This is a genomic window from Methylocaldum sp. RMAD-M (genome assembly GCF_017832375.1).
Taxonomy (GTDB): domain Bacteria; phylum Pseudomonadota; class Gammaproteobacteria; order Methylococcales; family Methylococcaceae; genus Methylocaldum.
Map to the genome: position 1 here is coordinate 341,036 of NZ_JAFIBZ010000001.1, position 115,343 is coordinate 456,378.

At 57.3% G+C, this 115,343-nt stretch carries 78 protein-coding genes and 1 tRNA gene (1 of these 79 cut by a window edge); 54 read left to right on the forward strand and 25 right to left on the reverse strand.

The features are described 5' to 3' along the window. Positions 1–751, reverse strand: the 5' portion of a protein-coding gene (gene tsaD, locus JOD69_RS01575) for a tRNA (adenosine(37)-N6)-threonylcarbamoyltransferase complex transferase subunit TsaD (RefSeq protein ID WP_077728430.1). Its footprint begins 287 nt before the window's first position; only the first 751 of its 1,038 coding nucleotides appear in the window; its start codon is at positions 749–751; the stop codon falls past the left edge of the window. 114 nt (positions 752–865) lie between these two features. Between tsaD and rpsU the strand changes: the two genes are divergently transcribed. From rpsU to JOD69_RS01695, 24 genes are all read left to right on the forward strand, one after another. Continuing rightward, on the forward strand, positions 866–1,099 hold the full coding sequence (gene rpsU, locus JOD69_RS01580) for a 30S ribosomal protein S21 (protein ID WP_026609693.1): 234 nt from the start codon (positions 866–868) through the stop codon (positions 1,097–1,099). A 12-nt stretch (positions 1,100–1,111) separates the two neighbouring features. Further along, positions 1,112–1,561, forward strand: coding sequence for a GatB/YqeY domain-containing protein (locus tag JOD69_RS01585; protein ID WP_077728429.1), 450 nt, complete (start codon positions 1,112–1,114; stop codon positions 1,559–1,561). Positions 1,562–1,624: 63 nt separating this feature from the next. Beyond that, positions 1,625–3,352 (forward strand): DNA primase, encoded by a 1,728-nt coding sequence (dnaG, locus tag JOD69_RS01590; RefSeq protein ID WP_086135174.1) that lies wholly within the window; start codon positions 1,625–1,627, stop codon positions 3,350–3,352. A gap of 84 nt (positions 3,353–3,436) precedes the next feature. Continuing rightward, entirely contained in the window at positions 3,437–5,230 is a 1,794-nt protein-coding gene (gene rpoD, locus JOD69_RS01595; RefSeq protein ID WP_077728427.1) for an RNA polymerase sigma factor RpoD, read from the forward strand. A 12-nt stretch (positions 5,231–5,242) separates the two neighbouring features. Further along, positions 5,243–5,319, forward strand: a tRNA-Ile gene (locus JOD69_RS01600). A gap of 428 nt (positions 5,320–5,747) precedes the next feature. Continuing rightward, positions 5,748–6,251, forward strand: coding sequence for a sigma-70 family RNA polymerase sigma factor (locus JOD69_RS01605; RefSeq protein ID WP_077728426.1), 504 nt, complete (start codon positions 5,748–5,750; stop codon positions 6,249–6,251). A 234-nt stretch (positions 6,252–6,485) separates the two neighbouring features. Beyond that, positions 6,486–7,490, forward strand: coding sequence for a FecR family protein (locus JOD69_RS01610; RefSeq protein WP_210023774.1), 1,005 nt, complete (start codon positions 6,486–6,488; stop codon positions 7,488–7,490). A gap of 366 nt (positions 7,491–7,856) precedes the next feature. Next, on the forward strand, positions 7,857–8,102 hold the full coding sequence (locus JOD69_RS01615) for an MbtH family NRPS accessory protein (RefSeq protein ID WP_210023775.1): 246 nt from the start codon (positions 7,857–7,859) through the stop codon (positions 8,100–8,102). A gap of 54 nt (positions 8,103–8,156) precedes the next feature. Continuing rightward, on the forward strand, positions 8,157–9,143 hold the full coding sequence (locus JOD69_RS01620; RefSeq protein ID WP_210023776.1) for a 4'-phosphopantetheinyl transferase superfamily protein: 987 nt from the start codon (positions 8,157–8,159) through the stop codon (positions 9,141–9,143). Next, on the forward strand, positions 9,131–10,111 hold the full coding sequence (locus tag JOD69_RS01625; protein ID WP_240507102.1) for a cupin-like domain-containing protein: 981 nt from the start codon (positions 9,131–9,133) through the stop codon (positions 10,109–10,111). The genes JOD69_RS01620 and JOD69_RS01625 overlap by 13 nt, the downstream gene beginning before the upstream one ends. A 53-nt stretch (positions 10,112–10,164) precedes the next feature. Then, positions 10,165–20,376, forward strand: coding sequence for a non-ribosomal peptide synthetase (locus JOD69_RS01630; protein ID WP_245245426.1), 10,212 nt, complete (start codon positions 10,165–10,167; stop codon positions 20,374–20,376). 203 nt (positions 20,377–20,579) lie between these two features. Then, a complete protein-coding gene (locus JOD69_RS01635) occupies positions 20,580–23,246 on the forward strand; it encodes a TonB-dependent receptor (RefSeq protein ID WP_086135179.1) in 2,667 nt (888 codons plus the stop codon). A gap of 208 nt (positions 23,247–23,454) precedes the next feature. Then, positions 23,455–24,867 (forward strand): cytochrome P450, encoded by a 1,413-nt coding sequence (locus JOD69_RS01640; RefSeq protein WP_086135180.1) that lies wholly within the window; start codon positions 23,455–23,457, stop codon positions 24,865–24,867. 49 nt (positions 24,868–24,916) lie between these two features. Beyond that, the gene (locus JOD69_RS01645; RefSeq protein ID WP_086135228.1) at positions 24,917–26,134 is read left to right on the forward strand and encodes a PepSY-associated TM helix domain-containing protein; all 1,218 of its coding nucleotides are present in this window, start codon (positions 24,917–24,919) and stop codon (positions 26,132–26,134) included. Further along, positions 26,131–32,064 (forward strand): non-ribosomal peptide synthetase, encoded by a 5,934-nt coding sequence (locus JOD69_RS01650; RefSeq protein WP_168183882.1) that lies wholly within the window; start codon positions 26,131–26,133, stop codon positions 32,062–32,064. The genes JOD69_RS01645 and JOD69_RS01650 overlap by 4 nt, the downstream gene beginning before the upstream one ends. Positions 32,065–32,110: 46 nt before the next feature. Further along, entirely contained in the window at positions 32,111–33,136 is a 1,026-nt protein-coding gene (locus JOD69_RS01655; protein ID WP_168183883.1) for a CapA family protein, read from the forward strand. 12 nt (positions 33,137–33,148) lie between these two features. Beyond that, a complete protein-coding gene (locus JOD69_RS01660; protein WP_086135183.1) occupies positions 33,149–34,852 on the forward strand; it encodes a cyclic peptide export ABC transporter in 1,704 nt (567 codons plus the stop codon). A 1-nt stretch (position 34,853) separates the two neighbouring features. Then, positions 34,854–37,310 (forward strand): penicillin acylase family protein, encoded by a 2,457-nt coding sequence (locus JOD69_RS01665; protein ID WP_168183884.1) that lies wholly within the window; start codon positions 34,854–34,856, stop codon positions 37,308–37,310. Positions 37,311–37,437: 127 nt separating this feature from the next. Beyond that, entirely contained in the window at positions 37,438–38,871 is a 1,434-nt protein-coding gene (locus JOD69_RS01670; protein WP_086135185.1) for a diaminobutyrate--2-oxoglutarate transaminase, read from the forward strand. 354 nt (positions 38,872–39,225) lie between these two features. Continuing rightward, positions 39,226–39,573: a hypothetical protein gene (locus JOD69_RS01675; protein WP_240507104.1), complete on the forward strand. Its 348-nt coding sequence runs from the start codon at positions 39,226–39,228 to the stop codon at positions 39,571–39,573. 283 nt (positions 39,574–39,856) lie between these two features. Continuing rightward, on the forward strand, positions 39,857–41,035 hold the full coding sequence (locus JOD69_RS01680) for an efflux RND transporter periplasmic adaptor subunit (protein ID WP_086135186.1): 1,179 nt from the start codon (positions 39,857–39,859) through the stop codon (positions 41,033–41,035). Further along, positions 41,016–44,390, forward strand: coding sequence for an efflux RND transporter permease subunit (locus JOD69_RS01685; RefSeq protein WP_086135187.1), 3,375 nt, complete (start codon positions 41,016–41,018; stop codon positions 44,388–44,390). The genes JOD69_RS01680 and JOD69_RS01685 overlap by 20 nt, the downstream gene beginning before the upstream one ends. Before the next feature lie 186 nt (positions 44,391–44,576). Further along, on the forward strand, positions 44,577–45,566 hold the full coding sequence (gene dhaK, locus JOD69_RS01690; protein WP_086135188.1) for a dihydroxyacetone kinase subunit DhaK: 990 nt from the start codon (positions 44,577–44,579) through the stop codon (positions 45,564–45,566). A 195-nt stretch (positions 45,567–45,761) separates the two neighbouring features. After that, a complete protein-coding gene (locus JOD69_RS01695) occupies positions 45,762–46,022 on the forward strand; it encodes a hypothetical protein (protein WP_210023778.1) in 261 nt (86 codons plus the stop codon). A 44-nt stretch (positions 46,023–46,066) separates the two neighbouring features. On the opposite strand, the gene dhaL is transcribed toward JOD69_RS01695, so the two are convergent. Continuing rightward, on the reverse strand, positions 46,067–46,705 hold the full coding sequence (gene dhaL, locus JOD69_RS01700; protein WP_086135189.1) for a dihydroxyacetone kinase subunit DhaL: 639 nt from the start codon (positions 46,703–46,705) through the stop codon (positions 46,067–46,069). A gap of 119 nt (positions 46,706–46,824) precedes the next feature. Here dhaL and JOD69_RS01705 point away from each other — a divergent pair, with 119 nt between their 5' ends. Both JOD69_RS01705 and JOD69_RS01710 read left to right on the forward strand, forming a co-directional pair. Then, the gene (locus JOD69_RS01705) at positions 46,825–47,616 is read left to right on the forward strand and encodes an HAD-IIA family hydrolase (RefSeq protein WP_077728404.1); all 792 of its coding nucleotides are present in this window, start codon (positions 46,825–46,827) and stop codon (positions 47,614–47,616) included. A gap of 149 nt (positions 47,617–47,765) precedes the next feature. Then, positions 47,766–48,404, forward strand: a complete 639-nt coding sequence (locus JOD69_RS01710; RefSeq protein ID WP_077728403.1) for a transaldolase family protein — start codon at positions 47,766–47,768, stop codon at positions 48,402–48,404. Between the two features lie 24 nt (positions 48,405–48,428). Here the strand turns inward: JOD69_RS01710 and JOD69_RS01715 are convergent, their stop codons facing one another. Both JOD69_RS01715 and uvrB read right to left on the reverse strand, forming a co-directional pair. After that, a complete protein-coding gene (locus tag JOD69_RS01715; RefSeq protein ID WP_086135190.1) occupies positions 48,429–48,629 on the reverse strand; it encodes a hypothetical protein in 201 nt (66 codons plus the stop codon). A gap of 104 nt (positions 48,630–48,733) precedes the next feature. Further along, positions 48,734–50,788, reverse strand: coding sequence for an excinuclease ABC subunit UvrB (uvrB, locus tag JOD69_RS01720; RefSeq protein ID WP_086135230.1), 2,055 nt, complete (start codon positions 50,786–50,788; stop codon positions 48,734–48,736). A gap of 50 nt (positions 50,789–50,838) precedes the next feature. Here uvrB and JOD69_RS01725 point away from each other — a divergent pair, with 50 nt between their 5' ends. Beyond that, the gene (locus JOD69_RS01725) at positions 50,839–52,023 is read left to right on the forward strand and encodes a pyridoxal phosphate-dependent aminotransferase (protein WP_086135191.1); all 1,185 of its coding nucleotides are present in this window, start codon (positions 50,839–50,841) and stop codon (positions 52,021–52,023) included. Positions 52,024–52,279: 256 nt separating this feature from the next. Beyond that, positions 52,280–54,646, forward strand: coding sequence for a PAS domain S-box protein (locus JOD69_RS01730; protein ID WP_168183885.1), 2,367 nt, complete (start codon positions 52,280–52,282; stop codon positions 54,644–54,646). A gap of 21 nt (positions 54,647–54,667) precedes the next feature. Here JOD69_RS01730 and JOD69_RS01735 read toward each other — a convergent pair whose 3' ends face one another. From JOD69_RS01735 to JOD69_RS01755, 5 genes are all read right to left on the reverse strand, one after another. Then, on the reverse strand, positions 54,668–55,036 hold the full coding sequence (locus tag JOD69_RS01735) for a hypothetical protein (protein ID WP_086135193.1): 369 nt from the start codon (positions 55,034–55,036) through the stop codon (positions 54,668–54,670). Positions 55,037–55,229: 193 nt separating this feature from the next. After that, entirely contained in the window at positions 55,230–57,707 is a 2,478-nt protein-coding gene (locus JOD69_RS01740; RefSeq protein WP_077728398.1) for an SAM-dependent methyltransferase, read from the reverse strand. A gap of 2 nt (positions 57,708–57,709) precedes the next feature. After that, positions 57,710–58,447, reverse strand: coding sequence for a protein-L-isoaspartate(D-aspartate) O-methyltransferase (locus JOD69_RS01745; protein ID WP_077728397.1), 738 nt, complete (start codon positions 58,445–58,447; stop codon positions 57,710–57,712). Between the two features lie 226 nt (positions 58,448–58,673). Further along, a complete protein-coding gene (locus JOD69_RS01750) occupies positions 58,674–60,539 on the reverse strand; it encodes a hypothetical protein (RefSeq protein WP_086135232.1) in 1,866 nt (621 codons plus the stop codon). Between the two features lie 38 nt (positions 60,540–60,577). Further along, positions 60,578–61,579: a multicopper oxidase domain-containing protein gene (locus JOD69_RS01755; protein ID WP_077728396.1), complete on the reverse strand. Its 1,002-nt coding sequence runs from the start codon at positions 61,577–61,579 to the stop codon at positions 60,578–60,580. Between the two features lie 262 nt (positions 61,580–61,841). Between JOD69_RS01755 and JOD69_RS01760 the strand changes: the two genes are divergently transcribed. Continuing rightward, entirely contained in the window at positions 61,842–62,294 is a 453-nt protein-coding gene (locus JOD69_RS01760; protein WP_077728395.1) for an Rrf2 family transcriptional regulator, read from the forward strand. A 20-nt stretch (positions 62,295–62,314) separates the two neighbouring features. Here JOD69_RS01760 and JOD69_RS01765 read toward each other — a convergent pair whose 3' ends face one another. Beyond that, positions 62,315–63,550 carry a molybdopterin-binding protein gene (locus JOD69_RS01765; RefSeq protein WP_086135194.1) on the reverse strand — a complete coding sequence of 412 codons (1,236 nt, stop codon included), beginning with the start codon at positions 63,548–63,550 and terminating at the stop codon, positions 62,315–62,317. 2 nt (positions 63,551–63,552) lie between these two features. Then, positions 63,553–64,488: an AEC family transporter gene (locus JOD69_RS01770; protein ID WP_077728393.1), complete on the reverse strand. Its 936-nt coding sequence runs from the start codon at positions 64,486–64,488 to the stop codon at positions 63,553–63,555. A gap of 96 nt (positions 64,489–64,584) precedes the next feature. Here JOD69_RS01770 and pyrF point away from each other — a divergent pair, with 96 nt between their 5' ends. Beyond that, complete coding sequence (gene pyrF, locus JOD69_RS01775) at positions 64,585–65,319, forward strand: orotidine-5'-phosphate decarboxylase (RefSeq protein WP_077728392.1); 735 nt, start codon at positions 64,585–64,587, stop codon at positions 65,317–65,319. Between the two features lie 37 nt (positions 65,320–65,356). Next, complete coding sequence (locus tag JOD69_RS01780) at positions 65,357–66,310, forward strand: alcohol dehydrogenase catalytic domain-containing protein (protein ID WP_077728391.1); 954 nt, start codon at positions 65,357–65,359, stop codon at positions 66,308–66,310. A gap of 7 nt (positions 66,311–66,317) precedes the next feature. Here the strand turns inward: JOD69_RS01780 and JOD69_RS01785 are convergent, their stop codons facing one another. After that, positions 66,318–66,899, reverse strand: a complete 582-nt coding sequence (locus tag JOD69_RS01785; RefSeq protein WP_086135195.1) for a DUF4124 domain-containing protein — start codon at positions 66,897–66,899, stop codon at positions 66,318–66,320. A 174-nt stretch (positions 66,900–67,073) separates the two neighbouring features. On the opposite strand from JOD69_RS01785, the gene JOD69_RS01790 reads away from it, so the two are divergent. After that, positions 67,074–67,799: a sulfite exporter TauE/SafE family protein gene (locus tag JOD69_RS01790; protein WP_240502381.1), complete on the forward strand. Its 726-nt coding sequence runs from the start codon at positions 67,074–67,076 to the stop codon at positions 67,797–67,799. Between the two features lie 21 nt (positions 67,800–67,820). Further along, positions 67,821–68,762, forward strand: a complete 942-nt coding sequence (locus JOD69_RS01795; protein ID WP_077728389.1) for a sigma-54 dependent transcriptional regulator — start codon at positions 67,821–67,823, stop codon at positions 68,760–68,762. An 80-nt stretch (positions 68,763–68,842) separates the two neighbouring features. On the opposite strand, the gene JOD69_RS01800 is transcribed toward JOD69_RS01795, so the two are convergent. Both JOD69_RS01800 and JOD69_RS01805 read right to left on the reverse strand, forming a co-directional pair. Then, positions 68,843–70,069, reverse strand: a complete 1,227-nt coding sequence (locus JOD69_RS01800) for an argininosuccinate synthase (RefSeq protein ID WP_077728388.1) — start codon at positions 70,067–70,069, stop codon at positions 68,843–68,845. 312 nt (positions 70,070–70,381) lie between these two features. Continuing rightward, complete coding sequence (locus JOD69_RS01805; RefSeq protein WP_240502380.1) at positions 70,382–71,701, reverse strand: sigma 54-interacting transcriptional regulator; 1,320 nt, start codon at positions 71,699–71,701, stop codon at positions 70,382–70,384. A 265-nt stretch (positions 71,702–71,966) separates the two neighbouring features. On the opposite strand from JOD69_RS01805, the gene JOD69_RS01810 reads away from it, so the two are divergent. The 3 genes from JOD69_RS01810 (at position 71,967) to thiE (ending at position 74,507) form a co-directional block, all read left to right on the forward strand. Further along, positions 71,967–72,671 carry an MBL fold metallo-hydrolase gene (locus JOD69_RS01810; protein WP_077728385.1) on the forward strand — a complete coding sequence of 235 codons (705 nt, stop codon included), beginning with the start codon at positions 71,967–71,969 and terminating at the stop codon, positions 72,669–72,671. Positions 72,672–72,761: 90 nt separating this feature from the next. Beyond that, positions 72,762–73,685: a sulfite exporter TauE/SafE family protein gene (locus JOD69_RS01815; protein ID WP_077728384.1), complete on the forward strand. Its 924-nt coding sequence runs from the start codon at positions 72,762–72,764 to the stop codon at positions 73,683–73,685. Between the two features lie 147 nt (positions 73,686–73,832). Then, complete coding sequence (gene thiE, locus JOD69_RS01820; RefSeq protein WP_086135196.1) at positions 73,833–74,507, forward strand: thiamine phosphate synthase; 675 nt, start codon at positions 73,833–73,835, stop codon at positions 74,505–74,507. Positions 74,508–74,549: 42 nt separating this feature from the next. On the opposite strand, the gene xdp1 is transcribed toward thiE, so the two are convergent. Together xdp1 and prsT are read right to left on the reverse strand one after the other, a co-directional pair. After that, complete coding sequence (xdp1, locus tag JOD69_RS01825; protein ID WP_210023779.1) at positions 74,550–75,368, reverse strand: exosortase-dependent surface protein XDP1; 819 nt, start codon at positions 75,366–75,368, stop codon at positions 74,550–74,552. Between the two features lie 287 nt (positions 75,369–75,655). Beyond that, positions 75,656–78,442: an XrtA/PEP-CTERM system TPR-repeat protein PrsT gene (prsT, locus tag JOD69_RS01830; protein ID WP_210023780.1), complete on the reverse strand. Its 2,787-nt coding sequence runs from the start codon at positions 78,440–78,442 to the stop codon at positions 75,656–75,658. 257 nt (positions 78,443–78,699) lie between these two features. On the opposite strand from prsT, the gene JOD69_RS01835 reads away from it, so the two are divergent. Beyond that, on the forward strand, positions 78,700–79,449 hold the full coding sequence (locus JOD69_RS01835) for a YdcF family protein (protein ID WP_156880185.1): 750 nt from the start codon (positions 78,700–78,702) through the stop codon (positions 79,447–79,449). Positions 79,450–79,495: 46 nt separating this feature from the next. Here the strand turns inward: JOD69_RS01835 and JOD69_RS01840 are convergent, their stop codons facing one another. Continuing rightward, positions 79,496–82,075 (reverse strand): EAL domain-containing protein, encoded by a 2,580-nt coding sequence (locus tag JOD69_RS01840; protein WP_168183886.1) that lies wholly within the window; start codon positions 82,073–82,075, stop codon positions 79,496–79,498. A 110-nt stretch (positions 82,076–82,185) separates the two neighbouring features. Continuing rightward, a complete protein-coding gene (locus JOD69_RS01845; RefSeq protein ID WP_168183887.1) occupies positions 82,186–83,763 on the reverse strand; it encodes a PAS domain-containing methyl-accepting chemotaxis protein in 1,578 nt (525 codons plus the stop codon). Between the two features lie 444 nt (positions 83,764–84,207). On the opposite strand from JOD69_RS01845, the gene JOD69_RS01850 reads away from it, so the two are divergent. From JOD69_RS01850 to galU, 14 genes are all read left to right on the forward strand, one after another. After that, positions 84,208–85,863, forward strand: a complete 1,656-nt coding sequence (locus tag JOD69_RS01850; protein WP_077728378.1) for an ATP-binding protein — start codon at positions 84,208–84,210, stop codon at positions 85,861–85,863. A gap of 379 nt (positions 85,864–86,242) precedes the next feature. After that, positions 86,243–88,822, forward strand: a complete 2,580-nt coding sequence (gene gyrA / locus JOD69_RS01855; RefSeq protein WP_086135235.1) for a DNA gyrase subunit A — start codon at positions 86,243–86,245, stop codon at positions 88,820–88,822. Then, a complete protein-coding gene (serC, locus tag JOD69_RS01860; RefSeq protein WP_077728377.1) occupies positions 88,815–89,897 on the forward strand; it encodes a 3-phosphoserine/phosphohydroxythreonine transaminase in 1,083 nt (360 codons plus the stop codon). The genes gyrA and serC overlap by 8 nt, the downstream gene beginning before the upstream one ends. Before the next feature lie 4 nt (positions 89,898–89,901). Next, positions 89,902–91,065, forward strand: a complete 1,164-nt coding sequence (locus JOD69_RS01865) for a phosphoglycerate dehydrogenase (RefSeq protein ID WP_086135201.1) — start codon at positions 89,902–89,904, stop codon at positions 91,063–91,065. A 9-nt stretch (positions 91,066–91,074) separates the two neighbouring features. Beyond that, a complete protein-coding gene (gene pheA, locus JOD69_RS01870; RefSeq protein WP_077728375.1) occupies positions 91,075–92,181 on the forward strand; it encodes a prephenate dehydratase in 1,107 nt (368 codons plus the stop codon). Positions 92,182–92,211: 30 nt separating this feature from the next. After that, complete coding sequence (gene hisC / locus JOD69_RS01875; protein ID WP_086135202.1) at positions 92,212–93,327, forward strand: histidinol-phosphate transaminase; 1,116 nt, start codon at positions 92,212–92,214, stop codon at positions 93,325–93,327. Continuing rightward, a complete protein-coding gene (locus tag JOD69_RS01880) occupies positions 93,324–94,193 on the forward strand; it encodes a prephenate dehydrogenase/arogenate dehydrogenase family protein (protein ID WP_086135203.1) in 870 nt (289 codons plus the stop codon). Before hisC ends, JOD69_RS01880 begins: the two co-directional genes overlap by 4 nt. Before the next feature lie 7 nt (positions 94,194–94,200). Beyond that, positions 94,201–95,529, forward strand: a complete 1,329-nt coding sequence (aroA, locus tag JOD69_RS01885; protein WP_086135204.1) for a 3-phosphoshikimate 1-carboxyvinyltransferase — start codon at positions 94,201–94,203, stop codon at positions 95,527–95,529. After that, positions 95,526–96,194 carry a (d)CMP kinase gene (gene cmk / locus JOD69_RS01890; RefSeq protein WP_086135205.1) on the forward strand — a complete coding sequence of 223 codons (669 nt, stop codon included), beginning with the start codon at positions 95,526–95,528 and terminating at the stop codon, positions 96,192–96,194. Before aroA ends, cmk begins: the two co-directional genes overlap by 4 nt. A gap of 109 nt (positions 96,195–96,303) precedes the next feature. Beyond that, positions 96,304–97,974 carry a 30S ribosomal protein S1 gene (rpsA, locus tag JOD69_RS01895; RefSeq protein ID WP_077728370.1) on the forward strand — a complete coding sequence of 557 codons (1,671 nt, stop codon included), beginning with the start codon at positions 96,304–96,306 and terminating at the stop codon, positions 97,972–97,974. A 43-nt stretch (positions 97,975–98,017) separates the two neighbouring features. Beyond that, on the forward strand, positions 98,018–98,317 hold the full coding sequence (locus JOD69_RS01900; protein ID WP_276205321.1) for an integration host factor subunit beta: 300 nt from the start codon (positions 98,018–98,020) through the stop codon (positions 98,315–98,317). Positions 98,318–98,807: 490 nt separating this feature from the next. Continuing rightward, a complete protein-coding gene (locus tag JOD69_RS01905) occupies positions 98,808–99,113 on the forward strand; it encodes a ComEA family DNA-binding protein (protein ID WP_077728369.1) in 306 nt (101 codons plus the stop codon). Between the two features lie 137 nt (positions 99,114–99,250). Further along, positions 99,251–99,844 (forward strand): adenylyl-sulfate kinase, encoded by a 594-nt coding sequence (cysC, locus tag JOD69_RS01910; RefSeq protein ID WP_077728534.1) that lies wholly within the window; start codon positions 99,251–99,253, stop codon positions 99,842–99,844. 28 nt (positions 99,845–99,872) lie between these two features. Then, the gene (gene galU, locus JOD69_RS01915; RefSeq protein WP_077728368.1) at positions 99,873–100,751 is read left to right on the forward strand and encodes a UTP--glucose-1-phosphate uridylyltransferase GalU; all 879 of its coding nucleotides are present in this window, start codon (positions 99,873–99,875) and stop codon (positions 100,749–100,751) included. A 331-nt stretch (positions 100,752–101,082) separates the two neighbouring features. On the opposite strand, the gene ggt is transcribed toward galU, so the two are convergent. From ggt to hrcA, 6 genes are all read right to left on the reverse strand, one after another. Further along, complete coding sequence (ggt, locus tag JOD69_RS01920; RefSeq protein ID WP_240507105.1) at positions 101,083–102,705, reverse strand: gamma-glutamyltransferase; 1,623 nt, start codon at positions 102,703–102,705, stop codon at positions 101,083–101,085. Between the two features lie 157 nt (positions 102,706–102,862). Beyond that, entirely contained in the window at positions 102,863–103,669 is an 807-nt protein-coding gene (gene dapB / locus JOD69_RS01925) for a 4-hydroxy-tetrahydrodipicolinate reductase (RefSeq protein ID WP_077728366.1), read from the reverse strand. A gap of 83 nt (positions 103,670–103,752) precedes the next feature. Further along, positions 103,753–104,895, reverse strand: a complete 1,143-nt coding sequence (dnaJ, locus tag JOD69_RS01930) for a molecular chaperone DnaJ (RefSeq protein WP_077728365.1) — start codon at positions 104,893–104,895, stop codon at positions 103,753–103,755. Positions 104,896–105,118: 223 nt separating this feature from the next. Then, a complete protein-coding gene (gene dnaK, locus JOD69_RS01935; RefSeq protein WP_077728364.1) occupies positions 105,119–107,047 on the reverse strand; it encodes a molecular chaperone DnaK in 1,929 nt (642 codons plus the stop codon). A gap of 76 nt (positions 107,048–107,123) precedes the next feature. Continuing rightward, a complete protein-coding gene (gene grpE, locus JOD69_RS01940; RefSeq protein ID WP_348529939.1) occupies positions 107,124–107,813 on the reverse strand; it encodes a nucleotide exchange factor GrpE in 690 nt (229 codons plus the stop codon). A 13-nt stretch (positions 107,814–107,826) separates the two neighbouring features. Next, positions 107,827–108,885 carry a heat-inducible transcriptional repressor HrcA gene (gene hrcA / locus JOD69_RS01945; RefSeq protein ID WP_077728362.1) on the reverse strand — a complete coding sequence of 353 codons (1,059 nt, stop codon included), beginning with the start codon at positions 108,883–108,885 and terminating at the stop codon, positions 107,827–107,829. 174 nt (positions 108,886–109,059) lie between these two features. On the opposite strand from hrcA, the gene bfr reads away from it, so the two are divergent. From bfr to recN, 3 genes are read left to right on the forward strand one after another with little or no spacing between them, the layout of a single operon-like run. Continuing rightward, positions 109,060–109,524 carry a bacterioferritin gene (bfr, locus tag JOD69_RS01950; RefSeq protein WP_077728361.1) on the forward strand — a complete coding sequence of 155 codons (465 nt, stop codon included), beginning with the start codon at positions 109,060–109,062 and terminating at the stop codon, positions 109,522–109,524. Positions 109,525–109,584: 60 nt separating this feature from the next. Beyond that, positions 109,585–110,469: an NAD(+) kinase gene (locus tag JOD69_RS01955; RefSeq protein ID WP_077728360.1), complete on the forward strand. Its 885-nt coding sequence runs from the start codon at positions 109,585–109,587 to the stop codon at positions 110,467–110,469. A gap of 2 nt (positions 110,470–110,471) precedes the next feature. Beyond that, the gene (recN, locus tag JOD69_RS01960) at positions 110,472–112,160 is read left to right on the forward strand and encodes a DNA repair protein RecN (RefSeq protein ID WP_077728359.1); all 1,689 of its coding nucleotides are present in this window, start codon (positions 110,472–110,474) and stop codon (positions 112,158–112,160) included. A 163-nt stretch (positions 112,161–112,323) separates the two neighbouring features. Here the strand turns inward: recN and JOD69_RS01965 are convergent, their stop codons facing one another. Beyond that, entirely contained in the window at positions 112,324–114,903 is a 2,580-nt protein-coding gene (locus tag JOD69_RS01965; RefSeq protein ID WP_077728358.1) for an Rne/Rng family ribonuclease, read from the reverse strand. Positions 114,904–115,343: the final 440 nt, after the last annotated feature.

Below are 115,343 nucleotides of genomic sequence, written 5' to 3' on the forward strand. Positions count from 1 at the left end.
ATTTGATCGTCAGTGTATCGACCACCGCATCCTGGAATGCCTTGGCAATGTCCGCTTTATCCTGTCGAGTTTTGGCGGTGGATGCGAATGTTTGTAACGTATGCGTTTTAAGGCCGCTGAAGCTGAAATCGAGACCTGGCCGATCGGTCATGGGGCGAGGGAATTCAAACCGATGCTCGTCGCCTTCCTCGGCCAATTCTGCGATCGCGGGACCTCCTGGATAGCCCAGATCAAGCATCTTGGCGGTTTTGTCGAAGGCTTCCCCGGCGGCATCATCCACCGATTCTCCCAAAATGTGATACAGGCCGATGCCTTCTACCTCGACGAGCTGGGTGTGGCCACCGGAAACGAGGAGCGCGATAAACGGAAAATCGGGTGGGTCGGACTCCATTAAGGGCGCGAGCAAATGGCCTTCCATGTGATGTACCCCTATCGATGGAATTTCCCATGCCCATGCTAGGCTGCGGGCGACGGAAGCGCCTACCAGGAGCGCGCCGATCAATCCCGGGCCGGCTGTATAAGCGATTCCGTCGATTTGCCGTTTGGAAATGCGGGCGTCTGCGATTACTTGCCGAATCAGCGGAACCAGTTTTTTGATGTGATCACGGGAGGCCAGTTCGGGTACTACGCCTCCATACTCCGCATGAGTTTTTACCTGACTATACAGGCGATGGGCCAAAAGTCCCTTGGTGGCGTGATAGATCGCCACGCCCGTTTCATCGCAGGATGTTTCAATGCCGAGTACGTACATACAAATTGACTTTTACCTTGCGCTCTGTAGTGAGTATACTTAGCACTTTTAAGTTGGCGGGGTAATCCTGCCTCGGGAATTTCGTCATTTTAGTCATCAATCTTGGGAAGCTACATGCCGTCGATTAAGCTTAGAGAAAACGAGCCCTTTGAAATTGCTATCCGTCGTTTTAAACGTGCCTGCGAGAAGGCCGGTATTCTTTCTGAAGTGCGCCGCCGCGAATTCTACGAGAAACCGACCGAGGAACGTAAGCGCAAAGCGGCTGCAGCAGTGAAGCGGCATCTGAAAAAGCTTTCCCGCGAACGGTTTGCTCTGCAGAATTTGCGCAAAGGGCGCCCGCAAACCTGATAGCCCCTTTCGATGAGCGTATTGAAAGAACGTCTCCAGGCGGATATGAAAGCCGCCATGAAAGCCGGAGAAAAAGATCGGCTGGGCGTCATTCGGCTGATAATGGCCGCCATCAAGCAGCGCGAGGTGGACGAGCGGATTCAGTTGGATGATGCGCAAGTCCTTGCCGTTCTGGACAAGATGGTCAAGCAGCGGCGTGAATCCATCACGCAATTTCAATCGGCAGGGCGGGATGATTTGGTTGCTGCGGAACAGGCGGAGCTTGGCGTTATTCAGGAATACTTGCCGCAAGCATTGAGCGAAGAGGAAGTGGAGTCTCTGATCAAGGAGGCTTTGGCGGAATCGGGTGCTTCCGGAGTCGGCGATATGGGCAAAGTTATGGCCGTGCTGAAGCCAAAAATGCAGGGGCGAGCCGATATGTCGATGGTTAGTTTGCGGGTCAAAAGCCTGTTAAGCGGCTAGGACACGGTAGTCTTGATGTTTTTTAGGAACGGCGTAGCGTGAACTGAGCTGCCGGTATAAACGATGGCCGGCAAGATTCCCCGTCAATTCATTCAAGAACTGATCGCTCGTATCGATCTGGTCGATCTGGTTGATGCGCGCGTGCCGCTTAAGCAAGCCGGCAGCAACTTTACTGCTCGTTGTCCTTTTCATAGTGAAAAAACACCCAGCTTTACCGTAAGTCGCGATAAGCAGTTTTACCATTGCTTTGGTTGTGGCGCACACGGTAATGCCATTGATTTTCTGATGGGCTATGACCATCTGAGTTTTGTCGAAGCGGTGGAAAGTCTCGCTGCGTCGGCGGGGTTGAAAATTCCGGTAGACACCCAGAGTGCGACGGTAGATCCGCAGTCTAAGATGGCGAAGGCCATTTACGAACTGCAGGATGCTGTTTCCCGATTCTATGCACACCAGTTTAAAGTCCATCCCGAAACGTCGCGAGCTATCACATATTTGAAACGCAGAGGGGTCAGCGGCGAACTCGCTCAGCGATATCGCTTGGGTTATGCTCCTCCGGGGTGGCAAAATCTACCGTCGGAGTTTTCGCGGGAGCTGCTGGAGGCGGCGGGTCTTATGATCATGAAAGACGATAAGGCTTATGACAGATTCAGGGATCGTATTATCTTTCCCATTCGGGATCGCCGAGGCAGGGTGGTGGGCTTTGGCGGACGGGTGATGGGCGACGAAACGCCGAAATATCTCAATTCGCCCGAGACTATCGTTTTCAAAAAGCACAAGGAAGTATATGGACTATACGAGCTGTTAAAGCAGTCTCCGAGGCCGGAGCGCATCGTCGTGGTCGAGGGCTATATGGATGTGATCGCCTTGGCTCAAAACGGCATTTCCAATTCGGTTGCAACGCTTGGAACTGCTACGTCCGCTGATCATGTCGAGCTGCTTTTCCGTTATACGGATGAACTGGTTTTTTGTTTCGACGGAGATTCTGCGGGACAGAAGGCTGCCTGGAAAGCGCTCGAAGCAAGCCTTTCGTTCTTACGGGACGGACGGCAAATCCGATTTCTGGTTTTGCCGGAGGGGCAAGATCCTGATTCCTTGGTCCGATCGGAGGGTGCGGATGCTTTCCTAAACCGTCTCGATACCGCGTTACCTTTCTCTGACTATTTCTTCAGGTGTTTGGTGCGTCGGCTTGATTTAGGCACCTTAGAGGGACGCGCCGCTTTGATTAACAAAGCCAAACCATTGATTGGTAAGTTACCTGCTGGTGTTTTTCGTGAGATGATCGACAAACGTCTGGAGGAACTTGCGGGGCATGGGGTAGTCGAACCATCCGATAAATCGGCTAAGCTTGTAGGACCGTCGGAATCAAGGGTTGCATCCGTAAGAGGCCGAGTGCAGCCCTCTGCATCACGTATCCTTTTGGCGCTTCTGGTCCAGAATCCAGAACTTGCGGCCATGGTTGGGGCTGACCTGCGTAGTAAGCTGCGTACGGTTAATAAGAATGGATACTTAATCGAAAAGGTGCTCCGGATTCTGGATGAAAATCCGGGTTCGACTAGCGGCGGTATCCTGGAGCATTTTCGCGGTGCGCCGGAGGAAAATTTTATCGCCAACCTCATAGAGTGGGATACTTTGTTGCCCAAGGAAGGTATACGAGCTGAGTTCTCAGATGCTTTAATGCGTTTCAGTCATCAGCTCAAGCGGGAGCGTTTGGATGAGCTCATCAAGAAATCGAAAAAAATGCAGCTCAGTTCCGAAGAGCGGGAGGAAATGCGAGTGCTCATGAGTCAATGAGGCCGGTAATTTAAGTTTCCTGTTTTCTCAAACTTTTAATATACTGTATTGTTTTGCGGGCATACAGCAGTCGCGGGTCAGTTGATGAATCTGGAACAACAGCAATCTCAGCTTAAAGAGCTTATCGCCAAAGGTAAAATGCAAGGTTACCTCACTTTTTCCGAGGTGAATGACCACTTACCCAGCGATATCGTCGATCCGGAGCAGATGGAAGACATCATCTGCATGATCAATGATATGGGAATTGAGGTGCACGAGGATGTGCCGGATGCAGATTTGATTCCCGAACCTGCCGTTGTTACCGAGGAAGATGAGGACGAAGCGGCGGAAGTCGCTGCGGCACTTGCTTCCTCCGTTGATGCCGAATTGGGCAGGACCACAGATCCCGTACGTATGTACATGCGTGAGATGGGAACGGTCGAGCTGCTGACCCGCGAAGGTGAGCTGAGCATCGCCAAGCGCATCGAGGAAGGACTGAACCAAGCGGCGAATGAGTTGGTTCGTTTTCCAGCTGCGATGGATCATTTTATCAGGGCCTTCGATGCTGTCGAAAAAGGAGAGGCTCGGTTGTCGGACTTGATTTCCGACTTTTTCGATCCGGCAGCCCAGTCGGAAGAGGTCTTGCTGGATGAAGAGGCAGACACCGAAATTCTCGATGAAACCGAGAGTGGGCCTGACCCGGAACTCGTTAGAGAGAAGCTCGAGCTTTTCAACAAGCAGCACAAAGCTGCTGTCAATGCACATCACAAGCACGGTTATCACCATGAACGTACGCAGAAAGCGTTCGACTCTCTTGCGGAAAGTTTCATGGAGTTCAAGAAAACGCCCCAGTTTTTCAAGGAGTTGACCGATCTGTTGCACAGTGCGGTCGAGAAGATTCGGGAGCAGGAGCGGATTATTCAGGATATCTGCGTCGTCAAAGCAAAAATGCCGCGCGCAGAATTCATCGCCTCTTTCGCTGGTAACGAAAGCAATCCCGATTGGTTTCAGAAACTGTTGGGGGCGCGCTATGGTGAGATATTGGCTTCTTATGCCGACGAGGTGAGGCGTGCGCAAAGCAAACTGGCGCAGATAGAAAAAGATAATCAACTGTCGATCGCCGATATTAAAGAAATCAATCGGCGCGTCTCTGTTGGCGAGAGCCAGGCACGTCTCGCCAAAAAGGAGATGATCGAAGCCAATTTGCGTTTGGTCATTTCCATTGCCAAAAAATATACCAATCGGGGATTGCAGTTCCTCGATTTGATCCAGGAAGGAAACATCGGCCTAATGAAGGCGGTCGATAAATTCGAATATCGACGCGGTTACAAGTTTTCCACCTATGCGACGTGGTGGATTCGCCAGGCAATTACGCGTTCGATTGCCGATCAGGCGCGCACCATCCGAATTCCGGTGCACATGATCGAGACGATCAATAAACTGAACCGTATCTCGCGTCAGATGTTGCAGGAAATGGGACGGGAAGCGACGCCGGAAGAACTGGCGGTCCGCATGGATATGCCCGAAGATAAGGTTCGCAAGGTTCTAAAGATCGCCAAGGAACCCATTTCCATGGAAACCCCCATCGGCGATGATGAGGACTCGCATTTGGGTGATTTCATCGAGGATTCTCGGGTGATGTCTCCGATCGAGCATGCGACCGTCGCAAGCTTGCGCGAAACGACTCAGCAAGTATTGGCCGGATTGACGGCTAGAGAAGCGAAAGTCTTGCGGATGCGTTTCGGAATTGATATGAATACCGACCACACCTTGGAAGAAGTGGGCAAGCAGTTCGACGTGACCCGCGAGCGTATTCGTCAGATCGAAGCCAAGGCATTGCGCAAACTCCGTCATCCTTCGCGTTCCGAGCAACTACGCAGTTTCCTTGACATGGATTAACGACCAGTTCTCGGGCCCTTAGCTCAGTTGGTTAGAGCAGGGGACTCATAATCCCTTGGTCCAAGGTTCAAGTCCTTGAGGGCCCACCAAGTAAAACAAAGGCTTGCAGCGATGCAGGCCTTTTTCATTTTGAGCGAATGCCCAATTTCTGCTCAAGACTGGACTTTCGCTCCCGCCTGATTCTAACGACCATTCTCTTTGGTTGTTCCTTATCCGATAAACGTTTAACCGAGGCTAATCCCTCACTGCTATCCCAAAGATGCTCGGAGGCGGCTGCAAGGCACCGTAAAGCTTGAGAAGCGAAGCGCCGGGCATGGTAGAGCTGTGTGATATGCCGCATATAGTGAGTCATAAGCCCTAGTTTGCGAGGCTACATCTAGATTCCCACTCGAATCAGGCGCGGAAATGCGCTCGGCACAGACCTTGCTCGGATAGTTCAGCCACGATCTTCCTCTCGAGGCTTGAAAACTGTACTTGCTCCTCGATGGCGCCAAGACCCGTTAAGGAACAACAATAAATGAAATCGTCCGTTGCGCTTATTCAGTCGACTTACTTGGAAACTCGAAAACCCTTGCTGCAATTGCTCAAGCGCCGTCTCGGTTGCAGCGATACTGCGGAGGATGTAGTCCAGGAGGCCTATTTGCGGGTTATTCAGCAAAACTCCGTCGACGAAATAGTTAATCTGCCTGCTTACCTGTTTCGTATCGCGAGCAATTTGGTGGTCGATTACGGGCGGCAGGCCGTGGCGTCGGCGCAGGCTCATCACGAGCCGCTGGAAGAAGACCTGATCTGTCCGAAACCGCTTCCCGACAAGATCACGGAAGCAGGCCAAGAGTTGGACCTCCTTGGCCAATCGATCGCTGAACTGCCTCCGCAATGCCGCCGTATCTTTCTGCTGCACAAGGTCCAGCACCTCAGTCATGCCGAAATAGCCGAGCGATTGAATATCTCCCCTCGTACTGTGGAAAAACAGGTCGGTAAAGCGTTGAAGATTCTGCGCGATAGAATGCGGACTAGATAGCGCCGACGTTCTACTGCGAAAGAATAGGGTGCGGCAAATCCCGCTCTGACGTGTCCATCCTTGATGGTGCCCAGTAAGACCAACTTGCGTTCAAACTGGCAAAGTACTTTTCAGCGTTATTTTCCCAACGAACTCGTTATCATTTGACAAGGAGGAGTTGACCGGCTGTAATCGAAAAAGCTGGCAAGTGCCACGCCAGTTCGTCGCGCAGACAACAAGATAAAAAGAGCGGTTATGCATCCAAACCCCGTGGAGACGACGATCTCCGACGAGGCGATCGAGTGGTTCTCGAAACTCCACTCCGGCCGGGTTACGCCCGAGGATCGCAATCGTTTCGAGGACTGGCGAAAGCGTAGCTCCCTGCATGCCAAGGCTTATGCGGATGTCGAAATGTTTTGGGCGCTGCTGGACGAGCCGGCCCGACGGGTCTTCGAACGAGAAGAGACTTTGGCGTCGGAACAGACGGATGCGACCCCTCTCATCCGTAAAGCTGGGCAAAGGGTCGCTAGGCGACCGGCGCGCCGTGCCTTCGTGGGCTTATCTCTGGCTGCTGCGCTTGTCATGTACCTTTGGTTGCCGGGAGCTTTTCGCTTTTGGACCAGTGATTATCATACGGAGTGGGGCGAACGGCAGGAGATTACGCTGGAGGACGGCTCCCGAGTTTCCCTCAATACCCACTCAGCCTTATCGGTCGAGTTCTCCCCGGAACGACGCGTGATCAAACTCCTGGAAGGCGAAGCTTATTTCCAGGTGAGACACGATCCAGACCGTCCCTTCATCGTCCTTACCGCTCATGGCGTGGCCAAAGTCACGGGCACCGCGTTCAACGTATACGAGCGGGATGACCGTATGACCGTCACCGTGTCCGAGGGGCGGGTGCGCGTCTACACCGAGGGGGCCGAGGATCGGGCGATAGAACTGAGCGCCGGATTGCAGGCGACCGGCAGCATCGACGGCATAGGCCCTGTTCTCCGCGTGGATGCCCGGCAGGCGCCGGCCTGGCGCGAGGGACTCTTGGTGTTCAACATGCAGCCGCTCGCCGCCGTGGTCGACGAGATAAACCGTTATTTCCCCGGCAAGATCATCATCGCCGATCCGCGCATCCGCGAGCGGGTCGTCAGTGGCGCCTTCGATCTGACCCGGCCCCGCGATATTCTTACCGCCATCGAGAAAACCTTAGGACTAAGCTCGGTAAATCTTTCCGGCGCTCTGACCTTGCTTTACCAGCCCACCCTCTGAGCTCTCAGTCGCCGCATCCGGCCGAGGGCTGGCGCACCTTCCCTCGCCGCCTGAATTCCTTTCTCACGCCTATTCCAAAGCCGTAGTCGTAGGTCGGCAACCCTTTGCCGACAAATGCACTTGCCGAACTGGGGTGTCGGGAAAGGATTCCCGACCTACTGAGGGCACTACACCAAACCTGACAACGCTCCAGCAGCACAGCGCATCCATTCCTCGGACACACCTCGCTTCAAATCGCCCTCAAAATTTTCGTCCCGGAGTACGGGGTCGGTTTTGTGTTTTCGTCAATACGGATATCCGGGGCAAAAAACCTCGGCGACGAAAACCGATCCTGGTTGCTTGAACTCGAATCTGGAGGACGAAAACATGGCTTGGGATGAAGACGATACGACGATTTACCACGTAGTCGTCAACCATGAAGAGCAGTATTCGATTTGGCCGGAATACAAGGAAGTGCCTATAGGATGGCGAACGGTCGGCAAGAGCGGTCCGAAGCAGGAGTGTCTGGACTATATCAGGGATGTGTGGACGGACATGCGGCCTCTGAGTTTACGCAGACACATGGAGGAGGCGTCCCTTCAGGAAGCCGCGTCGGCGGGGAAGGAGGTTTGATGCGCGTGGGAATTCTCCGGTTCGGAGGATGCTCTTTCTGAGAAGGCGATACGGATGTCTCGGCCAGTGATTTCTACGCCTAATTTCCCTCGGCTGTCGCCGGCCGAAGTGCATGTCTGGTGTGTGCCGCTGATTTCTGATCTCGGCAATGCCGCAGACCACAGCGCCGTCGCTTACGAATCCTATTCCTGGTACTTCGCAGATTTGTCTAATGACGAACGGGAAAGAGCCGGCCGCTTCGCGTTCGAGCGAGACCTGGCTCAATACGCCGCGGCCAGAGGAATTCTCCGCCGGCTGCTCGCCGGATATCTGAACATCGACCCTTCTGAAATCCGTTTCGCCTATGGCGCTTTTGGCAAACCGGAATTGCGAAGTCCCTCCGTGGACTCCGTCCCGACGGGCCGCTGCGCGTCCCATTTCGCTCCCGGCGAAATGATGGCGGGCCGCCCGGTCGAGCGGCTCCGGTTCAACCTTTCCCATGCCGGGGGCTGGGCGGCATACGCCATTTCCTGCGATAGCGAGGTCGGCATCGATATCGAGCCCGTGAGAAACGATGTCCCCTGGCAAGAACTGGCGCCTTTGGTCTTTTCGCCGAACGAGCAGGCCGAATTCAGCGAAATTTCCTTGTCCGAAAAGACGGCGGCATTTCTTCGGGGCTGGACCAGAAAGGAGGCCTATGTCAAAGGCCGTGGCGACGGCTTGTCGTTTTCTCTCGATGCCTTCGACATACCCTTGGGACCGCTCGAAACCCGATCCGCCGTCGAGATTCAAGACGCGCTGGGGCAGCCGTCCGGCTGGTGGCTTTACCCTCTCGACCTGATTCACGGTTTCGTTTCGGCTCTCGCGGTAGAGGGAGAGCCGGTCCGAGTCACGGTTCGCCACTGGGTGGAAAGCACGACAACGACCAAGCCGGCGACCGCCGTTCCTTCCCGTGAATCCGACTCGAGAGCGATTTCTAGTACGACCGGAAGCTTGCCGGGAAATGCTGGTTTGAAGGGTACGGAACTACGCAGGCATTCGGAGGGAGCATGGCGAATTTGATGCTCCGGAAGCCGGCGATCGAAACGGCGGCAGACGCGCAACCGGGGAATCCGGCTGCAGGTAAGGTATACCCTCCAATCGAGCGCAGAGCAAAACTCTCATCCGCCGATTTTTTCTCCGGGTACGTGGCCAAAGGCGTTCCGGTAGTCGTAAGCGGGGCGCTCAACCATTGCCCGGCACTCGCTCGCTGGACATTCGACCATCTGCGCCGAGTCTCCGGCCAACGCTTCGTCAAGCTCAAGCAAGGGCTGGCCGATGAAGGCGTCGCCGGTTTGAGGACGGTCGACGCCAGGTTGAGCGAGTATCTGGATCAACTGGAGGCCTACCAATCCCGGCTTGAATCGGACGAAATGGCAGCCAAGGATCGGCCGCCCTATTTTCACGACGTGCCGCTACTCAGCGTCTTACCCGATGCGGCAAACGACCTCCGCGGCTTTCCGTCGGACTATTTTCCGGGCTGGTACCGACCTTATTGGTTGCAGTTCGCCCAGTTCTTCCTGGGGCCGACACACAGTCTGACGCCGCTCCATTTCGATTGCCTGCTCACCCATAACCTGTTCTTCCAGGTGGCGGGGCGCAAGCGTTTCATCCTGCTGGATCACGACCAGCTCTCCTACTGTTACCGCTATCGGTGGCGCTGGTGCGAAGTGGACGCCGAAAACCCGAATTTCGTGCGCCATCCGCTTTTTCGGGAGGCGCAGGTTCGAGAGTGCACCGTGGAACCGGGAGACATGCTTTACATGCCCCCGGGAATGCTTCACCACGTCCGCAGTCTCGACTGCGCCATCTCCTTCAACGTGGACTGGCATACCCGCGACAGCTCCGTTCAGGGAATTTTGGCATTGGGACGAGGGATGCCGCTCAAGAACGTGTACTACAACACGGTGATCGCCCTCGGGCTATGCGCCGGCGTTTCCGCCAAGCGGGTACTCCCCTGGTACCGCTCATATCTGAATTACGTTTCATAAAGGAGGCCGCAGTGCGCAACTTCGAGGAGTCCGGAGTGACGGGAAATGTTGGGATGACTTGCTCCAATCTGGTCAAGCTGCTGGGCGCGAGAGCCAACGAGGATGCCTTAGGAAAAGGATACGTTTTTCTCGCCGACGGCGAAATCGAAAACGGCCGGCTGACGTTCGCCGATCTAGACCGGCGGGCCCGCGCCATCGCCGCCCGCCTTCAGACCCTGGGGATGGTCGGGGAACGAGCGGTGCTGCTGTATCCGCCGGGGCTTGAATATATCGAGGCCTTTTTCGGCTGCCTGTATGCCGGAGCCATCGCGGTACCGGCTTATCCTCCGACCCGCCAGCATCTGCCGCGTCTCCAGGCCGTGATGCGCGATGCCGCACCCGCCGCCATCATGACCACGGCGGAACTCGCCGCAAAATTCCGGGATGAATTCGTGGGAGGCGCGCTGCGCGCCGCGTCGAACTGGTTCGCCACCGATACCGTGGCTTCGGACGAAGCCGGGTGTTGGCAGGCGCCCGTACTCGCGCCGGAAAACATCGCCTTCCTGCAATACACCTCGGGTTCCACCGGCGACCCCAAGGGCGTGATGGTGAGCCACGGCAATCTGCTCGCCAACCAGGAGGCCATCCGGCAAAGCTTCGGACACACCGAGCGCTCGACCGTGGTCGGCTGGCTGCCCCTGTATCACGACATGGGCTTGATCGGAAACATTCTCCAGCCGCTTTATGTCGGCTCTACCGCCGTCCTGATGCCGCCCATGGCCTTTCTGGAGAAGCCGGTACGCTGGCTGAAGGCCATTTCCGAATTCCGGGCCGCGACTTCCGGCGGTCCCAACTTCGCTTACGATCTCTGCGTTCGCAAGGTGACGGCCGAACAAAAGCGCGACCTGGATCTCAGCGCCTGGACATTGGCCTTCAATGGGTCCGAACCGGTGCGTGCCGCGACTTTGGATCGCTTCGCCGGTGCCTTCGCCGAATGCGGCTTGCGCCGCGAAAGTTTCTTTCCTTGTTACGGTCTGGCCGAGGCTACGCTGTTTGTAACAGGAGCGAGGCTAGAAACCGGAGGCGTGAGGCTGGAGGAAACAAAGGCCAAACCCAAGATCGGCGATTCCTCAAGCCTCAAGTCTCCAGCCTCCAGCCTCGTTTCCTGCGGCTTGCCCGCGGATCGCCATATTGTCCAAATTGTCGATCCCCATACGGGAAAACCGTGCCTGCCGGGCCGGGAAGGCGAAATCTGGGTCTCGGGCCCCAGCGTGGCGCAAGGCTACTGGAACCGCGCCGAGGAATCCGAGAACACCTTCAGGGCGAGGCTAGAGGCTCTAGACCATAGACTTCGGACTAGCGGAATCCGGCCTATGGACTCTGGCCTAAAGCCTGAAGTCTCATTTCTCCGCACCGGCGACCTGGGATTACTCGACGACGGCCGGTTATACGTTACCGGGCGTATCAAGGACCTGATCATCATCCGAGGGCGGAACTATTACCCGCAGGACATCGAGCACGCACTGACTGACAGAGTGGATGTCCTGCGTCCCGGAGGCTGCGCCGCATTCTCTGTGACCTGTCAGGACGAGGAAAAGCCGATCGTGGTCGCGGAACTGACCCGCGAAGCCATACGGAAGGCCGATTACGAAGCGATTTTCGCATCCTTGCGGAGCACCCTGGCCGAGGCTTGTGAATTGACGGCCGCCGAACTGGTTCTCGTCCAGCCCGGCGGCGTTCCCAAGACCTCCAGTGGCAAACTGCGGCGCCAAGCCTGTAAGCAAGCGTACCTGGAGGGTGCTCTACCGGTGTTGGCGCGGTCGGACGACCCGAAGGAAGGGGGCGCGCAGCTTGCCGGGCAGGACAGCCCGGTTACTTCGGGTGGGATGAGGAAGGCGAGCGAACGCAAGGCGACGCCGCAGGAATTCCAACTCCAACTTCTGCAGGAAGCCTTGTCCGTCGTTCCTCACCCGCAGCGCGCCGCGCTGATCGCTCGTTTCCTCCGGACCAAGATCGCCCATCTGCTGAAGATCGAGGAATTCGCCGTATCCATGGAATCGCCGCTGCGAGCGTCGGGCCTCGATTCCCTGAAGGCCGTCGAACTCAAGCACACGGTGGACGAATTATTGGGCATCGAGGCCCCGTTGACGCTATTCCTGTCCGACCGGTCGGTGGTGGAAGTGGCTGAAGCTCTTGCCTGTCAGGCTGAAGGTTTGAGGCTGGAGGCTGTAGGAAATGACAAGGAACAGGCAATAGTCTCCGTTTCCTCAAGTCTCGAGTCTCTAGCCTCGAGCCTTTCTTCGACCCAGTTTTCCATGTGGACGATGCAACACATGGAACCGAACAGCATCGTTTACAACCTGCATCTAGCCTTGCGCATCGAGAACGGGGCCGACGCGGAAGCCTTGCGGCGATCCTTCTACCGCCTGGCGGAGCGGCACGAAATGCTGCGCACGGTTTATCGCAACGAGGGCGACGAGGTCTTTCAGTCGGTATTGCCGCTGGCCGACCTGCCCGACTTCTTTACTGCCGTCGACGCCTCGGTTTGGTCGGAATCCGAACTTCAAGACGACATGGCGCGGCGCATCCGCGAACCCTTCGACTTGGCGCACGGACCGGTCTTGCGGGTGGTCCTCTATCGACATGGAACCAAGGCTCCAGACTTCAGGCTCAAGACTTCGGATGTCCAGGAACCTGTAGCCCATAGCCTAGGGCCTCAAGCCTCTCCGCATACCCTCCTGCTTTGCGCCCACCACATCGCCCTGGACCTTTGGTCGGTGCTCGTGCTCGTCGACGAGTTGAGAAAAATCCGTTCGGAATTGGGTGAGACGGTTCCAGGGCCGAGCTTGTCCCCACCGGCTTCCAGCTATGCTGAATTCGCGGCCTGGCAACGGAACTATCTGGAAAGTCCGGCCGGCAATGCCGACTGGGATTACTGGCGGCAACGGCTTTCCGGAGAACTCCCGATCCTCGCCCTGCCCACTGACCGTGCGCGGCCTGCGGTACCGAACTACCGCGGCGCTTCGGTAGCGGTTCGCCTGAGCCGGGAGGAAACCGACAGGCTAAAGGATTTCGCGGCGCGGAGCGGCGTCACCCTGTTCACCCTATTGCTCGCGGCGTACAAGGTCCTGCTCCATCGCTACACCCGTCAAACCGACCTGATCGTAGGCGTTCCCACGGCCGGGCGCAGTCAGGCCCGATTCGCGTCCGTGGTGGGCAACTTCGTCAATCCGGTGCCGCTGCGCAGCCAGCCCGCCGCAGACAAGCCTTTTTCAGTTTATCTGGCGGAGATACACGACGCTTTATTGGGTGCTCTAGAACATCAGGACTATCCGTTTTCCCTCATGGTGGAACGTCTGCATGTCGAGCGCAACGCCGATCACTGGCCGGTCTATCAAACCCTATTCGTGCTGCAGCAGACGCAAGCGAATATCGGAAGCGAACTGGCGCAGCTCGCTCTGGGGGAAAACGGCGAGATGTCGGTCGGGAACGATTGGCCAGTGCGCCCCCTGGCCATCAGGCAGCGCATAGAGCGGTTCGATCTCAAACTGATGGCGGCCGAAGATGGAGCCAGCCTCCTGCTGTCCTTCCAATACCGCACCGATCTTTTCACGGAACGGACGGTTTCCCGGATTGCCGATCATTTCCGCAATCTCTTAGAGGCTGTGGCGGCGAATCCCGCAACAAGTATCGGCGGCTTGAGGCTGTTCGGCGAGCAGGAGCGAAATCACCTGTTGGACCAGGCCGTTGGGCCGGAGATGCCGCTTCCGGAAGAACCGTGCATTCATCGGCTGTTCGAGCTGCAGGCGGCCAACACCCCCGATCTTCCGGCCGTGGCGTGCAAGCAGCAACGCCTGAGCTACCGCGAATTGAACGCCGTCGCCAACCGCTGGGCGCATCATCTGATAGCGCTTGGAGTCGGGCCTGGCAGCCGGGTCGGCATTTGCGTCGAGCGCTCCGCGAATTTCGTGACGGCCATCCTGTCCGTGCTCAAGGCCGGCGCCGCCTACGTTCCCCTCGACCCCGCTTATCCGGAAGACCGGGTGGCCCGCGTGCTGGCCGACGCCGGCGTCGGCCTATTGCTGACGCAAACCGGCTTGAACGCTTCCAGCCATTTTCCCGCCATCGTCCGGCTCGATATGGATCTATGGCCGGAAGGACCGGAACCGGCGCACGACGATCCGCACCCTGCGATGACGCCGGACCATCCCGCCTATGTGATCTACACATCGGGGTCGACCGGACAATCCAAAGGCGTCGTGGTTTCTCACCGGAGCCTCGCTAATTACACCCAGCTTATTGCCGGGCAGATTTCCGCGATCGCCGGATTTCGTTACGCAATGGTATCTACGCCCGCGGCGGATCTCGGCAATACGGTCCTGTTCGCTTCCCTCGTTTCCGGCGGATGTCTGCATGTATTCGACCAGGATGCCGCCACGGATGGGCGCGTGTTCGCCGACTACATCGAACGCCAGCCGATCGACGTGCTGAAGATCGTGCCCTCTCATCTCGCGGCCCTCCTGGATTCGGCCGAAGGCAGGACCATCGCGCCTCGACGGGCGTTGATTTGCGGCGGCGACGTGCTCACCTACGATCTGGTCGGCCGGATCATCGCCCAGCGTCCGGAATGCCTTATCTTCAATCACTACGGCCCCACGGAGACCACGGTCGGATCGCTGATTCTTCCGATTGAACCGGACGTGCGGGAGAGCGGGGCAAGGGAATCGGTACCGATCGGCCGCCCGATCGCCAACAGCCGGGCCTATGTTCTCGACGGCAATCTCGAACCGGTGCCGAACGGTGTCGCCGGCGAGTTGTACATCGGCGGCGCGGGGCTGGCCCAAGGGTATCTGAATCGTCCGGACCTGACCGCCGAACGCTTCGTTCCCGATCCGTTCGGTGCAGGCCCCGGCGAGCGCCTGTACCGGACCGGCGACCTCGTGCGTCGGAGAGCCGACGGCCTCGTCGAATTCCTGGGGCGCGCTGACCATCAGCTCAAGATTCGAGGCTTTCGTATCGAGCCGGGCGAGATCGAGGCCCGCCTGCGGACCCATCCCGAAGTGCGGGATGCCGTGGTGACGGCCTGGGAAGACGAACGCGGAGTCAAACGTCTTGCCGCGTACATCGTATCCAGCGGCGACGAACCGGACCCCGAAGCCCTGCGTGTCCATGTCCAAATCGCTCTGCCGGACTACATGGTTCCGGCGGCCTTCGTGTTCCTGGACGGTTTGCCGCTGATTCCCAACGGCAAGCTGGATCGGAGGTCCCTGCCTAAGCCCGATCCTTCCCGTCAATTGACGCGCCGATACGCCGCACCCCGAAACGACGCGGAAGCCCGGCTGGCTGCCATTTGGGCCGAGGTGCTGCGCATCGACAGGGTCGGCATCCACGATAACTTCTTTTCGCTGGGAGGGGATTCCATCCTCAGCATACAGGTGGCGAGCCGCGCTCGGCGGATCGGCTTGAACCTGGCGCCGCGGCAGATTTTTCAGCACCAGACAGTGGCGGAATTGGCGCTGGCGGCGGAAAGCGCGGCTCCGTTCGAGGCCGAGCAAGGCATTATCGAAGGACCGGCTCCTCTAACGCCGGTCCAGCAGAAATTCTTCGCCCAGGATCTCGCGAATCCGCATCACTGGAATCAATCCCTGCTGTTGGACATGCTGCATCCGTTCGACCCCGGCCTGATGGAGCGCGCCGTGGAGCAACTGGTGTTCCATCATGACGTCTTGCGGCTGCGGTTTTCCCGCGACGCGGCGGCTTGGCGGGCCTGTTACGTCGGGAAAGAGCGGCAGCCCATGTTTCATCGGGAAGATCTGTCCGCTATCCCTGACGCGGCGTTCGAGGCCTTTCTTGCCGGACGCGCGGAGTATTGGCAGCGACAGATCGATCTCGGCGAGGGGCCCACGCTCCGGGCGGTCTGGTTCGAACTCGGGCGGGGACGCGGCGCGCGGCTGTTGCTGGTCATCCATCACCTGGCCATGGATATCGCGAGCTGGCGCATCCTGCTGGACGATCTCGTGCTCATCCACGACCAATTGGCCTCCGGCCACGCCGTGACCTTGCCAGCCAAAACGACCTCTTACCGGCAATGGGCTGCGCGGCTTCAGGACTATGCCGGAACCCTGGCGGGGGAGGGGAGAGCGCCATCCTGGTGGCACTCGCGGGAGGCTGCTGAAACGGCTTTGCCGGTCGATTGCGACGAAGGCACGAACACCGAAGCCGATGCCGCCGAGTATACGGTCAAGCTCTCCGAAAAACTCACTCGGGCGCTCATTCAGGAAGCCGGAGCGGCCTATCGGACCAGCGTTCAGGAATTGTTGCTCATCGCCGTCGTCAAGGGTCTTTCGGACTGGTCCGGCCTGCACCGGTTGCGGGTGGAGGTCGAAGCGCACAGCCGCGACAACGGCCCGTTCAGGGATTTGGATTTTACGCGGACGATAGGACGGTTCACGACCTCCTACCCGGTGACCTTCGATATCGATCCGGCGAACGCCACCGGAGGCATCATCAAGGACCTCAAGGAGCAGTTCCGCCGCCAGTCCGCACGGGGATTCGACTACACCGTCTGGCGCTGGCTCGGCGAAGGGCGGGAAAAAGGCTGTTCGGCGGATGCGCCCATCCTGTTCAATTATCTCGGCCACCTGGACCTCGGAACCGACGCCCACGCGTATTTCCGGCAATGCGCGCTGGCATCGGGCATCGCCCGCGCCTCGGCGAACCGCCGGACGCACGAATTGGCGGTCAACGCCGCGGTCAGCGGCGGGCATCTCCAACTGACCTGGATTTACAGCACGGCGCGTTATGGCGGCTCGACCATCGCCCGCCTCGGCGACGCCGTGATCCAGGCATTGGAGACGCTGATCTCCCACTGTCTCGAACCCGGCGTGTCCGGGCTAACGCCCTCCGATTTTCCGCTGGCCAAGCTGTCCGCGCAGGAGCTCGACAGACTGCCTTATCCGCCGGGAAACATCGAGGATGTCTATCCGCTGGGGCCCATGCAGGAAGGCATGCTGTTCTATTCCCTGATGTATCCGGGATCGGGCATCTATCACATGATCGATCGCTACGAAATCGACGGGGATGTCGAAATCGAGGCTTTCAAGGCGGCCTGGCAGGAGGTCTTGGACCGTCACCCCATCCTCCGCACGTCCTTTCTTTGGAAAGACTATTCGAGTCCGCACCAGTGCGTGCAGAAGCACCTGGCGCTGCCGTTCGATTATCAGGACTGGAGAGGAATGGACCCAGTCGAACAGGAACGGCGGTTCGAGGCGTTGATCGAAACCGAGCTGAAAACGGGTTTCGATTTCACGGTGGCGCCTTTGATGCGGATACGCCTGGTCCGGTTCGGCGACCGACGTTACCGCTTCATCCGCAGCCATCACCACATTCTCATGGATGCCTGGTGCAAGTCCCCGGTTTTGTTGGAGTTCCGGGCGAACTATGAGGCCAAGGTAAAAGGAGAGCCCTGCCCGCCCAGGGAGGCTGCGATACCCTATCGGGACTATATCGGCTGGCTTGCGGAGCAGAACCGGGAGGCTGCTGAAAATTTCTGGCGCCGGTACCTTACCGGATTCGGCGAACCCACGCCGCTGGTCGTGGACAAGCCGGTTCCGCCGGAAACAAAAGGCACGAGCCAGGTCCGGGATCGGGTGGCGCCGTTGTCCGAGGAAGACACCAAGGCGCTTCATGCTTTGGCGCAGCGTTGCCAAGTGACGCCGAACAGCGTCTTGCAGGCCGCCTGGGCGCTGATGCTGGCCCATTATTCGCGGTGCGACGAAGTCGTGTTCGGAGTGACTGTGGCCGGACGCCCGACCGATTTGCCCGGGGTGGAAACGGCGCTGGGATTGTTCATCAACAGCCTGCCGTTGCGGGTCAAGGTCAAGCCGGATCAGCCGGCCCTGGAATTCCTGCGCGAACTGCTGTACCACAATCTGGAGCTCCGCCAATACGAATACATGCCTCTGGTACAGATACAAGCTTTGAGCGAGCTTCCCAGAGGCCAGGCGCTCTTCCAGCACCTGTTCGTGTTCGAAAACGCGCCGGTCGATCCGACCTTGCGGGGTTCCAAGGACGTTTTGAACATCGTCGACGACAAGCACCGCACCCATTCCAATTATCCGATCAACGCGGTGCTGGTTCCTTCCCCGCGTTTCCACCTGCAAATTACCTATGACGTAAACCGTTTCGAACCGGCCGCCGTGGAACGGATGCTCGGGCATTTCAAGACCTTGCTGGAAAGCCTCATCCGCCATCCCGGCGCCCGCCTGGGCTCGCTCCCGATGCTGACCGAAAGCGAGCGCGGCGCAATCCTGGAGCAATGGAACCGGACCGATCATCCCTATCCCGAACCTCGGGACATCGTGGCCCGTTTCGAAGCGCAGACGGCGCTGGCGCCCGAGGCGGTCGCCGTCGCCTGCTGCGGCGAGGCATTGACCTATCGTGAACTCAACGCCCGCGTCAATCGCCTGGCTCACGCCTTGCGCGCCGCTGGGGTGGGCCCCGAGACGCTGGTCGCCCTGTTGAACGATCGCGGCATCGATTTCCTGGTGATGATGTTGGGCGTGTTCAAAGCCGGCGGCGCCTATCTGCCGCTCGATCCCGGCCATCCCGACGCACGCCTGACGCAGGTGCTGGAGGAAGCCCGCGCCGCTCGGCTGCTGGTTGGCAAGTCCTTCCGGGAACGGGCCGAATCAGTGTGCCGGACGGTCTCCCGGCGGCCGGCGCTGCTGGTACTGGACGAACCCGTGGCGCAAAGCTATCCGGCCACCGATCCCGAACGCCTGCACGGCCCCGGCAGCCTGGCCTTCACGATCTTCACGTCCGGCTCCACCGGAACGCCCAAGGGCGCCATGGTCGAGCACCGGGGCATGTTCAACAACCTGATCACCAAGGTTCCGACTTTGGGTTTGAGCGAAGCCGACGCCATCGCCCAAACCGCGGGACAGTGTTTCGACATTTCCGTCTGGCAGCACCTGACGGCTCTCGCATGCGGCGCTCGGGTCGAGATTTTCCCGGACGACATCGTGCGCGATCCCGGCCTGCTTCTCCGCCAAATCGCCGAACGCGAAGTCACCGTTCTGGAGGCGGTTCCGTCGATGATCCAGGCCCTGCTGGAAATGGCCGGGGGTATCGAGCTGCCGCGGCTGCGCTGGCTGATCGCCTGCGGCGAGGCGTTTCCGCCGGACCTCTGCCGGCGCTGGATGAAACGCTTCCCGCACGTGCGGGTGCTCAATGCCTACGGTCCCGCCGAATGCTCGGACGACGTTTCCTACTACGAGGTACCGGAAACGCCCGCAGAAACCGAAACGATCGTGCCGGTCGGGCGCCCCGTGGACAACACCCGGCTGTATCTTCTGGATGCCTGGCTCACCCCGGTTCCCGTGGGCGTGCCCGGAGAAATCTGCGTGGCCGGTATCCAGGTCGGGCGAGGTTACCTGCACCGGCCGGAAACGACGGCGGAAAAGTTCGTTCCGGACCCGTTCGGCCCTGTCGGCGGGCGCTTGTACCGCACCGGCGACCTCGGCCGTTACCGGGAGGACGGCGCCATCGAGTTCCTCGGACGCATCGACCACCAGCTCAAGATTCGCGGGGCGCGGATCGAACCGGGCGAAATCGAGGCGCAGCTTCTCCTGCATCCGGCCGTGGAGCAAGCCGTGGTGGTGGCCCGAGACGACGGAGGCGCGGGCGGCAAACGTCTGGTGGCCTATGTCACGGAACGCTTGCCGTTTTCTCCCTCTCCCTCCGGCAACGGGCCGGATGCGCAACCCGGAGAAAATTTGGAGAGCAAGCCGAGTATCGCGGCTCGCGAGGAAACCGCGGACGGTCTTTCCCTGATCGACCAGTTGCGCGCCTATCTCTCGGCACGGCTTCCGAACTTCATGGTGCCATCGGTCTTCGTTCGCCTCGACGCCATGCCTCTCGGTAGCAACGGCAAAATCGACCGCAAGGCCTTGCCGCCGCCGGACGTCGCCGCTCAAAGGGAAGCGCGCTACGTGGCCCCGCGCACCCCTGCGGAAGAAATTCTCGCCGACATCTGGAAAGACGTATTGGGCCTGGATAGGGTCGGCGTCGAGGACAACTTTTTCGATCTCGGCGGGCACTCCCTCATCGCCGTACAAGTGCTGTCTCGGGTACGGACCGCTTTCGATGTCGAGGTTCCCCTGAGACGCGTCTTCGAGGCCTCCACCATCACACAGCTCGCCTTGGTGATCGAGGAATGCCTGATCGAACAACTCGAATCCCTTTCGGAAGAGGAAGCCTTGGCGTTACTGGAGGACGGATCATGAACTGAAGAAACACTGTAAGAAACCTTCCCGTGTGGGTAAAGGCATCTACTGAAGTCGTCGCCCCGGCATGGATTGCCGGGGTCCAGAAGCCAAGGACGGCAAAGGCCTCTTAACTCCTGTGCTCTGAATTCCGGCACGAATTCGCCCGGAGCGGAGTGATTCTGAGGTGTCATTCGACCAGCCTGCAGAAAGAAAAAATAACGATGAAAACGACCGATAACTTGAAATTTACTGGGGAAGACGTCCTGTCGATTAACAAGGATCGACAACAAGAAGCTGTCGCTCATCAAGGAGGGAATGGTGTTGAGACAGGTTCGAAGAATGGCCTGTGCCCAGGTGCCCTTACCCGCAAGAGTACGGCCATTGCCGCGGCTTTTGCGGCCTATGTTCCGCTTGCTTCCGTCGGCGCCGAGCCGCAGCCCGTCGGCAAGGCCACGACGACCGCTCAAGCGCCGATCCAATTCGACATTCCGGCGCAAGATTTGCCCCGCGCCCTGTCCGCTTTCACCGTGCAGAGCCGCGTCCAGGTTCTTTACGAAGGCGATGTCGCCGAGGGGCTGCGCAACGCCCCCCTCAAAGGCGCCTATACACCGGAAAAGGCCTTGAAAGTGCTGCTGAGCGCGGCTCCCGTTCAAGCCCGTTTCACCGGCCAACGGACGGTGACCCTGGAGCGCAAGCCAATCGCCGTTCAATCCGGCGGCGATGCAGCCGACACCATCGCGCTCGGGAAAGTGACTGTCAGTGCGGGAGCGGAGGCCGATCCGAACGATCCCTACAACGAGGACTACGCCGTTTCCAAATCCTTCCCAGCCACCAAGACCGACACGCCGATCATCGAGACGCCGGTATCGATTCAAGTAGTGCCGAGAGCGGTGATGGAGGATCAGAAAACTACCAGGATTACGGATGCTCTGGAGAACGTGAGCGGCGTTCGAGCGCAATCCTCCCTCGGAGCGGGCACCGGCTTCATCGTTCGCGGATTTCGCAATCCCTTGACCTACCGCAACGGCCTAATGGCAGTCCCGAGCGGTTTCCGTTCCGAATTCGATACGGCCAATCTGCAAAGCGTCGAAGTGCTCAAGGGGCCGGCGTCGGTTCTGTTCGGACGCGCGGAGCCCGGCGGCTTGATCCATGTCACGACCAAGAGGGCGCTCGACATTCCTTATTACTCCCTGGAACAACGGTTCGGCTCGTACGACTTCTATCGCACCGAATGGGACGCTACCGGCCCGATCACCGACGACAAATCCTTGTTGTATCGCTTCACCGGCTCCTACCAGAACAACGAGTCGTTCCGGGATTTCATCTCCAATGACAGGATCATGGTTTATCCCAGCGTCACGTGGCGACCGACCGAGGCAACCGATATAACGATCAACATCGAGGGGCTCAATCAGGACTACCAGGCCGATTATGGCATCCCTGTCATCGGCAAGCGCCCGGCGAATATCCCCGTGAGACGTGCCTTCGGCGATCCCAACGATCCGTTGGACAATATTTCCAGGGTGTTGCTGGGTACCGAAATCAACCATCGGTTCAACGAAGACTGGGCCATCCATAACCGGTTCCTCGCCAACTTCGGCCATGGCGACGAAACCTTTCTCAACCCTGCACCGGCGTTCGGGAACGCATTGAATCCCGTTACCGGCATCCTTCAGCGCAACGTCTTTTTCCAGCGTTATGACAGCGAGGGCTACACTACCAACCTCGATTTGACCGGCAAGTTCCGGATCGGTCCAACCGACCACGACGTCCTGGTGGGATACGACTATTTCCGGTCCTTCACCAAATACCGCACCCAGGGTTTTTTCGACACCCCCGACCCGGCGCTGGCGATCAACATATTCAATCCTTCGCCCAGTTATGGAATCGACAAGGCCGTATTCGACAGTGCCGTATTAGAGACGGAATTTCAGAACAACCGCTCGGTGATCAAAGACGAGTGGCACGGCGTTTATTTCCAGGACCACATCACCTTGTGGGACAAGCTGCATATCATGGGGGGAGGCCGTTACGACTGGATCGAAACGGGTAGAGGTCGGGGCAGCTCCTTCTCGGCTGCCGACAAAAACCTGCCGGACACCATCCGGAAAGACGACGGATTCAGTCCGCGCGTGGGCATTCTCTACCAGCCTTGGCAGTGGCTGGGAGTTTACGGTAATTGGACGACCTCGCTCGGCGCCAACAATGGGATATCGGCAGCCGGGAGATCCTTTGATCCTCAAATCGGCGAGCAATTCGAAGCCGGAATCAAGACCTCTTTGTTCGAAGATCGTTTGCTCGCTACCTTGGCTTATTACCACATCACCAAGGACAACCTGCTCACCCCCGACCTGACGACGCCCGATCCCAACGACAGCGTGGCGATCGGCCAGCAGCGCAGCCAGGGAATCGAACTGGACGTAGCGGGGCGTATTACCGACAACTTGAGCATCATCAGCAGCTATGCCTTCACCGATGCCCGGATTACCAAGGACAACCGAGCCCTGAATGGCCAGATTAAGGGGTACGAGGGCAAGCGACTGAACAATGTGCCCGAGCATGCGGCAAGCCTATGGCTCAGATACGACCTCAACGGGTACGAAGCGCCGGACGGTTGGAGTTTCGGTCTAGGCGGCGTACTGGCGGGGCAACGGGAAGGCGATGTCGAGAATACCTTCCAATTACCCGGCTATGTGCGGATGGACGCCTTCGCGGCATACCGATTGAAGGTAGGGCCGACGCGCGTCACGGCTCAATTCAATATCCGCAACCTGCTCGACAAGACGTATTACGAGTCCACCGATCCGGATATCAATGTATCGCCGCGCCTGGGCGTTTATCCCGGCGCACCGCTGACGGCCATCGGTTCGGTGCGGGTGGAATTTTGATGTTCAAGTATTTGGATAGCTAAGACGACCCGAACACGCAATGCCGATGAGCCTCCTTGCAAACGTCCTTGAAAGAGAAGCTGGGCTTCAGAGCGGTGCGCGACGTCTCGGTCGCTCAAGGCGCGTGCAGGGTCTGGCTTAAGGTACACCGGTGGATCTGGGGTGAACCAGCAGAGGCGATTCAATCGGCCGGGAAAAGAGGATTGTGATGTGTAGTATCAAAACCATTTCTGCGCTCCCCGGCCATCCGGACCCGGTGGTATTGGAGCCTGACTTCAACCGGGTTCATGAAATCTTCGAGAAGCTAGCGGACCGGTACGGAAAACTTTTCACGGTTCAATTTGCGAACCGGCCGCTAGTAGTCGTCGCGAATGCCAATCAGATCAATTTCATTCTTCGCAAAAGGCCGGACCTTTTCGGCCCATATAGCAGGAAAAACAGAGTTCTCGAAACCATGAAAGTGGACGGAATCGAGGCTGCCGACGACCACGGCTGGAAACGTCAACGGGAAGTTATAGCGGCATCCATGGAATCCCGCCATATGGCCCAATATTTCGAATATATCAAGGCGGCTACCGGAGATTTGAAAAACCATTGGATCACTCATGGCGAAAACCTTTCGAAAATTGATTTGGAAGCGGAGATTTTGGGCTTCTCGATATCGGTATTTACATCGATGGTATTCGGCGATCTGGCCGATATGCCAGTGGGCGAGCAAGAGGTCACGAAGAATATCTTACATAACCTGGTCCCTATTTTGGGCAGGCGCATCGATGCCTTACTGCCGCAAATGCATTTGGAAAGCTTCTCCGAAGACAATTATTTTGACGAGGACATAAGGGAAATCTTCAGAGCCGTTAAAAATGTCATTGCACGTAAAGGATCCCTTTTAAATGACACAAATGGGGCTGGCAACGCGGTGAGCATGGTCCGGCTTCTTATAGAAGCCATGAAAGAAAAGGGTTCTGATATTCGCAATATAAAACTCATCGAAAATATTCTGTTGATAGTCCTGGCCTCCGAACCCACTACAGCGAATACCCTGCTCCGGGTGCTCTTCTGCATTGCCAAAGACCCCCAGGTCCAAAGGGACATTCAGGACGAAGTCGATGCTGTACTAGGCAATGGCGGCATTATCGAGGACATTGAAGATATCAAGAAGCTCAAATGTATCGACGCCGTTATTTTAGAGACGATGAGAACGTCGTCGGTATCCCGCCTCGCGATCGTGGAGGCCAAGGCGGATTTGGTAATGGACGATGTCGAGATACCCGCTGGAACTCCGTTGGTATTGCTGATCGCGCGTTGCGCTCTGGACGATGAAAATTTTCATCAGGCTAGGGTATTTGATCACCGGCGATGGCGCAGCGAAACCAAAGTGGAATCTTCCAAACATAACGGCAAAGCCTTTTTGGGTTTCGGCTCGGGGCCGCGTTCATGTCCGGGAAGAGGTTTGGCCATGCTGGTTATCAAAAGCGCCTTGGCGATGATTTGCGGAAATTTCCAAATCCGACTGTCACCCGAAAAACAGCCTGGCGATAAAACCGGTTTCAACGATAAGCCGCTGTCCTTTGGTCTTACTATCGAAATTCGCGATAGGCGTCATGACGTCGCGCTTTAGAAAAGATTAAACCTATTGCTGTACGAAAAAGTATTCCACGAACGCGAACATGGAACGAAACCCGGGACACCTTACTCTTCGACGGCGTTTTCGCGCTTTCTGGCTCAAGGTGCATTTATTTATCGCCTTGGCGGCAGGGTTTGTTTTCGTCGTTCTCGGACTGACGGGGTCGGTTAATGTTTTCTTCCGAGAATTGGAAGAACTCGGTTTGCCGACGCAAACCCATCACGAATCCGATGTGCAACCACATTCATTGGACGAAATCATGCAAACCCTCACGGCGGCACATCCACAAAGAAAGGGGCAATGGATCTTGGTATTGCCTGGGTATGGGAAAACCTATTTGTGGGCAATATATCCGAACCCCGAGGAAACGACGGATGAATTTTACGCACCGTTGCGGGTTTTGGTGGATGTTTACAGTGGTGAAATCCTCAAGGAGAGCTTTTGGGGGCAAACCTTATCGACCCTGATTTACGAGATTCACGCCAGCTTTCTATTGGGCAAGCTCGGTTCGAAACCCGGCAAACTGGGTTTTGACATAGTCTGTTTCTCCGGCCTGCTCCTGCTGCTTTCCGCGTTGAGCGGCTTGTACCTGTGGTGGCCGCGTTGGAGCAAAATGAAAACCGCAATCACTTTCAAACGAAGGGCGAGTCCCGAACGGTTTTATTTTGATTTGCATAAAGTAACCGGCTTTTACGCAGCAACGGTTCTCGTCACACTGGCTTTTACCGGGTTTTCGTTCAGTTACGATGATTATCTAAAGCCGTTGATACGATGTTTTTCGCCTATCGGCGCCGAGCATTTAAAGGACCCCGAACTTAAATCGGAATCAGCCGCCGGTGGGCGCCGGATTTCGATAGCCGACGCCGTGGCAATAGCCGACTCCGTTTTTCCCGGCGCAGAACTGCGTGGAGTACAGACGCCGGACGGTCCCCATGGTGTCTATGTCATCGAGAAAAGGCAATCCGGAGAAGCTAACCGGCTCAGGCCGCGCACCAAGATCTGGATCGACCAGTACACCGGCAAGGTGCTGGCGGTTCAGGACCCGAATCAATTTACCGCCGGCGAGACATTCCTCAACCTCATGTGGCCCCTGCATAGCGGAGAAGCGATTGGCCTTCCGGGCCGCATCGCATGGTGTGTCATCGGTTTCACGCCCTTGATCCTTTACGTCAGCGGAATCGTGCGCTGGCTACAGAAGCGAAAGGCGGCAAGGCGGAGCGGGGCCGGGTTCAAGAAACGTCTGGAAAGGACAATGGGATGAAAAACGAGATCGAATTATCCGAATCCAAGTCTGCATTATCCGCAAGCAAACGAGCGCTTTTGCAAGAACGCCTGCAAGGGCGGCTGATTCCCCGTCGGCTCGGACCATCCACGATGCCCAAGCGGCCTCAGGGACCATCGCCTCTGTCTTTCTCCCAACAGCAGTTGTTCTTCCTCGATCAATTGGAATCGGACAGCGCCGCCTATAACTTTTCCATTGCGGTTCGGCTTAGGGGAACGCTAGTCGTTGACGCATTGGAAAAAGCCATCAACGAGATCATCCGTCGGCACGAGTCCTTGCGGACCGAATTTGTCATCGCGAACTCCGAGCCGATCCAGCGAGTGCTGCCGGAACTTAGCTTGTCCGTCAGTGTGGAGGATCTGAGCGGACAATCTCCGTCGGAACGCCGCGACTACCTTGGAAAACTGCTTAACCGGGAATCGAGAACGCCTTTTGATTTATCCGAATGCCCGCTGCTGCGCGTCAGGCTCTTTCGCTTGGCCGAGGGCACCCAAGACGAACAGGAGCATGTTCTCCTCATCACCATGCCCCACATTATCACCGACGGCTGGTCGGCGGCTGTTCTATACCGGGAGCTGGCCACGCTGTACGAAGCTTATGTCCTAGGCCGCCCGTCACCGTTACCCGAGTTGCCCATCCAATACGCCGACTTCGCTTATTGGCAGCGGCAGCGGTTGCAACCGGATGTCCTCGCGAAAATGTTTTCGTTCTGGGAGCGTCATTTATCCGGTTCCGATTCCGGTTTCGAGTTGCCGACCGATCGGACGAGGCCGGCGGTGCAGACGTATCGCGGGAGCGACTACCACTTTTTTCTGGCCAAGGAACTCACCGTAAAGCTGAACCAGTTATGCCGCCGGCGGAACGTGACTTTGTTCGCGCTCTTGTTTTCCGCCTTCAATGTGCTCCTGCATCGCTATACCGGTGAGCAACATATTTGCGTAGGGACCCCGGTAGCCAACCGCAACCATGCGGAGCTCGAAGGGCTGATCGGTTTTTTCGTCAATGTATTGGCACTGCAAACCGATCTTTCGGGCAATCCGAAATTCACCGCCTTGCTGGGCCGAACCCACGAAACGATGTTGGATACCCAGCCGCATCAGGAGTATCCCTTCGAGTTATTGGTTAAAAAGCTCAAGCCGATTCGAGATGCGAGTTCCAATCCGTTATTCCAGGTCATGTTCGTACTGCACAACGTGCCGTTCGACTCGATACGGGTAACCGGACTGGATATCACGCCATTCTCGGTCGAGAACCATGTTTCAAAGTTCGACTTGACCCTGCACGTTACCGAAGAGCCGGACGGTCTGCGCACATCCCTGGAATACAACGTCGATTTGTTCGACGAGAGCACGATCGCCCGCATGGCGAGTCACTTCCGGGTATTACTGGAGCACATCGCAGACGCTCCGGACACGCGGATCAGCGAATTGCGGCTGCTGACGCCGGAGGAAAACCGGCAACTGACCGAGGAGTGGAGCACTGTAACCGCCTACGTGTTATCGGATGGCGGTCCGGAGAGTGCGAATGGCCTGCCCGCGCGCTCGGGAGAAACGTCGGCGGACGGATTCATCCACGCACTGTTCGAGGATCAGGCGCGGCGTGTGCCGTCAGCAATCGCCCTGTGCGGCAACGGATCGACTTTGACTTACGCGGAGCTTAACGCCAGGGCCAATCAACTGGCGCACTACCTCCGTAGCAAAGGGGTAGGACCCGGAATCACGGTCGCACTATGTATCGGTCGCTTGCCGGAAATGGTGGTCGGGATACTCGGCGTTCTGAAAGCCGGCGGAGCCTATGTGCCGATCGATCCGAAATACCCCAAGGACGAGATTGCGTATCTGCTGGACGATTCCGGCGCAGCGCTGCTTCTGACTCGGGAATCGGTGCTGGCGGCGTTGCCGAATCTATCGATAGCGGCGACATGCGTCGACTGTGATTGGGAAGCGATTGCCGAACAACCCGTCGTGGATCCGCGGGTGACGACCGATTCCGGCGACCTGGCCTACGTTATTTACACCTCCGGGTCCACGGGAAAACCCAAGGGCGTAGCCGTTACTCATCGCAATGTCCTGCACTCGACCCAGGCCCGGTTTGCCTATTACCGCAACCCGGTGGAAAGCTTTTTATTGCTTTCTTCCTTTGCCTTCGACAGTTCCGTGGCGGGCATATTCTGGACCTTGAGCCAAGGCGGAAAACTGTGCATTCCCGATGATTCGACTCATACCGTTCCGGCGTTTGTGGTCGATTGGATCAGGAAAGAGCGGATTACCCATTTGTTAGGCCTGCCGTCTTTTTACAATATCCTCCTCGAGCAAGCGGATGCGGGGCAACTCGATAGCTTGCGGGCGGTTATCGTCGCCGGAGAAGCTTGCTCGGCGGGAGTGGCCGAACGCCACTACGCACAACTGCCGGGAGCGGATCTCTATAACGAATACGGCCCCACCGAAGGCACCGTCTGGTGCACCGCATATAAAATCCCGCCGAAATTTTCCGAGGACTCGATACCCATCGGCCGCCCCATTCCCGGTGCGCGGATATATCTATTGGATGCCTATTTGAATCCGGTGCCCGTTGGCGTACCCGGCGAGCTTTATATCGGCGGCGAAGGTCTTGCCGCCCGCTATTTGAATCAGCCGGCATTGACCGCCGAACGTTTTTTGCCCAACCCTTTCGATAATGCCTCCGGGGCTCGTCTTTACCGGACGGGAGACCGTGCGCATTTCCGCGCCGACGGCAATATCGTGTTCTTGGGGAGGGCCGATCACCAAGTCAAGATTAGGGGGTTTCGAGTAGAGTTGAGCGAGATCGAGGTCAAGTTGCTGAAGCACCCGGATATCGAAGCAGCGGTCGTGACCGATCACGAAACCCCTTCGGGAAGCAAGCGCCTGATTGCGTACCTCGTGCCAAGGCAAGGCGAACGCGCGGCCGACGCCGACGGGTTACGCGCGTTTCTGCAAAACATGTTGCCCAGCTACATGATTCCGTCGGCCTTTGTATTTCTCGATCGTCTCCCGCTGACGCCCAACGGCAAACTGGACCGCAAGGCATTACCTTCAGTGGACGTCCGGGATCAATCGGAGGACCGCTACGTCGCACCGCGCACCAAGATCGAGGCCGTGTTGTGCGCTATCTGGGGGCAGGTATTGGGTCTGGAGAAAGTCGGCATCCAGGATAACTTTTTCGAGATCGGCGGCGATTCCATATTAAGCATGCAGATGGTGAATCGGGCGAAGCAGGCCGGCTTGACCATTCATCCCCGGCAGGTTTTCGAATACCAAACCATCGAAGCATTGGCGAAAGCAAAGGACCGCGACACGGACGTGCAGGCGGAACAGGGCATCATTACGGGAGAAGTTCCCTTGACGCCCATCCAGCGGTGGTTTTTCGAACAGTCCTTCCCTAACCCGAATCATTGGAACCAATCGGTTCTGCTGGAGGCAAAACAGCCGATCGTCCCCGCGGTACTGACAGACGTCATACGGCACCTGCTGCACCACCACGATGTTTTGCGCACCCGTTTTCGCGAGTGCGGCGGTCTTTGGACGCAGGTGCTGGCGGAGGATGTCGAGGGCGCAGTCGAAATCGTTTCGGTCGATTTTTCGGGTCTCGCCGAGGATCGCCGGCAAGCCGCGCTGACCGAACAGGCTTCGCGGTGGCAGCGCAGCCTCGATTTGCGTCACGGGCCTTTAATTCGGGTGGTGTGGTTCGATTGCGGAGGCGATTCGAGCAGCCGTTTGTTGATCATCATCCACCACCTGGTGGTGGACGGAGTAAGTTGGCGCATTCTTTTGGAAGACATGAGCGCCCTTTACCGGCAGGCTCTCGCGGCGCGAGAGATGAGGTTGCCGAAAAAAACCACCGCCTTCAAGCAATGGGCGGAACGCCTCGCGGATCATGCGCAAACGGCAATGCCGGAGCGCAACGTCGCCTATTGGCTGAACACCGATTGGAGCCGGATCGCTGCACTGCCGATGGATTTCGCCGGGGGCGTCGATTCCGAGGCAACCGGCGAGACCGTGACCATTTCGCTGGACCCGACGAAAACGTCCGTTTTGCTGCAAAACGCCCCGCTGGCCTATGGCGCGCGGATCAACGAGGTTCTTCTCGCGGCGGTAGTGGCCGTGCTGGCCGAATGGGCGCAAAGCGACTCGGTATTTTTGGAAATGGAAAGCCATGGCCGTGAATACCTTTTTGACGATGTAGACATCTCGCGCACCGTAGGCTGGTTTACCGCCTTATTTCCGGTTTTGTTCGAAATTTCGCCCGATCGGGCTTTTCCGGAAATAGTCCAAGCGGTGAAGGAGCAACTGGCCGTCATCCCGAACCACGGCATCGATTACGGCGTCGTGCGCTATCTGAATCGGAATCCCGATCTTGTCAGCCGGCTGGAAGCCGTTCCGGAACCTCAAATCGGGTTTAACTACCTTGGCCGAATCGATCAAGGAACCGCGGTCGACGCTTGGTTTTCTCTCGCTCCGGAACCCGCCTGCCGCCTGAACGATCCAGCGGGAATGCGGCCGCGCAGCCTGTCGATCGATGCCTCGGTCGTGGCGGGTGAATTGCGCGTTCATTGGAGCTACAGCCATGCCTGTCATTCGCGGGAAACCATCGAGCGACTTGCCGGCAGGCTTTTAGGGATACTCGAAGATGCCGCCGCGGCTTGTTCGGCAGCAGCATCGCTCGGCGATGCCGTGAATTCGGAGCAACAAGAACCATCAACTTCCATTGTGAATCTGGCCGCGGAAGCGATTCTGGATTCGTCCATCACGCCTGCTTTCCGCCCAGGGAAACCGAACGGACTTCCTCGCAATGTGTTGTTGACTGGAATTACCGGGTTCGTGGGCCCTTTTTTACTGGACGAACTATTGGCGCAAACTCAAGGAAAGATTTTTTGCCTGGTGCGTTCCGGTTCGGCTGAGGACGCAGCCAATAAAATCGAAGAAACCCTCGATCGCTATGCCATCCATAACCCTTTGGCAAAACAGCGGATCGTGCCTTTGCCCGGTGATTTGGCAAAACCGTTTCTCGGACTGCCGGCGGCGCGGTTTCGGGAGTTGGGCGATGAAGTCGACGTGATCTATCACAACGGATCGTCGACCAACCTGATCTTATCTTATCCGGCTTTGAAACCCGCCAACGTGTCGGGTACGCGGGAGATCCTTCGCCTTGCCTGCACCGGCACGGTCAAGCCGGTTCATTACGTATCGACGTTGTCTATTTTCGACGACGGAACCGAGCCCGAGCCGCCAGGATTTTCGGAGGACGATCTGCCCAGCCTGAATACCCGTTTGACCTTGGGGTATTCGCAGAGCAAGTTGGTGGCCGAGCATCTGATTCGAATCGCGCGCGACCGCGGCTTGCCGGTTACCGTTTACCGATTGGGCACCGTGACGGGACATGGCGGCACCGGCGCTTGGAATCCGAATGATTTCCACTGCCGGTTTCTTAAGGTGTGCCTCGATCTCGGGATATTTCCCACGAATAGGACGTCATTCGTGCTGACACCCGTCGACTTCGTCAGCCGCGCCATCGTGGGGCTGTCCGCCCTCGATTCCTCGCCAGGGCGTACCTATCACGTTTTCAATCCTCATCCGACACCGGTATCGGATCTTATTGCCTGGCTCGACAGGTATGGGTATCGGATTGAAAAGGCTTCACCCCCGGAATGGATGAGCGCCTTTTCCACGCTCGCCTCTCGGTCGCCCGATCAGCCTTTGCACACCATGGCCGGAATGGTGGAGTCCTTTGTAGAACATCATCACGATGGTTCAGTGCCTTATCGATGCGGCACGACGGCTGAAGCATTGAGGCAAGCCGGAATCGCCTTGCCGACGGTCGATGAGGGCGTGTTTGCCAAATCGCTCGATTATCTGGTCGACGCGGGCGTTCTGGAACGGCCCTTTCGTTGAGCGACTTGCAAGCATCCACCCTGAAACAACACGCCGGATTAGTTCGATGGACCTGCTCAAACGCAAAGTAGCAGTAAGGTGCCCCGGTTGGGATAACGACAAGCCGCCCCGATATTTTTCCCAGCCTTATAGCCTCGTCGAGGGATTGGAGTGGATTTACCACGTCCTGATCAATCCGCCGCGAAGCCACGGCCCATTCGAAGAATTCGTTCCCGATAACAGCGTGATAAATACCGTTATGCCTCGGATAAAGCTGGGTTTTATCGGAGATATCATGATCCTCGAAGGAATGGATTTAAGAATCGGGGAGGATATCAGGCGCTTTTTCTCTGATACGGATTTCCTGGTCGGTAATTTCGAAGGGACTATTGTTACCGGCCACCGCAAGCAGGTGTTTATGGCCCAGGCTCACACCGAGGAGATTTTGGACCATCTGTCCAAGCTTTTTCCACCTGAGCGCACGGTTCTGTCCTGTGCCAATAATCACACGGGCGATTATGGCTGGGATGGGTTTTGCGAATCCTACCGGCGGCTGCAAGATTATGGCTTTATAACCGTGGGAAGGCGGGATGAACCGTCTGTGCTCATTGACGGTAAGGTAAATATTGTCGGTTGTACCCGTTGGTCGAATCAAAAATGCGAATTCGTAGCGACGATAGATGAGGTCGATGATTATTTTGCTGGCGATGCCGAATTCAATATTTTGTATCCGCACTGGGGATACGAAATGCAATTGCGTCCTAAATATCATCAGGTGCTGCACGGCCGCAGATTATTAAACATGTGGGATATGATCATCGGCCATCATTCGCATTGTCCGCAACCAGTCGAGCTTTGTGAAACTAATCGCAATACAAGATTATTAGCTTATTCATTGGGAAATTTTTGCTCCTCTGAAAATAGGGGAGATACCCCTATCGGGATTATTCTGAAAGCCGATATCGGGCCGGATAGCAACGGTGTCTGGGGTGTCGGCAGAATGAACTGGGAGTTTATATATGCGTTCTTGCACAAGAAACAGCGATGCGTCGAGCTCGAAATACGCCGCACTGAACCTGCTCGGTCTCGATAATGTGACAACCCGATGAGTGATTTATTCGGCTTTCTTCCGTTTCGGTCATGGATCGCGCTCTTGATCGCTGCCCTAACGGGCATGGTTAGTGGGCTTAGCGGGGTCGCACTGCTCGCCGTGATCAATGGCGCACTGCAGCCCCCTGCTTCTATAGACGAGTATTGGCCGGTATTCGTCGGACTGTGTGGCAGTTTTATCGCGGCCAGGCTCGTATCGGAATACGTCGTCATATTCCTAGGACAAAATACGATTCGTGATTTACGAATCAGGCTGTGTCGAGAAATTCTCGAATTACCGCTGGCTGAATTTCAGAAAATGGGCCCCGGCAAGGCCTTGGCAAATCTCACAGAAGATGTGGCGGCAGTCTCCGAGGCGTTCACCCGAATTCCTTCCATTTGCGTCAATATCGCCGTGGTGTTCGGCGGCTTGGGTTATCTTGGCTGGTTATCGAGGGATATCCTCTGGATCGTGTTAGGGGCCATGGCCGTCGGCGTCCTCAGTTTTAGGACGATTCAATACTGGGCCTATCGATGGCTGGTGGTCGCCCGCGAGCACGAGGATTCGGTATATAGATACATTCGGAACATGACCGATGGAATCAAGGAGCTAAAGCTCAATCAGCCGCGTCGCCGGGCGTTTTTGTCGGACTGCGTGGAAGCTTCGATTATCAATTGCCGTCGGAATAGGCTATCGGCAATGCTGTGGTATGCGGTCGCCATCAACTGGGGAAACGGATTGTTTTACGCAGTGATCGGTACGATTCTTTTCATTCTGCCTCAGTGGCAGGAAATTCCGTCCGAGATCGCGCGAGGCTATTGTTTGATCATTTTATACATGGCTATGCCGCTCCAGCTTCTGCTCGAAGTTATTCCTATCCTGTCGAAAGCCAGGGTGTCGGCCGGAAAGATTCACGCTCTGGAGAAAGGGCTTTCCGGCAAAAATCAGGATTACGGGCTGCTTCCAAGAAGAGATCCCGAAGCGCGTACGCCGATTTTGGAGCTTTCGAAAGTCCAGCATTGTTATCGTGGAGAAGACGGGCGCGTGGAGTTCGTACTCGGCCCTATCGACCTAACTCTATACCCCGGTGAAATCGTTTTTATTATTGGAGGAAACGGCAGCGGGAAATCCACGTTAGCTTTTTTATTGGTTGGATTATATCGGCCGGAAAGCGGAGAAATACAGTTGGATGGCGAACCGATAAATGATGGAAATCTCGAATATTATCGACAGCACTTCTCGGCCATTTTTTTCGACTTTTTCCTGTTCGAAAACCTATTGGGCTTCGACAATCTGGAATCCAACAGCAAAATATGGGAATACCTGAAGCATCTGGACCTCGCTCACAAGGTCACCGTCAAGGACGGTAAGTTTTCTACGGTCAATTTATCGCAAGGGCAGCGAAAACGGCTCGCACTTCTGGTTGCTTATCTGGAAGATCGTCCATTCTATGTGTTCGATGAATGGGCTGCGGATCAGGATCCGATATTCAAGAGGATTTTCTACCGAGAGATTCTCGGTTCCCTAAAATCCCGCGGAAAGACGGTTATCGTGATTACTCACGACGATGCGTATTTTTCATTGGCGGATCGTTGTCTCAAGCTGCGGGACGGAAAGCTTTTCGAGGTGCCGGTGGCCGAGGCGAGCGATAGCCATGGGAGAGCCGAAAATTTCGCCGCCCCTACTACGACAATGTTAGAGGTCGGCCATGGAGCCTGAAATGGGTTGCTCGAGCCCTGGAGACAAGGAAGAAAAATCGGCGGTTTCGGCAGAGCTATCGAACCGAATGTCGTCACGGCGGTGGAACCGAACGAGCACGAAAGTAACGCATCGCCTGTTTTTCGGCGCCGTCATTTTGATCGGTGCCGGCTGCTTGGCGGGGTATTGCTCGCTACGACTATCGTTGCCCCCCGAGCAGGGGACTTACCGGCTTACTGAGCTTGCATCGGGCGTCGTGGTGGAATTCGACAGCCAGGGAATTCCCTCGATTTCGGCAAAATCCCGCGAGGACGCCTTTTATGCGTTAGGTTTTGTGACCGCTCGCGACCGCCTGTTTCAACTCGATCTGCTGAGGAGGCAAATGGCGGGACGGCTGGCCGAGGTCATGGGAGAAGATTTGGTGGAGTCGGACCATCGGCATCGGGTAATGGGTTTCGAACATGTGGCCGGAGCTATTGTGAAACGCCTTCCGGAGGATCAGTTGCGGGTGTTGGAGGCTTATGCCGCGGGGATCAACCAGGGAATGGCGTCCATGCCGGTCGTACCGTTCGAATTCTTGCTGTTGGGATATCGGCCTTCCGCTTGGCGGCCCGAGGACAGCCTGCTGGTGGTGCTGGCCATGGAAGAGGACTTGGGATGGACGGGGGAAGCGGAGCGCATGGCCACGGTCATGGAGGCCGCCCTGCCGAAAGCGGTAAATGCGTTTTTCTCTCCGGCCGTCGATCGCTACACCAACCAACTTCTAAGCGGCAAAGCCTCTCGGACTCGGCTCCCTCCGATTCCCAAGGAGGACTTGTCTGCCTTGCTGAGGAATGCTGGAGAACACTACGCCGGTTTGGCAACGGACGGTCCTGCCCCCAAGGGATCGAACGGTTGGGTGGTCGGTCCTTCGAAAACTTGGGACGGACGAGCCATCCTCGCAAATGATATGCACTTGTCGCTACGTGTCCCCAACATATGGTACCGGGTGCAAATTCGCTATAAGGACGTGCAGCTCACCGGTCTTAGCTTGCCGGGAATCCCTCTGGTCGTGGTGGGTTCCAACGGTAAGGTGGCCTGGGGCTTTACCAACATAGAGGGCGATTTCGTCGATTTGGTGGAACTGGAACTCGATCCGGACGATCCCGGACGCTATCGCACGCCTCAGGGATTTGCCCGCTTCGGCGAACGCATCGAAACGGTGCCGGTACGGGACGGAACCGAGCGCACGTTCAAAGTACTGGAAACCATCTGGGGACCCGCTCTGCCCGAACCCCTACTGGGCAAGCGGGTGGCCGTACACTGGACCGCCCTGGATCCGGAGGCTACCGACCTGCATCTTCTCAACCTGGATGCGGTGGAGGATGTCGCTGCCGCCCAGGCCGTGTTCAACCGGGGCGGCGGTCCGCCCTTGAATGCCATGGCGGCGGATAGCCGAGGCAACATCGGTTGGACTTACACGGGGAAAATCCCGAGACGCTTCGGTTTCGACGGATCGGTTACCCGCTCTTGGGCAGATGGCTCGCGCGGCTGGAAAGGTTACATTCCGCCCGAAGAGCTGCCACGCTCGGTGAATCCGTCAGCCGGTTTCATCGTCAACGCCAATCAGCGGATGCTCAATGACGATTATCCCTATGTCATCGGCCATGATTTCGACCACGGGCACCGCGCCCACCGAATCGCCGAAAAACTCTCCATGGCCAATAATCTCGACGAGCGGGATATGCTTACCCTGCAACTCGACACGCGGGTGGAGTTCTATCGGTTTTATCAACGGCTTGCCCTGTCTCTTCCGCCCGGCGATGCGCGCGAGGCGGGGGAACGTTGGCGGGAGAGCTTGGAAAGGTGGGACGGTTCCGCGGAAAAAGGGTCGGTAGGATTTGCGCTGCTGGTGGAATTTCGCCGCTTGTTGCTCGACGAGGTTATTTCTCCCTACCTGACGAGGTGTCGTAGCCTAGATCCCGGCTTCCGGCTTCAGAGAGCGACCATCGATGAGCCCTTGCAGCAACTTCTAGAGGCGAAATTGCCGGAATTGTTGCCTCACAAAGAACGCTATCCGGATTGGGATGCTTTTCTCCGCGATCTCCTGATACGGTCGGAGCGTAACATCTCTGCTAAGTATGGAGGCGAGTCCGCGGAATCGCTGACTTGGGGCGCGGTCAATCGCGTGTCTATCGCCCATCCGTTTTCATCCGCGCTTCCATTGCTCGGCACCTTCCTGGACATGCCGCCGGTTCCCGTGTCGGGATGCCGCGAATGCGTCCGCGTTTACTCGCCCGGCTATGGAGCCAGCGAGCGTATGGTGGTCGCGCCGGGTCATGAACTCAACGGCCTTTTCCATATGCCGGGAGGCCAATCCGGGCATCCGCTGTCGGCACATTATGACGACCAACACTCGGCTTGGGTGGAAGGAACTCCTACGCCTTTTTTAGTCGATGATCTCGTTCATCGGCTTTATCTGGTGCCAGTGGAGGACTGAATTCAGTGGGATTGGAAGAGAGGGGGCAAGGATTTGCGGAAATGCCCGGTGCCGCATGGCAGTGGGACCAGATGCCCGGAAGTGCTTCGGGCAACGAATCGCATAAAACTGAAACGGAGTTGTCATCATGACGCACATTGTTGCGGAGCCGAAAATTGACCTTCCCTCGCAGGAACCCTTAGCCGGGGCCGACGGATTATCGTTGGCGTCATCGAATCGAACGAGGCGGAACGATATTTCGGGCAACGCGTATTATCTGGATCGGCAGACGGCGTTCGAATCCAACGCCCGGACCTATCCGCGCAAGCTGCCCATCGCCATTCGCCGGGCCGAAGGCATTCATGTCGAGGATACCGACGGACGGCGCTATATCGATTGCCTGGCTGGGGCGGGGGCCTTGACGCTCGGGCACTATCATCCGGTGGTGGTGGAGGCGGTGCAACGCGCGGTGGCCGATGGCGTGCCCTGGCAAACCCTGGATTTGACGACGCCGGTCAAGGACGCTTTTGTCGAGGAGCTTTTCTCTACGCTGCCGAACGAATTCGCCGGCCACGCCCGTATCCAGTTCTGCGGGCCGTCCGGGGCGGATGCCATCGAAGCGGCGCTCAAGCTGGTCAAGACCGCCACTCGTCGGCGTTCGGTCCTTGCTTTTCATGGGGCCTACCACGGCATGACCCACGGCGCGCTGGGCTTGACCGGCGAGACCGGGCCCAAGCTGGCGATCGGGGGACTCATGCCCGAGGTGCATTTCCTGCCTTATCCCTACGCCTATCGCTGCCCGTTCAATCTCGGCGGCGAGGCGACCTGGCGCGCGTCCATCGCCTACATCGAGAGGCTGTTGGACGACACCAACAGCGGCATCGCTCCGCCCGCCGGCATGATCCTGGAAGCCGTGCAAGGGGAGGGCGGGGTGATTCCGGCGCCGGACGAGTGGCTTCGGGAAATACGGCGCATCACCCGCGAACGGGAGATTCCCTTGATCGTCGACGAAGTACAGACCGGCGTAGGTCGCACGGGAGCGATGTATGCGTTCGAGCATGCCGGCATCCTGCCGGATGTGTTGGTGCTTTCGAAAGCGGTGGGCGGCGGACTGCCGCTTAGCGTGGCGGTCTACCACGAAAGTCTGGACAGCTGGGAGCCCGGCGCGCACGCCGGCACGTTTCGAGGCAACCAATTGGCCATGGCGGCGGGCGCCGCGACTCTGCGATTCGTCAAGGAGCAGACGCTCGACCGCCATGCGGACGCGATGGGCGAGCGTTTAATGGCCCATCTGCTCCGTATCCAACGGGAGTCGCCTCATGTGGGCGACGTGCGGGGACGGGGCCTGATGGTCGGCGCCGAGATCGTGGATGCGCGAGCCGAGCCCGATCGTCTCGGCGCCCGTCCGCCTTGCCGCGAACTGGCGCGCCGGATTCAGAAGGAATGTCTGGATCGCGGCTTGATTCTCGAATTGGGCGGGCGTCAGGGAAGCGTGGCCCGCTTCCTGCCGCCTCTGATCGTGACCGCGGGCGACATCGACCGGATCGCCGAGATCTTCGAAGAGGCGGTGCGGGCGGCCTGAGACTCGAGTCTGTTCAGAGGCGCGATATTATTAATCAGGCCCGTAAATACCCTCCTGGTATTTCGGGCCGCCGCCCAGGCCCGGTACACGCCCGGCCTGGGCTCACGCGGCTTGTCGCCGCGCCGGGGCATCCCTGCCCCGGATTAACCCGGCCTATATTTATAGGCCGGGTTAATAATCGGTTTTATGACGTTCCCCTGTAGTGCCGGGGCGGTGCATGCGCGACCGGCATCACCGAAAAAATAAGCGATAGGAGTACGGGTTTTGGGGCGGTCAAACGTCTTATATGGAATGGCTGCGGCAAATTGCCTTTGGCCGAGTCTTTGGTTTTGCTGTTCCCTTCAGGAGTAATCCGTGAAACGACGCACACTGACCGCCGCCCTTGTCATGCTGATTGTTGCGCTGGAGATCCATGCCGGTACTCTCGCCGACGGCAAATGGAGTCCGGCAAGTTGCGGAACGCGGCCGGCCGTGCCGGAGATCGATTCCCGCAGCGTCGACGCCTACAACCGCAGTCTCAAGGTGGCGAGAGACTGGCAGCAAAAGGCGCAAGCCTACAACGACTGCATCGTCAAGGAAGCCAACGCAGACAACTCGGTCATCGCCGAGACGGCAAACGCTGAACAGGCACGCTTCCGCGCCGAGGTCGAACAGATCGGTGCCGTGGCGACGGTCGCCAAGGCCAAGCTGGATAGCCGATGACACGGATGGCTGAAACGCCACCCGGCTTTTTGGGTGCCGATACACGCCGGACCGGTCTTGCGATGGCCGGTTTTTTTGATTGTCATGCGCCTTCTTCGGCTGGGCTTTGGCCCACGCACCAAACGGGGCAGGTGAACTACCGGTGAGTCTTGGAGAGCCATGAGGCTGGAGACTTTGGACGTTGGACTTGAGGCCGAACCGCGAGCGTGCGCCGCGTGCTCGCCCGAGCAGCGAGATAGGCGTCGAAGCTTGGGGCTTTCCCTCCGGCGTAGTTAACGTCTAGATGAAGATCCTCCTCCCCATTCTCGTGTTGCTGACCGGCGCGGTCGGCGCTTACGCCATCGTATCCCACCGGCCGGCGCTGGAAACCCAGCCCGCCAAAGCGGAACCGCCGCTGGTCTCGGTCGTTCGTGCCGAGCCGCAGACCGTTCGGTTGAACGTGCGTTCACAAGGTGTCGTCGTGCCCCGCAACGAAATCGACTGGGTCGCGGAGGTGGCGGGCAAGGTGATCCGGTTGAATCCCGATTTCGTCGCCGGCGGGTTCTTCGAGATGGGCGAGGAACTCGTGGGACTCGATCCCCGCGACTACGATCAGGCCGTCCTCGCCGCCGAAGCCCAGCTTGCGGAGGCTAAGCGTCGGCTCGCACAGGAAGAAGCCGAAGCCGAACAGGCTCGAAGCGAATGGCAGGCTCTCGGCGAAGGACAGCCCTCGCCGCTCATCCTGCACGAGCCGCAACTGGCCGAAGCGCGGGCCAAGCTGAAAGCCGCCGAGGCCGATTTGGTCAAGGCTCGCGTGCAGCGGAGCCGGTGTGACCTGCACGCGCCGTTCGCAGGCCGTGTATTGGCCAAGTACGTGGGACTCGGCCAATACGTGCAGCCCGGCGAAAAACTGGCGCGGGTCTATGCCACCGATGTGGCCGAGGTGCGCTTGCCGGTTTCGACCGATCAACTGGCATACCTCGATCTGGACTTGGGCCGGCGCAACGGCCATCGTGACGAAGGCCCCAGGGTTATTTTGACGGCGGATCTCGGGAACGTCGAACAGCGCTGGGAGGGGCGCATCGTGCGCAGCGAGGCGCAAGTCGACGACGCGACCGGCCTCTTACATCTCGTGGCGGAAGTTCGGGAGCCGTATGCGCAAAAACATCCCCAACCCTTGCTGACCGGTTTGTTCGTCAAGGCTGAGATCGATGGCAGGGAACAGTCCGGGGTTTTCGTGCTGCCGCCCGGCGCCGTCAACGCGGCTCAGGAAGCGCTGGTAGTGGATACCGAGCGGCACCTCCATATCCGCCGCCTCGCGGTGCTGCGCACCGAAGCCGATCGGGTCTTGATCGGCGGCGGACTGGCTGCCGGGGAGAAGGTGGTCATCGGCGGCGTGCAAGTGCCCGTGGAGGGGATGCTCGTGAGACTTGAGGCTGGAGACTTGAGGCCGGAGGAAAGAAATGACCGTGCCTCCAATTGATAGCTCTCAAGCCTACAGCCTCAAGTCTCAAACCTTTTCCTCTGGTCTCGTCGGTTGGTTCGCTTCCAACCCGGTCGCCGCCAATCTCTTGATGCTGCTGATCCTGTTCGGCGGAATCGGCAGCCTGATCGTCATGGACAAGGAGGTGTTTCCACGCTTTCTCCCCCACCAAATCGAAATCAAGGCGATCTATCCTGGTGCCGGGCCCTTGGAGATCGAGGAATCGGTGTGCATCCGCATCGAAGAGGCGGTTTACGATCTGCCGGGCGTCAAGCGGCTCAAGTCGGAGATCAGCGAGGGCGAATGTAGGGTGAATGTGGTGGTTCTGCCGGGTCACGACAAAGACCGGGTGATGAACGCCGTGCGCGGGCGGGTCCAGTCCATTCAGCGACTGCCGAAGACTCTCGAAAAGATCGAGGTGCAGCCGGCTTACCGGGAGGGCGACGACGGCGTCATCTGGGTGGCGCTGCACGGTCCCACCGATCCGCTCGTCCTCAAGCGGCTCGGCGAACGTATCCAGGGCGATCTGGCGCGGTTACCCGGCGTCACCCGCGCCCTCAATTACTACGACGTGCCTTACGAAATCGCCATCGAGGTTTCTTCGGAACGGCTGCGGCAACACCGGTTGTCCCTGCACGATGTTGCCGACGCGGTCCGACGGACTTCGGTGGACCTGCCCGGCGGCATGGTGAAGAGCCCGGCCGGTGAACTGTTGCTGCGGGTCAAGGGCAAAGCCCGAGAGGGAGCTTCGATCGGGGATCTGGTGCTCAAAACCCATCCGGACGGCAGCCGGGTGCTGCTCCGCGACGTAGCCACCGTCACTGACGGCCTGGAAGAACGGCTCTCGGCATGGCGCCACAACGGCGAGACGGCTCAGGGCTGGGAAATCCACGCCGAGCATGACACGGTCGAGGTCGCCCGCCGGGTCAAGGCCTATGTGGAGGAGATGAGCGCCCGGCTGCCGGAACGGCTCTCGATGATTACCTGGTGGGACGATTCCCAAGCCTACGACGAGCGCATCCGGACTCTCATCGAGGACGGCCTCTGCGGTTTCGTTCTGGTGTGCGCCGTGCTGAGCCTATTTCTGCGATTCAAGGTGGCTTTGTGGGCCGGCGCGGGGATTCTCACCTCGGTGTTCGGCGCGCTCTGGTTGATGCCGATGCTGGGCATCTCGCTCAATATGCTGTCCCTGTTCGGTTTTCTGCTCGCCATGGGTATTCTGGTGGACGACGCCATCATCGTCGGGGAGGCGGTGCATAAGGAACAGACTCTAGACTCTAGGCCAGAGTCCCTAGGCCATAGGCTGAAGGCTCAAGAAGAGGCGCTAGGCTCTAGACCTCAGACGCTGGAAAATCAAGACCTAGAGTCTAGAGCCTATAGCCTCGCCTGTGCCATTCGCGGCGCGGAAAGCGTCGCCCAGCCGGTGATTCTGGCGGTGTTGACCACCCTGGTTGCCTTCCTGCCCGGCCTGTTCCTGCCCGGCTGGGCGGGGGAGATGATGCGGCCGATCTGCCTGGTGATGATTCTCACGCTGGTATTTTCTTTAATCGAGGCGCTATTGATCTTGCCTGCGCATTTGGCCGCTCCCTCAAGACCCGGCCCATATGTCTCTCGCTTGGAGAGATTTCGTATCAGGCTCAACCGCGGTTTGGAGGATTTCGTCCGGCGGATTTACGGCCCCTTTCTGGAAAAAGCCTTGGCATGGCGCTATCTCACCGTTGCCGCTTTCGCCGTATTGCTGATGCTGGGCGCCGCGCTGGTGGCCGGCGGCCATATCCGGTTGTCGCTGCAGGCGGATGTCACCAAGGACAGTTTCTGGGTCAATCTGAAGTTACCGCAGGATGCGCCCTATAGTGAAACCCTCCGGGCGGCGGAAAAAGTGGAGCGGGCTTTGCTGGAGTTGCGGGATGAACTGGATCACGCTGGAGGAAAAGGCAGAGAGAAAACAGCAGCACTATCTTCCTCAAGTCTCCAGCCTCAGGTCTCAAGTCTGGAGCCAGCCTCGGTAATCGTCGGTCTGGAGACGCTGGTGTGGGAGCACGGCGCCGGATTCTGGACCGAGCTTTCGCCGGAAGGACGGCAACGCATCGTGGTCGAGGATTTCATCCGGGAATGGCGCCGGCGCATCGGCGACATCGGGCGCGCGAAAATCGATTTTCTCTACAAGGAAGGCGATGTTCCCTACGATATCGAGCTCGACCTCGGGGCGCCCGATCCGTCGCTGCTGACCGCGGCGGCCGAACAGCTCAAGCGCAAACTGGCCGCATATCCCGGCGTGTACGACGTGGTCGACTCCGCCGAACCCGGCAAACCCGAGATCCGCCTTCGCCTGAAGCCTGAAGCGGAACGCTTGGGGCTGCGGCTGGAAGACGTCGCCGAGCAGACGCGGCACGGCTACTACGGCGACGAAGTTCATCGGCTGCAACGAGGGCGCAGCGAAGTCAAAGTCATGGTGCGCCTGCCCCGGAGCGAGCGGCAGTCCTTGGACGATCTGCATAATCTGCCGATCCGCCTGCCCAACGGAGCACAAGCGCCGCTTCGGACCCTCGCCGAGATTGACCTCGTGCCCGGCTACGCCAAGCTGGCCCGGCAGGATCGGCAGCGTGTGCTGAAAGTGCAAGCGCGGGTCGATCCCAAGTCGGCGGACCTCAATGCGATCTATGCCGATCTGGAAGCAGCGGAAATTCCCCGTTTGAAACAGCAGTTCCCGGGGCTGGACGTAGGCTTGGGCGAGGAGCGAATCGAGCAGGAGGCGTCCGTTCATGCTCTCGCTTTCTATACCCTGATCGCCCTGGTGGTGATCTACGCCCTGATCGCCGTGCCGTTCCGCTCCTATGTCATTCCGCTGATTTTTCTGCTGGCCGCGCCCGTCGCCTGGTGCGGCGCGGTTTTCGCCCACTGGCTGGCGGGTCTGCCTTTATCCATGGAATCCCTGGTGGGCATGATCGCCGCCAGCGGCGTGGTGGTGAACGACAGTTTGGTCTTGCTTGACTACATCAAGGAACATGAGGCTACAGGCCCTAGGCTCGTAGCTCTAGGCGAAGAAAGGGAGCAAGACTCGCCGATAAATGCTGGCTACAGCCTAGAGCCTAAAGCCTATAACCTCATTCTCGAGGCCTGCACCGTCCGCTTCCGCCCGATTCTGCTGGCGTTTCTCACGACCTTCGCCGGTTTTCTGCCGACTCTGCTGGAGACCAGCCAGCAAGCCCAATTTCTGGTCCCGATGACCTTGTCGCTGGCCGCCGGGCTGTTGTTCGGCATGGGGGCGAGCCTCGTGTTGACGCCGGTGTGTTACGCCATTTTTGGGCAGTCGCGGCAGGTTGCGGCCTCTAGCGCGGTTCCTACCGGGGTATAGCTGTGTCGGCAAAGGATTGCCGACCTACGAAAGGGCGTCGCTAAGTAGGTCGGCAATCCTTTGCCTACATGCGCTTGTTCAGACAAAGCTTGACCCGAGGAGGGCCCGATGGTTTGCTTTCAGGCACGCTATCCAGGCCCGCGGGCCGCTTCAGTTAACGAGTTATCGAACGTCTTAGGGAATCCCATGAAGAAATTCATCAACACTGTCGAGAGTTTGCTGGATGAAAGCGGGCGCGGCTTTGCGCTGGCGCATGCCGATATCGTTCGCTTCAATCCGGAACCCCGCTATATGGTCCGCATCGCGCCGCGCGTACCGGGCAAGGTGGCGCTGATTTCGGGCGGCGGTTCCGGGCACGAGCCCTTGCACACCGGTTTCGTCGGTCTCGGCATGCTGGACGCGGCCTGTCCGGGACAGGTATTCACCTCGCCCACGCCCGATCAGATGCTGGCCGCCGCGGAGGCCACGGAAAACGGCGGCGGCGTATTGTTCATCGTCAAGAATTACGCCGGCGATGTCATGAATTTCGAGATCGCGGCGGAAATGCTCGACTGCCCCCACGAGACCGTACTGGTGCACGACGATGTGTCCATCCCCGAGCACCAGGGCATGGGCCGGCGCGGAGTGGCGGGCACGACTATCGTCGAAAAGATCGTCGGCGCGGCGGCGGAAGCCGGCATGGACCTGGCCGGCTGCAAGGCGCTGGGCGAGCGGGTGGTGCGGGCCACCGCATCCATGGGCGTGGCGCTGACCAGTTGTACCGTTCCGGCCCTGGGCAAGCCCACCTTCGAGATCGCCGACAATGAAATGGAAATGGGCGTGGGCATACACGGGGAGAAGGGCAGGGAGCGCATGGCTCTGGCGAGCGCTTCGGAAATCGTCGAGCACCTGACGCAAGCCATCGACGGCGAGCTGAAACCCGCCAAAGGCCAGCCGGCCCTGCTGCACGTCAACGGCTTCGGCGCGACGCCGCTCATGGAGCTTTATCTGGTCTACGATCTCGCTCGCCAGTTCTGGGATCAGCGCGGAGTGAGCATCGTCCGTTCGCTGGTCGGCAATTTCACCACGTCGCTGGACATGGCGGGCTGCTCCGTCACGCTGACTCTGCTGGACGAAGAGATGATCAGGTTGTGGGATGCGCCGGTACATACGGCGGCGTTGAGGTGGGGATGTTGAGAACGTTTTACTCCAAATCGCTTTCAATAAGGCATTCATTTTGTAGGAGGGGTAGAGCGAAGCGAAACCCATCGATGGTGGGGTAGGCCGCGAGGCCGTAACCCACCGAGCGGCCTCGAATCGGTGGGTTACGCTTCGCTAACCCACCCTACGATGAGTGTTCACTCGAATGCCGAATGGAATTAGGTCCTAATTGTGAAAAACGGCATCAAAATTACTGTATTGAGTTGGGATGCAAACCGATCATGGACAGATTGGGATGGTAAAGCACGCTACCAATTGGTGCCCCGGCTTGTGGAGTTTGGGCAGCAACCACGACTTGAAGCGAAGCGTCTGGCTCGCCGCATAATGGCCAGAGAGCTTGTATCTTTAACTCTTCCTTCTGACAAGGGCGTTGAGGGAATCCGGCACGTGCTCGAATCCCTGGGGGCAGAGGTAGAAATCAAGTGGCTATAAGCTGTAAGAAGGTTCCCGGGATACCTAACAAGCCGCGGAGGGGTCTACTGTGAGCTCTTCGCCAGCACGTCCCCGATCGCCCCGATGATCAACTGACTGGTCCTCGCCCCCGCATCGATATGGCCGCGGGCGCGTTCGCCGAGGAACGAGGCTCGTCCCTTGGTGGCGATCATGTCGCGGGTCGATTCGCAGCCTGCCCCGGCTACGCGGTTGACCGTTTCCAAAGCTTGCGGCAATTCCCAAGACTCTCGCGCTGCCTGTCGCAAAGCGTTCGCCACTGGTATCAAGACGTCGAGCATGGTTTTTTCGCCCAAATCGGCCTTGCCCCGCTGTTTGACCGATTCGACGCCCTGGCTGAAGGCTTCGGCCAGATTGGGTAGGTTCATGTCCTTGTCCCGCATGGCCTTGCTCATGGATAGAAAGAACGTGCCGTAGAGCGAACCGGAAGCCCCGCCCACGCTGCTCATGAGGCTCATGCCGATTTTCTGGAAGGCGGCGGACCAATCCATTCGCCCGAGCTCTTCCGCCAACGCGTCCAATGCGGCCAGGCCCCGCTGCAGGTTCGCGATATGATCGCCATCGCCGATCGCCTGGTCGAGTTCGGTGACTTCTTCGGCGTGTTCGCGGATGACGGCATCGGCAGCCTGGATGTAGGCCTTGATTTGAGTGGTGCTTGCTGACATGGGACTACTCTTCGGGGTTGTTTACGGTTTTTGAAAAGCGGCCAAGTATCGACGAGCCGGCCATCAAAGGGTAATTTAGGCGCGCTTCGATCGGCAATCCATAATCGAGAATCGATCTCATGACACTCAACGACATTCGCGCCCTGATCATCGATATGGACGGCGTGCTCTGGGAGGGCGATCGCCCGATGCCCGGACTGGTGGAGTTTTTCGAGACCCTGCGGGCCCGTGACATCCGTTTCGTATTGGCCACAAACAACGCCAGCAACACGCCGGAGCAGTACGTCGCCAAGCTCGCCCGCATGGGCGTTGGCGTCGACCGGGAGCAGGTGATCGGTTCCGGCCTCGCCGCCGCGCTGTATCTCAAGCAGCACGCGCCGGCCGGTGCCAAGGTGTTCCCCATCGGCGAGGACGGCGTGTGCCGGGCTTTGCTCGAAAACGGCTTCCGCCTGGCGGAACTCTACGAAAAGGATGCCGATTACGTGGTCTGCGGCCTGGACCGAACCCTGTCGTGGGACAAGCTGGCCACCGCCACCCTGAACCTTCGCGCCGGGGCGAAATTTATCGGCACCAATCCCGACACCTCCCTGCCGACCGAGCATGGCATGACCCACGGCAACGGCGCGGTCTTGGCGGCCTTGCAAGCCGCCACGGGTATCGAACCCACCATCATCGGCAAGCCCGAGCCGATCATGTATCAACTGGCGATGGAGCGCTTGCAGGTGCCGCCCGAAGAAACCGTTGCCTTGGGCGATCGCCTGGACACCGACATCCTCGGTGCCGTGCGCGCAGGCATTCGGAGCATTTTGGTGCTTTCGGGCATTTCCACGCGGGCGCACTTGGCCGACCTCGATTATGCGCCGACCTGGGTGATGGAAGACATCCGCGAAGTCATCGGCGCGATTCAATAGAAAGCCAATCAGCACAGGCCGATGGCTGCGGTAGGTCGGCAATCCTTTGCCGACGAACCCTACGTCGGGAAAGGATTCCCGACCTACAACGGCCCAGCCGTAGGAAGGCAATCCTTTGCCGATAGATTTAACCTTATGAGGAGAACACGATGTCCCTGTTTCTGGATTCAGCCTTCCCCGCCGACGCACGCCAGGCGATGACGCTCGGCTTCGTCGCCGGGATAACGACCAATCCGACCTTGATGGCGAAAGTCGACCGCAAGCCGGAGGATGTGATCGCCGAATTGGCCGACATTTGCCCCGGTCCGGTTTTCTATCAGCTGACCGCGCCGACCGTGTCCGAACGCGAGGCCGAAGCGCGGCGTTTCCTGGCCTTGAGGTCCAACGTGGCGCTGAAGATCGGGATGACCACCGAAAATCTGGTGCTGGCCGCGAAGTTCGCCAAAGAAGGCGTCAAGGTCGGCATGACTGCCAGCTACAGTGCCGCGCAGACGTATCTCACCTGCGAGGCGGGCGTGGCGTATTCGATCGCCTATGTGAACCGCAGCACGCGTCTTCAAGGCGACGGCGCGGCGCTGGTTTCGGAGATGCGTGAGGTGGTCGATGCCTGCGACACGCCGACCACGATTCTGGTCGCGAGTCTGAAATCCGCGAGCGAAGTGGTGCAGGCTGTGGTCGCGGGCGCTCATCACGTCACCATTCCTTTGCCCCTATTACTCGAGATGGGCGATCATCCCCTGTCCGTTCAAGCCATCGAGGAATTCGGACGTGCGGTTCGCAATGCTTGAGGTCGCCGGCTTTCCGATATTCGATTACTCGGGGCGGCGGTCCCGGTTCTCCGGCGGAGCAGTCAGCGATTTCGCCAGCCGTTTGCAAGCCTTCAGTGCGACCTGGCGTAAGGCATAGGTCCTGGCGTAAGCGACCTTTCCGCTCGACCAGACCACGACACGGTATCCACCCAGAGTCCAATATAGCTCGATCGAGATGCCCGATTTGACCATGAAAATCAGCAACCAGAGTGCTGAGACGAAAGATAATGCCGGAAACGATGATTTGGATCGAATAACCAGAAACGCGTTTCTTTCTTACTGTCTTTGAGCGGCTTTTGAGCGTACGCCTATGCCCCGGAAAACACTTCCGCCTGAATCCGCCGAATTTCGTCGCGCAATCGTGCCGCTTCCTCGAATTCGAGTTCGCGGGCGTGGGTGTACATCTTTTCTTCGAGCTGCTTGATCAGCTTGGCGGCTTCCGCCGGTTTTACCGCGTGGTAGTCGGCGCCTTTCTCGGCCACTTTGGCCAGCTTCTTTTTCCCGGAACCCGTTTGTAAAGCGCCCGGTATCGGGACTTCCAGGATGTCCGTCACGCGCTTCGAGATGCCGGTCGGGGTGAGGCCCGTTCGCTTGTTGTAGTCGATCTGCTTGGCACGGCGGCGTTCGGTTTCTTCGATCGCTCGCTGGATCGAGCCGGTGACCGTGTCCGCATAGAGGATTGCCTTCCCGCGAAGGTTGCGGGCGGCACGGCCGATGGTCTGAATGAGCGAAACGGTAGACCGCAGGAAACCTTCCTTGTCGGCGTCGAGGATGGCGACCAGCGAGACTTCGGGGATGTCCAGTCCTTCCCGCAGCAGATTGATGCCCACGAGCACGTCGAACCGACCGAGCCGGAGGTCGCGGATGATCTCGACGCGCTCCACGGTTTCGACGTCGGAATGGAGGTAACGCACGGCGATGTCGTGCTCGAACAGATATTCGGTCAAATCTTCCGCCATGCGCTTGGTCAGCGTCGTGACCAGCACCCGTTCGCTGCGGGCGATGCGCTCGCGAATTTCCGAAAGCAGGTCTTCCACCTGGCTCAGGGCCGGGCGTATTTCAACCTCGGGGTCCACCAGGCCGGTAGGTCGCACCACCTGCTCGATGACCGCTCCGGAATGCTTGAGTTCGTACGGTCCTGGCGTCGCCGAAATGTAGATGCGCTGCGGCGAACGGGCCTCGAACTCCTCGAACTTGAGCGGCCGGTTATCCAGCGCGGAGGGCAGGCGGAAACCGTACTCGACCAGCGTCTCCTTGCGCGAGCGGTCGCCCCGGTACATGGCGCCGAGCTGCGGAATGGTGACGTGGCTCTCGTCGATCACCAGCAAGGCATCGGCCGGCAGGTAATCGAACAGGGTGGGCGGGGGTTCGCCCGGCGCGCGGCCGGAGAGATAGCGCGAATAGTTCTCGATGCCCGAGCAATAGCCGACTTCCAGCATGATTTCGAGATCGAACAGCGTGCGCTGTTCCAGCCTCTGGGCTTCGACCAGCTTGTTCAAAGACCGCAGATCCTCCAGCCGTACCTTGAGATCGGCCTTGATTTGATCCACGGCTTCCATGATTTTTTCCCGCGGCGTGACGTAATGGGTCTTGGGATAGACCGTGTAGCGGGCGATGCGGGAGATGATCTCTCCTGTCAGTGGATCGAACAGCGATAGTCGTTCGATCTCGTCGTCGAACAACTCGATGCGCAGCGCCTCCCTTTCGGATTCCGCCGGAAACACGTCGATCACGTCGCCCCGCACCCGGTAGGTGGCGCGGCGCAGCTCGGTTTCGTTGCGGGTGTATTGCAATTCGGCCAGGCGGCGCAGGATCGTCCGCTGATCGATCATGTCCCCGCGCACCAGATGCAGCACCATGCTGAAATAGGAGGCCGGCTCGCCCAAGCCGTAGATGGAGGACACGGTCGCCACGATGATCGTGTCGCGCCGTTCGATCAGCGCCTTGGTGGCCGACAGGCGCATCTGCTCGATATGCTCGTTGAGCGAGGCGTCCTTCTGGATATAGGTATCGGAAGCCGGGACGTACGCTTCTGGCTGATAGTAGTCGTAATAGGAAACGAAGTATTCCACGGAGTTTTCCGGGAAAAATTCCTTCATTTCCCCGTAAAGCTGGGCGGCCAGCGTCTTGTTCGGCGCCAGGATCAGCGTCGGGCGCTGCACGGCCTGAATGACATTGGCGACGGTGAAGGTTTTTCCGGAACCGGTGACGCCCAAGAGAGTCTGGTGTAACAAGCCGTCGCCGAGACCTTCGATCAGTTGCCGGATCGCTTCCGGTTGATCGCCGGACGGCTTGAACTGACTATGAAGATCGAAACTTTTTCCCCTGGTGGGATTCAGGGGCAAGGTTTCATCGAGTATCATTTTTTGCGGCATAAAGCCTGACCTATTTGACCAATCTTTAACTCGACACAATGAACATCAAACTTTCCGACCGCGTACAGTCGATCAAACCCTCACCTACTTTGGCCGTGACCGCGAGAGCGGCCGCCATGCGCGCCGCCGGCAAAGACATCGTGGGCCTCGGAGCCGGCGAGCCGGATTTCGATACCCCCGAGCATATCAAACAGGCTGCCATCAAGGCCATTCAGGACGGTTTCACCAAATATACGGCGGTCGACGGTACGCCCGGCCTCAAGAAGGCGGTGGTCGCAAAGTTCAAGCGGGAAAACGGGTTCGACTACGACGTCAAGCAAGTGTTGGTATCCTGCGGCGGCAAGCAGAGCTTTTACAACCTGGCGCAAGCGCTGTTGAATCCGGGCGACGAAGTCATCATTCCGGCGCCGTACTGGGTGTCCTACCCGGACATGGTGCTTTTGGCAGGCGCCGTCCCCGTCATTATCGACGCGCCGCAGTCGCAGAAGTTCAAAATCACGCCCGCCCAGCTCAAGGCGGCGCTGACGCCGAAGACCCGGCTGTTCGTCATCAACAGCCCGTCCAACCCGACCGGCATGGCGTACAGTGACATCGAGCTCAAAGCCCTCGGCGAGGTGTTGAAAGACTATCCGGACGTGGTTGTCGCCACCGACGACATGTACGAGCACATCGTCTGGAAGGCCGGCAGCTTCTGCAATATTCTCAATGTCTGCCCGGAGCTGTACGACCGCACCGTGGTCTTGAACGGCGTATCCAAAGCCTATTCCATGACCGGCTGGCGTATCGGCTATGCGGCGGGACCCGCGAAGCTGATCGAGGCGATGACCAATATCCAGTCGCAAAGCACATCCAACCCCACGTCCATCTCTCAGGTGGCCGCAGAAATCGCTTTGACCGGCGATCAGTCCTTTATCGGCGAGATGGTCAAGGCCTTCAAGGAACGGCACGATTACGTGGTGAGCGAGTTGAACAGCATTCCCGGCGTATCCTGTCTCGAAACCGACGGGACCTTCTATGTCCTTCCCAATGTGCAGGGCGTGATCGACCGCATGCCGGGAATTTCCGACGACTTGGGCCTATCGGAGCATCTCATCGAGCACGGCGGCGTCGCCGTGGTTCCGGGCTCCGCTTTCGGCGCTCCGGGTCATGTGCGCCTCTCCATCGCCACCAGCATGGCCAATCTTCAGAAGGCCATGGAGCGGCTGAAGAGCGGTTTGACTTAAATCTTGGCTTTCGTGCCTTGGCCGCGGCAAGGATGCTGTTTCCAAGGCGCTAAACGTTCATTTTCTTGAACTCGGCGGATAGGCGGCTTAGCCGACTATCCGGGGTTCACTGGCGGGCGATGAGTGATGCGAGCGATTCGCCGGCCGAACCGTGTTAACATCGGGCCGACGATGCGGATTGCCCGGCATGGCCGCTGCCCGGGTGCGATATCCGCTAACCGGAATCTCGCCATTTGATGGAGACAGGATTCTCGTCATGGTTCACTCCAAGCTCTCGTCCGTATCGGCGTATGCCCTATCGTTCGGCGCAGCGGTTGCCGTAGCGCTGGCCATATTGCTCCTGCGCCCATCGTATCAAGGCGCGCCCATAGTGATGCCCTTTCTGCTGCCGGTGCTGATAGGCGCTCTTTACGGCGGATTCGGCCCAGGGCTGCTGGCCACGTTATCGGGCGCCGTGCTGGGTACTTATCTCGCGATAACTCCGGTTGGTTCGCCGAGGGGCGAGGGGGCTGACGAATGGATTCCGCTAGGCGCTTTTGTCGTAATGGGACTTGCCATCGTCCTACTGGTCCATTTATGGCGCACCGGGCTCGTGCGGCGCGAGTTGCAGGCGCGACAGCGATTGGAGGACGAGATTTTCAGACGCCAGCAGGCCGAAGAACAGCTCCGCGTCGAGCGCGATCGTTTTGTCGTGACCTTGACCAGCATCGGCGATGCGGCCGTCGTCACCGATACCGGGGGTCGTATAGAACTGTTCAATCCGACTGCGGAATCGCTGACCGGATGGATTCAGGATGAAGCGCGCGGCCAGCCGCTGGAGAACGTGTTTCGCGTCGTTAACGAGGAGACGCTCAATCCGATCGAAAACCCCGTCGAAAAGGTACTGAGAACCGGCGCCGTCGTCGGTCTCGCGAATCATACGGTGCTGATTGCGAGAAACGGACGGAAAATTCCGATCAGCGACAGCGCTGCGCCCATACGAGGCATGGACGGCCGGTTATTGGGCGTGATTCTGATTTTTCGGGATGTCACTGAAAGCCGCCGCGCGGAGGCTGCTCTCGCCGAATCGGAGGCGCTCTATCGTGCGATCGGCGAGTCGATCCCTTTCGGAGCCTGGATCTGCGAGCCGAACGGCGATATCCGCTACTTGAGCGATTCGTTCTTGAAAATGACCGGGATGACGCTGGACGAGTGCATACACGTCGGTTGGACCTCGCGTGTGCATCCGGAGGACCTGCAGCCCATCCTGGATCATTGGAGGTACTGCGTCAAAACCGGCTGCTTCTGGGATTACGAATATCGTATCCGGAGCGCGGAAGGCTCTTACCGACACATTTTGAGTCGCGGCGTCCCGATCCGGAACGCCGAAGGCAAGGTGACGGCCTGGGCGGGCATGAATCTCGACATTACCGAAATGAAAAAGCTACAGGATGAGCTGATCCGTAAGACCGAAGAGTTGACTGCCGCCGACCGGCAAAAGGATGAATTCTTGGCCACGCTGGCGCACGAAATGCGCAACCCGCTGGCGCCGATCATGAGCGCCGTACAGATCCTGCATCGAACCAGCGGCGACGGACCGCAGTACGCTTGGGCCAGAGATGTCATCGAGCGGCAGACGAAGCATCTCACCCGGCTGGTCGACGATTTGTTGGACGTGTCCCGCATCAGCCGCGGAAAGGTCACCTTGAACAAGCAGCCGCTGGAACTGGCCACCATCGTCAACCACGCCATGGAAACGAGCCGGCCGCTGATTCAGGCTCACGGCCACAGCATCAGCCTATCCCTGCCTTCCGAGCCGGTCTGGATCGAAGGCGACCAGATCCGAATCGCGCAAGTCGTATCGAATTTGCTCAACAATGCCGCCAAATATTCCGAGCCGAACAGACAGATTTGGCTGACGGCGGCAACGGAGAACGGACAAGCCGTCATCCGGGTGCGGGATGCAGGTGTCGGGATCAGTCCGGAGGTGTTGCCCCGCATTTTTGACCTTTTCGCCCAAGCCGACCGTTCTTTGGATCGTGCGAAAGGTGGGTTGGGCATCGGGCTCAGCCTTGTGAAACAATTGGTCGATTTGCACGGCGGCAGTGTCGAGGCAAAGAGCGAGGGTATCGGCAAGGGTTCCGAATTTATCGTCCGGTTGCCGTTGCTATGCGATAAGCCGGCGGAGCAGTCGACAGCCAAGCCAGAGGACGATACCGATGCGGAGAAACGCGCTGCGCTGCGCGTGCTGGTGGTTGACGACAATGCGGATGCCGTCGAGGGATTGTCTTTGCTGCTCGAGTTGGAAGGATGCGAGGTCGAGCGGGCGTCGGATGGCCCTACAGCTCTCGCGATTGCGCAGAGATTCGCCCCGGATGTGGTCTTGCTGGATATCGGGCTGCCCGTGATGGACGGCTGCGAAGTGGCGCAGAAGTTGCGCGCCATGCCTCAGATCCGGCAGGCCCTGTTGATCGCCATCAGTGGCTACGGCCAGGATCAGGACCGTTACCGCTGCCTCACGGCCGGTTTCGACCACCACTTCATCAAGCCGGTGAGGCTGGAGGACATCACCCGCGTGATTGCCGAGCATCGGCTGAGGAAGCCGGATACCGGGTCACAGTTCAAGACTTCGAGTTGCCAGTGATCGGATCGTGGACGACATCGGTCATGGCAGATATTTGATCAGCCGAGCCTGGATTCGCGTCATGGGAACCGTGTTGATCCCTCCCGCCTGATGTCCGCCGATGTTGCCGCCGGCAAACAATATGACCACATCGCCGTAATGGTAGGGCGGTCCGAAGAGGACGGCATCGGCACCGGCCGCTTTGGCTCGATCGACGATTGCGCCTACGGCCTCCCGGTCGGCACGGGCCGTAATCTCCGCGATTTCGATGAACGCCCTGTTTTCGGGCCAGGAATCCAGAATATCGATCTCGGCCGTGGGGGGATAGATCCGGCTGGTCAAGGGCTCCTCGCGTAATATCGGTGCGCAGCCGGCCAGCAATGACATGGCGATGACAAGCAGATACTTCATGACAGAACCTCGCGTCCTTGCGAAGCTTGGGCTTCGTATCGGCAAAACATGAATTCAATGAAAAAAACCGCCTCTCATCCTTGAAGCAAAGCGGCGGATACATTCCTATCCGAATCTTAGACGTGACGGAGACATTTGGGTTCCTGAGCGTGGCACGGGCCGGCCGAAACGTCGGAAAGCCGGTGCATCGATCTCAACCCCGATGGGGCCCCGCAAAACCCGCCAGTCCGTAAAGCGACAAGGCGGCGACCAATAGCCAGAACTGACCGACGTGAATGGCCAATACCGTGGCCAGAATGGCGGCGATGACCGATGCGCAGCCGTTGATTCCGAAAGCCCAGGGAATCAGCCGCTCCGCCTCGGCCGCCAGCCGCGAAAGCCCTAGCGGAAAAGGCATGCCCATAAAAAACGCCAACGGCGCGATAAGGGCGAGGACGACCGTCACTTTGATAGGGGCGGGAAGGGCGATGGATACATCAAACAGCGATGGTAGCGTTAAGAAATAAACTGCGGAGACGGCAATAATCGCTTTGGTAGCCCGAGAAATATGCATTCCGGCCTGTTGGGGCGTAATCCTCGCCGCATATCGGCTTCCCAGTCCGGCGAAGATCAGAAATCCTGCGAGTACCATCGCCACGGCATAGAGCGGATGACCCAGGTAAAGAATGAATTTCTGTATGTAAACGATTTCCGTAAACATGAATGCCAGGCCGATCGCGAAGAAATAGCCGAAAACCGGGGATCGTCGGCTATTTTTCAGCCCGCCGTCGCTCCGATGCATCAAGACCCCGAGCGGGGCCAGGATCAGCAAGGTACTGATGATCACTGATTGGAGCAGCGTTGCCAGCAGGATCGGATAGCCCATGTCGAGCAGCGAAAGTCCTCCCGACCCTTTCAGCTTGAAGGCTTCCGCTAGAAGCGGCCATTTGAAGAAGTGAAAGAAATACGGCCGGTCGTCGGTGGCTGGACGGACATCGAACTTGTAGCGCTCTGTAAACGATTCCCGTTCGGGACTCAGCAAGGCCGTCGCCGCTTCGAAGAAATAAGGTTCTTTCAACCGGTTGTGGAGATTGGCTTGCTGTGCTTCGATGCCGGGATAGTAGGCAAGGTCGAATGAGCGTTCGTCGCAGAACTGCCGCAGCGTGGCGATCTCCGGATCGGAAATTTCGCCGTTCTTGATCAACAGAGTGCTGGTCTGCCAGCCGCGGATCCAGATCAAGCGCCGTTCCGGCGCGCTCGCGCCGGCACGCGCCAAGGCATCGGCAGCGGTCGCGAACAGCTTGATCTCGTCACGGGGCGGCAGGCGGACCCAGCGGGTGATGGCCAGAAAACCTCCGGATCTCAGGTGCGCCAAATAGGCTTGCAGGGCCTCAACCGTATAGAGATAGCTTTCGTTCAGTGCATACGAACCCGCCGACGAGGTGTTGAAGGCGTCCAGCAAGGCAATTTGAATCAAATCGTAATGCTCCGCCGACGCGGCGACGAAACTCCTCGCCTCGGCCGCATGTACGCGAACCGAGGGCTGACCGTAAACCTGCCCGGCAAAATCGGCAACATCGCGGGATACCAGGTCGATCATTTGCGGATTGAGTTCCACGGCGTCGATGCGTTCCGCATCGTGATAGATCGCCTGAAGCACTTCGCTGCCCCCGCCCGCGCCCAAAACGAGGACTTTCGGCTTCCGGGGCAACAGGTGATACGGCAGGGCGGACGGCACGTAATCGAGAAAAGCGAGGCTGCCTCGGCTTCCATCCCAACGATTGATGGCGCTCATGCCTTCGCCGTCGGTAAACACCGCCAGTTGCTCCGGCACCGGAACCGGGCTGTTCAGGCTGAGCCCCGGCGCATGGCGGAACGGTACTTCGGGGCTGCGCACCACGCTGAGCAGCCCGAGCGGGCTGGAACGTTCCTCGATTCGCTCCGCTCCGGACACGCGCAATGCCTGGGAGAGGCTTTTGTATTCCACCGGCCGGAGTTCCGCACCGCTCCAATGAACCAGAAGCCACAGAGCGGCAATCACCGCAACTAAAGGCGCGATCAGTTCGCGGGGACGCATTCCCAACGCAATCCAGGCCAAGGACGCGGCCGCAAATCCCGCTCCGCTCGCGAGGACCAGCGCATTCAACGGAAACACCAGGAACAGCAGAAGAACGACCGCCAAAGCGCCTGTTCCCGCTCCCGAGAGATCGGCCGCATAGGTGCGGCCTATCGTCGCTTTGTAGCGCTGGAAGGTCAGGCCGATGCAGTTGGCCGCGAAAAAGAAGGGCGGCGTCAGGATAAGGTAGATCAGAACGAGATGCCCCCATTCCCGCGGACTCCAAAGCACTTCCAGCGCATTGAAGGGCACTTGCTGCGCGGCCAGAAAGCACAATGTCGCGCTCAAGCCGAACAAAGCCGCGTTGAGAACGAATGCGGCACCGAAACGGGGCAACAAATATTCCCGTGCGAGCGTCAGGAACGTTCCGCTCGCGCCGTAGCCGAGCAGCGCCAAGCTGATCATCATGTAGGCAAAGTGATGCCATTGGATAACGGAAAAAAGCCGCATCAAGAGGATTTCATAGACCAGCGCCGCAGCCGAAATCAGCGAAACCGAGAGCAAGAGCAGCCGCGGCGGCGCTTCATGGCGCGCGCGCTCCTCGTCGCGGCGAGATTCGATCGCGGAATCGGCCATGTCTAATGAGCGCCCGTCAAAGGCACGAATTGCACCGGCACGATCTGCCGAGTCGAGATCTTGCCCTGTTCGCTCTTCTCGACGAGCACCAGATACTGCAGCAGGAATTGTCCGCCGACCGGTATGATCATGCGGCCGCCCGGCTTGAGCTGTTGCACCAGCGGCGGCGGAATTTGCGTGGGGGCGGCGGTGACGATGATGGCATCGAAAGGCGCGTGTTCCGGCCAGCCGTAATAGCCGTCGCCGGTCTTGGTCTCAACCTTGGCGTAGCCCAGCCGTTTCAGACGTTCCGTCGCCATTTGGGTCAATTCCGGCACAATCTCGATGGAGTAGACCCGCTCGGCCAATTCCGCCAGGACGGCCGCCTGATAGCCGGAACCGGTGCCGATTTCGAGCACCGTTTCATCCGGTTTGACGCGCAGCAGATCGGTCATCAGCGCCACGATGAAAGGCTGGGAAATGGTTTGTCCGTAACCGATGGGCAAAGGCCGGTTCGCATACGCGATACTGCGCAGATCCTCGCTCACGAACTCGTGCCGGGGAACCTTCCCCATGGCGGCCAGGACCTGGGCATCTAACTCGGTTTTGCCGATTTCGCTGCTGACCCAGCGGGTTTCGCTTCGGATTTCATCGATCAGAGCCTGGCGTTTGGCGGCATATTCGTCGGCGTGAGCCGCTGTGCCGAAGAGTCCGATGCACAGCAGCGCGACCGAGAATTTCAGACGGCGAGTGAAAGGCATCACTGAATCTCCTCCTGACGGATCCCCCGATCATACCGTTAGAGAGGGCTCGTGAGTCTTGGTATCCGTGAAAGCCGGAATAAAGTCGAGTCTGCGGCCGAATCCGCGACTCGGGGTAGCGTGTGAAGGGGTGTCGTCGAAACGAAAAGACGCCCGCTCAAGCGCCGTAGTGCGCTTGAGCGGGCGGAGAGCTCCTAACTTTGGAAAAAGAGGAACCGTTTCCGGATCAGTGCTTGCCCTCCGATTGCACCATCTTTCCGGATAATTCAATTCCGCGTTGAGCGGTCGTCAGAGCGCCCAGCCAAGACTCGACCTCGGCGCTGAGTTGGCCCGAGCCGGCCAGTTTGGCAGTTTGCTCGATCCAGCCGTGATCGGCGACAGGCAGCGGCAGGACGCCTTGGCCGCCCATGCCGTTGTTGCCGACGATATCGGCATCCTTGACGTCGGCGAGCATCACGCGGCCGGCGATTTCGAGCTTATCCATGTCGACCACGATGAGGTCGTTGGCGAACTTGCTGGCGACATAGGCGTAGTAGCCTCCGCCTTTTTTCATGCCGAAATTGACGCCATGGCAGCCCGGTTCGCAGGGCAGGCTCTTGAGCACCTTGTGAGTCGACGTGTCGGTGATGGTAATGGTCGCGCTCAGGGTATTGGCCGTGACCACGTATTTTCCGTCCGGGCTGATCGGGGTCTGGATCGGCAGCAAGCCGTAAGCCTCGCCGGTCGTCTTGCCGCTGATCGGATCGTAATCCGCAGCGAGATTGATGTCCTTGATCTTCTGCTTGCTCTTGATGTCGATCACGCTCAGGGTGCTGAGCAGCGGCGGTGTCCCGAGCAGGTTGGCTACATAGGCCTTGTCGGTCGCGTCGCCCCAGATGGCGATGGGAATCACGCCGACGTTCGGCACGGTGGAGGCCTGGCCGCTGTCCAGATCGACGATGGATACGGAGCCCGCCAAGGCATTCGGCGTCAGCGCGTATTTGCCGTCATGGGTCACGTGATGGCCATGGGGTCCGGAGTTCGGGCCAGTGTTAACGCTGTCCTGAGCCGTCGGGTGCTTGCCTCCGGTCAGCTTCAATACGCGGTCTTCGCCGTTGAGTGCCACGGTCAGGCTGTCATCCGACGGTCGCGACATGACATGAGAAGGCGATTGGCCGACCGTCAGAGCGCCGTAAATCTGTCCGGTTTCACGGTCGAAGGTGACCAGGCGCTTATCGAACCATTCGGTTTGATAGATGTACTTGTAGGACCTGTCCGTCCACATGTTGTGGGGATTGTTCATATTGATGTCGACGCCCTTGACCTTTTTCTTGATGGTCCAGTTCGCTGCGTCAACTTGTGTGGCGGAACCCGGCTTGCTCTTGCCCTTGATGGTCTCGAACTGAGCGTTCACCCAGACCTCGCCGACACCGGGCGTAGCCGGATTGGACAACTTGTTCGGCATGGATACGTTCAGCGCATCCAGGCTGATGACGGTTCCGCCCAGATTCAGTGGGATGGACGGCAGCTTTAGGTCCCAGTTCGGTTTGGAATAGTCACGCCAGAGCGACGGCGTGGTGGCAACGAAGAAGGTCCGAAGCAGCTTCTTGGCGATATCGCTGGTGGTCGGCACTTTTGCTCCGGTGACGAGCTGGATTTCGCTGCCCAGATCCAGTCCTTCCGTATTGGGGTCATCCACTACGACGGCGCCAAACATGTAGGGATGGACCTTGCAGGTAAATACGTACAGGCCGGGTTTATCGAACGTTTGTGTGACGCTGGCGCTCGACGGCTTGTCCTGGTCGACCGGGAACTTGGCGGCGCCGGGCTGCCACAACAGGCTGGTAATCGTGTGTTCGGCGTTGACGTCGGTCATCTTGATCAAGACCGCGTCGCCGGGTTTGACCACGACCAGGCTGTCGCCATCCGTCGGGTCTTTGAACCACCGACCGGGCTCGTCGGTCATTTCCAGCGCGCCGACCGGCATGACGCCCGGAACGCTGAGAATGACGTCGTCTTCGGACGAGGCTGTTTCGGCGCTCACGATGGGCGTCAAGCTCATGGTTCCGAGACTTACGGCAATGGCGGTGGTCAGTTTGCGAAACTTATTCATATTCATAACCTCTTGTTTTGATGTGATTTTGATAGAGCTTACTTGACGACTTTGAAGTCACCCATCATGCCGGCCTGCATGTGCTGGATGACATGGCAGTGGAAGTGCCAGTCGCCGGTGCCGACGCCTTCGCCGGCTTGGACGACGAACGTGTCGCGGCTGATCGGTCCGATGTTGACCGTATCGACGACATGGGTGGTGCCGGGGTTGAGCCAACGGTGCCCGTGCAAATGGAAGGTGTGGAAGGCGGTTCCCAGCCCGATCACGTGGAAGCGGACTTTCTCGCCGAGACGCGCGCCCACCGTGGGATTGGTCCACAGCGGAACCTGCTTGCCCTTGAGGATGTTATTGACTTCCATCCCCCAGAATGTCGTTTCGTGCATCCACAGGACGAACTCGCGTTTGATATCGCCGACATTCACATCCTCGATCTTGCCGTTGATGAGTGCCGGCACCTTTCCGCTACGCGGATTGACGATCAGGGTACCGAACAGTCCCTTGTCCTCGGCTCCGAGCATGGGATTGCCGAAGGTGTGGTCGTGATACGGCCAGGTGCCGGCGGTACCCGGCGCTGCGGTCCATTTGTAGGTGTACGGCTTGCCGGGGAAGGCGGCTTCGTCGGCAACGCCGTTGAGCATCTTCATCGTGCCGTCGCTGCGGATATCGAAATGCACCCCGTGCACGTGCAGGCTGACGGGCTGATCGGTGTTGGGGATGCCGTTTTCCAGGGTGATTTCCGCAACATCGCCCTCGGTCATGACGATGGCAGGGCCCGGAATGGTCGGCTTGTCGCTGTACCGCGCAGTGACATCCTCGGTTTGGCCACCAGCAGTCTGGATCTTATGGCTCACCATCTGATAGCCGAATTGCCCGGACGGTAAGGGGGCTGCACGCAAGGTGATGCGATGGGTGCTCCCCGAAACCGAATCGGTTTTGGCAGGGACATACTCCGCTTGCGCGATCGGGATAAAAAAGATCGCCAACAGCAAAGGTGATGAGAGAAACGATGACGTTCGTCGGAGAATACACGAGAGACTCATAGTCACACTCCTAATAAAGGGTTCCAGTCCGTTTCCGGACCTGACGTCGGCCCAAAAAATTGATGCATCTCTTATGGCATCTTGTTTATCATGCATATTAAATACATGATTACGGTTCTAATGTATCGCACATGCATGTTTATATTTCAAGACGGCATGACCGAAAAAGTCAAGAAATTATTGAGTCGAAACTTTTGTGCCGCATTTGCCTTAAGCCAATCGGTATCGTAAAACGGCTCTAATTGTCCATTCGAGGTGCTAAATGCAGCTGACCCGTTACACCGATTACGCTTTAAGAGTGCTGATGTATGTCGGCATACATACCGAACGCATGGTGACTATCGCCGAGATCGCCAGCGTGTTCGATATGTCTCACAACCATTTGATGAAGGTCGTTCAGGAGCTGTCCGCAAAGGGCTATGTCAAGAGCACGCGCGGAAAGCATGGCGGGATAGAGCTCGGACGCCCTCCCGAGGAGATCAATATCGGCGAGGTCGTACGCCACATGGAGAGCAACTTCCACGTTGTGGAATGCCTTGATCCCGGACGCAGTTTGTGCCGAATCATTCCGGGCTGCACCCTGAAAAAGGTACTTCAGGAAGCGGTCTCGGCCTTTCAGGAAGTTCTGAATCGGTATACGTTGGCGGATCTTCTTAAGAATCGCGCCGTGCTGAACCGATTGCTGACCGAGCGACGAGTCGTCAGCAGGGTTTGAGACGGCCGCTTCGTGCTGATTTACAAGGCGTGGAGACCTGGTTTTTTCTGGAAGTACCGGCGCAAGAGATCGAAACTAAGCGCCGTGACGGTGGATTGTTTACGTGCGGTACCGCCGCCTATAGTCCGAGTTTGCCGCCAGACGCCATCGGGAGCCGCAAGGATGAAATGGACTTCGATCGTTGCGGTTTCGTCGTGTAGCTTATCGCGGGCGTAGTAGGCGATTTGAGCAAGCGCATGATCCGCGCCTTGCTCCCGTAGACGCGGGGCAATCCATGCTGCGGCCCGGGCAAGATCGTCGGACGGCTCCACGCCGAAATATCGGCACAGGCCGGCCGAATCCGGGATCACGACCGCTCCGCGGAACCAGGGCTCGCCGGCGCAGCGGTTGGCTAGCTTGCCTCCGCTCAGAGTTTCAGCGACATAAAGCGTCGACCGGCGCGCGGCGAGTTCGTGGCCGACCACCGAAGCTATGTCGTTTTCCGCTTCCCCTGAGCCGCCGATAGCAAATACTGCATCCCCGATTGCGTCGGCGGCGCGTTTTGCGATGTCGTTGATCTCGGTCTCGGAGAAATCGGCGGGAAACAGCAGCTTGACCTGGTTTTCCGGTCCGCCGGCGCGAAAGCCGAGTTTTACCTCGGGCGGCAAGGCGATTCGATCGAGACGCTCCTGTAGACTCGATTCGCCCATGCCCACAGTGTTCAATACCACCAGCCGCGCCGGACACAACCGAAAGCGACGGTGCAGATCCGGTTTGATCCAGCGACGGAACATCGCCTTCATCTCGCCGGGCACGCCGGGCATGAAGACGAAGCGGCAACGGCCGGCCGTGAGAGCGAAGCCGGGAGCGGTGCCCCAAAGGTTGTCGAGACGCTCCGAGCCGCGCGGGAGGAGTGCCTGCTTCCTGTTGATGTCCGGCATCGCGCGTCCGAATCGCATGAAATAAGACTCGACCTGAGCCAGCGCGTCTTCGTCCAGTTCGAGGGGCGGGCCGAAAGCCTGGCTGACTGCTTCGGCGGTGAGATCGTCGCAGGTCGGTCCCAATCCGCCGGTACAAATGCATAGATCGGCGCGCCCGGCGATTTCGCGGAGCAAATCGACCAACGCTTCCAGCCGGTCGCCGACCGCGGTATGCCGGGCCACGTCAAACCCCAGTGCAGTCAACTTTCGCGACAGCCAGGCCGAATTGGTATCGGTGATTTCGCCGGTGACGATTTCATCCCCTTGCGAAAAGATTTCTGCGACAGGTCTTTGCATGATCAATGTCCGGAATGTATGGCGGCCACCCGATGATGCCAGAAGGGCAGGGAGACCATGGCGAAGAGCGTGGTCAGCGAGACGGCCAGGGCGTAGAACGAAGTGTCGAGCCGGTAGCGGTCGCAATAAACGACGCCGAGCAGCATGCTCGGCATGGCGGCCTCCAATACGAGTGCTGTCAGAGTATCGCCCTCGAATCCCAGGGAGAGCCCCAACCCCAGACCGAACAACGGCATGGCGCCCATTTTGAATGCCACGACAACCGAAGCGAGCGGCAGGTTACGGCTATGCCAGGAATTCCAGCGCAGGCCGAGTCCCAATGAAATCAGCATGAGAGGCACGACGGCCGCAGACAAGCCCATCAAAAACCGCTCCATCCAGGCGGGTTGCGCCACGCCCGCGAAATTCAGGCCTAGTGCGACCGCCGCGGCCCAGAGCGGCGGATTGAGCAGCAGAGAGCGGAGCATCGAACCGTTTTCCGAGTTCGTCGTACCGTAGTGCCGGGCGATCAGGATACCGAGGGTAAAAACCAGCGGCATGGACGCGAACAAATCGATTTGAATAACGATGGTGCGTGCCCAAGCACCGAAGGTCTGCTCCAGCACGGGAAGCCCCATGTAGGTTACGTTCGAGAAAGCGATGCTCAGCATCGCGGCGCCCAGGCGTGGCCGAGCCAGCTTGACCAGACGGGCGGCCAGCCAGGTGATGGCGGTGCCGAACAGAATGATCCCCGCGCCGAACAGCGAAATCTTCAATGTCTCGATACCTAAATCGGCTGTCCACAGCACGGAAAGCACCAGCGCCGGCAGCAAAAGATGAAATACCACAGCGGTCAGCGCCAAGCGAGTTTGATCGGCATCCAGCCCGCCAGGCCGTATAATGCGCCACATTGCGCCGCACAGGATCAATACGGCCATCTGCATCAGCACGGAAACCATTCGCGACTCCTGGGTTCGAGGAGGCGTTATTCTAGCAATCGCAGTGCCGACACCGAGATCACAGCGGTCGAACGACCCGGAAAAAGAGGAACAGCCATGACCGACACCCTTTCGAAGAAACCTATCCCCTCCCGAGACCGCCTCATCATGGCTCTGGACCTGCCGAGCATTGCCGAAGCCAAGGACCTGGTGGAAACCTTGGGCGATTCGGTGAGTTTTTACAAAATCGGGCTGGAACTGTTCATGGCCGGCGACTACTTCGAATTGATCGAATGGCTCAAGAAGCGGGGCAAGAAGATCTTCGCCGACCTCAAGTTTTTCGACGTGCCGGAAACGGTTGCGCGGGCAGTTAGAGCCCTGAGCGCCCATGGCGTCGAATTCGCCACCGTGCACGGCAACGATGCGATCATGGAGGCCGCTGCGAAAGCCAAGGACAATCTCAAGATTCTCGCCGTCACGGTATTGACCAGCCTCGATCAAGGCGATCTCAGAGATCTCGGCTTCGAGTGCGACGTGCAGCGCTTGGTTCTCTCCCGCGCCCGGCGCGCTTTGGCCTTGGGCTGCGACGGCGTGATTTCTTCGGGCCTTGAGGTTCCCGCATTGCGGCAGGAAATTGACGAAAAGCTGCTGGTCATTTCACCCGGCATTCGTCCCGTGGAAAACCGTCCGACGGACGACCAGAAGCGGGTTGTAACGGTCGAGCAAGCCTTCTTGAACGGCGCCGATTACATCGTCGTCGGCCGCCCGATACGGGATGCGGACAATCCGCGCGAGGCGGCGGAAAAGGTGCAGGCGCAGATCGAAAACGTGTTCAGGAGGGTGGCGAGTTAAAACGTCAGCTCTGGCTTGTCGTCTCGCGAGTCCCGCTATGCAAGCCCTTTGGCTGGAAGACAGACGGCTCTCCATTCGTAACGATCTTTCCATTCCCGTCCCGCCCGCAGGCGAGGCGCTGGTTCGGGTGCGGCTCGCAGGCATCTGCGGCACCGATTTGGAGTTGGTGCGGGGTTATTATCCTTACGCCGGCATTCCCGGACATGAATTCGTCGGCGAAGTCGCCGACTCGCCCGATGGTACGCTCATAGGCTGCCGGATAGTCGGTGAAATCAATGTCTCTTGCGGAGAGTGCGAGAGCTGCCGGCGAAATCTTCCCACCCACTGCGAGCGCCGTACCGTGCTCGGTATCCGCGATCGGCACGGCGCATTCGCCGAATATCTCACCTTGCCTTTGCGGAATCTGCATCGGGTGCCGGACACCGTGCCGGACGAGGCGGCGGTCTTTGCCGAACCACTCGCCGCGGCGCTGCAAATTCAGCGGCAAATATCGATAAATGCCGGCGATCGAATATTGTTGATCGGAGCGGGCCGGTTGGGACAGCTCATTGCTCAGACGCTGACGCTTACCGGCTGCGATTTGTGCGTTTCGGCGCGACATCCCCGGCAGAAAGCGCTGCTTCTGAGTCGGGGAATCCGGTTGATTGCCGAAGACGAGATTCCCGCTCGACATTACGACATCGTCATCGAGGCGACCGGTTCGCCGGCCGGTTTCGATCTTGCCCGGCGCGTCGTCCGCCAGCGCGGCACGCTGGTGTTGAAATCGACTTATCGGGACAGCGTAAACGTGAATCTTTCATCCTTGGTCGTGGACGAGATTTCGCTGCTCGGTTCTCGCTGCGGCCCTTTCGGTTCGGCCCTGCGCTTGCTGGAGCAGAAAGCCGTTGATCCCGCTCCGTTGATCGATGCGGAATATTCTCTAGCCCGTGCGGTCGAAGCCTTCGAATTCGCTAAGAGGCCGGGCGTCCTTAAGGTGCTGATCCGTCCATAGTCGATTTTTAGCGGCGGTGGACGATTCCCGGAACCACTATCGGATATGGCGCAATCGGAATATGCCTTGCGGCCTCAACCTTCCGGCGCGTCCGTTCCAGTTGATCTTGCTGGGTTTGAATCGTTTCGTCTTTCGATTCCAAAGCTTGCTGCAAGCGGGCTTTTTCCCCCTGATATCTTTCCTTCAGCCGTTCCATGTCCTGCCCGCTCGGAGACCTGAATTCGGACGCCTTCCTGCCGCTCAATAGGGCCGCGCGATGAGCGAGCAAGTCCAAAATCAACTCTTGCTTGGCCGCAGGCGTCAATTCGTACTCCGGTCCCAAACCGGCCGGCATCTTCTTTATTCGATCCATTTCCCGATCGATCCGCCGCAAATGGTCCTTGGCGAGATTTCGGCAGACCGCGTCGATTGGGCCTTTATAAAGGTTTCGCTGCTCGTCCTCGGCCGGAGTCGCATTCATGCCTGCGGGTGGATGATAGCCGTAGCGGACAGTGCCCGAATTATCCGTCCAACGATAAAGAGTCGCGGCTCCTGCCGGCGTGGCCAGACTCGCGAAAAGAAGACAAACAGCAGCAAAACGCAGTTTCATGGAATTTCTCCGGCGATGGCGGTTCTTAATCTGACTGTAGGACTCCAGATTCGCTCCCGCCGATTCGCCTGAACGTTGCCTGACGAAGGGCTCTCCAGGATACGCGCCGAGGCAGCTTATCGTTAAGCCCGATCTGTTATACCTATAAGTTTTTGTGCTATCGTTCGCCCCCTTATGCACCATCTCGAAACCGCGTTCAGCACGTCCTATCTCGTAGCCCTGCTGATGGGGCTTTTCAGTTCCCTGCATTGCTTAGGGATGTGCGGTTCCATCATCGGTTCGCTGACCCTGAGTTTGAGGCGGGAAATCCGCGAGCAAAAATCCCTGCTCATGCCCTTCGTATTCAGCTACAACTTGGGGCGCATAGCCAGCTACTCGTTGGGGGGGCTGCTTGCGGGTCTTGCTCATCATGTTCTCAGTATGCCGCTCGGAGAAGGGCACGGGCATCGCATCTTGCAAATCATATCCGCACTGATCATGGCCGGAGCGGGTCTGCATATCGCCGGCTGGTTTCCGCGATTCGCTTACATCGAGAAGGCCGGCGGAATCATCTGGAAAAGAATCGAGCCTTACGGCCGGCGCCTGATCCCGGTGGAGACCTTGCCCAAGGCTTTCATCTTCGGCATGATTTGGGGTTGGCTGCCGTGCGGTCTGGTCTATACCGCGTTGGCGCTCGCCGCGACGACCGGAGATGTGGTGCGCAGCACCTTCACCATGTTGGCGTTCGGCATAGGTACTTTGCCTGCCGTCATGGGCGTCGGTATAATGACCTCGTTAATGGTGCGGTTGTCCAATATGAAGAAATTTCGCCAGGCGGCAGGGGTCACTCTGATTGTCTTGGCCCTATTGGCGGCATTCCCTTGGCTCAACCCCATGGTTCGCCATACAATAGGTTCCTAAAAGAAGGAGGAGGGTGAGATTATGTTTGAGAAGCTGATCGGCCAATCACCGAATTTCGAGGCGTTATTGCGCAGCGCCAGAATGATTGCCGCGACCGACGTGACTGTTTTGGTCGTCGGAGAGACCGGTACCGGCAAGGAGGTGCTGGCGCATGCTTTGAAAGAACATAGTCCTCGTGCAAATAAACCTTTCATCACGCTGAATTGCGCCGCACTTCCCGAGGCGTTGGCCGAGTCGGAATTGTTCGGGCATCGCAAAGGCTCGTTCACCGGTGCGGTGAATGGTCAAACCGGCCGTCTTCAAGCCGCTGACGGGGGTACCGTATTCCTCGACGAAGTCGATTCTCTGCCCATGGCTCTGCAGGCGAAGTTCCTGCGCTTCCTCGAGACCGGCGAGATTCAGCCGGTCGGCGAAACCCATACGTTGAACGTAGACGTCCGGATTATCGCCGCGACCAATGCCAATCTTCAGGAAAAGATTGCGCGGGGAGAGTTCCGTAAAGACCTCTATTACCGTCTCAACGTCGTTCCGATCGAGATACCGCCGTTGCGCGAGCGCATGGGCGACATCCAGTTGCTGCTGCAGCACTTTATGATGCAGTTTGCCGAAGAGCATAAGCTTCCGGAGGCTTCGTTCAGCAAGGCGGCTCTCAGCCGGCTTGCAACTTACTCCTGGCCTGGCAACGTCAGAGAACTTCGCAATGTGTGCGAGCGACTGTCCATCCTGCTGGCCGGGCGGACTATCGATGAGGGCAATCTGCCTCTGGAGATCGTCAATAGGGTGCCGTCGCAGAAGCCGGTATTTGACTTGCCTGAGCTGGGCATCGATCTGGAAAAAGTCGAGATGGATCTGATTCGCCAGGCCTTGGCGCGGACCAATGGCAACCGCAGCCGCTCGGCCCGGCTTTTGGGAATCTCACGGGATACTTTGCTTTATCGCATGCAGAAATACGGAATCAGCTAAGAGACATTTTCCTGGGCGGTCTCACTCTCCCGCCCAACGGAATTCTTAAAGCCCGCGGTAAGACCACGGGCTTTTTTCGTTTAGACGAACTTCAGACCTTTTTTCGCAGCAATCCGCATGCGTAAGGCATTGAGTTTGATGAACCCTTCCGCGTCTTTCTGGTTGTACGCGCCGCGATCGTCCTCGAACGTGGCGATGCTCATGTCGAACAGGCTGTTGCTGTCGGACTTGCGGCCGACGACGGTCACATTGCCTTTGTAAAGCTTCACTCTGACTTCGCCGTTCACTGCCGCCTGCGAGGCGTCGATTAGTTCTTGCAGCATCAGACGTTCCGGGCTCCACCAGTAGCCGTTGTAAATTAGGCTGGCATAGCGGGGCATCAGTTCGTCCTTCAGATGTGCTACTTCGCGGTCCAGCGTGAGGGATTCGATGGCGCGATGGGCTCTGAGCATGATGGTGCCGCCCGGTGTTTCGTAGCAGCCGCGGGACTTCATGCCGACGTACCGGTTTTCGACGATATCCAAGCGGCCGACGCCGTTAGCGCCGCCCAGTTGGTTGAGCTTCGCCAGGATTTGTGCGGGTGAGAGCGATTCGCCGTTGATAGCTACGATGTCGCCGCGCTCGTAACTCAGCTCGATATAGGTCGGTTTGTCCGCTGCTTTTTCCGGGGACACGGTCCAGCGCCACATGTCTTCCTCGGGTTCGGCCCATGGATCTTCGAGAATGCCGCCTTCGTAGGAGATGTGCAGCAGGTTGGCATCCATGGAATAGGGCGATGCCTTGCCACGTTTCATTTCGATCGGAATGCCGTGCCGCTCGGCATAGGCCAGGAGCTTCTCGCGCGAATTCAGATCCCATTCCCGCCAAGGGGCGATGATCTTGATGTCGGGCCGCAGCGCGTAAGCGCCCAATTCGAACCGGACCTGATCGTTACCCTTACCGGTAGCGCCGTGGGCGATGGCGTCGGCCCCGGTCTCGTTGGTGATTTCGATGAGACGCTTGGCGATCAAGGGTCGGGCAATCGACGTTCCCAAGAGGTATTCGCCTTCATAGATCGCATTGGCGCGGAACATCGGGAACACGAAATCCCGGGCGAATTCCTCCTTGAGGTCGTCGATGTAGATTTCTTTGATGCCGAGAGCCTGAGCTTTGACACGCGCGGGCTCCAACTCCTCGCCCTGGCCGATGTCCGCGGTGAAGGTGACGACTTCGCAGCCGTAGGTCTCCTGCAGCCACTTGAGGATGACAGAGGTGTCGAGCCCGCCGGAGTAGGCGAGGGCGACCTTTTTTACAGTCTGGTTGGACATGATGTTCCCGTTGCGTGAAGAAGAGAAAAACGGCGAGATTATAACGTTGTCGCGAAGCTCGCGCAGCGTGAGGCTACGGATTTCGAACGTTTCGAGAGGTCAAGGTTCGGATGACCTCGGATGAATTTTTCTGCTATCCCGATCTGACGGTCCCGTGAGAGTAGGCGACCAACAGCGATCGTCTGGGAAATCCCGCGTTGATCGCGGAGCTGCTGTCGTGTCCATGGCCGAGTTCGATCCCCCAAACACGCGCGACGGTCATCGAGTTCGTCGCCGATGCCGGCTCGTAACGGCAACGATATCGCAGTTCTTTCACAGCCCGTACTTCTTCCGCTTTCTCCAAAAGGTCGCTCGGCTCATGCCGAGCAATTGCGCAGCGCGGTCGATATGGCCATGGGCGGATGCCAGGGCTCGGCGAATGCGATCGGCCTCGTTTTCCGTTACCGGCAAGTCGGCGACCGTCGGCGATAGGGGCTCTTCTCGAAATTCGGGCGGCAGATCGTCCAGCTGCAGTACGTCGCCCCGTCCCACGGCAAAGGCGTATTCCACGACATTTTGCAGTTCGCGCACGTTGCCGGGCCAGTGATGATCCAAAAGCACCCGCATGGCTTCCGGTTCGATGCTCTGGATACGGCGCGGCCCGTGAAGATTGTGCTGGTCGATGAAGTGCTGCAACAGAAGACCGATGTCCTGCCGCCGTGCCCGCAGCGGCGGCAGAAAGATGGGGACCACGCGCAAGCGGTACATCAAATCCTCGCGGAAGTGTCCGGCCTTGACTTCCTCGCGCAGCGACCGGTGGGTGGCCGCGACGATGCGCACGTCCACGGTGATCGGATGATCGCCGCCCACCGGGATAAAGGTTTTCTCCTGGAGTACGCGCAGCAGCTTGGCTTGCAGCTCCAGCGGGAGTTCCGCGACTTCATCGAGGAAAATCGTGCCGCCGTCGGCGCGTTTGAACAGTCCCTGGTGATCCTTGATCGCGCCAGTGAATGCGCCGCGGACATGCCCGAAGAGCTCGCTTTCCAACAGATTGGCGCTAAGCGTGGCGCAGTTGATGGCTAAGAACGGATGACTGCGGCGATGGCTTTCCTCGTGCAGGGCTTGAGCGACCAATTCCTTGCCGGTGCCCGATTCGCCCCGGATCAAAACCGTTGCTTCGGTCTGGGCGACGTTGCGGATGATTTGGAAGGCTTGCTTGAGGGCGGAATCGCGGGTGATGAGGCCATGAAAGACTTCCGCTTTATCCGCCGCTTGCAGTCCGATGCTTTTCGTTCTGGGCTCGGCCTCTGCCGGCCAAAGCATTTCGATCGCTCCCGCAAAACGCCCTTGGGCGTCGAAGAAAGCTTGGGCCGAGCGTTTGACGCGGACGGTTCCGCCCTGTGCATGATCGAGTTCAATCGAAACGCCGTCGATCCTTCCTTCTTGGGCAATGCTATTTCGAACATCGCGATCTCGGCAACGGATGGCAGAGCTACAAGGTTGTCCCAGCACTTGCTCGCTGGAAAAGCCGAGCAGGCGCTCTGCTCCACGGCTCCATAGCAAAATTTCGCCTTTTGCGTTAACGACGAAGACGGCGCCGCCCATCAGTTCGGCCAAAGTCGATACGGCTCTATCGGGTCCGACGGTGCTCAACCAACGATTCAGAAAAGGAGAGAACTGGCTCACAATGAGGCGATTGAAAGGTTTCGGGGGTGTTTCAAGCGACGTGTTTTGTTGCACATAATGTATCACGCGAAACGTATAATGAAACGTCGGGTAGGTAGGGCCATGGCCAGGAGTCGTAAAAACCCGCGAAACGCCGGGCACGCCGTAGATGCGAAGGGTTGTTCCGGCGTAGGCACGGTCTTTGTAAGTAGTCAGTCAGAGTTGGCGGATTCCTGATCCAAAGGAGGCTACGATGATCTTCAAACAACTTTTTGAACCCGATACCTTTACCTACACCTATCTGCTCGCCTGCGAACGGACCCGTCGCGCGTTGCTGATCGATCCGGTCGCGACCGAGGTCGAAAATTATATTGGCCTAATAAAAAAACTCGACCTTGATCTGCGCTACACGATGGAGACTCATGTCCATGCCGACCACATTACGGGCTCCGGGCTTTTGCGCGAGCGTTTGGGCAGCAAGAGCGTCGTGCACCGTGACGCTGGCGCCATGTGCGCCGATCTTCTGGTGACCGACGGCATCCTGCTTCAGATAGGGGACATCGAAATCGAGGTGCGGCACACTCCCGGCCACACCAACGGCTGCGTAAGCTATGTCGTCGGCGACCGGGTTTTTACCGGCGATGCGTTGTTCATCGGAGGTTGCGGGCGTACCGACTTTCAGCAGGGCGATGCCGGTCGGCTGTACGACAGCATCATCAAGAAACTGTTCACCCTGTCGCCCGATACTCTGGTTTATCCGGGGCATGACTACAACGGCAACACGGTTTCTACCATCAAACAGGAGATGGCCAAAAATCCACGCGTGGGAGGCGGCAAGAGTCGCGAGGAATTCATCGATATCATGAATAAACTTGACCTGCCGTATCCGAAGTACATCGATCAGGCGTTGCCGGCAAACCAAGCCTGCGGCCGGGAACTCGCCGTACGCCACGGCTGAAACGCTCGCTCGCCAGAGAAACATTACCGGAACCCGGCCTCTGTGCGTAATTGAGAGGTCGGGTCATCCGGTATTTGAGGGAGATTGCTCATGACCCTCGTCGTCATCTTATCGCTCGTGATCGGTTTGCTGCTGGGATTGCTCGGCGGTGGCGGATCGATACTCACAGTCCCGGTGCTGGTCTATTTGGTCCATATCGAACCTAAAACAGCCATTGCTACATCTCTAGTCGTCGTGGGCGTCACCAGCCTCGCCGCAGTTGTCAATCACGCCCGCAACGGGCGGGTCTGCTGGCGTACCGGACTGATCTTCGGCATCGCGGGCATGGTGGGTGCCTATGGCGGCGGACGGCTGGCGGCCTATGTTCCGGGCGGCGTTTTGCTGTTGCTGTTTGCTGCCATTATGTTCGGCACAGCTTTGGCGATGTTGCGCGGGCGACGGCAAAACAACGTGGAAGCGGATGCGGTTAAGCCGATTTGTCCGGCCGATCTCCCTTTGCTGGCGATTATATTCGACGGGCTCATGGTTGGTGTCCTCACCGGGTTGGTGGGTGCCGGCGGCGGCTTCTTGGTCGTGCCTGCCTTGAATTTGCTCGGTGGATTGCCCATGCACGCGGCTATCGGCACCTCATTGTTGGTCATCGCCATGAAATCGTTTGCGGGCCTCGCCGGATATATTACTCACGTCAGTATCGATCTCGAATTGGTTTCCATCGTCACCGGCGTCGCAATCGTTGGCAGCGTGTTAGGCGGACTGCTCTCTCGCCATGTCAGTGGACAATCATTGCGGCGGATCTTTGCGGTATTCGTCATCGCGATCGCCTGCTACCTCCTGTACAAAGAACTGACGCCCCAATTGATCGCAGAGACTCGGGAAGCGCTTCTGAATCGTCCCGATTTCTTTTTAGGTATGGCCACCATGCTGGGGATCGTTGCGATTGCACGGCTTTGGCGATGGATTCATGCTCAAGGCCTGCATCAAAAAAAAAGTAGCATTTACGCTGAATCCCGGTAAATTGCTGAGCGCTATAAAGATGATTGGCATGCAATTTCGGTAATATTGGTATCCGGCACGGAATTGTTCGGCGATTCTGAGAGCGCCAAATTTGGCGCTCAAATGCCCATTCACCAGTTTACCCATTAAGGGCTGATCGACCAGGACATGCATAACATCCGCTTACCGTTTCCCCGCTCTGGGCTTTATGTCATCACTCGAGAAGCTTACCGGAATGAACAAGCCTTGGCCGAGGCTGTGGCGGCAGCCATTCGGGGCGGGGCTGCCGTGGTTCAGTACCGCGCGAAAGCCTCCCGCGATCCGCTACGCGAGGCGGCGCGTCTCTTGGCCGTCTGTCGCGACGGCGGCGTGCCGTTGATTATCAATGATGATGTGGAACTTGCCCGTCGTGTCGGTGCCGACGGGGTGCACGTGGGTAAGGACGATCTGTCGTTGACGGAAGCGCGGGACGTTCTGGGGCCGAACGCCATCATCGGCGTATCCTGTTACGATTCGGTCGATCTCGCCGTCCGGGCCGAAGCCGGCGGTGCCAGTTATGTCGCTTTTGGCCGGTTTTTCCCTTCCAAGACCAAGCCCGACGTGCCTTGCGCTCACCTCGAAACGTTATCGTTGGCCAAGCGGCAGTTAAGCATTCCTATCGCGGCCATTGGCGGCATTACGGCTGAGAACGGTGGCCAGTTGGTACATGCCGGGGCGGATTTATTGGCGGTGATCGAGTCGGTATTCGGGGTGGGCGATCCTTGCCTTGCTGCCTCGGAATTTGCTCCTTTGTTTGAACACGTAGGAAGAAGCGAAAGGCCCGTCTCGCCGCCAGCACTTTAACTGGAGTGGCGGCTCGGCGCGGACCAATGGATAACACTTCAGTTAGGCAGTTAGCGTCTTCTTGCCGCGACGAGTTTTCAGCAGGGGAATGCCCCATGCCAGCAACAAGAGGCTCGCCGGCTCTGGAACCGGGCTTCCCGAAGTCGGGGGAGGAGTGCGAATCAAACCGTGCAGCGAGGCGATCTTCACGAAGTCGTCTTTCGTAGTCAATCCACAAGTCTGTCCAGGCCCGCAGGAAATTTTCGGATTGTAGGCGCTGACCAGCCAATATTTGGAGGTGATGCCGGTCGGGTTGATGTTCGTCGGCTGGTCTTTTTGTAAATTGGCGTAGTTGTCAACCAAGGACCACCCACCGGTCGTGGTTAGATTGCTATAGTTGTATCCGGTTAGGTTCGGCAACACAGCGGTGTCGCTCGTATCTGCGGTATACGCCAGAACCGTGATATCCGTGTCGCAGGTTATTTGAGTATAGCCAATGTCACATTGGCTAGTGTTGCCAAAATTCGGCCATCCGATGGTGATTTGGTCCAGTGCGACGGCTGCATCGAAAGCGAAGACTATCGAATCAATGCGTCGGTAATTGTCCATCGCGTGTTCCGGTGTGGAGCAACTTGAGTCGCCGGCGGAACAAACGCCCAATCCTCCGGAATAGGTGCCTACGTTTGCTGTCCGGAGATTTCCGCTTCCGTAGGTGTTGCTTGAATTTACGTAGGCTGACCACTCTAGGCCAGGAGCACCGCTAGTCGTCGTGATGCCACTGTTGGGGAGTCCCCAGGTATAGTTCGCCGAAGCTATGGGCGCTAAAAATGAAGCAAAGAATCCAACCAAAGCGAATTTACCGAGTCGTTTCAGTGTACGCATTCTGTTACTCATCGTTTTATTGTTGTTACAGCAAGTATTATGCAACCGAGGTGCCAATACTGTTTTTTTGTTAATTTTCAATGGCATGGGCTTTAATGTCGCTAATGAGCGACGGCCATATGGAAAAACTGTAAAAAAAACTGACATGAGGACGCGCTTGTGGGAACAGAACGAGAACGAAAAACTTGGGTGAATCGGTGCTCGTTTCTTAAGTAACGAATTTTTCAAGCGATTGTTCTCGACAAGGAAAATGTAAGCGTCGTACAGCGATCCGAATCTCGACCCGCTTACCGATGATCCTGCAGCTTAGCCTGTAATTTCTTCGCGTCTTCGATCTCATCGAACATCGTATTCGCACGTAAAGCTTCGTTTAGCTCGTTAAGGGCCTCTTTTCTCCGGCCCAGTGCATCCAAGGCGACGGCAGTGTGGTAACGGATTTCGGGGTCGGACGACGAACGAATATGGGCGTTCCGCAAGTAGGGCAATCCTTCGGCAGGCTTTCCCTGTCGCACGAGAATCCATCCGATCGTGTCGTTCACCGAGGGGTTGTCCGGAGCCGCTTTGTGGGCTCGTTCCGCGAGCTCCAAAGCTCTCGGGTCGTTTGCATTCGAATAGAGAACAGCCAGGTTGTTTAAGGTAGGCGGATAGTCCGGGTATCTTTTGAGAATCCGTTCGAAATACCCGATCGCCTCAGCCTGTTTCCCAGCCTGGAGATAGCCCTCGGCGAGGGCTTGCATCGAATTGAAATCCTCCGAGTGGGAACTTACCCATTGCTCCAGGAAACGGAACGCTTCCTCGCCTTTCCCCGCCAGTCTTTGCGCCTGATAGAGCCTGACGGCGCCCAGTGAATCTTGGTTCTTCTGGAAGGCGGATCGATAACTGACAATGGCCTCGGCGTATTGGGATTGATGCATCCGAATGTCGCCCGTCAGTTGATCGCTCAAAGCGAGGTCGGGATGTCGGTTGTGCAGATTCTCTACTACTTCGATGGCTTTTTCGGTTATCCCAGATTTTAGGTAAGTCTCCACCAAAGCCGCCTGGACGGGAAGATAATCCGGGTTGGCGCGGGCGGCGCTTTCGAGAGACCAGATTGCGTCGCTCACGGCATCCGCAGCGATTTGCAATCCAGCCGTTTTAAACAATCGCTCGGCATCGTTGAATGCCGAGCGGGCTATCTTCTGCAAGATAACTTGCGCGACCGGTTTTTTACCAAGGGCAAGCTGACAGCGGGCGGACGCCGTCAAAACGTCCAAATTGTCGGGAGCTATCGTTTCCGCTTCCTGAGCCACAGCGAGTGCTCTTTGGGTATCGCGGACTCCTAGATACCTGTCGATCAGTTTGAGTTTGATGTGTATGGCCTTGTTATCGGCGGCTCGCGCTTTTTCGAGCCACCGTAGAGCCTCGGTGCTGCGTCCGCGGGCATCCTCCAGCGCAGCGAGTTGGATCATGGTCTGCGTATCCTGGGGCCGTTCTCGAAGAATACCCAAGAAGCGATTTTCGGCTTGCTCGATTTTCCCTTCGATTAGATCTAACTTGCCGAGATTAATCAGCGAAGGAAGAAAGCTGGCGTCTTTTGAGAGCGCTTTTTCGAAATTCTTCCGGGCTGAATCGCGCTCCCCGGATGCCATTTGGGCCGCCGCCAGCATGTTGATCAGCGTCAGGTTATTCGGTTCTCGCTCCAGCGACTTTGTCAGAATCTTCACGGCTTCCGCTGGCTGCCCCCGTTTTAGGTACAGCACACCGAGCGCGATTGCCGCTGGGCGCTGGCCGGGATCGTTCTCGAGAATGGATCTCAGTTCGCTGATACCGATGTTCTGCTGACTCGTTCCCAAGCGGCTAAATGCCAACTGGGTTTTGACCTCCGCTAAACCGCCGCTGGCTTGGCTCGCTTTCTCGAGTGCGGTGATCGCGTCCGAATGCTGGCCTTTGTGCATGTAAGCGGTGCCGAGCAAATACAGCAAGCGGAAATGATCGGGATGGTACTTGAGTGCCTGGCTGAGGATACGGATAGCCTCGTTATGGTCTCTTTGCTCCACCAGCACCGAGCCGAGCGCTTCGGCGACTTCTGCATGGCCTGGATATTGCCCGAAATAGTGGGTCAGGAATTCACGAGCTTTTTCGAAGTGGCGCAGGTTGTAATTAGATAACCCCGCCACCAGCAATAAAGTAGGTTTTCCCCTTACGACTTGCGTATCGAGTCCATCGATAACGGTTACAGTTTCGTTCAACGCGGTTTTCGCAGCTTCGGGCGCACCTTTACGCGCCATTAACAGCGCGTAAAGGTAGTTGGCCCTAGGCTCGAAGGGTTGCGTCTTTCGCAGAAAATTCAGGTCTTCCGAAGTATGATCGTTCTTGCCCAGCTCGAACAGCAGGCCGGCGCGGGCGAGTCGGGCCTCGTAATGCTTCGGTTCTAGGTCGATCACGCGGCCATATTCTTCTATGGCTTGTTCATGTTGCCCCTTGGCGTGACTGATCGACGCCTTGAGATTCCAGCCATCGGCATTGGTCGCATCGCGGGATACGGCTTCTGCTGCGATCTTTTCGGCGTCGTCCACCATGCCTCGCCGCAAGAGCAGGGTTCCCTGCCCAACCAATGGCGAAACGGCTTTCGGATCGAGTTTCCCTGCCTCCCGGAAACTCGCCGCCGCTGCTTCGAAATCCCGCACCTCCGTATAAGCTTGTCCGCGTAGAGCGAGAATCTCGGACCGAAGCTCCGGTGGAAAACCTTCGGCCGACACCGTCGCGAGCAGATCGTGGTACTTCATCTGCGTTAGTAGGGCCTGGGCGAGTGGCACTACGGTCAAGGAGCGATCCGCGCCCAGGCGATTGGCGTTAAGCAGTTCCTCGGCCGCTAGTTCTCCGTTTCCTAGTTTGAGATAAGAGAGTCCCAGAAGCAGATGAGCCGAAGGTAGTCCAGGTGATAACTGTAGAGCATTCTTCAGTTGAATCACCGCAGTGTTGTAATCCTCCTTGTTGTAATAAACCAAGGCGTCTTCATAAAAAGCGGAGGCACTCTGGGTTTCGGCCCGGGAAACAGGAGACGTTAGCAGGACGGCCACAAAAACATAAGCCATTTGAACTTTAAGAAATACAAAAGGCTTAAAGACTCGAGCCTTGATCGATTGCATGAAATGGTCTCGACAACAATAAGTGGATTGGATCTGAGCTCTCAATGATAGAAGAGCAGTTGAAAAATATTACGAGCCGGACGAGAGGAAGCGGAAAAACGCAGCCTGGAATTTTCGTGCTTTTCTTCTGATTCTAGCGGCTATCCCGTCCCCGATGTCCGCTAATACGTTCTGCTGTCTCTTTTCATAAATATAGTCATATCATGAACTGGAACTGGTCTATTACCAATCTTTTCGCTGCGTTGCTGTTGCCTCCGCTCAACATGCTCGTTATCGGAGCAATCGGTTTCTGGCAGCTCAAGATGCGGCCTCGGCTGGGCCGCGGTTTGATCGCCGTCGGCCTTTTCGGATTGGGGCTGCTGTCGATACCTTACGTGTCCAACTGTCTGTTGGCTACGCTCCAGGTTCCGCCTCTGCCTGCCGTCGACCGCGATGCGGAAGCCATCGTGATTCTCGGCGGGGGCATTCGGTCGAATGCACCGGAGTATGGCGGCGATGCAACCGTCAATGATCGCACTCTGGAAAGGATTCGATACGGAGCGTCCTTGTGCCGCAAGACCGGAAAACCGATCTTGGTCACCGGCGGCGCGCCCGAAGGCTACGCGGCGGAAGGTCCTATCATGCGCTCGATTTTGGAGAACGAGTTCGGCGTCCCGGTCCGCTGGGTCGAAAGCAGGTCCCTAAGTACGAGAGAGAATGGCCGATTCTCCGCGCCGATTCTCAGGCAAGCAGGCATACGCCGGATTTATCTCGTTAGCCATTCCTGGCATCTGCCGCGAGCGGTTCCGGAGTTCGAGCGGGAAGGCTTGGAAGTGGTCCCTGCCGGAACGGGATATGTGCCGACGGACCGCCTCAGGCCGATCGATTTTGTACCCAGCTATCGGGCCATAACCAACAGCGCCTTCGCATTTCACGAATGGATCGGCCTGGCGTGGTATCGGATTCAAGGCTGACGGCAGGCAGTTCCGGGAGCGATTAGGAATTGGTCCAAGATTCTTGTCAGTTCAACGGGCCACTGCGATCCATGCGGCGCCCTGCCAATTGGGCGATCTCTGAAAGCGGCAGCGGCCGGCCGAACAAATAGCCCTGGCCAAAATGGCAATGGTGGCTGCGGAGAAATTCGAGTTGTTCGGGCGATTCTACTCCCTCGGCAACGACCTGCAGGTTGAGATTGTGGGCCAAACCGATGATCGCTCGAATGATTTTTCCGTTATCGTTCTCCAAACACGCGCCGGCGATGAAGGATTTGTCGATCTTAAGGGCGGAAATTTTGAATTGCCTCAGGTAGCTTAGCGAGGAATAACCGGTGCCGAAGTCGTCGATCAGCACGTCGATCCCCATGTCGGCCAGCTGATCCAACACGGCGATGGTCTCTTGCACCTGCTGCATCGCGAGGCTTTCGGTCAGCTCCAGTTTGAGCCGTGACGGCGAAAGACCGACGCGTGACAGAATGTACTCGATGATCTTGGTGAGGTTATTCCGGAATTGATGGCCGGATAGGTTCACCGAGACGCTGAGATCGGTTCCCAGGATTTTCCCGAACTGAAGACAGTCCCGACAGGCCTGCTCGAGTACCGAATCTCCGACCGGATTAATCAGGCCGGTGTCTTCCAAAAGCGGCACGAACTGGTCTGGAGGAATCATGCCGCGGTCCGGGTGATTCCAGCGGATGAGCGCCTCCATGCTGACGATGCGGCCGTTTCGTAGGTCAACCTGAGGTTGATAATGAAGCGAGAATTCTCTTCGCTCCAGGGCGTTGTATAAGTCGTTTTCCAAATCCAGCCGCGTGCTGTTTTTCTCGTGGATTTTGCCGGAATAGAACTGATAGGTGTTCCGGCCTTGGTGCTTGGCATCGTACATCGCCAAATCGGCGTGGCGGATCAAGTCGTCGACGTTTTCGGCATCGCGGGGGCTCAAAGCGATGCCGATGGTCACGGTAATGCGGCGTGTACGATCGCCAAACAGAAAAGGTTCCGTAAATGCCTCCAACACCCGCTGGGCGATTTTGTTCGCATCGTCTGGGCCACCTAGGTCGTTGACAATAAGTGCAAATTCATCGCCGCCCAGCCTTGCAACGATGTCGCCTCGGCGGGTGCGTCCATTTTCACGCAAGCACTTTGTCAGCCGCTCGGCAACCTGTTGCAGCAGGCGGTCGCCGATCTGGTGGCCGAAAGTATCGTTGATGGTCTTGAAGCGGTCGATGTCGAGGTACAGCAACGCCGCCTGCTTGCGTTCGCCATGCGCCCTGAGGATGGCTTTTTTCAGGTGATTGCGGAACATCAGTCGGTTAGGAAGTTCGGTTAGATGGTCGTGATTGATCAGCTGATCGACGAGAGAATTCGTAAATTTTCGGGAGCTTAGATCGGCGAATACACCTATGTAGCGAATGACTTGATGTCCGTCGTCCTTCAATGCAGTGATGCTCAGCCATTCCGGGTAGATCTCGCCGCTCTTCCGTTTATTCCAGATTTCGCCCTGCCATTGGCCGGATTCATCCAGGCTGAGCCACATTTGGCGATAGAATTGCCGGTCGTGCCGTCCGGAACTGAACATCGAAGGTTTGCGTCCTATCACCTCGTCTTTCGAGTAGCCGGTGATGGTGGTCAGCGCACGATTCACCATCACGATATTGGCTTTGGCGTCGGTGATGAGGATGCCTTCCGAACTGGTTTCGAACACGCTGGCGGCGATTCGAAGCTGTTCTTCGGCGCGCCGGCGTCCTTCTTTGTTCCAGATATTCCGGATTGCCAAGGCTAAAGTATCTGCAAAGGTGGCGACGAGAAGTTCGTCGTCCCCGTCGAAGAACCCGCCGTCGGTCTTATCGCAGAGATAGAGGCGCCCATACGTCTCTCCGTTGTGGGAAATCGAGACGGCGAGAAGATTGCGCATGGGCGGGTGGCCCGGCGGAAATCCCGCCGCATGCGGGTGCTCGTGCAGATTCTGCAGCCGCAGAAACTGATTCCGGGCCAGCGCCCTCCCCAGCAGTCCTTTTCCTTCCGGCCAGTGTTCGATGCGCTGCGCCTGTTCTTCGCTCAAACCGGTGTAGATGAATTCGGCGAGTTGGCCTTGCTCGTCGAAAATTCCAATCGCCCCGTAGCGCGCCGATAACAGACGGGTCAGATATTCGAGAGAGCTTTCCAATAGATGCCGTTCCAGCTTTATCGTATTCATGATCCGCAGCAAGGAGCGGGTCGCTAGGCTAAGCGACCTCAGCTGCTCGGACCAGGATGGCGAAGGGTCGCGATTCGTCGACAATTCGGCATGGCGATGCGATGCATCCGACAAAAGTTCCTTTTCGCGCTTCAGGAGCGCGTCAATCAGGCTGGTTTGGGTTACGGCTCCGATAAAATCACCGCTATCGTTGAAAACCGCTAGAGCCGCCAGGTGCTCGTTTTTCAGCCGGTTTTTCACGATTTCGAGCGGCGTGTTTTCATGGACAGGGGCCGGAATCGGGTCAACCACCAAGTCCGCCAGTATCTGGTCCGGATTCCGGGCGATTTGTTCGCTCGATACGAGTCCCAGAAAGAGACTTATCCCAGCGGGGAGGACATCGAAAACGCTATAGATACAGCCCGGCACAAGCTCCTCTCGTGATGGCCGGTCGTCGGCTTTTGCTCTTGTCAGTTGATCGGTTAATGCTTCCCGTGCGCAAAGTCTCGAGCGTCCGATTGGATGGTTAGTCGAATCGCTCATTCGTCGGCCTGGGCGAAACGGTTCATGAGGTTTTCAAGATCCACAGCCAACTGTAACGCTTGTTCACTAGTGTTGGCGGTCCGCTCAGCCTCTTTCGCGATGTTCTTGGTTTTTTGGTTGATGTTTTCAACGTTGCGCATGATTTCTTGAGTGACGCAGGATTGCTCCTCCACGGCACTTGCTACCTGCACATTCATATCCTTGATTTCTTCAATCGCTCGCGTGATCTCGGAAAGCGTTTCATTGCAGACCTCCGCCTGTTGCACGCTCACTTGAGCTTGCCGGCGGCCTTTCTCCATAACGGCGGTGGCTTCCTGGGCTTCTTTCTGCAGCCGCTCGACGATTTTCTGGATTTCCCGGGTCGAACTCTGGGTGGTGGACGCCAGCTTGCGTACTTCTTCGGCAACGACCGCGAAACCGCGTCCCCGCTCGCCCGCGCGCGCAGCCTCGATGGCGGCGTTCAAGGCCAACAGATTGGTTTGGTCGGCGATGTCGCGGATCACGTTGACTACGACATCGATGCCTCTGCTTTCTTGTTCCAGTTTTTCTATCACCTGTGCGGCATTCTCGACCTCATGGGCCAAGTCGTCGATTGCAACGCTGGTCTGCCCCACGGCATGTTTGCCCTTGCCGGCTGCATGGGTCGCGCGGTCGGCTGCGGAAGCGGCTTCTGCGGCATTGCGGGCGATACTCTGAACGGTTGCCGTCATTTCATCGACGGCCGTCGCTACCATGGCGATCTCCGACTGCTGATGGGTGAGGTCGTTGCTGGTCTGGGCCGCAGCCTGCCGGGCGTGAGTCGCCATGTCCTGGAGCCGGGCGGCGGCGTCATCGAAGCGCCCGATTACGGTTCGCAGCCTAGCCTGCAAGGAGACGATAGCGGTCTGCAATTGGCCCACTTCATCATCTCTTCCGGCATAGACCTTTCGGGCGATGCCGTTGTCGATGAACTGCTTGGAGAAATTCGCAGCCTGGGTGAGCGGCCGTGTGAGAAGACGTGCCATGAATAACGAGAGGGCCATACTGACGGCGGCTGCCGCATAAAACGCGGGTTGCGCGCCGGCTCCGGTAAAACCGAGAGCTAGCAGGGGTGCCGTGGCGACGAGAAATCCGACGAACGCTTTCGCCGAGAAGCTCAATCGGAGCAGCGAAGGCAGCTTGAACTTTTTTTCGCGGAACGACCGGTAGAGCGCTTCGGCCCTAGCAACGTACTCCCGTGAAGGACTCACCCTCACCGATTCGTAGCCGATTATGCGGTCTTTATCCAGCATCGGCATAACGAATGCGTCCACCCAGTAATAGTCGCCGTTCTTACATCGATTTTTGACGATGCCCATCCAAGGGGTCCGGTTTTTCAAGGTGGTCCAGAGATCGGCGAACGCTTCCGGCGGCATATCCGGATGTCGAACGATATTGTGGTTCTTATTCAATAGCTCCTGTTCGGTGAACCCGGCGACTGTCTGAAAGTCCTTGTTCGCGTAAGTGATGATTCCCTTTAAATTGGTAGTCGAGATCAGTTGTGTAGCGGCGGGATACGTCGATTCGTTTGCAGTGACGGGAAGATTGATTTTCATAGAGAAGCCTTTGTTCAGTCCGCTCGGCAGGCAAAGCGCGGGCGCGCGTTCCGTTTGCATCGTCGAGGCAGGGTTCGTTCACGTTGCGAAAAGCCCATCCGCGCTGGTGTTAGGAAAAATCCGGGGACCATGGGGATGACGGCCTAGAGTATAGGTGGGAGGAAACAAGAAATTTCTTATTTTTGGCGCTGGGTCGTTTTCCTGGTTCGTGTACTGCCAGCGAGGCAGTTCGGATAGCAGGAGGTGGGCGGCGCCAAGAGCTGCGGCGCAGGCCGAATCGCACCGGCCCGATTCGCATATTCGCCGAACTGGTCTAACTTTTGGGCCAGTTCTCCAGAAGTTCTATAGTGACTGTCGGGATCGGAACGAGCGGCGGCTCCCAGCCGTCGGACCGAACCGGCTGGAGGCTCCGGTTTTCTTACAGGCGCTTTTTAGGGGTCCGTTATGTCCGAACACACCGATACACTGATTGGTCATTTGCTGGAAGTTCGCAACGGTCAATTCGTAGCCAAGCTATTGAGCGAGGAGGAAGGCTTTTGCCCGACTGTGTCGGTGGACGGTGAGCTCAAAGTGGTCGGACAACCGGGATCTTACGTATCGATCCGTCAGCACGGTTTTCGATCCTTGGCGCTGATCAATCATGTAGAAGCAGATCGTTCCGGTGGTCGAATATGCCGTTCCGCGGCCGGCAGCCTGGTCGCGCTTACGCCGCTCGGACAAATTACCGATGAAGGCGTGTTCCAGCGCGGTGTAAGGCATTTTCCGACACCCGGCGCCGAAGTGCACATCGTGGCCGAGGACGAGATCGATTCGATTTTCGCGAATTACCGGCAGTATCGGTTCAATCCCGGCTATCTCCGCAGCCATCCCTCGACCGGCGTTTACCTGGATCCGTCGGCTTTGTGCAGTCGCCATTTCGCTATTCTCGGGCAGTCCGGCTCCGGCAAGTCATGGTCGGTGGCAAGTTTGATTCAGCGCATGGTCGATGCCATGCCCAACGCGCATATCATCCTGCTCGATTTGCACGGCGAATATTGCTGGAAGGATAGGAGCAGGGCTCTCCATTCCGCCTTTAAGCCGGAACAGACGCGTTATCTCGACGCCCGAGCCCTGGAAATTCCTTATTGGCTGATGACTTTCGCCGAGTTGCTCGACCTGCTGATCGATCGCAACGACCCGGGAGCTGCCATACAGACTGCTTTCCTGCGCGAGACGATTTACGAGTTGAAGAAAAAATCGGCGAAATCCCTGGATTTGGAAACAATCTCGCTCGACTCGCCAATTTATTTCTCGTTACAGGAGGTTTACGACAGCTTCAAGGAAGCCAATGAATTCCGCACCGATTTCGGCAAGACCAAAGGCCCGCTGTTCGGCCAGTTCGACGAGTTTCTGGTCAAGCTGCTGAGCCGGCTCAATGACGTGCGCTATGATTTTCTGCTCAATCCGGTAAGACGGAACCGCTCGGAGAGTCTGCCCGGGCTGCTGCGGGATTTCGTCGGATTGGGCGACCCCAAATGTCAGATCACGATTATCGACTTGAGCCCGGTACCTTTCGACGTGCGTCCGACCGTTTCCGCGCAGATCGGGCGCTTGGCCTTCGAGTTCAATTACTGGAACCCGTTCAACCGAGAGTTTCCCATTCTCCTGGTCTGCGAAGAAGCTCATGCCTATATTCCCCGTGAGTCCAACACCCAGTTTGAAGGCACTCGCAAGACCATGGAGCGGATCGCCAAGGAAGGGCGCAAGTACGGTGTCGGTTTGGGGGTTATCAGTCAGCGGCCCCACGAGTTGTCGGAAACGGTATTGTCGCAATGCGGCACGTACATCTGCCTGCGCATTACCAATCCCGACGACCAGGACTATGTGCGCAAGCTGGTGCCGGAGGGCGAGTCCGATTTGGTCGATATCCTGACGTCTCTCAGCCGGGGCGAGGCCATGATCCTCGGCGAGGCCATCCCACTCCCTACCCGGACCCAGATTTATAAGCCCGACCCGACGCCCAACAGCAACGACGCGGATTTCTATTCGGCGTGGAAGTCCGGTCCGGAAGATTTAGACATCGAGGGTATCGTCGATCGATGGAGGCGGCAGGGGCGGTAAGCCGGGTGCTTGTCCGGTACTGGCCAGATTTCCGCCATTTTCTTGAATGTCTTGGGTATTATTAATCAGGCCCGTAAATACCCTCCTGGTATTTCGGGCCGCCGCCCAGGCCGGTACAAGCCCGGCCTGGGCTCACGCGGCTTGTCGCCGCGCCGGGGCATCCCTGCCCCGGATTAACCCGGCCTATATTTATAGGCCGGGTTAATAATGATTTAGATTGCCTATCTAAGGTCGGTCCACAATCTTATGCACAGGGACGGTGAACAACTGTCGTTCCTGCTTTAGTGGAGCGGCCACGCCTCAACGGTTATAATGCCGGTTGGTTATTTACGCGGCGTATCTGAAGCGGCGCGGCTCCTTTACGGTACAGCACTCCCTCATGACTTCCTTCGCCAAAGAAATTATTCCGGTCAGTCTCGAAGACGAGATGAAACAGTCCTATCTCGATTACGCCATGAGCGTGATCGTGGGGCGCGCCTTGCCGGATGTGCGTGACGGTTTGAAGCCGGTACATCGGCGCGTGCTTTACGCCATGCACGAGCTGAGCAACGATTGGAATAAGCCTTACAAGAAGTCTGCCCGCGTCGTGGGTGACGTCATCGGTAAATACCATCCGCACGGCGACGCCGCGGTGTATGACACGATCGTGCGCATGGCCCAGCCGTTTTCGCTGCGCTATATGCTAATCGACGGTCAGGGCAATTTCGGGTCGGTCGATGGCGATCCGCCGGCGGCCATGCGTTATACCGAAGTGCGCATGGCCCGCATTGCGCACGAATTGCTCGCCGATCTCGAGAAAGAGACGGTCGATTTCATCCCGAACTACGACGAATCCGAAAAAGAGCCTTCGGTACTGCCCACGCGCATTCCGAACTTGCTCATCAACGGTTCGGCAGGCATCGCGGTGGGCATGGCGACGAATATCCCGCCCCACAATCTCACCGAAGTCATCAGCGCCTGCTTGTTGCTGATCGAGAATCCGGATGCCGGCATCGCCGAACTGATGGAACACATCCCGGGACCGGATTTTCCCACAGCCGGCATCATCAATGGGGCGAGCGGCATCCGTGAAGCTTATCTCACCGGCCGGGGCCGCATTTACATCCGTGCCCGCTGCGATTTCGAGGAAGACGGCGGACGCACCAGCATCATCGTCAGCGAGTTGCCGTATCAGGTGAACAAGGCCCGGCTCATGGAAAAAATCGCCGAGCTGGCCAAGGAGGGGAAGCTGGAGGGCATTTCCGGGCTGCGCGACGAGTCGGACAAGGACGGCATGCGCATGGTGATCGAACTCAAGCGCGGCGAAGTGCCGGAAGTGGTGCTGAACAATCTCTATCAGCAGACCGCCATGCAGAGCGTGTTCGGCATCAATACCGTGGCCTTGCTGGACGGACGTCCGCGCTGTCTGAACCTCAAGGAGTTGCTCGCGGCGTTTATCGATCATCGCCGCGAAGTCGTCACCCGGCGCACGCTGTACGATCTTCGAAAAGCGCGCGAACGTGCGCATATCCTGGAAGGTCAGGCCGTCGCTCTCGCGAATATCGACGAAGTGATCGAACTGATCAAGACGTCGCCCAATCCTGCGGAAGCGAAACAGCGGCTATTGGAGCGCACCTGGCGTCCCGGCGTGGTTTCGGATCTTCTGGCCAGGGCGGAAGACGCAATGCGGTCCCGTCCGGAAAACCTCGCGGCCGGTTACGGTCTGACCGAACACGGTTACAACCTGTCGCCGGAGCAGGCGCAGGCAATTTTGGATCTCCGTCTGCACCGCCTGACCGGGCTGGAGCAGGACAAGATCATCGATGAATACAAGCAGCTGTTGGCGCAGATTGACGAGCTCCTCGAAATTTTGGCCAGCGACAAGCGATTGATGGAAGTCATCCGCGACGAGCTTGTCGCCATCCGCGACCAGTTCGGCGACAAGCGTCGCACCGAAATCATCGAGGACCGTCTCGATTTGTCCGCGGAAGATCTGATCACCGAGGAAGACGTGGTGGTCACGGTTTCCCACGAAGGCTACGTGAAATCGCAGCCGCTCGGCGCCTACCGGGCGCAACGGCGGGGCGGGCGCGGCAAGGCGGCGGCGACCACCAAGGAAGAGGATTTCATCGAAAAACTCATCGTGGCCAACACCCATGACACCATTCTGTGCTTTTCGAGCGTGGGCAAGGTGTACTGGCTCAAGGTCTACGAGCTGCCTTCGGCCAGCCGCGTGTCGCGCGGCAAGCCTTTCATCAATCTGCTGCCGCTGGAGCAGGGCGAGCGCATCAATGCCATCCTCCCGATTCGGGAATTCGACGAAAGCCATTACGTTTTCATGGCGACCGCCTCGGGTATCGTCAAAAAAGTGGGGCTGCGGGAGTTCGAGCGTCCGCGCCCGTCCGGGAAAATCGCCATCGATCTGCGGCAGGACGATCACTTGGTGAACGTGGCCATCACAGACGGCAAGCAGCATGTCATGCTGTTCAGCAATGCGGGCAAGGCCGTGTGCTTCGAGGAAGAGGACGTGCGGCCCATGGGGCGTGGCGCAACCGGCGTCCGCGGCATGACGCTGCACGACGGCCAGAAGATCATTGCCCTCATCATCGGCACCGAGGGTTCGGTGCTGAACATTACCGAAAACGGGTTCGGCAAGCGTACGGCGCTGAGCGACTTTCCGATACACCGCCGCGGCGGCCAAGGCGTGATCGCCATCCAAACCAGCGAACGTAACGGTTCGGTAGTCGGCGCCGTACTCGTTCAGGATTCGGACGAGATCATGCTGATCACCGATGCCGGCACGCTGGTGCGGACGCGGGTCGAAGAGATTCGGGAACTCGGGCGCAATACTCAAGGCGTGACGGTGATCCGCCTCAGTCCGGGTGAAAAAGTCGTCGGAGTGGACAGGATTCCGGTCCTTGAGGGCGAAAACGACGAGTTGGCGGAAACGGATGAAGACCAGGAGGGCGACGATGGCTAGGGTTTACAATTTCAGCGCGGGACCGTCCATGCTTCCCGAGCCGGTGTTGCTCCGCGCGCGCGAAGAGTTGCCGGATTGGCATTCCACTGGTATGTCGATCATGGAAATGAGTCACCGCGGCAAAGATTTTGTCGCCGTCGCCGAGAAATCCGAGGCGGACCTGCGCGAGCTTCTGACGATTCCGGCGAATTACAAAGTCTTGTTTTTACAAGGTGGCGCGACCGGACAATTCGCGGCGGTCCCAATGAATCTTCTTCGGGGAAAATTCAAGGCTTGCTATGTCAATACCGGCCTCTGGTCGGAGAAGGCCGTTTCCGAGGCCGAGCGGTACTGCTCGGTCGCTATTGCGGCGAGTTCCAAGGAAAGCGGCTTTACGACTGTTCCGCCTCGCTCCGATTGGCGCATCGATCCGGATGCGGCTTATCTCCATTACACCGCCAACGAAACCATCGGCGGGGTCGAATTCCAGGATGTTCCTGACTCGGCCGGGCTGCCGCTGGTTTGCGACATGTCGTCCAATATCCTGTCGCGCCCGCTGGATGTCGGCCGATTCGGCCTGATTTACGCCGGCGCGCAGAAAAACATGGGGCCGGCCGGTATCGTCGTGGTGATCGTGCGCGAAGATCTGATCGGGCAGGCCCTGACTGGTACGCCGTCGATCTTCGACTATAAGAAGCAGGCGGACAGCGGTTCCATGCTCAATACGCCGCCGACCTACAACTGGTATTTGCTGGGCCTGGTGTTGGAGTGGCTGAGGGATCAGGGCGGATTGGCTGCCGTCGAAGCGCGCAATATCCGTAAGGCGGAAAAACTGTACGCCGCTATCGACGGTTCGACGTTCTATTCGAACCCCATCCAGCCGGCTTATCGTTCCCGCATGAACGTCCCGTTCCGGCTGGCGAAAGCGGACCTGGAAAAAACGTTTTTGGCCGAAGCCAAAGCAGCAGGATTAGTGAACCTGGAGGGGCACCGGTCGGTAGGTGGATTCAGGGCTAGCATCTACAACGCGATGCCTGAAGAAGGAGTCGATGCCTTAATCGAATTCATGCGCGAGTTCGAGCGCAGACACGGATAGTTTCATGTTCAAGATTCTCACCTACGACAACATCTCGGTGGCCGGATTAGAGCGACTGCCCCGCGACCGTTACGAGATTGCGTCGGAAATTCAGCATCCCGACGCGATACTGCTGCGCTCCCATAACCTCCACGGCGTGCCCATCCCGGAATCGGTGAAGGCGGTGGGACGTGCCGGCGCCGGGGTGAACAACATTCCCGTCGCGGAGTATTCGAAGTGCGGCATTCCGGTGTTCAATGCACCGGGCGCCAACGCCAATGCCGTGAAAGAGTTGGTCATTGCGGGGATGCTATTGGCGGCCCGCAACATTTGTACGGCTTGGGACTTTGCCCGCCAGTTGGAGGGCGACGACGAGACGATTCATCACCGCGTCGAAAAAACTAAGAAACAATTCGCCGGTTTCGAGCTGGCGGGCAAGACCTTGGGGGTTTTGGGACTGGGCGCTATTGGCGTAAGAGTGGCCAATGCGGCGACGGGTTTGGGCATGCATGTGATCGGTTACGATCCGCTGCTTACCGTCGAAAGCGCCTGGCAGCTGTCTTCGTCGGTTGCGCGGGCCGCGAGCATCGACGATTTGATTGCGAAGGTCGACCTCCTGACCTTGCACGTGCCGCTGAACGATCAGACGCGCCACCTCGTCAATGCGGCACGAATCGGCATCATGAAGAAAGGGGCGGTCTTGCTCAATTTTTCTCGCGCCGGCATCGTGGACGACGCCAGCGTGTACGGCGCTTTGAACGCAGGCCATCTCGCCGCTTATGTATGCGACTTTCCTTCGCGCGCCATGCTGGACCATCCCCACGCAGTCGTACTTCCGCATCTCGGTGCCTCCACCGCCGAAGCCGAGGAAAACTGTGCGGTAATGGTGGCCGATAGAGTGCGGGATTTTCTGGAAAACGGTAACATCCGACACTCGGTGAATTTTCCGGACGTGGTCATGCCGCGGACCGAGGGCGTCCGCCTCGGAATAGCGAATGAGAACGTGCCCAAGATGGTAGGGCAGATTTCCGGTGCGCTGGCCGACGCCAACCTCAATATTCTCGATTTGTTGAACAAGTCGAGAGGTGAACTTGCTTATACGCTCATCGACCTCAATACCGAGGTGCCCGCCGAAACGCTGGAACATATCCGGGCCATCAAGGGAGTGCTTTCCGCCCGCGTCATATAACGAGTTGTCATGGAGAATTCGAACAATACATCGACTGTCGATACTGCGTTGCTTCACCTCCGCAAGGAGATCGATGCGATCGACGATCGGATCTTGGAGCTGTTGAACCAGCGTGCGCGCTGCGCCCAGCAAGTTGCCGAAATCAAGACGGCGGCGGGCGAGGTCGATTGTTTTCACCGCCCCGAGCGGGAAGCGGAAGTGCTGCGGCGCATCGCCGAAAACAATAGCGGTCCTTTGAGCCAGGAAGCAGTCACCCGTTTTTTCCGCGAGCTCATGTCGGAATGCCTGGCCTTGGAAAAACCGTTGACCGTTGCTTTTCTCGGTCCTCAGGGCACGTTTACGCAGCAGGCCGCTTACAAACACTTCGGCCATGCCATTCAGGCGGTGCCCTTGCCGGCTATCGACGAAATTTTCCGGGCTGTCGAAAGCGGCGCCTGCCAGTACGGCGTGGTGCCCGTCGAAAATTCTACCGAAGGGGTGATCACCCACACCCTGGATAGCTTTTTGCGATCCTTTTTGCTCATCGCCGGCGAGGTGGGGCTGCGTATTCACCACAACCTGATGAGCAAGTTGAGTAGCTCCGAAGAAATACGTGAAGTTTTCTCCCATCAACAATCTCTCGCTCAATGCCGCGAATGGCTGGATCGTTATCTTCCGAACGTTCGGAAGACCGCCGTCAGCAGCAATGCCGAGGCGGCACGACTTGCCGCTGTCATGCCGAATACCGCGGCCATAGCGGGGGAAGTGGCGGCCGAGCTGTATGGACTCAATGTTCTGGAGCGCAACATCGAAGACGAGCCGGACAATACCACGCGGTTCTTGGTGATCGGGCGGAATCCGGTCGGAGCCACCGGAAACGATAAGACGTCGTTACTCCTCTCGACCCGGAACAATCCCGGCGCTCTTTATGCTGTCCTCGAGCCTTTTGCGAGGCACAGCATCAGCATGACCAAAATCGAATCCCGACCGTCTCGCCGGGGTACGTGGGACTATGTCTTCTTCGTCGATGTGGAAGGACACCGGAATGAACCTCGATTGGCGGAGGCATTAAAGGAAGTTGAGAAAAGCGTCACGATGTTGAAAATTCTCGGTTCTTATCCTCGGGCCTCGTCTTGATCGTTCGATCCTAGTATTCGATTCATCTTTATGAAAGCAGAACATTTAGCCGTTCCCGGAGTTCGGGCGCTCACGCCTTACCTGCCCGGCAAACCCATCAGTGAACTGGAACGGGAGTTAGGGCTACGCAATATCGTCAAATTGGCATCGAACGAGAACCCTCTAGGGCCTAGCCCGAAGGCGCTCGAAGCAGCACGCCGTGCATCATCCGAAATCCACCTATACCCGGACGGCAGCGGTTTCGAGCTCAAGGCCGCATTATCGCGCAAACTCGATGTCCGACCCGAACAGATTACCTTGGGTAACGGTTCCAACGACGCACTGGAGTTGGTGGCCCGCGCTTTCCTGTCCCCGCAGTCGAAAGCGATCTATTCCGAATATGCCTTTGCGGTTTATTCCATCGTGACGCAAGCCGTCGGCGCACAGGCGGTCGTTGCACCGGCCCATGATGGCTCTCACGGGCCGCGTTATGGCCATGACTTGCAAGCCATGGCCCAGGCAGTTGATGAATCGACGCGGGTCGTATTCATTGCCAATCCCAATAATCCGACCGGGACCTATTTGACGAAATCGGAGTTGTGCGGTTTTCTCGGCGACCTTCCCGAGCATGTCATCGCCGTTGTGGACGAGGCGTATTTCGAATATGTTGAAGCTCCCGACTATCCCGATTGCATAGAGTGGCTGTCCGATTTTCCCAATTTGATCGTGATCCGGACTTTTTCCAAAGCCTATGGACTGGCGGGGCTGCGGGTCGGGTATGCGGTGTCGAGCCCAGCGATTGCCGATCTTTTGAATCGCGTGCGGCAACCGTTCAACGTCAATTCTCTGGCCTTGGAAGCCGCCAAGGCTGCACTCGACGACAACGATCATCTGACCCGTTCGGTTAGCTTGAATCGAGAGGGCTTGCGTCGACTAAGCGAAGCCTTCACCGAGCGCGACTTAAGCTTCATTCCTTCGGTCGGCAACTTCATTATGGTCGACATGGGAAGACCGGCAGCCCCGGTTTACGAGGCGCTGTTACGGCAGGGCGTCATCGTTCGGCCGGTTGCCAATTACGGGCTTCCCAATCATTTGCGGGTCACCGTCGGTACCGAGGAAGAAAACCGGATTTTCCTGGCCGCACTGGACCGTGTCTTGGCCTTATGATCGAGCGTCTATGCATCATCGGCGTGGGGCTGATCGGCGGATCGGTGGCGCGTGCCGCGCGCGCCAAAGGGCTCTGCCATGAAATCGTGGGCGTCGATGCCGATACCGATAACTTGCGAAACGCATTGGAATGCGGTGTCATCGACGTCGGATATTCCGATACATCGCAAGGCGCTGCAAGTGCCGATTTGGTGATGATCGCGACCCCGGTCGGGACCTTTGATGCCATTTTTAGCGCGTTGAAGCCGGTATGGTCCACCCGAGCGGTCGTTACGGACGCGGGCAGCACGAAGTGTAATGTCATCGAATCCGCCGAAAGAGTTTTTGGTGAAATTCCCGACAATTTTGTGCCAGGCCACCCGATCGCGGGAGCCGAACGGAGCGGTGTGGATGCCTCGACCGCCGATTTGTATCAGGGCAAGCGAGTTATCCTGACGCCTCTAAACAACACGTCGCCGCTGGCCATCAAGCGGGTTGAGCGTTTTTGGCGAGCGATAGGAGCCAAGGTTTCGGAAATGGAGCCAGCCCATCACGACGAAGTGTTGGCCGCGACCAGCCATTTGCCTCACGTGTTGGCCTTTACGCTGACTTACATGCTAGGTAAGAAAGACGAGCAGCAGGAAATTTTTCAGTATGCCGCTGGCGGATTTCGGGACTTTACCCGTATCGCGTCCAGCGATCCGAAAATGTGGCTGGATATCTGCCTCGCGAACCGGCGGCAAATCGTATCCTTGATCCATCAGTTCCGCGAAGAGCTTAGTGTGGCCGCTGGTCTGATTTCGAGAGGGGCCGAGGACGAACTCTATTCTTTATTCTCCGAAGCCCGCAGTGCGCGACAACGATTCTTAGATCAACTTGAAAAATAACAGGTCCATGCAGAACAACACGATCAGCTTTCGGGTGCAGCCGGGTGGCACGCTTCGCGGAGAGGCCCGGGTGCCCGGCGATAAATCCATCTCCCATCGATCCATCATGTTGGGTGCGCTGGCCGAAGGCACGACCCGCGTCACCGGCTTTTTGGAAGCGGAAGATTGCCTCGCCACTATGAATGCGTTTCGGGCGATGGGCGTCGACATCGAGGGCCCGCAAGACGGGCAGGTGTGCATTCGAGGTGTGGGGCTGCATGGGTTGCGTGCGCCCAAAGAACCGTTGTACCTGGGGAATTCGGGCACGTCGATGCGTCTCCTTTGCGGTCTGTTGGCGGGGCAGCATTTTGACTCGGTTTTGACCGGCGACGTTTCTCTTTCCCGCCGCCCCATGAAGCGAGTAACCGAGCCGCTACGTACGATGGGCGCAGTGGTGGAAACTACCGAGGCGGGAACCGCTCCGCTCAAGATTAGAGGCAGCATCAAGCTGAGGGGGATTCACTACGATATGCCGGTGGCCAGTGCCCAGGTCAAGTCCTGTCTTCTCTTGGCCGGGCTTTACGCCGCCGGTAGAACGTGTGTGCGCGAGCCGGCTCCTACGCGCGATCATACCGAGCGCATGTTGGCCGGATTTTCCTATCCGGTGGTTCGTGAAGGCGATACCGTATGCGTACAGCCGGACGGGAGACTTGTTGCCTGCGACATCGATGTGCCTGGCGACATATCATCGGCGGCATTTTTCATGGTCGGCGCAGCAATCGGCGAAGATGCCGATGTCACCCTCCGGCATGTGGGCGTGAATCCGACTCGTACCGGGGTTTTGGACATTCTGCGTCTGATGGGGGCGGATATTCAGGTCGTCGATGTCCGCGAGATGGGCGGTGAGCCGGTTGCGGATATCCGCATCCGTTCAAGTCGCCTGCGCGGGATCGAGATTCCGCAAGAATTGGTGCCTTTGGCGATCGACGAGTTTCCGGTTCTGTTTGTCGCCGCGGCTTGCGCCGAGGGGGAAACTCGATTGACCGGCGCCGAGGAACTACGGGTCAAGGAAAGCGATCGTATCCAAGTAATGGCTGACGGTTTGCAAGCCTTGGGCATCGACGCCCAGCCGACGCCGGATGGGATGATTGTACGGGGCGGAAAACTGTCCGGGGGGAAAGTAAATTCCCACGGCGATCATCGTATTGCCATGGCATTTTCTGTTGCCGCGCTGCGGGCCGCCGGCCTGATCGAAATCGACGACTGCGCGAACGTCAATACATCCTTTCCGAGCTTCGTGGAGTTGGCGCGCGATATGGGCCTAAACATCACTGCCATTTTCGGCGAGATCCTATGACAACGAAGGTACCGGTGATCACCATCGATGGGCCGAGCGGTGCCGGTAAGGGGACGGTGAGCCGTGCGTTGGCCAAGACGCTGGGCTGGCATTTCTTGGACAGCGGGGCCATCTACCGTTCATTGGCCTTCGCCGTTACCCAGGCTGCGATCGACCCCCACAATGTCGACGCCGTTGTCAGTGTCGCGCGGTCGATGGATCTTCAATTCGAGGCGAACGATCCGCCGCGCATCCTTCTGAACGGCCAGGAGATTACCTGTCAAATCCAGACGGAAGACTGCGGCAACACGGCTTCGAAGATCGCCGCTTATGGGCCGGTACGACAGGCACTCTTGCAGAAGCAGCGCGATTTTCAGCGAGAACCCGGCTTGGTCGCAGACGGCCGCGACATGGGCACAGTCGTTTTTCCCGACGCCCCGTATAAGATATTTTTAACTGCCAGCGCGGAAGTGCGCGCAAAAAGGCGGCATAAGCAGTTGAAAGAGAAGGGGGCTGATGTTAACCTTGAACGCTTAACGAAAGAGATTGAAGAACGGGACCGGCGCGACAAGGAACGTGCTGAGGCGCCGCTGATTGTACCGGATGGCGCTGTTCTGATTGATTCGTCCGATCTCACGATTGATCAAGTTATCGCCCGATGTCTCGATATTATAGGCGGTAGGTAAGATCGTAATCGGTAATTTTTGAGGCGTTGCCGGCGTTTGCTCGGCAATTTGTTTAACCAATTAACCCAAACGGCTAGGGAAACTTGGCTGTTAGAACCAAGTTCGTTTTATGAGCGATAGCTTTGCACAATTGTTTGAAGAGAGTCTGGCTCAGGCGGAAATGCGCCCAGGCAGCATCATCACGGGCACCGTAATCGATATCGGCCCCGATGTGGTCGTAGTCAATGCGGGATTGAAGTCGGAAGGCGTCATACCCAAATGGCAGTTCTTGAATTCCGACGGACAAATCGAAGTACAGATCGGCGACACGGTCGAAGTGGCGCTCGACATGCTGGAAGACGGTTTAGGGGCTACGCTGTTGTCCCGCGACAAGGCAAAGCGGTTGAAGGCATGGCAAGAGCTCGAACAGGCGTACGAGAAGAATGAGACCGTGGTCGGTAGAATTACGGGCAAGGTACGCGGAGGCTTCACGGTGGCCGTCGGTGCGTTGCGCGCCTTTTTGCCCGGATCTCTGGTCGATGTGCGTCCGGTCCGCGACACATCCTACTTGGAAGGGCGCGACCTCGAATTCAAGGTCATCAAGATCGACCAAAAGCGCAATAATGTTGTGCTTTCCCGCCGCGCCGTAGTGGAATCCGAGTTCAGCGCCGAGAAGGAAGCGTTGCTCGAGAACCTGAAAGAAGGTGCGATCGTCACGGGCGTGGTGAAGAACCTGACCGATTATGGCGCCTTTATCGATCTCGGCGGCATCGACGGCCTGCTCCACATTACCGATATGGCTTGGAAGAGAGTGCGGCATCCCTCGGAAGCCGTTCAGATCGGCCAAGAAATCCAGGTCAAGGTACTTAAATTTGATCAGGAAAAGAATCGCGTCTCGCTTGGCTTGAAGCAGCTGGGAGAGGATCCGTGGCTGAATATCGCACGTCGTTATCCGCCGGGCACGCGCCTTTTCGGAAAGGTCAGCAACCTTACGGATTACGGCTGTTTCGTCGAGTTGGAAGAGGGCGTCGAAGGCCTCGTTCACGTATCCGAGATGGATTGGACCAACAAGAACGTCAACCCGGCCAAGGTTATCCAGTTGGGTGAGGAAGTCGAGGTCATGGTACTCGACATCGACGAGGAGCGTCGTCGCATTTCTCTCGGCATGAAGCAGTGCAAGCCCAATCCTTGGGAAGAATTTGCTGCGAGCCACAAGAAGGGCGACAAGATTAAGGGCAGCATCAAGTCGATTACCGATTTCGGTATTTTCATCGGACTGGAAGGTGCTATCGACGGTCTGGTGCATCTGTCGGACATTTCTTGGTCCATTCCGGGCGAAGAAGCGATTCGCCAGTACAAGAAAGGCGATGAAGTGGAGACCATCATCCTGGCCATCGATCCTGAGCGGGAACGAATCTCGCTCGGCATAAAGCAGTTGGAGCAGGATCCCTTCCAGAATTACTTGGCGACCCACGAGAAAGGCAGCATTGTCAACGGGGTTGTCAAGGAAGTCGACGCTAAGGGGGCAGTTATCACCCTGGCTGACAGTGTTGAAGGCTATCTCCGCGCGTCCGAAATTTCTCGCGATCGAGTAGAAGACGCTCGTACCCAGTTGAAGGTAGGCGACGAAGTCGAAGCGAAGTTCATCGGGGTCGACAAGAAAAACAAATCCATTACTCTCTCGATTAAGGCGAAGGATCAAGAAGAGGAAGCTGCTGCAATCAAGGGGTACTCACAGCAATCTTCCTCCGGTATGCCTACTTTGGGAGATATCTTCAAGGAACAGATGGAAAATAAATAGTCAGGTCAAGCAAGGGGGGCGGACACACTGCCCCCCGCTATTTATGGAAATGACAGTGACAAAGTCAGAATTGATCAATCTCTTAGCAGAGAAGTACGGCCACTTGGCGTTTAAGGATGTCGAGTTGGCGGTAAAAGGAATGATCGAACATATGACCCATGCCCTTTCATCGGGCGAGCGCATCGAAATTAGAGGGTTCGGGAGTTTCTCGCTGCATTATCGTCCACCGAGGATGGGGCGGAATCCAAAAACAGGCGACTCAGTCGAGTTGGCTTCCAAGTTTGTACCTCATTTTAAGCCTGGCAAAGAACTGCGAGATCGAGTCAATCAAGCGCGGAGTTGAGTTGCCCCTGAGGCCGCCACAAATTAGGCGATATAGATTTGGTCCATTAAAGGCATCGTATTGCGTCTCCGTCCCTCTGTCTCTGTCCTAGCATATTCTGTTTAGCACACCAGCCGGTGTAAGTCCTTCCTCACAAAAATTGCCATCCAGCCGTGACGTGCTCCGACGTGCATTGCTGCACTGGGATCGTCTGGGTCCGGCGACAAGTCAATCTTGGAAAGTGCAGTGGAATGCGCTGGAGTGTCAGCAACCACGCCTATCAACTGCCTTGAAGGTGTCTATGAGAACGCCTCCAATACTGTCCGCTTCGGCAGTAACAGAACCCAAGCGCTGCTTTCATCGGTCTCTCATCTGTAAAGCACTGCCTAAATGACTTGTCGGCAAAAGCTTACGCAAAAATCCGAAAATTCCTACAGTAATTTCAATTGCATATGCGGCATCGACTGCTAGCTTTAAGCTTGCAACATATTTGCAACCTACAGGAGCCGTCATGTTGAAGCTTAGGAAAGTTATATTTGCATTAATGCTTTTTAGCTGTGCGTGGTGCGTATCAGCTGAACCAGTAGATATTAATTCCGCTACGGCCGACCAGCTTGCCCAAAGTTTAAACGGTGTAGGCAAGGCAAAAGCGGAAGCGATTATTCAGGATCGTGAAAAAAACGGCAAATTTAAGTCGGCGGATGATTTGGCGCGTGTCAAAGGAATTGGCACCGCGACAATCGAAAAGAACCGCGACAAGATTACTGTCGGCGCTGAAGCACCAAATTCGGCAGCGGCATCTGCCAAGGCCAAATAATCAAAAATCGACTATCGATTCCGAAAGGCTCCTTCGTGGAGCCTTTTTTTTGAAAAATAAATTTCCATCCTTGGTGAGCGCCATCGAACTCAAGGCTAAAATACTCGAGGGAATTAAAACGAGTGAAAGTGATTTCTATGAGTTCAAACATCGTATGGCACAACGCGTCCGTAACACGAGAAAAGCGAGAGCGGCTTAATGGGCACAAAAGCTTTATTTTATGGTTTACCGGCCTTTCCGGGGCCGGTAAATCGACCTTGGCTCATCGTGTCGAAGAGCTGCTGTTCGAACGGGGATGTCGTACCTACGTGTTCGATGGCGATAACGTACGGCATGGACTTTGCTCTGATTTAGCGTTCAGTATAGAAGACAGACGGGAAAATATCCGCCGCATCGGCGAGATGAGTAAGCTGTTCATCGATGCAGGCGTTATTGCTCTGACGGCTTTTATATCCCCGTTTCGACGGGACCGACAAATGGTGAGATCACTAGTCGGTGAGGGAGATTTCATCGAAGTTTACTGCGATGCATCGGTAGAGGTGTGCGAAAATCGTGACGTCAAAGGTTTGTATAAGAGGGCTCGACTTGGCGAAATTCCTGATTTTACAGGCATCTCTTCTCCGTACGAGGAGCCAGAAAATCCTGAAATTACCTTACATTCAGGTGTCGACTCTTTGGATACATGTGCTCAGATAGTGCTTCGATATCTCGAGGATAAACACAAGATTTAATTTGGTTGAGTAAAGAGCAAAGCAAACAATGAAGAGGATTGTAAGAAAAGCAGTTTTTCCGGTTGCCGGCCTAGGAACGCGATTTCTTCCAGCCACTAAGGCGAGCCCGAAAGAAATGTTGCCTATTGTAGACAAGCCATTGATCCAATATGCCGTGGAAGAAGCGGTTGCGGCCGGGGTCGACGTCATGGTGTTCATTACTAGCCGGACGAAAAGGGCAATTTCAGATCATTTCGACAAGGCCTACGAACTTGAAACCGAGCTGGCCAACCGCGGTAAGTCGGAGATCTTGCGGATTGTTCAAAACATCGTCCCGCCCCATGTCACTTGCGTTTACATTCGCCAAGCGGAAGCCTTGGGCTTGGGGCACGCAGTCAATTGTGCTCGGGCTGTGATTGGAGATGAACCCTTCGCCGTGTTGCTGGCTGACGACATGATCGACGATGGGCATACCGGCTGTCTGTCGCAGATGGTTAAAATCTTCGACGAATGGCAGTGTTCGGTACTGGGAGTTGAGAGGATCGCTCCTTCGGAAACTCAAAGCTACGGCATCGTTAAAGCTAATCTGATTCAAGACAACATTGGAAAGTTGGAGCAAATCGTCGAGAAACCGAAGCCAGAAAATGCACCTTCGAATTTGGCGGTAGTTGGTCGGTACATTTTAACCCCTGCCATTTTTGACAAACTCGATAACGTGGCTAAAGGGGCCGGCGGCGAAATTCAACTTACCGATGCTATTGCGATGCTGCTGCACGAGGAACCGGTTCTAGCTTATGAATTCCATGGTAAACGTTATGACTGCGGTTCAAAGCTCGGATATTTGATCGCAACGGTAGAGCAGGGCCTGAAACATCCAGAACTGAGTGATAGCTTCAAGGACTATTTGACCACTCTCAAGTTGTCGTAGTGGCGCCTGAAGGGTGTCACCGGGCGGATGGAGTTCCCATACGCGGAAATAGGGGAGGGTCTAGGTAAGGTTGGACATCTAAAATCAGTGCATCGTCCGCGCGATTTTTTACGAACTCAGACGTCGCGCGTTGTACGGCCCGATGCTAAGCTTTGAGGTGAGCGTGGCGGTCGAGTGATCTCTCTCGACCGCCAAGACTTAAACAATGCTTCGTACGCGCAATTGACCACTCAAATATAGAGAGCGCTGCGCGAACGCGCGTCAATGCAGTGTCGGAGAAAGCGACGCATAGGTCCAGTTAACGCAAGTCCTCGGAAAACAGCGAAACACTCTATTTCAGTTTGGCCAAGCCTTCGCCTCGCGGATCGCTGGCGGCGTAAACGCGATTAATGCTCTTGTCCCAGAGAACCGATTGCATGTCACCGTAGCGGCGATCGATGGGTTTCAACTCATGACCCCTTTTCTTAAGTTCCACTTGCTCCTCCTCGGTTAGGCCGCCGGGTTCATATTGGATAACATCCGGTAGATATTGATGGTGAAATCGAGGAATGGACACCCAAGAATCCGGTGTGTGGCCTTCGGCGAAATCCAAAACGGCTAGCAGTACCATGGAGACGATACGGCTTCCGCCGGGGGTTCCGATCATGCCTATGCGATGCTGGTCCTCAACAAACGTCGGCGTCATGCTGGACAGCATCCGTTTACCGGGTGCAATGGTGTTAGCCTCACCGCCTACCAATCCGTAAACGTTGCTTGAGCCGGGATGAGCGGCAAAATCATCCATCTCGTCGTTCAGCAATACGCCGGTGCCAGGAGGCATAAATCCGGAGCCAAAAGGATAGTTGACGCTTAGAGTGGCGGCGACACGATTGCCTTCCCTGTCTAGAACGGAAAAATGAGTGGTGTTTTCGCCATCCGGCTCAGGGGCGTTGAACTGACTTAAATACAGACTCGGGAGTGCTCGGCTCGGGTGTATCGCCGCGCGTAAACCGGCGGCATAATTCGGGCTGAGTAACCGACGTAACGGCATCATTACGAAATCGGGATCACCCAGGAATCGCTCGCGGTCGTGATAGGCGCGCCGCATGGCTTCGACTATGAGATGCTTGCGGGTAGTGCTGTCGACGGCTTTCAGATCGTAGCCGGACAATATGTTCAGGATTTCGATCAAGCCGATCCCGCCCGCGGAAGGCGGTGGTGGCGCGGTTATGCGTATTCCACGGTAGAAGCCTTGAACGGGCTCCCGCTCGACTACACGATAATCGGACAAGTCTTGTACGGTCCAAATGCCGCCGGCACTTCGGACGCCTTCGACTAATCTTTTCGCGGTATCGCCGTTATAAAAGCCGATCTTGCCGGATTCGCCGAGCTGCTTGAGCGTATTCGCGAGTTCCTTTTGCTTCAAAAGCGCACCGGGCTCGGGCATTTTCCCATTGACTAGAAAAACGTTGGCTGCTGCTTTCGACCTGCGCAATACGTCGGCGCGAAATGACAGTAGTCGACAATGACGTTCACTTATGGGAAACCCGTCTTCGGCATAGCGAATAGCCGGCGCTAAGTCGCTAGAGAGTGGGAGCCGTCCGTAATTCCGGGCAAGATGCACGAGCGCAGCCGGCATGCCTGGAATGCCCGCAGAAAGAGCTCCGTTGACTGATTTGTTGGGCACGGCTTTTCCTTCGTCATCGAGGTACATGTCGGGCCGGGCCGCCAAGGGAGCCCGCTCTCGACCGTCCAGCATCACCGTTTTGCCGTCGGACGCTCGATGAAGAAGCCAAAAGCCGCCACCGCCGAGCCCCGATCCCGCAGGTTCGACCACTGCGAGTGCTGCACTGATGGCCACCGCGGCATCGAACGCATTACCGCCCTTATCCAGAATTTCAAAACCGGCTTCCGTGGCGAGCGGGTGCGCGCTGGCGATGGCAGCTTGTGGCGGAGCAGCCGTCGCTACCGGCAAGAAAAAGATAAGGCAGAAAGTGAGCCGGATTAGCCGCGGCTTAAGAAACGACCTGCTAAGAAGTTTAAGCGTGTTGACTTGGCGGTTGACCCATGGAGAGTACGGACGGAATCGACTGTCCATTACCTAATTGTCACGTTAAGGCGAAGGTAAGCCGTTAGGCCTTGAGCCCCAGTACGTCCTGCATGTCGTAAATGCCCGGCGTTTTGTCCATAAGCCAAATGGCGGCGCGCATGGCTCCCTTGGCAAAGGTCATGCGGCTGGTCGCGTTATGGGTAATTTCGACGCGCTCGCCTTCGTCGGCGAACATCACGGTATGTTCGCCCACGATATCGCCAGCCCGAATCACGGAAAAGCCTATCGTTTTGGGATCGCGTTCCCCGGTGTAGCCTTCCCGTCCATAGACGGCGCATTCGCGCAGATCTCGGCCGAGTGCGGCGGCCACGACCTCGCCCATACGTAATGCCGTCCCGGAGGGGGCATCCACTTTATGCCTGTGATGGGCCTCGATGATCTCGATATCGGTTTGCTCGCCGATGACCTTCGCAGCGATTTCCAACAGTTTGAGGCAAAGATTTACCCCTACGCTCATGTTCGGTGCTAGTACGAGCGGTATCGTAAGTGCGATATGTTCGATATCCGCTTTCTGTTCAGGCGTGAAGCCAGTCGTACCGATAACGAGTCGTTTACCGTGCTCCCGACACACCGCGAGATGTTCCATGGTTGCCTCGGGGCGAGTGAAGTCGACGACGACATCGAGGCCCGAGACGACGCGGCTCAGGTCGTCAACCACGGGGATGTTGAGCTTCGACAGTCCGGCAAGCTCTCCGGCGTCCCTCCCCGTTTCGGGGCTGCCTTTTCTCTCCACCGCGGCTGTCAGGAGCATTCCGTTGGTGTCGAGGCAGGCGCGTATCAAGGCTTGTCCCATGCGACCAGCGGCTCCGACGATTCCAACTTTGATCATTATGGTTTTCCTGAGATATGGCTTTGGTATTTTCGTGTCGATCAGTGGCCTTGCGGCGTTTCGACAATCCGGCAATCCGGCAATTAAAGCCCGAGTTTGTCGAAAAACTGTTTCACTCCGTCGAGCCAGCCATGTGCTTGTGGACTGTGATGACTGCCGCCCCCGCTCAGGGAGTCGTCCAGTTTCTTGATCAACTCGATCTGGTCCTTATTGAGATGTACCGGCGTTTCGATACGGACTCGGCACAACAGATCGCCCTGCGGGCCGCCGCGCACCGGTTTTACCCCTTTGCCGCGCAGCCGGAACAGCCGGCCGGTTTGGGTTTCCGCGGGAATCTTAAGTACCACTTTGCCATCGAGCGTTGGAACCTCCAGTTCGCCGCCCAAACAAGCGGTCGGGAAGCTGATCGGAACCTCACAATAGAGATTGGCACCATCCCGGGTAAAAATCGGGTGCTCTTTAACGGAGATTTGTACGTACAAGTCGCCCGGTGGTCCTCCGCTTTCTCCCGCTTCGCCTTCGCCGGCCAAACGGATACGATCCCCCGTGTCCACACCTGGCGGGATCTTGACTGATAGCGTTTTGGTTTCCTGAACACGTCCCTGCCCGTGACAGACGCGACAAGGATCCTTTATTTGCTGGCCCGTACCGTGACAGGTCGGGCAGGTTTGCTGCACGGCGAAGAAGCCTTGTTGCATGCGGATGGCGCCATGGCCCTGGCAAGTAGAGCAGGTCGTGGGTCCCGTGCCCTTCTTGGCGCCGGTGCCATTGCATTCGTCACAAGTTACGAAGGTCGGTACGCGGATCTTGACTTCGGTGCCCGCGACCGCTTCCTCGAGGGTGATCTCCAGGTTATAGCGAAGATCGGCACCGCGTTGCACGCGACTGCCCCGTCTTCGGCCTGTCGCACCGCCACCGAAGATATCACCAAAGACATCACTGAAGATGTCGCTGAAACTTTCGCCGGTAAAGCCGAACCCACCGGCTGCGCCCATGGATGGATCAACTCCGGCATGGCCGAATTGATCATAAGCGGAACGCTTCTTCGGATCGGAAAGCACATCGTAGGCTTCCTTGATCTTTTTGAACTGCTCTTCCGCTTTCGGATTGTCGCGGTTGCGATCTGGATGATATTTCATCGCTAAGCGGCGAAAGCTCTTTTTGATGTCGCTATCGCTCGCGTTTCGCGCCACGCCTAAAAGTTCGTAATAATCTTCTTTCGCCATAACATAAAGAGCCGCAGGGCTTTGCCTGCGGCTAAGTTGGAGTCAATGCGCAGGACGCATCAAACTTGCCCGAAATACTCAGGCGTTAATTCCTCGCCACCTTCCCTCACCCGAAAGCTCGACTGCTTTACGCATAAACTTAGGAGAGGAGGGCGGATGAGCAGAGCAGTTTGCTTCCGCTCATCTGCATTCATGGCACAGTGCCAAACCGAGCGATAAGGCCTTATTTCCGATCCTCTTTCACTTCTTCGAATTCGGCATCGACGACATCTTCGCCTGCCTTGGCTTCCGTCGGTTGTTCGGTTTCAGCGCCGGGCGAACCAGCTGTCTCGCCTTTCTGTGCGTATAAGCGTTCCGCCAGTTTACCCGAAAGCTCGGTCAGATGTTCAGTCTTTCGCTCGATTTCCGCCTTATCGTCACCGTTCATGGCGGTCTTCAATTCACTAATCGCACCTTCGATTTTGCTGCGCTCGTCGCTTTCCACTTTATCGCCAAGTTCGTGCAGCGTCTTGTTCGTTGCATGGATCATGGCGTCTGCGTTATTGCGCGCAGTTACCAGTTCGTGCAGTTTCTTGTCTTCTTCGGCATGCAGTTCCGCATCCTTGACCATACGCTTGATCTCGTCCTCGGTCAGGCCGCTGGAGGCGGTGATGCGGATCGATTGCTGCTTGCCAGTAGCTTTGTCCTTGGCCGACACGTGCAGGATGCCGTTGGCGTCGATATCGAAAGTCACTTCGACCTGCGGTATGCCGCGCGGAGCCGGCGGGATGTCGGTCAGATCGAATTTGCCGAGAGACTTGTTGTCTTTCGCCATTTCACGTTCGCCCTGCAGGACGTGAATCGTAACCGCGGTTTGGTTGTCCTCGGCCGTCGAGAAGACCTGCCCGGTTTTGGTGGGGATGGTGGTGTTCTTCTCGATCAGCTTGGTCATGACGCCGCCCAAGGTCTCGATGCCTAGAGACAACGGAGTGACGTCCAGCAGCAGTACGTCTTTGACCTGTCCACCTAGAACGCCGCCTTGGATCGCCGCACCGAGCGCCACCGCTTCATCCGGATTGACGTCCTTGCGAGGCTCTTTGCCGAAGATGTCCTTCACGAAATCCTGAACTTTCGGCATGCGCGTCTGCCCACCGACGAGGATAACCTCGTTGATTTCGCTGGGCTTGAGGCCAGCATCCTTGAGCGCGGTTTCGCACGGGCCTTTTGTCTTCAAGATCAGATCCTCGACCAAGGATTCGAGCTTGGCACGGGTAAGCTTCATATTGAGATGCTTGGGCCCGCTCGCATCGGCCGTGACGTAGGGCAGGTTGATGTCGGTCTGCTGGCTCGAAGACAGCTCGATCTTCGCCTTTTCCGCCGCTTCCTTCAGGCGTTGCAGAGCCAACGGATCATTGTGCAGGTCGATGCCGTTCTCTTTTTTAAACTCGTCGCAGATGTAATCGATGATGCGCAGGTCGAAGTCTTCGCCGCCAAGATGGGTGTCGCCGTTGGTGGAAAGTACTTCAAACTGATGCTCACCGTCGACTTCGGCAATTTCGATGATGGAAATATCGAACGTACCGCCGCCGAGATCGTAGACCGCAACTTTGATGTCTCCGTGCTTTCTGTCCAGACCGAAGGCCATGGCTGCGGCGGTCGGCTCATTGATGATGCGCTTGACATCGAGCCCAGCAATGCGGCCGGCGTCTTTCGTTGCTTGGCGTTGGGAGTCGTTAAAGTACGCGGGTACGGTGATGACCGCCTCTTTGATCTCCTCGCCGAGAAACGCTTCGGCGTCCTTTTTCAGCTTCATCAATACGCGTGCCGAAATTTCCGGAGGGGCCATTTTTTTGCCGTTGACTTCGACCCACGCGTCGCCGTTATCGGCTTCGACAATCTTGTACGGCACAAGATGTATGTCTTTTTGAACCACAGAATCCTTGAAGCGGCGTCCGATAAGCCGCTTTATGGCATATAAGGTATTCTTGGGATTGGTGATCGCCTGCCGCTTAGCGGACTGCCCGACCAGTACCTCGTTATCGGCCGTAAAGGCCACGACCGAGGGGGTGGTGCGAGCGCCTTCGGCATTTTCGATGACGCGCGGTTTGCCCCCTTCAAGAATGGCCACACAGGAATTGGTGGTGCCCAAATCGATGCCAATAATCTTCGCCATTTAATTCTCCAAATTAATCAATAGCTTGTGGGTTAGGTGTGGGTTTAGCGTTAATATGGGGGCGCCAAGGCTGATTTCAAGCTTGCTCGTCGATGCGCGTGGATTCTGCGGCGGCTTGGGCAATAACCACCATGGCCGGACGTAACAGGCGATCATGGAGGAGATATCCTTTTTGGAAAACTTTTACCACCGTATTGGGCTCGATATCAGTGGTCGGTTGCATCGCCATGGCCTGGTGTAAGTCCGGATTGAACTTTTCGCCTATGGGATCCACTGCTCGGACGCTGAATTTTTCCAGTACCGAATTCAGCTGCTTTAGCGTGAGCTCCATGCCTTCGCGCAATTTCACCACATCCGAGGTCTCTCCGACGGCCGCTTGCAGCCCGAGTTCGAGGCTATCGACCACGGTCAATAGCTCCTTCGAAAATTTCTCCAGAGCATATTTATTGGCATTCTGGAGTTCTTTTTCCGAGCGTCGGCGCAAATTCTCCAACTCGGCCTGGGTGCGTACGAATTTGTCCCAATTCTCCTCCGCTCGGCGAGTTGCTTCGGTCAATTGCTGTGCAAGTTGCTCGATCGGCGTTGGTTCGACAACACCTTCTTCCGTTGTGATTGCCGTGTCGACAGAAGCGGCTTGTTCCGCTTGATCTGGCGCCTTTGGCGCCGATTCGGGCGAAGCCTGGTCTTTGCTCATATAACTGCTCCTCAACGAAAAATAATGAGCCCGTGTGCCTATGCACGCACACAGGTCGACGATTTCTACCAATATGGGTTAAGAATTAAGATGGGGTCAGCGATTTTTGATTCAAGGCGGCCCCCAACAATTTCGCGGTAATGTCAACCAAAGGAATGACCCGCTCATACGCCATGCGGGTGGGGCCGATAACGCCGAGTACGCCTACCGCCTCGCCATTGAGAGAGTAAGAGGCGGTTACCAGGCTGCACTGATCCAGCGCACGATAGCCGGATTCCTCGCCTATAAAGATCTTGACGCCGGGGGTTTCTAGGCAACGGTCTAGTAGATGGACTAAGTCTTCCTTCTGATGAAACGTTTCGAATAAGGAACGGAGCCGCTCCATATTGGCCAAATCGGCAAAATCCATCAGATTGATTTCGCCGGTTAGCACAAACGGGTTCCGACGTTTTCCTTTATCCTTAAGTGCCAAATCCGCGATTTCAGCCGCATCAATAATTTCCTGGCTTAAACGATTCCGCATTTCCTGCAAGTCGTTAAATAGACTCTCGCGGATCGCAGTTAGATCCTTGCCTGCATAGGTTGAATTGAGGAAATTTGCTGCCGCTTGCAAATCGGCAGGCGTGAACTGACGGGGTGAGTGAATGATCTTGTTGTGGACTTCCTGTTCGTTAGTGACCAGGATGACCAGCAAGCGTTGACCGGACAGCGGGATAAATTCGATGTGTCTGAAGGTGACTATCTCCCTGCGCGGCAACATCACGAGGCCCGCCATATGGGTTACTTCCGAGAGGACGCGAGAGGCGGCTTCGAGCAAATCGTCGGGATCTTCCTGAGTATTCAGGTCCTGGCGGAGCTGTCGGATGATGTCTTGCTGCAAAGGTTTGATGGTCAGCAAGGTATCAACAAAAAAACGGTAGCCGGTTACCGTCGGCATGCGTCCCGCTGACGTATGTGGCGATGTGATCAGCCCTATGTCTTCGAGATCCGCCATGATGTTGCGGATCGTCGCCGGGCTTAAATTCAAGCCGGTGTCGCGCGCTAAAGCCCGCGAACCAACCGGCTGGCCTTCGCCGATATAACGCTCCACCAGCACTTTAAGCAAGTGTTGGGCTCGCTCGCTCAATTGGGGATATTTAGGCACCGGTATCCTCGAATGGTGGGGGTTTTAGCACTCGAGACCATCGAGTGCTAAAAAGTTAGCAACCCCTAGATAATGTGTCAAGAAGCTCATACCATATCGAGCAAAGCGGCGTCTAATTAGGTGTAAATCTTAGGTCACCACATGGCGAACGCTTCCATATCCAAGGAGAGAATTATGCAAGGCGACTCGACGGTTATCGATTATCTTAATCGCGTGCTGGGCAACGAACTGATCGGCATTAACCAGTATTTTCTTCATGCGAGAATGTACAGGAACTGGGGGTTGGGCGAGCTCGACAAGCACGAATATGATGAATCTATCGGTAAGATGAAGCGTGCCGACAAGTTGATCGAGCGTATTTTGTTTCTTGAAGGATTGCCAAACTTGCAGGATTTGGGGCATTTGAAGATCGGAGAAAATCCGGAGGAAATGCTCGGCTGCGACCTTCAGTTGGAACTTCAAAGCGTATCTTTGCTGCGCGAAGCGGTCGAGTTTTGTGAAAAGGCCGGAGATTATGTCTCCCGAGATCTTCTGGAAGAGATACTCGAAGATGAGGAAGAGCAGGTCGACTGGCTTGAAACGCAGGCGGAGTTGATTCGGAAAATCGGCCTGCAGAACTATTTGCAGTCTCAGATGTAAGCTGCGGTACCGGTCAGCCCCATTTACAGTGACGCGGGACGCTCGCGGCTTCAGAAACATATGCCATCCATTTTCCGGAACGTAGCCCTAATCGGGAAGCCCGATGCGCCACGCATAGCCGAAACCCTTTCCTCGCTTTACGGACATCTTACCGGGAGATGCCTGCGTGTTTTGGTGCAACGGGACTGCGCTCATTTCGTAGCCGATTCTTCGCCGGAAACGTGTACCGTTGCCGAAATAGGCCAGTGCTGCGATCTCGCAATTGTGGTTGGCGGCGATGGCACACTTTTATCCGCCGCGCGTGTTCTCGCGCAGTTCGAGATTCCATTGATTGGGGTCAATCTGGGGCGATTGGGGTTCCTGGTCGATATTTCTCCGTCGGACGCCGGAGCGAAGCTCGATGAAATTCTTGACGGACGCTACAGTGCCGATGAGCGCTTTCTGTTGCGGGCGAAAATTTTTCGCAACGGTCATGTGATATACGAGCAGACGGCGGTTAACGAAGTAGTCGTGCATAGCGGGAATGCCGCCAGCATGATCGAGATTGAGGCATCGATCAACGGCGTTTTTCTGAATTCGCAACGCTCTGATGGGCTTATCGCGTCAACTCCCACGGGCTCTACGGCTTACGCCCTGTCGGCTGGAGGTCCGATTCTTTATCCCACGCTTAAGGCTATCGTATTAGCGCCGATCAATCCCCATACCTTGTCTAATCGTCCGATCGTGGTGGATGACGACAGCGTAATCGAAATTGCCTTCCGTCCCAGCAAACAATTCAAAGCTCAGGTCGTTTGCGACAATGTGTCGTTTCCTGATGTCGAAATAGAGGATCGCATCGAGATTCGAAGAGAACCTAAGACTTTTCGCATTCTTCATCCGCTTGACTATGATTTCTTTGAGATTCTCAGAGCGAAGCTCAACTGGAGCTCCGGTTATCGAAGCTGACTATGCTTGTCCACCTCAGCATCAGAGATTTGGCCGTCGTCCGATCACTCGATCTGGAGTTTGAGCGCGGATTGACCGTGCTAACCGGCGAGACCGGCGCCGGGAAATCGATATTATTAACTGCTTTGGGGTTGGCTTTGGGCGAGCGTGCCGATTCGGGGTTCATCCGCCCCGGGGCTGCGCGCGCCGAGATCAGTCTTTCGTTCGGCTTGGAGGATGCTGCAGATGCGCGTCGCTGGCTCGACGAAAATGAATTATCGGAGGACGGCGAGTGTCTGGTGCGGCGGGTTATCAGTCAAGACGGCCGTTCGAAGGCTTTCGTCAATGGTCGCCCGGTTACCTTGCAAGCCTTGCAGGAGTTGGGTTCCAGCTTGGTCGAGATACACGGCCAGCATGCTCATGTACATCTTCTGAAGGCAGCGGAGCAGCGCCGGTTACTGGATGAAGCCGCTGGGAACGAATCGTTGTTGGTCCAGATCGGCAATCTCTATGATCGTTGGCGAAGTACTCGGTGCGAGCTGGAAAAGCTTACCAATACAGCCAAGGATCAAGCCGCCCGCGAAGAGTTGTTGCGCTACCAAATCGACGAGTTGGAGCAGCACGACATCTCTGGGCTCGATTACCCGGCCCTAGTTGACGAGCATACACTCCTTGCCAATGTTGGCAAAATTCTCACCACCGGTCAGGCGCAGCTCGAACTCCTCTATGAAGATGAAAGTCAATCGGTCAACGCGCGCCTGGCGCAAGCTATCCATGCCCTATCGGATTTGAGCCGGCTGGCTCCCGAACTGGAAGAAACGACCGCTCTCCTAAATGAAGCGCAAGTGCAAGTTAAAGAAGGGGCATTGCAGCTCCGTCGTCAACTGGAGCGGATTGAGGCCGACCCCGGTCGTCTGGACTGGCTTGAACAGCGCCTTGGCGATATCCATCGTTTGGCCCGCAAACACCAGGTCCGGCCGGAAGAATTGCCTGGACTGCTTGATTCGCTACGCTCGGAATTGAACGGTATCGCCCATGGATCGGAAAGAATCGAAGCGTTGGAGTCGGATCTTCGGCAGGTCCTCACGGATTACGGGAAAGTTGCCGATATGTTGTCCCAACGCCGTCGTACGGCCGCTAGCCGGTTACAGTCACGGATCTCGGAGATGATTCAGGAATTGGGCATGCCACAGGGGCAGTTTTTGGTGGATGTGGGTGCCGAGAATGCGAAAGAACCGACCCCGTTTGGCCTGGATCAGGCCGAGTTCTTGGTAAGCGCCAACCCGGGATTGCCGCCGCGTCCTTTGGCCAAAGTCGCGTCTGGCGGCGAATTGTCACGCATCAGTCTAGCCATTCAGGTGGCTGCTACCGACTCCAAGACAGTTCCGAGCTTGATATTCGATGAGGTGGATACGGGAATCGGCGGCCGGGTGGCCGAAATCGTCGGTCAAAAACTGCGCGCGCTGGGACAGGGGCGGCAGGTATTTTGCGTGACCCACCTGCCTCAGGTTGCGGCTCAAGGTCATTACCACTTGTTAGTAGAAAAAGTCAGCACCGATGGGGTAACACTATCGACCGTCCGAAAGCTTTCTCGTGAAGAGAGGAAGCAGGAGATTGCGCGTATGCTTGGTGGAATCCGTGTCACCCAGCAAACCTTGGCGCATGCCGAGGAGATGTTGAATAGCCACTTGCAAAGCGAGTTGGAGGTGTGACTGAGCGCTGAAGATTGTTTAAGAAGTGAACTGTACGAGCCATTTGCAGTGCGACAAAGGCCCTCGGATTATACGGTAGATCTAAGACAAACGAAGAAGTTGTCGGGCGGCAGAGCCGCCCGACAAGTTGACTAGCACGCTATTTCTTTCTCCCTGGCCAAAATCACTCCGTGCCACTTTCGACACTCGATTTGTCCGGTACGACAACGGCAGTAGTGCTCCGACTTTCTTCGGCTGGTCGGTGCTCATCGGTGGCTCGGTTGTCATTGGCCGTCGAGACCACTTCACCCGTTTCGCGGCGATCTTCGTGAATACTGTCATCGGGTCCTTCGCTGGACTCACTTCGTTTGGCGCTAAACCTCTTATCTCGTCTGCCGCGCCCCCGGCGTTTGGCCAAGGATCGGCGAGGCGATTTACGCGCTTCGAGACTCAAATCTTCCGCTTCGGTTTCCTCGCTATCATCCGATGGTGAATCAAGCTCAAAGGACCCGATAACCGGCGTACTAACTGAGCTTATGCTTTCGCGCTCGCCCCGAGATTCCTCGGGCGCCCTGGGCCTTGGCAAATGGACCGCAGGAATCTCCGGCTTTTCCTCTTTCTCCAGCGACGGACGGTCTGGTTCGGTTACGATTTGGACCCCATTGTCGGAAACCAGAGCGGACATGATTGTCTCAGTCGGTGCCTCTTCGGTAGGTTTGTACCCAATCGTTTGACGCTCCGGGATCGGGAGATTGGCGTCTTCGATTTTCTCCGGGGCGATCTCTCTAGCTTGGTTTTGCTGGCCGCTACGCGCTAAGCCGGGCTCGCCCCGCCTCGGGCGTCTCCTGCGCGACCCCCCGCGTCTGGACTGATCTCGGGTTCGCCGGTCACCATTGCCGAATTCCTGTTTCTCCGGAATTGGAGTTCGGGCTTCGATTTCTCTGGTTTCAAGCATTTCCCCGCTCATTGACTGCTGACGCTGTTTGAAGTCGGCTATCCGATGGGGGCGGTGTTGAGCGACTTGTGAGAGTATCGGCTGAGGCTTTTCGACGACAGCTTCCGCTTCATCCTCAAGTTTGCCGCCGGTCAAAATCGACCAGAACCGCTTTATGAAGCCACCTGCGGCGTGTTTCCCTGCGCTAGTAATCGGAGCCGGATGAGCGGGCAGGAATTCCTTAACGGCAGGCTCCGCGCTGATTGATGCGCTTTCCCTCGTAAATCTGGGGAGCTCGGATTCAGCTGACTTCAGCATCTGATAGCTCGGTTTCCGCTCTCCTTCTTCCTCTGCGCCAGTGCTTCGCACGCGCTGGATTTCATACGCCGGCGTCTCAAGATGTTTGGTCGGTATTACGATAACACTAACTAGGTGGCGCTTTTCGATGTCCGCGACAGCCGAGCGCTTTTCGTTGAGAAGGTAGGTAGCCGAATCTACGGGCAGATGCGCGATAACCTTGTCGGTATTTTTTTTCATCGCCTCTTCTTCGATGATACGCAGTACCGAGAGTGCCAACGACTGTACGCTGCGCACGGAGCCTTGGCCGTTACATCGTGGACAGGTGAGCAGGCTGGATTCACCGAGCGACGGTCGGAGGCGCTGACGGGACATCTCGAGCAAACCAAAACGAGAGATTCGGCCGATTTGTATCCGGGCTCTATCCGCCTTGATCGCGTCACGTAATCGGTTTTCGACGGCCCGCTGATTACGCGCCGCCATCATGTCTATGAAGTCGATCACGAACAAACCGCCCAAATCCCGCAGTCTGAGTTGGCGCGCGATTTCGTCGGCGGCTTCCAAGTTGGTATTTAGCGCTGTTTCTTCGATATCGCCGCCTTTGGTTGCCCGGGCGGAGTTGATGTCGATCGCTGTCAAGGCTTCGCTGTGATCGATTACGATGGCTCCACCGGATGGCAAAGGGACCTCGCGGCTGTAAGCTGTTTCAATCTGGCTTTCGATCTGATAACGACTGAATAGCGGGACTGTGTCTTGGTAAAGCTTTGCCTTTTGGATGAACTGCGGCATGACCTGCTGCAAAAAGCTGCGCACCAGCTTGAAAGTGCCCGCATCATCGATCAGTATCTCGTCGATATCGCCGCGGAGATGATCTCTCAGCGCACGAATGATCACGTTGCTTTCCTGAAAGATTAGGAACGGGGCGGCCTTTTCCTTGGCCGAGCGGTCAATAGCCTCCCACAATTGCAAAAGGTAATTCAGGTCCCATTGAAGTTCTTCGGCTGACTTGCCGCCCCCGGCAGTCCGCACGATAAGCCCCATGCCTTCCGGAATTTGGAGTTGATTCATAACCTCGCGCATGTCGGAACGAATATCGCCCTCGATACGTCGAGAAATGCCGCCGGCGCGCGGATTATTGGGCATTAGCACCAGGTAACTGCCGGCCAGGCTGATGTAAGTCGTTAACGCCGCCCCTTTGCTCCCGCGCTCCTCCTTCTCGACCTGAACTATGACTTCCTGTCCCTCTTTGACTAAATCCTTGATATCCCGGCGGGAAAATTCCTCGTCCAGGGGCTGTCCGAAATAGTTCGGCGTAATTTCCTTGAATGGCAAGAAGCCATGGCGGTCGGCGCCATAATTGACGAAGGCCGCTTCGAGACTGGGTTCAATGCGGGTAATAATACCTTTATAAATGTTGGCTTTTTTCTGTTCTTTGGAAGGGATTTCTATATCAAAGTCGTAAAGTTTTTGTCCGTCCACCAGTGCAACCCGAAGTTCTTCGGGCTGAGTGGCGTTGATTAACATTCTTCTCATCCGGCTGGTCCTTTAGCGGTTCCCCGAAGAAGCGGGCAAGCGGTTTCATGCAGCCATTGTTCTTATCAATCAAAGCGTGTTCTCAATTGACGTGAATGCGCCTATTGCGCTGAAAACCGAATCTTGACGTTGCGAGGGATACCCTGCCTCAATCGGAGGAGGGGGGTTCCATTCTTCTCTTCAGGTCACGCGATACTCGCTCGTCATGGGTCGAGCGAAAAAACCCTACTGTTGTCGTTTTTTCCGGCCAAATTTTTCTGTTTGGTACTTTGACCTTCTAAACAAAATGTTCTGTCTGTCGCCAATAATTCCGTTCAGCAAACGGTTCTCGGTTAGATCTGGCATTTGCCAGGGATGGACTATTTTGGGCTGACGTGTGAGCAGTCGAGCCCCGCTACCTCGAAAATCGAGTCGTATCCCGCCGCTCTGCGCGACGGCGT

Coding starts and splice junctions, on each gene's coding strand:
- rpsU (WP_026609693.1), top strand. CDS start 866: ATGCCGTCGATTAAGCTTAGAGAAAACGAGCCCTTTGAAATTGCTATC.
- JOD69_RS01585 (WP_077728429.1), top strand. CDS start 1,112: ATGAGCGTATTGAAAGAACGTCTCCAGGCGGATATGAAAGCCGCCATG.
- dnaG (WP_086135174.1), top strand. CDS start 1,625: ATGGCCGGCAAGATTCCCCGTCAATTCATTCAAGAACTGATCGCTCGT.
- rpoD (WP_077728427.1), top strand. CDS start 3,437: ATGAATCTGGAACAACAGCAATCTCAGCTTAAAGAGCTTATCGCCAAA.
- JOD69_RS01605 (WP_077728426.1), top strand. CDS start 5,748: ATGAAATCGTCCGTTGCGCTTATTCAGTCGACTTACTTGGAAACTCGA.
- JOD69_RS01610 (WP_210023774.1), top strand. CDS start 6,486: ATGCATCCAAACCCCGTGGAGACGACGATCTCCGACGAGGCGATCGAG.
- JOD69_RS01615 (WP_210023775.1), top strand. CDS start 7,857: ATGGCTTGGGATGAAGACGATACGACGATTTACCACGTAGTCGTCAAC.
- JOD69_RS01620 (WP_210023776.1), top strand. CDS start 8,157: ATGTCTCGGCCAGTGATTTCTACGCCTAATTTCCCTCGGCTGTCGCCG.
- JOD69_RS01625 (WP_240507102.1), top strand. CDS start 9,131: ATGGCGAATTTGATGCTCCGGAAGCCGGCGATCGAAACGGCGGCAGAC.
- JOD69_RS01630 (WP_245245426.1), top strand. CDS start 10,165: ATGACTTGCTCCAATCTGGTCAAGCTGCTGGGCGCGAGAGCCAACGAG.
- JOD69_RS01635 (WP_086135179.1), top strand. CDS start 20,580: ATGAAAACGACCGATAACTTGAAATTTACTGGGGAAGACGTCCTGTCG.
- JOD69_RS01640 (WP_086135180.1), top strand. CDS start 23,455: ATGTGTAGTATCAAAACCATTTCTGCGCTCCCCGGCCATCCGGACCCG.
- JOD69_RS01645 (WP_086135228.1), top strand. CDS start 24,917: ATGGAACGAAACCCGGGACACCTTACTCTTCGACGGCGTTTTCGCGCT.
- JOD69_RS01650 (WP_168183882.1), top strand. CDS start 26,131: ATGAAAAACGAGATCGAATTATCCGAATCCAAGTCTGCATTATCCGCA.
- JOD69_RS01655 (WP_168183883.1), top strand. CDS start 32,111: ATGGACCTGCTCAAACGCAAAGTAGCAGTAAGGTGCCCCGGTTGGGAT.
- JOD69_RS01660 (WP_086135183.1), top strand. CDS start 33,149: ATGAGTGATTTATTCGGCTTTCTTCCGTTTCGGTCATGGATCGCGCTC.
- JOD69_RS01665 (WP_168183884.1), top strand. CDS start 34,854: ATGGGTTGCTCGAGCCCTGGAGACAAGGAAGAAAAATCGGCGGTTTCG.
- JOD69_RS01670 (WP_086135185.1), top strand. CDS start 37,438: ATGACGCACATTGTTGCGGAGCCGAAAATTGACCTTCCCTCGCAGGAA.
- JOD69_RS01680 (WP_086135186.1), top strand. CDS start 39,857: ATGAAGATCCTCCTCCCCATTCTCGTGTTGCTGACCGGCGCGGTCGGC.
- JOD69_RS01685 (WP_086135187.1), top strand. CDS start 41,016: ATGACCGTGCCTCCAATTGATAGCTCTCAAGCCTACAGCCTCAAGTCT.
- dhaK (WP_086135188.1), top strand. CDS start 44,577: ATGAAGAAATTCATCAACACTGTCGAGAGTTTGCTGGATGAAAGCGGG.
- dhaL (WP_086135189.1), bottom strand. CDS start 46,705: ATGTCAGCAAGCACCACTCAAATCAAGGCCTACATCCAGGCTGCCGAT.
- JOD69_RS01705 (WP_077728404.1), top strand. CDS start 46,825: ATGACACTCAACGACATTCGCGCCCTGATCATCGATATGGACGGCGTG.
- JOD69_RS01710 (WP_077728403.1), top strand. CDS start 47,766: ATGTCCCTGTTTCTGGATTCAGCCTTCCCCGCCGACGCACGCCAGGCG.
- uvrB (WP_086135230.1), bottom strand. CDS start 50,788: ATGATACTCGATGAAACCTTGCCCCTGAATCCCACCAGGGGAAAAAGT.
- JOD69_RS01725 (WP_086135191.1), top strand. CDS start 50,839: ATGAACATCAAACTTTCCGACCGCGTACAGTCGATCAAACCCTCACCT.
- JOD69_RS01730 (WP_168183885.1), top strand. CDS start 52,280: ATGGTTCACTCCAAGCTCTCGTCCGTATCGGCGTATGCCCTATCGTTC.
- JOD69_RS01735 (WP_086135193.1), bottom strand. CDS start 55,036: ATGAAGTATCTGCTTGTCATCGCCATGTCATTGCTGGCCGGCTGCGCA.
- JOD69_RS01740 (WP_077728398.1), bottom strand. CDS start 57,707: ATGGCCGATTCCGCGATCGAATCTCGCCGCGACGAGGAGCGCGCGCGC.
- JOD69_RS01745 (WP_077728397.1), bottom strand. CDS start 58,447: ATGCCTTTCACTCGCCGTCTGAAATTCTCGGTCGCGCTGCTGTGCATC.
- JOD69_RS01750 (WP_086135232.1), bottom strand. CDS start 60,539: ATGAATAAGTTTCGCAAACTGACCACCGCCATTGCCGTAAGTCTCGGA.
- JOD69_RS01755 (WP_077728396.1), bottom strand. CDS start 61,579: ATGAGTCTCTCGTGTATTCTCCGACGAACGTCATCGTTTCTCTCATCA.
- JOD69_RS01760 (WP_077728395.1), top strand. CDS start 61,842: ATGCAGCTGACCCGTTACACCGATTACGCTTTAAGAGTGCTGATGTAT.
- JOD69_RS01765 (WP_086135194.1), bottom strand. CDS start 63,550: ATGCAAAGACCTGTCGCAGAAATCTTTTCGCAAGGGGATGAAATCGTC.
- JOD69_RS01770 (WP_077728393.1), bottom strand. CDS start 64,488: ATGGTTTCCGTGCTGATGCAGATGGCCGTATTGATCCTGTGCGGCGCA.
- pyrF (WP_077728392.1), top strand. CDS start 64,585: ATGACCGACACCCTTTCGAAGAAACCTATCCCCTCCCGAGACCGCCTC.
- JOD69_RS01780 (WP_077728391.1), top strand. CDS start 65,357: ATGCAAGCCCTTTGGCTGGAAGACAGACGGCTCTCCATTCGTAACGAT.
- JOD69_RS01785 (WP_086135195.1), bottom strand. CDS start 66,899: ATGAAACTGCGTTTTGCTGCTGTTTGTCTTCTTTTCGCGAGTCTGGCC.
- JOD69_RS01790 (WP_240502381.1), top strand. CDS start 67,074: ATGCACCATCTCGAAACCGCGTTCAGCACGTCCTATCTCGTAGCCCTG.
- JOD69_RS01795 (WP_077728389.1), top strand. CDS start 67,821: ATGTTTGAGAAGCTGATCGGCCAATCACCGAATTTCGAGGCGTTATTG.
- JOD69_RS01800 (WP_077728388.1), bottom strand. CDS start 70,069: ATGTCCAACCAGACTGTAAAAAAGGTCGCCCTCGCCTACTCCGGCGGG.
- JOD69_RS01810 (WP_077728385.1), top strand. CDS start 71,967: ATGATCTTCAAACAACTTTTTGAACCCGATACCTTTACCTACACCTAT.
- JOD69_RS01815 (WP_077728384.1), top strand. CDS start 72,762: ATGACCCTCGTCGTCATCTTATCGCTCGTGATCGGTTTGCTGCTGGGA.
- thiE (WP_086135196.1), top strand. CDS start 73,833: ATGCATAACATCCGCTTACCGTTTCCCCGCTCTGGGCTTTATGTCATC.
- xdp1 (WP_210023779.1), bottom strand. CDS start 75,368: ATGCGTACACTGAAACGACTCGGTAAATTCGCTTTGGTTGGATTCTTT.
- prsT (WP_210023780.1), bottom strand. CDS start 78,442: ATGGCTTATGTTTTTGTGGCCGTCCTGCTAACGTCTCCTGTTTCCCGG.
- JOD69_RS01835 (WP_156880185.1), top strand. CDS start 78,700: ATGAACTGGAACTGGTCTATTACCAATCTTTTCGCTGCGTTGCTGTTG.
- JOD69_RS01845 (WP_168183887.1), bottom strand. CDS start 83,763: ATGAAAATCAATCTTCCCGTCACTGCAAACGAATCGACGTATCCCGCC.
- JOD69_RS01850 (WP_077728378.1), top strand. CDS start 84,208: ATGTCCGAACACACCGATACACTGATTGGTCATTTGCTGGAAGTTCGC.
- gyrA (WP_086135235.1), top strand. CDS start 86,243: ATGACTTCCTTCGCCAAAGAAATTATTCCGGTCAGTCTCGAAGACGAG.
- serC (WP_077728377.1), top strand. CDS start 88,815: ATGGCTAGGGTTTACAATTTCAGCGCGGGACCGTCCATGCTTCCCGAG.
- JOD69_RS01865 (WP_086135201.1), top strand. CDS start 89,902: ATGTTCAAGATTCTCACCTACGACAACATCTCGGTGGCCGGATTAGAG.
- pheA (WP_077728375.1), top strand. CDS start 91,075: ATGGAGAATTCGAACAATACATCGACTGTCGATACTGCGTTGCTTCAC.
- hisC (WP_086135202.1), top strand. CDS start 92,212: ATGAAAGCAGAACATTTAGCCGTTCCCGGAGTTCGGGCGCTCACGCCT.
- JOD69_RS01880 (WP_086135203.1), top strand. CDS start 93,324: ATGATCGAGCGTCTATGCATCATCGGCGTGGGGCTGATCGGCGGATCG.
- aroA (WP_086135204.1), top strand. CDS start 94,201: ATGCAGAACAACACGATCAGCTTTCGGGTGCAGCCGGGTGGCACGCTT.
- cmk (WP_086135205.1), top strand. CDS start 95,526: ATGACAACGAAGGTACCGGTGATCACCATCGATGGGCCGAGCGGTGCC.
- rpsA (WP_077728370.1), top strand. CDS start 96,304: ATGAGCGATAGCTTTGCACAATTGTTTGAAGAGAGTCTGGCTCAGGCG.
- JOD69_RS01900 (WP_276205321.1), top strand. CDS start 98,018: ATGGAAATGACAGTGACAAAGTCAGAATTGATCAATCTCTTAGCAGAG.
- JOD69_RS01905 (WP_077728369.1), top strand. CDS start 98,808: ATGTTGAAGCTTAGGAAAGTTATATTTGCATTAATGCTTTTTAGCTGT.
- cysC (WP_077728534.1), top strand. CDS start 99,251: ATGAGTTCAAACATCGTATGGCACAACGCGTCCGTAACACGAGAAAAG.
- galU (WP_077728368.1), top strand. CDS start 99,873: ATGAAGAGGATTGTAAGAAAAGCAGTTTTTCCGGTTGCCGGCCTAGGA.
- dapB (WP_077728366.1), bottom strand. CDS start 103,669: ATGATCAAAGTTGGAATCGTCGGAGCCGCTGGTCGCATGGGACAAGCC.
- dnaJ (WP_077728365.1), bottom strand. CDS start 104,895: ATGGCGAAAGAAGATTATTACGAACTTTTAGGCGTGGCGCGAAACGCG.
- dnaK (WP_077728364.1), bottom strand. CDS start 107,047: ATGGCGAAGATTATTGGCATCGATTTGGGCACCACCAATTCCTGTGTG.
- bfr (WP_077728361.1), top strand. CDS start 109,060: ATGCAAGGCGACTCGACGGTTATCGATTATCTTAATCGCGTGCTGGGC.
- JOD69_RS01955 (WP_077728360.1), top strand. CDS start 109,585: ATGCCATCCATTTTCCGGAACGTAGCCCTAATCGGGAAGCCCGATGCG.
- recN (WP_077728359.1), top strand. CDS start 110,472: ATGCTTGTCCACCTCAGCATCAGAGATTTGGCCGTCGTCCGATCACTC.
- JOD69_RS01965 (WP_077728358.1), bottom strand. CDS start 114,903: ATGAGAAGAATGTTAATCAACGCCACTCAGCCCGAAGAACTTCGGGTT.